The sequence below is a fragment of the Aeromonas sp. FDAARGOS 1410 genome (assembly GCF_019048745.1).
In the GTDB taxonomy this organism is placed as follows: domain Bacteria; phylum Pseudomonadota; class Gammaproteobacteria; order Enterobacterales; family Aeromonadaceae; genus Aeromonas; species Aeromonas jandaei.
In genome coordinates this window covers 1,247,501-1,361,990 of sequence record NZ_CP077401.1, presented here as the reverse complement: position 1 = coordinate 1,361,990, position 114,490 = coordinate 1,247,501, and the positions used below count along the sequence as shown (strand labels likewise).

Sequence of the window (114,490 nt, the reverse complement as noted above, 5' to 3'; positions counted from 1 at the left end):
TCTTCAGGGCATCTTCCATCACGGTACTGCGCTCACCGGAGACGATATCCTTGATGGTACGGTTACCGATTTCGGAGCGCAGACCGTTGTTGATCTTGCGCTTGAGCAGATCTTCTGCCTGCAGTTTGTTGCCACCACCGGTTGCCAGGTAGTACTTGGAGAAGTCCTCTATCTTCCACTTCACGTAGGAGTCGATGATCAGGTCTTTCTTCTCGGAGGTGACGAAACGGTCGGCCTGGCTGTCGATGGTCTGGATACGGGCATCCATCTTGCGAACCTGATCGATGAGCGGCACCTTGAAGTGCAGACCCGGCTCATAGAGACGGGGCTCACCGGAATCAACCCGCTTCACCTTGCCAAACTGCACCACGATCCCCTTCTGACCTTCATCAACGATAAAGACAGAGGAGAAGCAGACCATGGCAGCCACAGCGATTGCACCAATAGCTAGCTTTTTCATCTATCAGTTTCTCCCTGAGCTGAAGCGGTCACCGCTACGCAGCGGCATCGGAGTGGAGTTGGCACCCTCGTTGGGAACTGGCGCAGGCTCTGCTACCGGCACAGTCGCAGGACGAGCCTGCTGAGCAGCTGCCGGCTTGCCAGTCAGCTTGTCGAGCGGCAGATAGATCATGCTGTTGTTGCCAGCCGGCATATCAACAATGACCTTGTTGGCCTGCTGATAGAGCTCTTCCATGGTTTCCAGGTAGATACGGTTGCGAGTCAGCTCGGGCGCAGCCTGATACTGGGGCAGCAGCTCGTTGAAACGGGCCACTTCACCCTGTGCTTTCAGCACGATCTGGGACTTGTACGCTTCGGCTTCCTGCTCCAGACGCTTCACCTGACCACGGGCCTTGGGCTCGACTTCACGGGCATAGGCTTCCGCTTCGCGGATGAAACGCTGCTCATCTTCCTGAGCGGAGATGGCGTCATCGAACGCATCCTTCACCTCTTCCGGCGGACGCGCCGGCAGGAAGTTGACGTCGACAATCTGCAGACCCATCTGGTAAGGCTCGATGATGCCATCGATCACCTGCCAGGTCTCCTGACGCACTTTTTCACGACCAGTGGTCAGCACATCATCCATCTTGGTGTGGCCAACCACGTAACGCAGGGCGCTATCGGTAGCCTGACTCAGACTCTCGTCGGCATTGGTCACGCTGAACAGGTACTGCTCCGGATTGACGACACGATACTGCACGTCCATCTCGACCCGTACCACGTTCTCGTCCTGAGTCAGCATAAAGCCGGACGCAGGCAGGGAACGCACGGACTCAACGTCCACCGGGATCACCTGATCGATGAAAGTCGGCTTCCAGCGCAGGCCCGGCTCGACGATATGGGAAAACTTGCCAAAGCGCAGCACAGCGCCACGCTCGGCTTCACGAATGGTATAGAAGCCGCTCACGACCCATACCACCACGGCGACAACCAGCGCGATGGAGATACCAAAGCGGCCTACATCGCCGCCAGATTTGCCACTGCCAAACAGGCCGCCAAAGCGACGACTCATTTTGCGCAGCATCTCGTCCAGATCAGGGGGCCCCTGATTCTTGCCGTTATTCCCCCAGGGGTCACGGTCTTTGCCGTTGTTACCAGGCTCATTCCAAGCCATCAGCGTCTCCATTAATACATGCAGATGGATATCATCTCTATCGGGTCACTGCTCGTTGACGAAACCGCCAGGCGGTTATCCTCATCAACGGATCAATGCCTGATAAAGCGTTGTAAATTCTCACCTTCCTGTTTCACGAGGCGGTTCCAGTCAGCCAGTTGCAGGCGGACTTCCAGCACAAAATCCCCTTCCTCGCTAAAACCTTCCTGCTCGATCCCTTTCAACTGATAGAGCGCACTGCGCAATCTCGCAGCAGAAGGCGGCAGTTGCAGGGTGTGGTGCACCATGGAGCCAGCCAGCAATTCGGTCAGCGCCGCAAACAGATACTCACACCCCTCGCCAGTCTGGGCAGACAGCCAGACCCGCACCGGACGACCTTCCTCATCCCGCTCCAGACCCGCCGGGCGATCGGCCAGCTTGTCGATCTTGTTGCAGATCATTAGCTGGGGACGGTCATCTGCCTCGATTTCAGCCAGCACCTGTTGCACGGAGTCGATATTCTCCTGCATCTGCTCATCGGCACAATCCACCACATGGAGCAGCAGGTCCGCTTCGCGAGTCTCCTGCAGGGTCGCTTTGAATGCTGCGACCAGATCATGGGGCAAGTGTCGAATAAATCCAACCGTGTCGGCCAAAATCACATCGCCCACATCCCGGATCACCAATTTACGCAGCGTCGGATCAAGGGTTGCGAACAACTGGTCGGCAGCATACACGCTGGCAGCTGTAAGTTGGTTGAACAAAGTGGACTTTCCGGCGTTTGTGTAACCAACCAGAGAAACTGTCGGTACTTCATTGCGGTTGCGGGCACGTCGCCCCTGCTCCCGCTGTTTGGCCACCTTGTCGAGCCTGCGCAAAATCGCTTTGATGCGCTCGCGCAACAGGCGTCGGTCGGTTTCAAGCTGGGTTTCACCCGGGCCACGCAAGCCGATCCCGCCTTTTTGACGTTCAAGGTGGGTCCAGCCTCGAACCAGACGGGTAGAAAGATGACGCAACTGGGCCAGTTCGACCTGCAGTTTACCTTCATGGGTACGGGCGCGCTGGGCGAAGATATCAAGGATCAGACCGGTGCGATCCACTACCCGGCACTGGAACAGACGCTCCAGGTTACGCTCCTGGGCAGGGGTCAGGGCATGGTTGAAGATGACGACGTCGGCATCCAGCATCTGGACCTGGTACGCAATCTCTTCAGCCTTGCCACTGCCGACAAAATACTTGGCGCTGGGCGCACTGCGGCTGGTGGTGATGACACCCAGTGCATTGACGCCAGCCGAGCTCACCAGCATCTTGAGCTCTTCCAGATCCTCCCGCTCACCCTCATCACTGAAGTTGACGTGCACCAGAACGGCCTGTTCGCCAGCTTCATAACGGTCAAACAAGCGCTTGCTCCTTAACAGGTTTCATGATGAATCTGAGTTGGCGAGTCGACTCGCCCCGGGATATCACGCCTCGGCATCACCCTGTTCATCACCGGCGCCACCGGCAGCCTGCTGATGATGGTTGACGGCACGGGCCGGAACCACGGTAGAGATGGCATGCTTGTAGACCATCTGGCTCACGGTGTTCTTCAGCAGAATGACAAACTGGTCGAAGGACTCGATTTGACCTTGCAGTTTGATGCCGTTCACCAAATAGATAGAAACAGGAATCCGCTCACGGCGCAGCGCATTCAAAAACGGGTCTTGGAGAGATTGCCCCTTAGCCATTTTTCTTTTCCTTATAGTTTGTTGTTTTTAAACACCGGATATTCAATATAACAACCTGATTATACAGGGAGTGTCAAGCCGCACCAGCGCGAGCAAGCACGCGGGCGAGGTTGTCAGACTCACCGGATTCCAGCCAGGTCACATCGGCCCAACCGCGCAACCAGGTCATCTGCCGTTTTGCCAACTGGCGAGTGGCAACAATGCCACGATAACGCATCTCATCATACTCTATCTCGCCGTTCAGGTAGTCCCACATTTGGCGATAACCTACACAGCGAATGGAGGGGAGATCTGGGGTCAGATCGCCACGAGCCATCAAAGCCCGCACCTCCTGCTCGAAATCCCCCTGCAGCATCTTGTCGAAACGCTGTTCGATCCGCTGATGCAGCACGGCGCGATCGCTCGGGGCGATGGCAAACTGCTGTACCCGATAGGGCAGCCCCTCCCCCTGTACCTGGGTCAGCTCGGTGAGGGTCTTGCCGCTAATGCGGTAAACCTCGAGCGCCCGACTGAGCCGTTGCGGGTCATTGGGATGAATACGCGCCCCGGCGACCGGATCGATACGCACCAGCTCGTCATGCAGCGCCTGCCAGCCAAGACGGGCAGCCTCCTCTTCTATTCCGGCCCGAATGACGGGGTCGGCAGAAGGGAGCGGAGAAAGTCCTTCCAGCAACGCCTTGAAATAGAGCATGGTACCGCCCACCAGCAGCGGAATGCGGTCGCGGTCGGCGATCTCTTTCATCTCTCGCAGGGCATCCTTGCAAAAATCGGCTGCCGAATAGCTCATAACGGGATCGAGAATATCGATCAGCCGGTGCGGGGCCCGAGCCAGTTCATCGGCGGTCGGCTTGGCGGTGCCTATGTCCATGCCGCGATAGATCAGAGCCGAATCGACGCTGATGATGTCGCAGGGCAACACCTGACACAGTTCAATGGCGAGATCCGTCTTGCCGGAGGCCGTCGGCCCCATCAAAAAAATTGCGGTCGGCAAGTCACTCGCCATGTTCAAACTCCTCAAGCACAGCCGCCAGCGAGAGCGGGCGGGCCATGCGAATATCTGCCAGTTGGTCACTGAAATCGGCCACAAGTTCCGTCAGCAGACGACTGGCAGTTGAAAAATCGTATATTTTTTCGCGGCTTATCCCCTGCTCCACCAGCCATTGGCATAATACTTCAGCCTGCTGGCCAGCATCACTGTCAGATCCGCCCTCGATAATTTGCAGCAATTCGGGTAACAGACGCACCAGATCGGTCTGACGCAGCAGAGCAGGCACCCGCGTCAGGATCATGGTGTCGCGCCCCCCACTTTTCAACTCCAGCCCCATCCGTTTCAGCAGTCGCTCCTGCTCTTCTACCAGCGAACTCAGGTTCTTCGGCAGCTTGAAGGAAACCGGCAAGAGCAGCGGCTGGGCTGCCAGCCCCTGGCCCCAGGTCTCCAGCAGCCAGTGGCGCAGCAGCAAACGCTCGGCGCGTACGAGTGAAAGCAGCGCCAGCTGACCATCCCGCTCGAACAGCAGATAAGCCTGCTCCACCAGAGTCAGTGCCCGGCACCCGCCCTGTTTTGAAACAGTCTGAGTGGCAACACCCGGCTCGGGAGCTGAAACGGTTGTGGCAACGGGCAGCGTGGTAAGCAGGGCACCCATGCCACGCATCGCCTCCCGGCTCGGCGGCTCGGGTGGTTGATAGTTGCTGACCCGGCCTGCACCACCACCGCTCCCTTCCCGCACCTGCGCCGGTGCCCGATAGCTGTGTTCGGCGCCATACCACTCGGTACGCGGTGCCTGACCGGGATATTCAATCTGCGGGCTGGCCGGCAGCTCGACCAGCGTCTCGGCCAGCGGCTTCTCTTGCTCGTTGACGGCGCGGCCTTCGCGGCGCAAGGCGGTAAAGAGTGCCTGAAAGATAAAGTCGTGGATCAGCCGCGCCTGATGGAAGCGCACCTCGTGCTTGGCAGGGTGAACGTTGACGTCCACCTGACGGGGATCCAGCTCGATATAGAGCACATAAGCGGCAAAGCGGTCGGCGGGCAGCAGCTCGTCATAGGCCTGACGAATGGCGTGATTGATGAGCTTGTCGCGCATCATCCGGCCATTGACATAGGTGTATTGCAGATCGTTCTGTGGTCTGGCGCCCTCGGGGGTCGCCAGCCAGCCCCACAGACGCACGTCGCTGTGCTCGCTCTCCACCGCCAACGCATGGTGCATGAAGGGGGTACCGCAGACGGCAGCAAGACGCCGCTCCTGCTCCGGCACCGTATTGGCAGCCTTGTACTGGCGCACCACCTTGCCGTTGTGGCGCAGGATCAGGGTGACATCGAAGCGGGAGAGCGCGATGCGGCGCACCAGCTCGTCGATATGGGCAAACTCGGTCTTTTCGCTGCGCATGAACTTGCGCCGCGCCGGGGTATTGAAGAAGAGATCCACCACCTCCACCGTGGTGCCCACCGGATGGGCCGCCGGCTTGACGGTAACGCTCATCTCGCGCCCTTCGGCCTGCGCTTGCCAGGCCTCGCCCTGCTCGGCAGTGCGGGAGGTGAAGGTGAGGCGGGAGACCGAGCTGATAGAGGCGAGCGCCTCGCCACGAAAGCCCAGGCTGTTGATCCCCTCCAGGTCATCGAGGGTCGCCACCTTGGAGGTGGCGTGGCGCGACAACGCCAGCACCAGCTCATCCTTGGCAACGCCGCAGCCGTTGTCACGGATGCGGATCAGCTTGGCGCCCCCCTTGTCGATATCGATTTCGACCCGGTCGGCGCCCGCATCCAGACTGTTTTCCACCAACTCCTTGACCACGGAGGAGGGCCGCTCCACCACCTCTCCGGCGGCAATCTGGTTGGCCAGAATAGGTGGCAAAATACGGATCGGCATCGCTAGCTCCCGCTCAGTTATTGCTTGGGAATATAGAGCACCTGCCCTATCTGGATTTCCCGTGACTTGAGTTTGTTGATCTCCGCCAGTCTCGCCTGACTCACGCCGTACTTCTCGGCCAGGCGCGAGAGACTCTGACCGCGCGTGACCACATGGCGGATCATCTGCGACTTCTCGTTTTCCTGCACGCTGGTGACCGGAGCGCCGGTCTCTTTGGCCGCCTCGGAATAAGGCTTGATCACTCCGGCACCGGAGGAGCTGCCAGAAGCGCTTCCGCTGTCGCGCACCGTCGCCGGCATCCGGTTGGTCACAACCGGCTGGGACTGAACTGGAGCCGACTTGCTCGCAACCTGCCTGGCTGGCGCAGGTTTGCTGACAGCCACCTGTTTATGGGTCGCGGCCGGGACGCTGGCGACCCCCTTGCCAGTGAGCATGGCACCCTTGGTCGGGTGAGCACGGTAGTAGTTGCGGATACCTTCGAAAATGGCGCGAGCCAGCTGATCCTGATAGCTGGCGGTAGCCAGCAGCTGCTCTTCCGCATGGTTGGAGATAAAGCCGGTCTCAACCAGCACAGAGGGAATGTCAGGGGCTTTCAGTACCGCCAGACTGGCGTGCTCCGGCGCTCTCTTGTGCAGCCGTGCCACCTTGCCCAGCGAGCGCAGGATCTGGCGACTGACGTCATAACCCTCGGCACGGGACTTGTCCATCGAAAGGTCGAGGAAGGTCTGCGCCAGATAGGGGTTGGGATCGGATTCGGCCAACACCTTGCCGACACCACCCAGCAGCTCGCCCTGCTTCTCCTGCTTCTCCAGCCAGCTGCCCATCTCGCGGTTGGCGCGGTTGGTCGAGAGTACCCAGACCGAGGCACCACGCGGGGTGGAGTTGTGGAAGCTGTCCGCGTGCACCGATACCAGCAGGTCGGCCTTGGCCTTGCGCGCGATCTCGGAACGCTTGTTGAGATCAACGAAGTAGTCGCTGCGGCGGGTCAGCACGGCGCGCATGCCCGGCTCGCGGTCGATCAGTGCCGCCAGTTTCTGGGAGACCGCCAGGGTCACCCGCTTCTCATAGGTACGGCGCGGGCCGATGGAGCCCGGGTCTTCACCACCGTGGCCCGGGTCGATGGCAATCACCACCCCCTTGCCCTTGCCGCCAACCGGCGTGGACTGCACCGCAGCGGCCGAGCGCTTCTCTTCATAGGGAAGGTCGATCACCAGACGGTGACCATAGGGGCCGGCAGGCGCCAGCGGAAAGACTACCGGCTTGATGGCGGAGCTGAGATCGAGCACCAGACGCAGCCCCCCCTTCTCCAGCGGCGAACTTTCACGAATTTTACGCACCAGTTCGCTGCTGTTCTCGACCCGCGCCAGATTGGTGGCGTTGCTCGCCCCTTTCATGTCGATCACCAGCCGATCGGGGCCGGTGAGGGTGAAATAGTTGAAATCGGGGGCGCTGCTCATGTCGAGTACCACCCGGGTGTTATCAGGTGATGGCCAAATCCGCACGCTCTTGAGCTGATTAGCCCAGGAGGGTAACGCCATCAGGGAGAGAGCAATAGCAAGGATCAAACGCACGTGGATGACAACCGTTCCAGAATAGCTTCGCCAGTAGCAGAACGAGCTTCAATCAGAGCTTCGCGCTGCTCGCCTACATAAGTGAGGGTGATCTCGAGATCAGGCGCCGGCAACCAGCCCTCTCCCTTCTCCGACCACTCCACCAGACAGAGGGTATTGGCGGCAAAATAGTCGCGAATTCCCATGAATTCCAGCTCTTCCGGATCGGCCAGACGATAGAGATCGAAGTGGTAAACCTGCCACCCCTCCAGCTCGTAGGGTTCAACCAGGGTATAAGTCGGACTTTTCACCTTGCCCTGATGGCCAAGCCCCTGCACCCAGCCACGGGTCAGGGTTGTTTTGCCAGCCCCGAGCGTCCCGTGCAAAAACACGGTCGTCGCCTGCTGGCAAGCCTTTGCCAGACGGCCTCCCAGAGCCACTGTTGCTGCCTCGTCCGGCAGTGTCATCATCAACTGTTTTGCCATGTTCTTCTTTTTAACTTGTTATGGTGTCGGGATTAACCAGCTTGCGGATAAAGGGCAGCAGATCTGATGCCAGCATGCCACGCTCTCCGTCAGCAGCAGCCAGATCGGCCGCCTCGCCGTGGATCACGGCCCCCAGCCAGGTTGCCAGGGTGGCAGACCAACCCTGAGCCAAAAGGGCGGCGATTATACCAGATAACAGATCGCCCATGCCGCCACTTGCCATGCCGGGATTGCCTTCATTGCACACGGCAAGCCGCTCGCCATCATGGATGAGAGTTCCCGCCCCCTTGAGCAGCACCACTCCGCCGTAACGCTGTTGCAGCGCCCGCACGGCCGCAAACCGGTCTGCTTCAATCTCGGCAATGGAACACCCCAGCAGCCGCGCCGCTTCGCCGGGGTGCGGAGTGAGCACCCAATTATCCTGATGGCGGGGAGATTGCGCCAGCCAATTCAACCCGTCGGCGTCCAAAACCAGCGGCAATTGTTCGGTAAGGTGGCGGGCAAACTGCTGTCTGCCCCACTCCCCCTGACCCAGCCCGGGGCCAATGACCCGAACCGAGGCCCAACCGTTATCATCTTCTTCCCGCAGACTCATCAATTCAGGCTGATAGAGGCTGACTGGGGGTAACACAGGGTGCTGGCTGACTCGCACCAGACCGGCGCCAGCCCGCAGACAGGCCCTGCCGGCGAGCACAATGGCCCCCTGCATGCCGCACTCCCCGCCCACCAGCAACACCTTGCCGTGGGAACCCTTGTGCGAGGAGCGCTGACGCGGGGTCAGCAAGGATTGCAGCACCGGATAATCGAGCCGCCATGCTGCGGGGTGAATCTCATCATCAGGCATGACACCAAGCGGCTCACAATCGAGCTGACCGGTCACATCGACCCCGTCAGCGGTGAGCAGCCCCTGCTTGATACCGATAAAGGTAAGAGTTCGGGTCGCCCGCACGGCAGCCCGCATGATCCTGCCTGTATCGCCGTTGAGGCCAGAAGGAAGATCGACCGCCAGCACAGGTGCAGCCAACTCATTGATTGTTGCGACGATCTTTGTCAGTAACGGAGCAAGGGGTGTACTGACACCGGTGCCAAGCAGGGCATCGACCACCAGATCGGGAGGAGGAAATAGCGCCTGATCGAACTGCTCTGCCAGCCAGACCTCACCACCGGCCGCCAGCCAGCTGTCGGCGGCGATCCTGGCATCCCCTTCCAGTTGGTCGGGAGAGCGGGCGGCGATCACTACCGGCTCAAGGCCACGTTCACGGGCAAGGCGGGCCAGCACATAGCCATCGCCGCCATTGTTGCCGGGGCCGACAAAAATCCACCAGCAATTGCTCGCGGGCCAGTGGCTGCAGGCATAGGTGCACAGCGCCAGCCCTGCCCGCTCCATCAGCGCATAGAGGGGTTGCCCCTCACGCTCGGCCCAGCGCCGCTCTCGCGAGCGGATCTGTTCAGTCGACCACAGCCCCTGTGATAGACTGCTTCCCACTTTTTTGCACCAAGCGTCCCCGATGACCTCTACCATGATGGCTCCCGATCTGCTCTCTTTCGCTCCAAGTGCTCAAGTGCCGGGATGCCATGCAGCATGACAACACCTGATTTCAACCAGCTGGCTCAAGATATCAAGCTCTGGGCGAGCGAGCTAGGATTTGACCAGGTTGGCATCACCGACACGGATCTGCGGGCCGAAGAGCCGAAATTGCAGGCCTGGCTGGACGCCGGTTATCACGGCAGCATGGATTACATGGCGCGCCACGGCATGATGCGCGCTCGCCCCCATGAGCTGCTGCCGGGCACCTTGCGGGTTATATCGGTGCGAATGAACTACCTCCCCTTCGAGGCGGGCTTTGCCGCCACCCTGCGCGACCCGACTCTCGGCTATATCAGCCGCTACGCCCTCGGCCGCGACTACCACAAGGTGCTGCGCAATCGCCTCAAACAGCTGGGTGACCGAATCGAAGCGCGATACGCCGAGCTGTTTCAAGGCACATCTGACCCCCTTGGTGAGTGGCGCCCCTTCGTCGACTCCGCCCCCGTGCTGGAGCGGCCGTTGGCCGCCAAAGCGGGCCTCGGCTGGGTTGGCAAACACTCACTGCTACTCAATGAGTCAGCCGGGTCCTTCTTCTTTTTGGGGGAGCTGCTGGTAAGCCTGCCACTCCCCATCGATGTGCCGGTGGAAAAAGAGCAGTGCGGCAAGTGTGTCGCCTGCATCAACATCTGCCCCACCGGCGCTATCGTCGCACCCTATGTGGTGGATGGCCGCCGCTGCATCTCCTATCTCACCATCGAGAACGACGGCCCTATTCCGGAAGAGTTCAGGCCCTTGATGGGCAACCGTATCTATGGCTGTGACGACTGCCAGCTCATCTGCCCGTGGAATCGCTACGCTGATGCCAGCCCGGAACCCGATTTCAGCCCCCGCCCCAGCCTGCATCGCCCGCCCCTGCTGGCGCTGTGGCGCTGGAGCGAGGCCGAGTTCCTCAAACATACCGAGGGGAGCCCGCTCCGCCGCATCGGCTATCAACGCTGGCGCCGCAATCTGGCGGTAGCCCTTGGCAACGGCCCGGCCAACCCGGAAGTGATGGCAGCCCTGCAGCAAGCGCTGCCGGAAGCCGAGCCCATGGTAGCCGAACATATTGAATGGGCGCTGGCAACGCTGGCCAGACGCCAGGATGAAACGAACAAGAAAACCCGCCTGCTGATCCGTTGCATCGAAAAAGGTCTGCCGGATCACGCCTGAGTGATCTGCCCCTTGCCGGATTGCAGCAGTTTTTTCATGCTCTGCCGACCCACAAAGATCAGCACGCCATGGTTGAGCAACAATGGTCGGCACACAAAAAGGACATCACAGATGCAAATGTTGGGAGTGGATATTGGAGGCTCGGGGATCAAGGGCTGTCTGGTCGATACCGAAACCGGTGAGCTGATTGGCGAGCGCCATCGCATTGCCACACCACAGCCGGCGACCCCGGCCGCCATTGCCCATACCCTCAAGGCTCTGGTGGAACACTTCGACTGGAAAGGACCCGTGGGTTGCGGCTTCCCGGCCACCATCCACAACGGCATTGCCAAGAGCGCAGCCAATATCGACAAGAGCTGGATTGAGACCGATGCCGAGCACCTGTTTGCCGATGTCACCGGCAAGCCCTGCTATGTGCTCAACGATGCCGACGCCGCCGGTCTGGCCGAGATGCGCTTTGGTGCCGGCAAGGATCGCAAGGGGGTTATCATCCTCATCACGGTCGGCACCGGCATCGGCACCGCAGTCTTCGTCAACGGTCACCTGCTGCCCAACACCGAGCTGGGCCATCTGATGCTGGAAGGGATGATCGCCGAGCACTACTGCTCCGACGCAGTGCGCAAACGCGAGGATCTCTCCTGGGGGCGCTGGGGCAAACGCTTCAACAAATATCTGGCTCGCCTCGAGTTTCTCTTCTCCCCCGACCTCTTCATTCTGGGCGGCGGCAGCGCAGCCAAACTGGATAAATTCGTCGATCGCATCGAGACCCGGGCACCACTCATTCCCGCAGCCAGCCTCAACCAGGCCGGTATTATCGGCGCGGCACTCTACGCCGCCGAACGACATCAGGGCTGATTGCACATCGGTGCCATGAGCTCCCGATACGAAGAGGGCCCGATAGCAATGCCGGGCCCTCTCTCTATCTGGTGATCGACCCTCAGTCTTTGCTACAAGTCATCGAGCTGGTGAGCACCGTGCACCAAGCGGGTCAGACGGGTCTGTTCCAGTCGGGCCAAATTATCCAGCAATTCAGCCGTGCTCCGAGTCGGGCACTCCCGGGCCAGATGACCCAGTTCACCAATCAACTGCTCCTCCCAGCGGCAAACCAGGGCAACGATATCTTCGGTTCTGGCTGAAGCAGGCAACTCGCAGCGCATAATTGCTGGCAACATGTCCTCGCTAAAGCTCTGATCCAGCCAGGTCTCCCGCACCGGGCCGCCCAGCTGGCTGGCGTACTCCTGCAGATGGACACTGGCGGCATCCTCCCGCCCTTGCAGATAGACCAGCAACATCCGGCAGCGTTCGCTATCCACCTGATTGGCCAGACGCCGGTAACAGAGACCTAGCTGGTGATGCACCTGCTCGAGGTAGTGCAGCAACTCTTTGATCTGTTGGAATCTCATCGCTCTGCCCTCCATGGGAAATCCGCAACCTCAGTATAAAAAACGGCCAGCCAGGCCCCAATCACGATCCGGCATCTTCTTGCGCTGCATCAAAATTGGCCGAGGTATATATAAGTGGGCAGACAGGGGGTTCAACTTTATGCAATTCTGGGACTTGTGAGAGGTAGGCTCCACAGCCGGATAGTCGCGACAGGGATACCTAATAGAACAGAGCATCACACGCCATTAACCAACTTTAATTCGGCTCTTTGGCTTTAAAGCGAAATTCAATATGGAACAATGCCAAACCCTGCTATTCCTTATCTGCCAACCGAAAATCCTTATCACTTTTTTAGACGTCTAGACGTAAAAACATGCGTTGACACAGCCATCCGGACATCTTAGCATCATCCCCCATGATGGCAGTGCAACCTAGTGAAACCTCTGCCCAATTTTCTCGCCTGTAGCGCCCTGTGCTGTAAGGCTGTTAGCACGGAAGAATCCATGATTAAGTTGATCGGTCTCAACAAAGTCTACGGTACAGGCAGTGACGCCGTGCACGCCCTGCGTGACGTGAGTCTGCATGTACCCCAAGGCAAAATCTTCGGGGTGATCGGTGCATCCGGCGCCGGCAAGAGTACCCTCATCCGCTGTGTCAACCTGCTGGAGCGCCCGACAGAGGGTCAGGTGATTGTCGATGGCCAGGATCTGGTCGCCTTGAGCGAACGGGATCTGACCCAGGCCCGTCGCCACATCGGGATGATCTTCCAGCACTTCAACCTGCTCGCCTCCCGTACCGTGTTTGCCAACATCGCCTTTCCGCTGGAGCTGGCGGGCTGGAACAAGGATCAGATCAAGAGCCGGGTCGAAGAGCTGCTGGCGCTGGTCGGGCTGGAAGCCCGTGCCCACGCCTATCCATCCGAACTCTCCGGCGGCCAGAAACAGCGGGTCGCCATCGCCCGGGCATTGGCCCCTGCGCCCAAGGTGCTGCTCTGTGACGAGGCCACTTCGGCCCTCGATCCGCAGACCACCCGCTCGATCCTGACCCTGCTCAAGGAGATCAACGTCAAGCTGGGGCTCACCATCCTGCTCATCACCCACGAAATGGATGTGGTGAAGGGGATCTGTGACGAAGTGGCCATCATCAGCGATGGTAGCCTGATCGAACAGGGCGAAGTGGCCTGGTTCTTCAGCAATGCCAAGACCCAGCTGGCCCGCGATTTCATTCGCTCCACCATCCATCTCGAGGTACCGCAGGAGTATCAGGATCGGATGAGCAACGAGCGAGTGCCCGGCAGCTACCCGCTGCTGAAGCTTGGCTTTACCGGCAGCACGGTCGATACGCCGCTCATCTCCGAGGCGAGCCGCCGTTTCAATATCGATATCAGCATTCTGAGCGCCGACATCGAGTACGCCGGTGGTGTCAAGTTCGGTTTCCTGCTGGCAGAACTGTTCGGAGATGAAGCCCAGTGCGAGGCGACCCAGCAGTTCCTCATCGACAACCACATTCAGCTGGAGGTAATGGGTTATGTCCGAAGCCATGATTAATCTGCTCATCACGGCCCTGGGCGACACCCTTATCATGGTGTTTGCCTCCGCCCTGTTTGGCTGCCTGCTCGGCCTGCCGCTCGGCGTGGCGCTGCATGTGACCAAAGCCGGCCAGATCCTGGCCAACCCACTGCTCAACCGTACCCTGGGCATGGTGGTCAACGTGGGTCGCTCGGTGCCCTTTATCATCCTGCTGGTCGCGATTATTCCGCTGACCCGGCTGATTGTCGGCACCAGTATCGGCACCATCGCCGCCATCGTGCCGCTGACCGTCGGTTGCATCCCTTTCATCGCCCGTCTGGTGGAAGGTGCCCTGATGGAAGTACCCGACGGCTTGCTGGAAGCGGCCAAGGCGATGGGCGCCAAGCCATTGCAAATCATCACCAAGGTGCTGCTGCCCGAGGCCCTGCCCGGCATCCTCAACAGCGTCACCATTACCCTCGTCACGCTGGTGAACTACTCCGCCATGGCAGGTGCCATCGGTGGTGGTGGTCTCGGTGATGTGGGCATCCGTTACGGCTATCAGCGCTTCGATCCGACCGTCATGCTGGTCACCGTCGTGATACTGGTCGTGCTGGTTCAACTTATCCAGAGCGCGGGTGAGCGCCTGGTCAACAAATGTGATCATCGTTAATCGTCGATTTCTGACAGGAGGTTTTATGAAATTTGGCATCAAATCCGTTGCGGCAGCCCTGCTGGCTGGTCTGGTACTGGCCGGTTGCGGTCAAAAGGAAGAGAACAAGACCCTGAAAGTAGGCGCCATTGCCGGCCCTGAGACCGAGCTGGTCGAAGTAGCCGCCAAGGTGGCAAAAGAGAAATATGGTCTGAACGTCGAGATCGTCAACTTCTCCGACTATGTCACCCCGAACGTGGCGCTGAACGATGGCAGCATTGACATCAACGCCTTCCAGCACAAACCCTATCTGGATGCACAGGTACGTGATCGCGGCTTCAAACTGGTACCGGTCGGCAACACCTTCGTCTACCCGATCGCCGGTTACTCCAAGAAGCTGAAGTCGCTGAGCGAGCTGAAAGATGGCGCCCAGATCGCGGTACCGAACGATCCGACCAACCTGGGCCGCTCGCTGATCCTGCTGGCCAAGCAGGGCCTGATCACCCTGAAAGATGGTGCTGGTCTGGAGGCGACCGTACTCGATATCGCCAGCAACCCGCGCAACTTCAAGATCGTTGAACTGGAAGCAGCTCAGCTGCCCCGCTCACTGGAAGACGTGGATCTCGCCATCATCAACAATACCTTTGCCGGCCAGATTGGTCTGACCCCGACCGAAAATGGCCTGTTTGTTGAAGACAAAGAGTCCCCCTACGTCAACCTGATCGTCGCCCGCGACAACAACAAGGATGACGAGAAGGTCAAACAGTTCGTACAGGCTTTCCAGACCGATGATGTCTACAAGAAAGGGCTGGAACTGTTCAAAGGCGGCCTGGTAAAAGGTTGGTAATTGCTCACTCGACAAAAAAGGCCACGCAATGCGTGGCCTTTTTTATTGCCGCCGCTATCATATCGGCGAGCACGGCAACACGAATATAACATCACATGAAAAAATGGTATCTGGCCTACTGCAAGCCAAAGGAAGAGGCCCGCGCCCGCGCCCACCTCGATGCCCAGGGCATTGAGTCCTACTACCCTATGGTGGAAATCGAGAAACTGCGTCGGGGCAAGCGAGTCCCGGTAAAGGAACCCATGTTTCCCAACTACCTCTTCATCTACGTCGATCTGGAAGAGGTCACCCCGGTCACCCTGAAATCGACCCGTGGCATCAGCCGGATCATCCACTTCGGCAGTGAATGGACACCCATCAGCAACAAGCTGGTCTATCAGCTGATGAGCCGCGATGATAGCGACGAGGCGCGCGCCAGTTACGCCAAACTGCCAAATGCGGGCGATAAGGTATTGATTGAAGAGGGGCCATTGGCAGGCTTTGAAGCCATCTATATGGAGCCGGATGGGGAGAAACGGGCCATTCTGCTGGTCAGTCTGCTCAATAAAGAGACCACCAGCAGCTTCGAAAACCACGCCTTCAGACGAATCGACTAAGAGGTGGGCAGGATACCCTGCCCACCCATCACTCCAGCTCGAAACGGGCGATCACCGCCGTCAGCTTGCCGGTATCACCCGCCAGACGGGCGACGATTCCCTCACCCTGCTGGCTCTGCTGACAGGATTGACGGCTCAGAGCGGCAATATCCTCTACCGTTCCAGCCACTTCGGCGGAGACCTTGGATTGTTGCTCGGTCGCCGTCGCGATGGCCTCCAGCTGGCCAGATAGCGCCTGCACCAGCTGGTTCATCGCATTCAACGTCTCGGTTACCAACCCGACTGCATCACGCCCCTGCTCGACCAGCTGGGTGCCACCGCTCACCGTGGTGACGGTCTGGCGGGTTTGCTGGGAAATGGCGCTAATGGTCTGGCTGATTTCGGCGGTTGACTGGTGGGTGCGGGTTGCCAGCTGACGTACCTCATCGGCGACCACGGCAAAACCGCGCCCCTGATCACCGGCCCGCGCAGCTTCTATTGCCGCATTAAGGGCCAGCAAATTGGTCTGTTCGGCTATGGTGGCGATCACTTCGGTGATCTGGCCGACCTGTTCGCTCTGCTTCTCAAGCAATCCCATCGCGTGATTGGCTTGCCCGATCATGGCGGCGATCTGCTGCATGGCATCTGTCATCCGTGCCAATGCATTCTGTCCCTGCCGGGTTTGCTGCTGCACCTGATGGGCACTATCGGCTGCATTGGCAATATTGCCCGCCACCTCTTTCGTACTGACCGACATCTGCTCGATCGCGCTGGCGACCGCTTTTACCCGGATATCCTGCGCGGTCAAATCGGTCACTATCGCCTGAGTTGTGCTGCCAACATCCTGACAGGCGACGTCAACCTGTCCCACCGCCCCCTGCAGCTCGCTCACCAGATTGCGTAGCTGGGCCGACATCCGGTTGATGGAGCCGGTCAAACCGCCCAGCTCATCCTGACTCAGTACGGGCAAAGGGTTGGCAGCCAGCTTGCCGTCGGCGACCTCACCTGCCCGCACAACCAGACTGGCGATGTCACGAGTCAAACGACGACTGAAGAGCCACGCCACCAGCATGCCAAGCACGATGGAACTCCCTGTTGCCAACAACAGAGTACGAGTGATGGAGTGGCCAGCCTGCGTCATCTCTCCAGAGATTGCAGTCACTTTGCTGCGGGTCTCCCCTACCTGTTTGGCCAGCCGCTCGTAGAGGATCTCCTGCATCGGCTCAATCTCTTTTGCCATCAGATAGTTGGCCTGATCCCAATCCGGTGCTTGCCGCTTGCTGATGACCTGGCCCACCAGCTCCGAGAAGGGGGTTCCCATCTCCTCAAACAGCTGCCAGAGGCTGCGCTCGGTTTCGGAAAAGAGACTGGACTGCTGCTTGAGTTCTGCCACCCGTTGCTGATGGAACTTGTAATAGTCCTCATACTTGCTGCGATATTCCGGGTCGCCGGAAATAAGAAAATCTCGCAGGGCGGAGAGCGCATTGGACAAGCTGTTGTAGGCATCTCCCACCTGCTTGAGCAACATGCGGCGATCTCCCGATAGCTGATCCTGAGGAGTCGCCACCTCTTCATTGGCGAAAGATTGCAGCTGATCGAGCGCCGCTTCGGCAAGCGGCCCGGCCTCCTGCAACATCAGGGTATGTGCTGGCAGATTCTCCTCTGTGTGGGCAATCGCCCACACCTTTTCCTGACTGCTCTTGAAACTCTTGAGTGACTGTACCAACCCCACATCAAACTGCTGGCTGGTAATAATCTGCCAGGCCCCCTCCCACTCCTGCTTCAATCTGGCTGCTTGGGCGGGATCCTTGCCAAGAATGAGATAACCACGCAGAGCTGAGACGGTGGCGACCAGCGCTTTCTGGCTAGCCTCATCCCGCTGCAGAGCCGGCAGCGCCTGCGCCAGCAGCGTCTGCTGGGATTGATTAATCTGGTTTAGCCGGTAGTAGACCAGCGCAGAGGAGAGGGCGATCAGAAGATTGATAAATCCGAAGCTGATCAAAAGCTTGTGTGAGATTTTCATGAACATCCTTGTTCAGATGAGGCCCGCAGACCAAAAGAATCAGATCGATATAAGTGTAGGCAATCTCTCCTGCCAGGAGCGGTGCCACTCCTGCAATTCACTGCGCGGCATCGGTCTGGCAGAGAAAAAGCCCTGACACACGTCACATCCAAGTTTTGCCAACTGTTGCCAGGTCAACTCATCCTCGACCCCTTCCGCCACCGATTTAAGCCCCAGCTTGCGGGCAAGCTCGATACTGGACTCGATAATGGCCAGACGGGATGGATCTGCATAGCAGCGATCGACGAAGGATCGATCCAGCTTCAACTCGGTAAAAGGCAGCAGAGCCAACTGCTGCATCGACGAGTAGCCGGTGCCGAAATCATCGATAGAGAGACCGAATCCATGCATCCGCAGTCGGGTCAGCACCTCCAGCGACTTGCCCACATCCTGCACGAAGGAGCTCTCGGTCACCTCCAGGGTGATCAGTTCTGGATTGATGCTCCAGCGCTGACATTGCGCAATCAGGGAGTTGCAGAGATCCCCCTCAATCAGCGAGGTAGTGGAAAGGTTCATCGACAGATTGAGGGAGAGACCGGTCTCCTCCCAGAGATGACCATCGCGCAGCGACTTGTTGATGATGATCTCGGTCAGTTGATCGATGAGCCCGTTGTTTTCCGCCAGCGGAATGAAGCGACCCGGCGAGACCAGGCCATATTCCGGGTGCTGCCAGCGCGCCAGAGCCTCCATCCCGACCCATTCACCAGTGGCAAAGCTGACTTTCGGTTGATACCAGGGGACGATTTGGTCGTCATCCAGTGCGCGTCGCAGCTCATCCAGCCCAAGCCGATGCCCATCCTCTTTTTGGGCCTGCTCCTGACGGGGAGACCACGACTCGATCAACACCTTTAACTGTTGCTTGGTCGATGGTTTTTCGATTCGTCCCAGCACCTGCAAACCATAGGCGGCACTCATCCGCAAAACCGCTTCCACGACGTCATCCTCCAATGCACTGGAGAGAATGATGCCACCGCTGAATCCTCCCAGGGAGAGGCGGCGCAACAGAGCCATCCCATCCATGCCGGGCATGCGCAGGTCACAAAAAAGGATATCAACCGAGTGACGCTGGCACAGCTCAAGTGCCTCCTGCCCATCACGAGCCTCCAGCAACTGTTGATAACCCAGGTCACGGATCTGGTGCATCAGGGCCTTGCGTTGAAACGCATGATCCTCGACAACCATGATGACCAATTCATCGTGTACGTTTTGTACGTTATTCATCGAGCCATAATCCAATTTCGTGGGAGATTGCGTTCATCAATACCTGTACCCCGCAAACCAACTCTTCCAGCTCCTCCGTCTGCTTCAATCGTGCGGCCGATTCGAGTCTGGCGGCCTGTGCTGCCAGCTCTTGCAGCCCCACCATGCGTGCGGCCCCCTTGATACGGTGGGCCGTTTCTACCAGCGCCTGAGTATCGTGGCAAGTCAGTGCCACCATCATATCCTTGCCATCCTGACGGTTGGAATCGAGATATTCTTTTGCCATTGCCCGAGCAGCCTCCTCATCACCAAAGAGCCCTTGCCAGCGTTCCGCCTGCTCGGCGATTTGCTGCTGTTCTGCGGGTTCTTCTGTTGAGACTGTAGCCACGTCAGCCAGCCAATGTGCCAATAGTTGACGCAGGGTCTCGAGAGGATATGGCTTGAACAGCATGTCACTCATGCCCGCCTCAACCATCCGCGCACTCGCCTCTTCCGAAGTATCAGCCGTTACCCCGATTATGGGCGCAGTCACACCTTGGGCTCGCAACGCCCTGGCCAGACTATAGCCATCCATCACCGGCATATGACAATCAGTCAGCAGCAGAGAGAAATCCTGCCCCTGCCATGCCCGCAAAGCCTTCTCGCCATCCTCAACCACCTGCGCCTCTATCCCGAGAATGGCGAGCTGTCTGGCCAGCAGAGCACGATTGACCGGATGATCGTCGGCCACCAGCACCCTCCCTCCCAGCTTCTCCCCGAGTGCAGTGAGCATGGGAGTAACCTGCTCATTGAGCAATTCGTTGCAACTCTCCAGCAGCAGATCCGGATAGAGAGGCGAGAGTCCCAGTCGCCACCAGTGAGCAGCACCGAGACGCCCGCGGAGCGCCTCGCGGGGAGACACAATGATCCCTTTGAGAGCCCTTTGTTGAAGCCAGCTTTGCCACTCGGGCCCCAGCGTCTGCTCCAGCCAAAGTTCGTCAGCCAGCAGCAATCCCTGCAAATCATCGCTGAAATTCGATGCTTCAATGGGGTTGAGCTTGGCGCCAAGACGTCTCATGGCCATCTCCAGCACCGGATCGTTGCTGAAATACCACCACTCGCTCCCAGCCAAAGCTGGCAGGTCCCATTGTGGTTTCTGCAGCGGTACGGTGAAGGTAAAACTCGACCCCTCACCCGGCTTGCTGACCAGATGCAGGTTGCCCCCCATTTTCCGCACCAGCTGATCGCAGATGGCCAGCCCCAGCCCTGTACCACCGAAGCGGCGATTGATGTCTGACTCCACCTGTTCAAAAGGAGTGAAGAGCAGCGCCTGCTTCTCTTCGGCAATCCCGATACCGGTATCGGCGACCATAATGCTCAACAACCCGTCGAGGTAGTTAACAGCAAGAGTGATGCTCCCTTGCTCGGTGAACTTGACTGCATTGTTGAGCAGATTGGAGATAACCTGCCCTACCCTGACGCCATCCAACTCGGCCTGATCGGGCACGGATTGACCCCACTCCAGCACCACCTGCAACCCTTTGCTATGCGCGAGCGTCGCATGGCCACGGATCGCGTCACAAATAACGGATTGCACGCGACAGACCTGATAGTGCAATCGCAACTGGCCAGCCTCTATCTTGGAAAAGTCGAGGATGTCATTCACCAGATAGAGCAGGTTGTTGGTTGAAGTGACGACATTGCGCACCATGTAACGCTGATCGTCATCCAGCTCGCTCATCTGCAACAGCTCCAGCATACCGTGCATACCGGAGATGGGGGTCCTCAACTCGTGACTCATGGTGGCGAGAAAGCGGCTTCGCGCCTGCATGGCCTGCTCGGCGTAGGCTTGTGCCTCGCGCAACTGGTGCTCCTGCAGCTTGAGCGCCGTAATGTCCTGGATCACCCCGTTGAGGATCAGCTCCTGTTGTTCCTGACGCACGAAGCTGCCGCGTACCTGCAGATAGCGATCCCCCTCCGGCCGCTCGACCTTGACCTCCAGATCAAGCGGGGCCAGGGTCTCGGCATGATTGGCCACCTTGCTGACAAAGTCCTGCAACGCCTCTTCGGTAAACCCGAAGATCTCTCCTCCCGACTCGGCAGCAAAAAGCTCCTGATGACTGACCCCGAGGATCTCGCGAGCCCCCTGGGAGGCATAGAGAAATCGTCCCTTGCCCGGCCCCTGCCACAGATACTGGTAGACAATGCCCGGCATACTGTCGGTAATCTGGGTCAGGCGGGTTTCCGCCTTGCGCGCCCGCGCCTCCGCATCCTTGATCTGGCTGACATCGGTGAGCACGGTCAACACCCCCAACATCTTGCCTGCCGGGTCGCGATAGGGAAGTTTGACGTACATCACATGAAACGGTGAACCATCGGCCCGCACACTGTTGCCCGCCCCCTCCAGCTTGCGACCACTCTGCCAGACGGTTCGCTCCTCCTGTACCATCTGGCGACGAACCTGCTCGGGCATATGCGCGAGATCGTCTCGCGGCTGCCCATCATGCTCGATGAAAAAGGTCTCGCGATAGGCTTGATTGCAAAGGGTAATACGCTGCTCGTTGTCACGCAGTGCCACCATGGTCGGCAAGGAGTTGAGCAGTGTCTGCACAAAAGAGAGCTGCTCATTCAACTTGCTTTCCGCAACCTTGCGCTGGGCAATCTGGCGGCGCAGGCTGCGCGCCCACAGCAACACCAGCAGACCCGAGGTACCAAGAGCCGCTACGGCAAAAGCCAGCCATTTGTATAGAGGGCTATTGTCCACCGCCATATTGACCGAGATGTTGAGCCAGCGGCGATCGAACAGCTGCCACTCTTCATCGGTAATGGTCTGCAGCAACTTGTCCATAATCCTGGTCAGCTCGGGCTGTGCAATATCGACCGCCATACTGATCGGCACCGAAAATTCGGGGCTCCCCAGCACAACCTGGTACTTCTCGTTGAATCCTTTCATCGCCTGCTGGCCAAGGTTGGTCATGGTCAGCAGTACATAATCGACCTTGCCCGAGTCGAGCAACTTCAGAAGATCTGCATCGCGGCCAACCTCAACAATCTTCCCGCCAAAGTTGCGAATCAACGATGCCTCGTAGGAACCGGTTACCCCCCCGATCTGACGCCCCTTTAAATCAGCCAGAGATTTCAAGCTGCGAGCACCGATCCTGGCAACGATGTAGCTGTCAAACTTGAGGTAAGAGGAGGTAAAGGAAGCGAACTCCCGCCGATCCTTCAGGGGAGTCATCAGAGGGATCAAATCAATCTTGTGCGCTTGCAGTAGTTCGATGGACTCTTGCCAGGTGCGGGTCGGAACCAGTTCAAACCGGACACCGGAACGCAGACTAATGAGCTTCATCAGGTCAGCGGCATACCCGTGCAACCTCCCCTCTTCATCGATCTCGCTGATACCGGAAAAAGAGGGGGCGACGGCAAACCGGATCACTTTTTTCTGTTTTAACCATGCCATCTCGGCAGGCTCCAGCAGCAGATCGACCTTGAAGCGGCTATCCCCCTGCGCCAGGCGCAGACGGGAATCGGTCACCGGGATCCTCTGATATGCCTGCCAGATCCGCTCTGTCAGCTCACTATTATTTGCGCTGGTCGCAATCGTCAGGGCGCTGCTGCTCAACCAGCGAGGAGTCGCAATCCCCATGGTGTCCGGGAGGCGCTGCAGCTCCCGCACCAGAATAGGGCCCAGCGCCAGATAACCATCGGCCAGACCCAGCTTGACCATATAGGTTGCCTCATCACGGCTCTCGACCTGGGTCACATTGGGCATTCCCAGCGATGCCAGCTCACGGCAACTGCCAAACCCGCGGATACAGACCCAGCGCATTTTTTTTGCCTGCTCGATCGTTAACCGCTGGTTGGGATGTTGCATCAGGATAGCGCGGCCATAAGAGCCGAGGTGACCGATATGGTTCACCCCCTCCACCGGCAAGGCATCAAGCTCCACCCCAACCAGCGCATCAACCTTCCCCTTCTTCAGCGCTTCCTGAGCTTCGATATAAGAGTTAAAGGATACGCAACGCAGCGTTAATCCCATCTCGGCGGCAATCCGCAGGGCCAGCTCCTTGAGCGGCCCCGCGTACTGTTTCGATGGCACCTCGTAGATAAAGGGGGGATAACCACCACGGGGGACGCCCACCACCAGCTCCTGAGAGAAGCCCTGCTCATCAACCGCTCTTTGTTCCTCTTCGGGCGATGACTCCGCAGCAACGTGCCAACTCAGCAGAAGCAGTGAGCAAAAAATCAGTAGGAGATGACAAGCGCGAGACATGAGCTATTTGTCCTGATGAGTGAGGCCAATACGATTCATCCTCGACCCTCTAGATAATGGCTCTAGCCGGTGAGAAAACAAACAGTTCCGCTATAAACGGGGCCAAGAGGATAGAGGGATATTGGCTGAATGTGAATAAACAATCCTTTTTAAAGCAAAAAACGTGACAGATTTTGGTCTGTCACGTCATTTTTTCGCAACGTTAAAAGATTGGGGGGAAGAACGCCCCCCACCACATCAGGTTATTCGATTCCCAAGCCGGAAGCCTGTTTGATACTCGCGCTCACGGATATGGGAGATCTGCCCCTCATACCCTTCCAGACCGATATCTTTCAGCAGGGCAGGAGAGAGATTGATCACGGCGAGACGACGCTCGACCTTGGCGATCCGCTTTTGTACCAAAGACTCGACGCTACGCAGTAAAACCAGTTCGATAGACATGACATTCTCCAGTTGAACATGCGGTTCTCCCGGAGAAAGTGGATATCACCCTGCGGGACGAACCGCGGGTGATAAAAAGACAGGGGTTACCTGTTTACGCCACGCGGTAAAAGAGCACGAGATTTCACGCCGCACGCAGTGCCGCGAGAGAATGCAAGATTTAGCATCTGATGGTGCATTTTCGTCTCCTTACCGGATAAAAGTTGAACAGGTTGCAGCAGTCTAAAAAAACTCCGAATTTAACACAAGCCTCTTGCGACTCCTTTTTAAACGTTTTTACGGCATTTTATGCTGCCCGAAAGGGAGTCCGGGTTATCAGATCCCCGAGAGCAGGCGGTACTCTTCCAGCACATAGGTATCCGTCATGCCGCTGACATAGTCGAGCAGCAGGCGTACCCGGTAATACCACTCCTGCTCCTGCTCGCAGACAAAACGCTCGTCCCGCACGGCCACTGCCAACCGATAGGCCTTGATATGGCGCGCCGAGAGGCGGTGATAGAGCCGCCGGGCAAAGAAGAGTTCACTCCCCCCCTCACCCGCCAGCAGACGGGAAAATTGCCCGGACGGCATGGCAAGCAGGCAAGAGTAGGTGACGAGCACACCGCGCAGGGCGGCGTAGCCTTCCAGTTCGAGCGCCTCTACCTCGGGGCGCATGAAAACCTGCGCCCGCGCAACCTGTTTGAGGATATCGAGCACCCGCGCCGCGGGAGCCTGACCGTGGAGCAGGGCCTGCGGATAGCTCCCCTGCAGGATCGCATCATGCTCGCTGATATAGGTACTGGCCGCCAGCGCCACCAGATCTCTGGTCAACCGGTGACGAAAATGGGGGAAGAAACCCCAGCTGGAGCGCTGTGCATCACCAAGCAGGGTCGTCATGTAATCGCTGCCATCAGCGCTGCAGAGGGCTGCCAGCAGCTCATTCAGGGTGAGAATGCGCCTGTCTACCGCATCCTCCAGATCAGCGATGCAATAGGAGATGTCATCTGCCGCCTCCATGATGTAGGCCAGCGGATGGCGGCAGCCTGGGGCCAGCCCCAGACTCTGGCCGAGGGCGCGATAGAGGGGCTGTTCACTGAAGAAGATGCCGCGCTTGCTGCTCCAGCCATGATGTTGGCCGTAACTCACACCGGGTTGCGGCTGCTGCGGGTATTTGCACAGCGCCCCCAGCTGGCCGAGGGTAAGGTTGAGTTCGTGCAGGCTGTGTACCAACCGCAAGCTCTGGGCATTGCCGTCAAACAGCAGCAGATCCTGACGCAGCTCAGCCCATTGGGCCGAGGGGGGCTGTGCCAGTGCCTGCTGATAGAGGGGATCGAGCATTTCACCGAGCCACTGGCTCATCACCTGCTCGCCGAAGTGGCCGAACGGCGGGTTGCCCACATCGTGCAAGAGGCAGGACATCTCCACCAGATTGATAAAGGCCCCCTCGCACACCACACTGGCTGGCAATTCCGCCAGAATGCGGCGACTGATCTGGCGGCCGGTCTCCTGCACCTCCAGCGAGTGGGTGAGACGGCTGCGCACCGAGGCTTTCACATCGAGCGGAAAAACCTGGGTCTTCTGCTGCAACCGGCGCACCGGTGCCGCCTGCACTATGCGGGCGCGATCCAGCTCGGTCGCCTCCAGCAGATCCTCATTTCCCCATGGGTGAATGCGCACGGGGGTGATCAAACGGCTATACATCCTGTGGCTCCTTGTCCGCGGCTCCCATTGGATTCAAGACAACAACCAGCGGCGCAGACGGGCGATATCGCCCGGATATTCCCGACGCAGCGTCTCAATCCAGTCTTCCACATTCTCCCACCAGGCGGGATGATCCGGGCTCTGGATCAGTTGCGCCGTCTGCTGCAGGCGACGCAGGCCGATGGAGCCTGCCGCCCCCTTGATCTTGTGTGCCTCCTCCACCACGCCAGCCTGATCCCGCGCGATCATATTGGAGTCGAGCACCGCCATGTAGTCAGGCATCATCTTCTCGAACAGCTCGACGCTGGAGAGCAGTACCGGCTTGCCCACGGTATCGGCATAGTCGGTGAGGAAAGGGAGATCCAGCAACGCATCCTGAGCCACCGCATCAGCCTGCTCGTCCGCCTCGTCGTCGGCCAGATCGGCAAACAGGTGACCAATCACCTCACGCACCGCCTTCGAGCCAAGCGGCTTGTTAATCACATCCCGCATACCGCGATCCAGATAGTACTGGCGATCGCCGGTTACATTGGCCGTCAGGGCAACCATGGGCGGCAAACTTTCGCCGTAGCGCTCGAGCAGGGTTGCCGCCACATCGAACCCGGTCATGTCCGGCAGCTGGATATCGAGCAGGATAAGGTCGAAATCATCCGGGTTGGCCATCGCCAGCGCCTGGGCGCCATCGCGTGCCACCTTGACCTGATGGCCGAGCTTGTTCAGCAGGGCGCAGGCAACCGTCACATTGAGCTCGACATCCTCCACCAGCAGGATGTCGAGGGAGGGCATCTCCTCCTCCGTCTCCGGCAACGCCTGTTCGACACAGGCGACCTCCAGCTCGGCGGTGAAGCAGGAGCCTTCACCCGGCTCGCTATCTACGTAGAGCTGGCCGCCCATGGCCTGCACCAGCTGACGGGAGACCGCGAGGCCGATCCCGGTACCGGTTGCGTGTTTCTTGCCCTGCACCTGATAGTACATGGCGAAGATCTTCTCCTGCTGGGCGCGGGGAATGCCGACGCCGGTATCTTCCACCTCAAAGTGGAGCGCCAGCTTGCCCGGCTCGTCGGCGGGATGGGAGAGGCAGCGCACGGTGACGCCCCCCTCATCGGTAAACTTGACCGCGTTGCCCACCAGATTCCACAGCACCTGACGCAGTCGGGTACCATCCGCCATCACGAATTGCGGCATGTCGCCATCGCGATCAAAGTGCAGATAGAGCCCCTTCTGTTCCGCCTGAATGCGCGACAGTGTCTCCAGCTCGTCGAGGAAGGCAGGCAGGTCGATCCGGGTTGGCGCGATCTCAAGCCGGCGCCGATCGAGTTTGTCGAGATCGATGATGTCGTTGAAGATGTTGCCGAGGGTGACCGCACTTAAGTGAATGGTCTTGAGCTGCTGACGCTGGCTCGGGTCGAGTGGGGTATCCATTAGCATCCGGCTCAACCCCACAATGCCGTTGAGCGGGGTACGCAGCTCGTGGCTGATGGTGGAGATGAAGGTGGTCTTGTCGCGGCTCGCCTTCTCCAGCTTGTCCTGATACTGCTTGCGTTCGGTGATGTCACGACCAAAACCGAGCAGGCCGAGTCGCTTGCCGAAGCGGTCGAAGAAGGGCACCTTGCGCAGCTCGAAGTAGGCCTTGCGACCATCGGGGTACTCCAGCCACTGCTCGTAGGTGAGCGGCTCGTTGCTGGCAAAGACCTGGCGGTCGGTCTCCACCACCTTGTTGGCGATCTCCTGTTTGTAGACATCAAACGGGGTGAGGCCAATCAACTCACTCTCTGCCTTGCCGGTCAGCTCCTCCATGGCGCGGTTGCAGCCGGAGAACTGCTCATCCTCATTGCGGTAGTAAACCAGATCCGGGGAGCAGTCGATAAAGGAGCGCAGCAGAGCGGTGCGCTCTCCCAGATGAAGCTGGGCCTTTTCCCGCTGGAACACCTCGTTCTCCAGATCCTCGATGGCCTGCAGACGCAGACTCTCGGCCCGGTTGGTCTCGGCGATCTGGCTGTTGAGGCGGCTGATGTTCTCCTGCAGCTGATTGTTGAGCTCGAGATCCCGCTCGCGCATATCCTGCAGCTTGCGCACCATCCGGCTCAGCCGCTGACGGGAATCCTCCAGCTGATCCACCACGATGGAGAGAAAATAGACCGCCCAGGGGGTGACCAGCAGACCAAAAAACACCGAGCGCACGAAATCGATGACATCGATGCTGCCCCGCAAAAACAGGGTAACCCCCATCTGGATGGCGACCGCCAGCACTATGATGCCGGTGGCCAGAAACATGCTGAAACGCACCAGACCCAGCTTGGTCATCAGATCGACGTAATATTGCGCCCAGGATTTAATCTGCTTCATCTTGTTGTTTTCTCCCCGATATTCGCCGGACAGAATACCAGCACAACGCGCTTAACTCTTGTGTGATAAGCCAATAATTGGAGATTCCTGTATCATATGTGACCATTGCACTCGCCCGGGTAATACCAAGGTGACATCAGCAGCACGAGCATCCCGGGCTTTACACCTCAACAGTTTGATATATCAGGAGTCTTTTGATGCGCAACCTCACCTTGCTGGGTCTCGGCCTGCTTGCGAGCCACGCAGCCTACGCCGATCTGGGCGAAATTCCGCGCCAGTCCGGTTGGTCCGGCTTCCTGCTGGGCGGCGTCAGCGCCACCAGCTACAAGTCCAACTTCTATGCAGGTGACGACAACCACAGTCGCATCAACGATCTGGGCTCACCGGATAGCGAGAACAAGCTGACTCCGCTGATCAATGCCGATATCCGCTACACCTTTGCCGATACCCGCACCCAGATCTTCCTCGGTAACCTCATTCAGGATGCCATCCGCTTCGACTTTACCCAGCAGTTCGGTCTGCGTCAGGAGATGGGCGACAAGGGGATCGTCGCTACCTCGCTGGTATTCAACGCCATGCCGGTCGAGCTGTGGAGCGATCCTTTTGCCACCGGCGTGGATCGCAGCTCCACCGACCTGAAATCCAAAGGGGCGCGTTTCGCCTGGGACAAGATCTGGGGCAGCAACTTCAACGGCAGCATCACCGCTCGCAGCATCGACATGGATGATGAGCAGAGCGGCCAGCAGTATGACCGGGTTCATGGCACTCACTACGCATCCATGCTGGATCGCAATGGCAAGATGTATGACATGCAGCTCTCCTACAAGTGGACCTTCGCCGACGGTCAGGCTCTGGAACCTGCGCTGATCTACAAACAAGCCAACCTCGATGGCAGCGCCGAGAGCTTCGAAAACACCGGCCTGCAACTGACCTATGCCAAACGCGGCCCCCAGTGGTCGATTGTCAGCAACGTCTATGCCGGCAAGCGCAAGTATGACGAAGCCAACCCCATCTTCGGCCAGCGCGCCGATGCGGACGAATTCGCCATCAACGGCACCTTCTTCTGGCACAGCCTGTTCGGGGTGAAACCGCTCAGCGCGACCTTTACCCTCTCCTATGCCAACGCAAGCTCCGATATCGGCTTCTACGATACCGAAGCGAGCCGCGTCAGCACCGGCCTGCTCTACAACTTCTAACCTCAGCAAAGCCGCGATAAAAAAGGCCACCCCATGGGTGGCCTTCTTATTGCTGCCGTAGACCTGCTTCAGATACCAAGCGAGTCGAGCAGGTCGTCGTGATCGTTGCTGGCGGCCGGAGCTGCTGCTGGCGCCGGTTTGGCTGCATCCTGCTTGGCCTGAGCGATCAGGGCATCGGGATCCAGCTCCTCGTGCTCCATCCCCTCATTGTGGATGCGGATGAACTCGGTCTTGTCCATCGCCAGCTCCAGATAGAAGATGTTGTTGCGAGCGGTGAAGAAGGTGACGCGGCGGGATTCCGGGCTGTCGAGATTGGTATCGACGCTCAGCATCACCTGCTTGTTGAGGGCCAGCATCTTCGGCTGGTTCTGGGTGATGTGAGTCTGCAGATCGCGGCCCACCTTGACGGTGAAGCTGCCGACGATCTGGTTCATCAGCTCGCCCATCACGTTGCTCACCTCGTCAGAAGTGTGGGAGATGGCGAGATCCTCCTTGGAGAGCCCCATGCTCAGCATGTAGCTCTCATAGAGCTCCATGGCGGCAGCGGCGGAGAAGTTGATCACCACCAGACCGGAGAAGCCGCCATCGAATAGCACGAAGCAGCCGATATCGGGCTTGAGGCAGGTCTTGCTGATCCGCTGCACCATACCGGAAAAACGTACCTGACTCATGGTCGCGGCACTCAATACGTCGGTTACCGAGTTGCACAGACTGAGCAGTACATCCTCAGTCGTCAACACGACGTCATCATCGGATCTTGTAACTATCATGTGTCCTTCCTGAACATCGAGAATGGGCTTATCTATACCATAACTCTAACAGATGGCGCGGCCAGAAGACTGAAATAGCGACACGCCTCTCAGTTGACTCTGTTATCAGTGGCCGCCGGGGTAAATCCGTCCAGATTGCCGAGTCGCGTAAGCCAGCGATCGGCCTCATGTTGCAGAGTCTCTGGCTGGTAGGGAACGGCAGGATGAGCTCCCCAGATGGGGCCAGGCCAGGCGGCATCGGTGGCAAAGCGGGCGACATGATGAATGTGCAGTTGCGGCACCAGATTGCCGAGCGCCCCGATGTTGATCTTGTCCGGACTGAGGGCCTGCTCCATCAGCGCCGCGACGGCGCAGGACTCCTGCATCAGCTGTTGCTGCTGCTCCGGTGCCAGATGGTGGATCTCGCGCAGGTTGGCCACTCGCGGCACCAGAATCAGCCAGGGGTATTGACTGTCTTTGGCCAGCAGGACGCGGCAGAGCGGCAGATCGCCAAGCCAGCAGGTATCGGCCTGCAGGCGGGAATGCAATTCAAACATGAACACCTCGTTGAGTACGATGAAGAGGGCATCCGACAGGGATGCCCACGTTACTGCAACGGGCGGCAAACTTAAAGCTGCGGCACGGCCCAACTGATAAAGCGCTTGCGCAGGGCCGGGTCTGCCTTGAGGAACAGCTGCTGCAACTGCCCTTCCAGCTCGCTGGCAGCCACAACAGGTTGAGAGCCACCAGAAACTGCATTGATTGACGGAGCCGCAACCACTCCCGCCGTCAGCGCCGCCTTGCCACCACTGCGGTTGTATTCAGCCAGTTTCCCGTTCCAATCCACCCCAAGCAGCATGCCGCTGGTCACCAGTGCATCCTGCTGGATGGCAAGTGCCCGGCCACTCTCCTGCAACGCCACTGCGGGCGATTTGGCATAGGCCTGCATCCCCTGCTCATCGGCCGGTACGCTCGCCACCAGTTGCAACCGCTGGTTGCTCGCCTGATAGCGCACCACCTGCGGCTCGGAGCGAACCTGCCGATCATTCTCGCTGCTGCTGCGGCTGGGGATAACCCCCTCGAAACGCACCAGCAGTTGCTGCTCCCCATCGCTCAGGGTGGCGTGCTGCTCATCCTGCAGCGTGCCACTGCTCACCGCGAGGATCCGAAAATTCTCCGGCACACTCACTTCAACCGCCGCCTGCACGCTGGCGATGCCGCACAGCAGCGCCAATCCCGCCCATCTCCAATGCTTGTTCATCGTTTCTCGCTTCCTGATGCCGACAATGGGCGCAGGGTAGCAGCCGAAGATGACAGAAAAATAACGCAGTCGGGCCCCATCAGTGCAGCCGGAGCGATACGCCCTCTTACAGCAGATAACGGGGATGATCGGCAAACCACTGGGCCAGCACCTGCTTGAACAAGCGGATTTTGCGTGGCACCCGCCGCTGCTGGGCATGCAGCACATGAAGCTGGTGCAGGCCGCTCTGCCAGTCGTCGAGCACGGTCACCAGCTCTCCCGTCGCCAGCAGGGCATCCACCGCCACCAGCGGGCATTTGGCATAGCCCATGCCTGCCCGGGCCAGCTCAATGACGGTGCTGTATTGATTGGCCCGCACCCTGCCCTGCACCAGAATGTGGGTCTCTTCGCCCTTGCGGCTGAAGTGCCACTGCTCCCAGGCCGGATTGCTCCCCATGGGCAGGCAGGATAGCCCCCCCAACTCATAGGGAGTTGCCGGTTTCCCCTCCCTCGCTACCAGCGCAGGACTGGCCACCACCACATCCTTAAGCCGGCCAAGGGGGAGTGCGACCAGATTGTCCGGCACCTCATTGATGGCGCGCAGGGCGATGTCATTCTCCCCCTGGCTCATGTCGACCACCTGATTGGTGAAGTTGAGCTCGACCGCCACCCCGGGACAGAGCGCGGCAAAGCGAGCGATCAGCTCGCTCACCATGCGATCGCCGGTGCTGATCGGGCAGGTGAAGCGCAGTCGTCCGCTATCCTCTTCGGTCAGCGCCTGAATATCCTGCTCCGCCTGCCGTGCCAGCGCGAAGATCTCGCCCGCCTGCAGATAGAGGGTCGACCCAGCCTCGGTCAGACTGAGCCGGCGGGTGGTGCGTTGCAGCAACTGGGCGTTGAGGGAGGACTCCAGCGCGCTGACGTGGCGACTCAGCATCCCCTTGCTGACCCCCAGTGCATCGGCGGCGGCAGAGAAACTGCCCCGCAAAACCACCTCGTAAAAGCTGGCCAGATGGGCGATATCCATCATTAGCTCCAATATGGAAACAATGGGTTTATTTTACGCGCTTTTTCTCTTTTTTTGTTGCACTAGAATCAACACATCCCAACCGAGGAGTGACAGAGATGAAGATTGTGATTGTGGGTGCGTCCGGCACCATAGGTTCTGCCGTCAGCGAATTGCTTGCCAAAGATCATCAGGTGATCCGGGTCGGCCACAGCCAGGGGGATGCCACGGTCGACATGCGCGATCCGGCCTCCATCAAGGCGCTGTTCGCCGGGCTGGGCCAGTTTGATGCGCTGGTAGTGGCCAGCGGCAACGTGGCCTTCAACGCCCTGACCGAGATGACCGACGAGCAGTGGCAGGTGGGACTTCAGAGCAAGCTGATGGGCCAGATCAACCTGACCCGCGCCGCTATCCCCCATCTGAGCGACAAAGGTTCCATCACCCTGATCAGCGGTATCCTGAGCGAAGAACCCATCAACTGGGGGGCGAGTGCAACCACCATCAATGGCGCCGTCGAGCACTTCGTCAAAGCGGCCGCCTGCGAGCTGCCCAGGGGCCTTCGCATCAACGTGGTAAGCCCGACCGTGCTGGCGGAGTCGATGGACAAATACGCCGACTTCTTCCCGGGATTCGTGCCGGTACCCGCCGCCAAGGTGGCGCAGGCTTACAAGAAGTCGGTGCTGGGCATCCAGACCGGCCAGGTGTTCAAGGTCAACGGCTGATCGCCGTGCGCCGGATACAAAAAACGGGCCCCGCAATGGGGCCCGTCTGTTTCTCTGCGTCTCTTCCTCACCATTGGCAAACGTTTGTTTTTTGATGGCAAAAAAGAGTGCAACCCTTAGTCGATCAGACCGTACTGCGCGCGCAGGATATCGATGATCTCCTGCTTCGGGTTGGCCGACAGTTCCAGCTTGTGACCGATGATCTTCTCGGCGATCCCGACGTAGGTGCTGGAGATATCCATCATCACTTCAGTCGGCAGCTTGTTGTCGCGGGCCAGGGCGAAGCGTTCCGGCATGCGGTTCTTGTTGAGCAGGATGTCCGGATCCGGGAAGTGGTTGAGCAGCCACTGACGGAAACCCTCTTTCGACTTCTCGACGATCTGGCCGTCGCGCAGGGCCGCGCCATCCCAGATGCGGGAGCTGTCGGGGGTACCCACTTCATCCATGTAGATGAGCTTTTCGTTGCCGGCGGCATCGTGGACGTAGCCAAACTCGAACTTGGTATCGACGAACACTTGATCCAGCTCGGCCAGCGCGTCGCTGATGACGTTGAAGCCCTCTTTGAGCAGCACTTCGTAGCGGTCGATATCGGCCGGCTTGCTGAAGTTGAAGCCCTGGTAGTGGCGTTCGATATCGGCACGGGAGACGTTGACGTCATCGGCTTCCGGCACGCCATCCAGCCCTTTCAGCACGCCCTTGGTGGAAGGGGTGATGAGGATCTCCGGCAGCTTCTGATCCTTCTTGAGCCCTTCCGGCAGGGTAATGCCGCAGAACTCGCGCTCGCCATCCTTGTAGGCACGCCACATGGAACCAGTGATGTACTGGCGGGCAATCGCCTCGATCATCACCGGACGGGCTTTTTGCACGATCCAGACGAAGGGGTGCGGGATGTCGAGAATGTGGCTGTCGGCCAGCCCCTTCTCCCTGAACAGCTTGAACCAGTGGCTGGAGATGGCGTTGAGCGCCGCTCCTTTGCCCGGTACGCCGTTCAGCCCGTTCACACCTTGCCAGATGCAGTCGAAGGCAGAGATCCTGTCGCTGATCACCATGATGGCGAGCGGCGCATCCGCTGGCACGTCATAACCCTTCTCGCGAATGAGACGGGCGCTGTCTGCGGCGGTCAGCCAGTAGACGCTACGCACTTTACCGGAATGGACAGGCTTATCGGTACGGATCGGCAAATCATCATTCACCGCCAATACTTGGTCTGCAAGACTCATGGCTAATAACACTTCCTGTTTGTGGGGGGTAATAAGAGAGAAGCCGCAAGCTCCGCTCTCGTTGGGGGTAATCAATCCATGCCCTGCGCGCCTGCATCCACATTGAGTGGCTCGCCAGCCGTGCAGAGATAAAAAAACAGGGGCACAAGGCCCCTGTATTTATTCTGATTTTGCTGCCTGTGCAGCCAGTCCTTTGGCAAACGCCTCGGACATGCTGATGTACATCTGGGAGATAACCCCGGACGACACCGGCTTCTTGTCCTTGTCGAACAGGGTGATGGAGGTCTTGCCTCCTGCCATTTCACCCAGCTGGAAGCGGTACTTCTCCTCTTCCAGTTTGAACGGCTCGCTCCCTTTCGCCTTCCAGAACTCGGCAGACGGGGCTTCATACTCGACGTCGATCCAGCCCAGCGACTGCTGGGTATCCTTGATGACGAAGCCGTAGCCCGGCAGCACCTGGTTGAGACGGCGCCATACCTGCTCGAAGGAGCCATCGGAAATCCAGGCGCTCAGCTCGTTGTTGTCCAGACCCAGTTCCAGCCCCATGCCCTCGTTGGACTTGTGCTGTTCGCGGGACTTGAGCTGGCTGTCGTAATAGAGAGAGAACTGGTTGAGCACCCGCACGGCATAACGCTGCGCTTCAGCCGGGCTCAGCTGGGTAGTGGTCTCGCCATCGAAGCTCTCTTCGTGATCCAGTACCCGTACCGACATGTTGACGGCATGGCGCGCAGCATCGTTGCGCACGGTGAACTGATAACGCTGACGGATTTTGAAATCGTCGTCATCTTCACCCCAGCCATCGAGGGCGACCGTGTTGTCAAACCAGCCGGTCTGCAGCACGCCGGCCTGCTGGTCCAGCTTCTCGGTGGTGACCTTGTACTTGGCCAGGAAGTTCATCAGGAACGACCAGGTGTCGCGCTCCACGCTCTGGCTGGTGCTCAGGGCATAGTAGGCGATGGTCGGTTCACTGGCATTCTGTACAACCTGGCTACCCGGCACCACAGTCAGCAGCTGGGCGGGAGGACGCACGTCGATCTTGGCGCCGAGGGCACCGTCACGGCTGCTCTCGGGCAACGGCGGAATATCGAACTGGCTGTTGAAGGCGGGAGCGCTCAATCCTGACGGGATCAGGAATGCACGGCCCTCGAGGCGGGCATCTTCATAACCGAAGTCGCGGTTGGCCATTTTGCGATCCTGGGGCGTGCTGCACGCGGCCAACACAGCGGCGGTCGCAACAGTCAGCACCAGACGGGCACTATTTCCCTTTCCATTTGATTTAAACACTCGCCATCAACTCCGCAGTGGTCAGTGCTCGCGCCATCTGCTGTTCACCCTCGGGAGAGAGTTCAACCAGCGGCAGACGCAAGGTTGCTGTTGCAATCAATCCCAGCTGGGCACAGGCCCATTTCACCGGGGTGGGGCTCGGTTCGCAGAACAGAGTCTTGTGCAACGGCATCAAGAGATTGTTGATATCGTGGGCCAGACCGGCATCACCGGCCAGCGCAGCACGACACATGTCGGCCATCTGGGCCGCTGCAATATTGGTGGTGACCGAAATGACACCATCACCGCCTTGCAGCATAAAATCACAGCCAGTGGCATCGTCGCCACTGTAGAGCGCAAAGTCCGGCCCGCACAGCTCGCGCAGCAGCGGGGTGCGACTCAAATCGCCGGTTGCCTCTTTCAGGCCGATAATACCGGGCACCTTGGCCAGACGGGCCACGGTCTCCGGTTTCAGATCGCAGCAGGTGCGACCGGGCACATTATAAAGAATTTGGGGCAGACCACTAGCCTCGGCGATCGCACAATAGTGGCGATAGAGACCTTCCTGAGTGGGTTTGTTGTAGTAAGGGGTCACCGAGAGACCAGCAACCACGCCGGTTTTGGCCAGACGTTTGCTAAGTTCGATGGCGTGGGCAGTATTGTTGGAGCCACTGCCTGCAATGACAGGAATGCGACCGGCAGCATATTCAACGGTCTTTTCAACGACGGCAATGTGCTCTTGCTCGCTCAGGGTCACCGACTCCCCTGTGGTACCAACCGCGACAATGGCGCTGGTTCCGGCGCTGACATGATACTCGACCAGCTTGGCCAGACTGGCCCAATCGACTTCACCTGAAGCCAGCATAGGGGTAACGAGGGCAACAATACTACCGCGCAACATGGATATTTCTCCCGATTTTCAGGGCCGTAATGGTAAAGCTGCCCCCTTTGAAAAACAAGGGAGAGAGGGGACAAGCCGTGATACCATCGGCCACAAAAAGCAATAAATGAGAGTCGGGGGAGCACCTCGCGGCGGGTCATCAACAGCCCGAAAATCGGCAAATCCTGTGCGGCTTTCAAGATACATAACGGACGAGAGAAGATTTATGACTCACTATCTGGTCGTAACGGCCATCGGCACGGACAGGCCTGGCATCGTCAATGAAGTGACCCGTCACGTCAGTAGCTGTGGTTGCAACATTGTGGACAGCCGTCTTGGCATCTTCGGCAATGAATTCACCTTTATCATGCTGCTCTCGGGCGACTGGAACAGCATGATGCAACTCGAGATCAGCCTCCCCCTGCGCAGCCAGGAGTGGGATCTCATCACCATGATGAAGCGCACCGAGCGCCACCAGTCGCTCCAGTATGACGTGAGCGCCAGCGTCGGGATCCTGATCCGTGACGAGCCGGGCATCGTAAGCCAGTGCACCCAGTTCTTCAGCGAACATGGCTGGAACATTCAGGCGATGCAATCCATGACCCTGGAACAGCAGCCATTCAATCTGCTCAAGATGAGTTTCCAGCTCAATCTGGCCAAAGAGGGAGAGGTTGAACGGTCGCAGACCGCCTTCGCCGGATTCTGTCGTGAACTGGGCGCAGAATCGTTCGAGTTTATCGTCAATCGCAAACACGCCTGAGCACTCACTCAAGGAGAACCCATGCAACCATTACAAGCTGGCAGCCCCGCCCCCGACTTCACTTTGCCCGACCAGAACGGCAATCCGCTGCAACTCTCCTCCCTGCGCGGCAAAAAAGTGCTGGTCTACTTCTATCCCAAGGCGATGACCCCCGGCTGCACCACCCAGGCCTGCAGCTTGCGCGATGTCAACGCCGAGCTGGCCGCCCTCAATGTGGTGGTGCTCGGTATCAGCCCGGATCCGGCCAAGCGCCTGAAAAAGTTCGAAGAGCGCGATCAGCTCAACTTCACCCTGCTGGCCGATGAGGATCACGCCGTCGCCGATGCCTTTGGCGTCTGGGGTCCGAAAAAGTTCATGGGCAAGGAGTATGACGGTATTCACCGCCAGAGCTTCCTGATCGATGAAGAGGGCAAGATTGCCCACCACTTCGACAAGTTCAAGACCAGCGATCACCATCAGGTGGTGCTGGATTTCCTCAAGGGGTAACCCTCCCCTGCATTATTGAAAGGCCTGCCACGCAGGCCTTTTTGTGCAGGCAAGCCATCCCTTGCCTGACGATTTTTCTCACCAACTCCCCCGCCCAGATCAAAAAATTCATTTTATATATGGGTTAACGTGACCCCAGAATCATCTTCCAGCGAGATATCCCATGAACATGAGCAACACAGAGCGTTTGATCCTGAGCAACCAGTACGAAATTCTGGCGAAACTCAATCCGGAGAAAGCGGACTTCTACCAGCGTGCCAGCACCATCATCGAGCGCGGCTACTGCCTGCAGATCCTCGAGCTGGAGAAGAGCTTCGGCCATCTGGATCTGGCGACCTGCCAGGAGGTGATCGATACCCTGGAGCTGCACCACGCGCTGGCCATCTCATGGGGTAATCTTGATGCGGCCGATCAGGGCGAGATCAACGCCAGCCGGCTGGAGTTCAACGGCTACAGCCGCAGTCAGGAGCGGGAGCTGGCCGACTATGTCTGCTTCCTGCTGGAAGTGGACAAGCGCTTCCCCGAGCTCAAGTGCCCGTGCGACGAGCTCTCCAGCGACATCGCCATGCGCGATAAATACCAGCGGATGCTGCAGGTGTGGCGTCAGTGCCCCCGTCAGTACAAGCTCTCCATCCAGGAGATCCGCAAAGTGCTGGCAGCCTGATGGCAGGCAACCAGACAACAAAAAAGGCGCCACTGGCGCCTTTTTTACGTTTGAATCGGGTTATTCGTAGAGAAACGATTTGTCCAGCTGCTGGAAGGCGGCCTTGAGGGTATCAGCCAGCTCTTCATAGCGGGGCTGGGAGACCAGCTGACGGCGGCCGCCCTGCTCGTTCATCTTGCCGTTGATCTCCCGATACCAGCTCGCCAGCGACGGGGGCAACCGGGTGTCGGCCCGCTGACCGAGCCAGTAGTAACCCTGCAGCGGAAGACTGAGCAGAAACAGTACGGAAGTGATGACGGAAGGCCAGTAGTGCAGCTCCCCAAACTGGAACTGCAGCATTACGCTCAGCACCGCCAGCGCCGGAATCACCTTGAGAGCGAATTCGGTCGCCTTGATCACCCGATTTTCAGGAAACATCGAATTGAGCTCGGGACGGCGCGGCCAAAGCGTCATATAATGGCGGCCTTGCTGTAACTTAGTTCCAAAAATGTTCATGCTCATACTACCTCCGAGCGCTTTTTGAACGTACTAACGGCAAAACCTCGACAAAATTTGATGCAAAGTAACAAAGGTTGAGGATGACTTTGTTATTTTTCAACAATCGGGTTATCCTTTGTACGCCCATTTTTGCGTCAAAAGCATCTTGCTATTGACCTGTCAGGGACGTCTGGATTTCGGGTCTTGTATCACTATACAAGGGGCAAGCAACAGATTGCCAACCCTCATAAGGATAAGTTGAAAGTTTTTGGACGTCCGGCGTCCAACGCATCCGCCTACACAACCCAATCTGCGATAGGATTTATTCATGAGTAAGCTGGTTCTTGTTCTTAACTGTGGCAGCTCTTCCCTGAAGTTTGCTGTCATTGACGCAACCACCGGTGATGACCTGCTGTCCGGCCTGGCCGAGTGCTTCAACCTCGACGACGCCCGCATCAAGTGGAAACTGAATGGCGAGAAAGGCAGTGCCGATCTGGGCGCTGGTGCCGCTCACCAGGAAGCGCTGGACTTCATCGTCAACAAGATCCTGCCGCTCAATCCGGAACTGTCCAAGAACCTGATCGCCATCGGTCACCGTGTTGTTCACGGCGGTGAGCGCTTCACCTCTTCCGTCGTTATCTGTGACGACGTGATCGCCGGCATCGAAGCCGCCGTTCCGTACGCGCCGCTGCACAACCCGGCTCACCTGATCGGTATCCGTGAAGCCCGCCGCGTATTCCCGGCGCTGGCTGACAAGAACGTGGCCGTATTCGATACCGCGTTCCACCAGTCCATGCCGGAAGAAGCCTTCCTGTACGCTCTGCCGTACAAGCTCTACAAAGAGAACGGCATCCGTCGCTACGGCGCTCACGGCACCAGCCACTACTACATCAGTCTGGAAGCTGCCAAGCAGCTGAACAAGCCGGTTGAAGAGCTGAACATCATCAACTGCCACCTGGGCAACGGCGGCTCCGTCTGCGCCATCAAGAACGGCAAATCTGTTGATACTTCAATGGGCCTGACTCCGCTGGAAGGTCTGGTGATGGGTACCCGTTCCGGTGATCTGGACCCGGCCATCATCTTCTTCCTGCACGACAAGCTGGGCATGAGCGTGGCCGATATCAACACCATGCTGACCAAAGAGTCCGGCCTGCAGGGTCTGACCGAAGTGACCTCCGACTGCCGTTTTGTTGAAGACAACTACGACAGCAAAGAAGAAGCCAAGCGTGCCATGGACGTTTACTGCTATCGCCTGGCCAAGTACATCGGCGCCTATGCTGCCGCCATGGACGGTCGTCTGGACGCCGTTGTTTTTACCGGTGGTATCGGTGAAAACTCCGCCCCGATCCGTGAAATCACCCTGAACAAGCTGGGCCTGCTGGGCTTTGACGTCGATCACGACGCCAACCTGAAGGCTCGTTTCGGCAAGGGTGGCGAGATCACCAAGGCTGGTTCTACCAAGGCTCTGGTAATCCCGACCAACGAAGAGTGGGTTATCGCCCACGACGCGCTGGAACTGGTCGGCGCTTAATTGACGCAGTAACTCGAGGCCGCCCACCAGGGCGGCCTTTTCCTGATCCCAAAAAATGAACAAGGGGTATAAAGTGGCACGCACTATTATGCTTATCCCGGTCGGCACTGGTGTCGGCGTAACTTCCGTAAGCCTTGGCGTTGTTCGCGCCATGGAGCGTCACGGTGTCAATGTCAGCTTCTTCAAACCGGTTGCCCAGCCGCGTCCGGGTGAAACCGGTGCCGAGCGCTCAACCGCCGTTATCCGCGCAGCTGCCAACATCAATCCGCCCGAGCCCTTCACCCTCTCCTACGCCGAGAACATGATCAGCTCCAGCAACACCGATATCCTGCTGGAAGAGATCGTTGCCCGTTTCGAAGAGCACGTAAAATCCAGCGGTGCCGAAGTGCTGGTTGTCGAAGGTATGGTGCCGACCGACAAGCAGCCCTTTGCCAACAAGCTGAACTACGACGTTGCCAAGGCGCTGGATGCCGACATGGTATTCGTGACCCACCCGGGCCATGACTCCAGCCAGAAGCTGAAAGAGCGCATCGAACTGGCCTGCTCCAACTTCGGTGGTGTCAACAACCCCCGCATCGTTGGTTGCGTTATCAACAAGGTTGGCGCGCCGGTTGACGAGCATGGCGTAACCCGCCCTGACCTGACCGAGATGTTCGAAGCCCATCACCACGCTTCCGACGCTGCCCACAACCTGGAAGTGCTGCAAGTGTTTGGCAAGAGCCCGCTGCGCATCCTGGGTTGCATCCCCTGGAACACCCAGCTGATCGCCCCGCGCGCCAAGGATCTCGCCAAGCATCTGGCCGCCAAGATCCTGCACAAGGGTGAGCTGGACAGCCGTCGCCTGCAGACCGTGACCTTCTGTGCCCGCTCCATCCACAACATGGTCGAGCACTTCCGTCCGGGCAGCCTGCTGGTCACCTCTGGCGATCGCTCTGACGTCATCGTCTCTGCCTGCCTCTCCGCCATGAACGGCGTCAAGCTGGGCGCCCTGCTGCTGACCGGTAACTATCATCCGGAGCCGCAGGTAATGGCGCTGTGCCAACAGGCCATGGCCACCGGCCTGCCGATCATGATGACCGGTACCAACACCTGGCAGACCGCCGTCAGCCTGCAGAACTTCAACGTCGATATTCCGGAAGATGACCGCGAGCGTATCGAACTGGTACAGGACTACGTCGCTGGCCACATCGACAAACACTGGATCGAGTCGCTGACCATCAGCTCTACCCGTTCCCGTCGTCTGAGCCCGCCGGCATTCCGTTATCAGCTGACCGAGCTGGCCCGTCAGGCCAACAAACGTGTCGTGCTGCCGGAAGGCGACGAGCCGCGCACCATCAAGGCTGCCGCCATCTGTGCCGAGCGTGGCATTGCCCGTCCGGTGCTGCTGGGCAACCCGGAAGAGATCCGTCGCGTTGCCGAGCAGCAGGGTGTTGTTCTGACCGATCGCGTCGAAATCATCGATCCGGCCGTTGTGCGCGAGCGCTATGTGCCGCGTCTGGTCGAGCTGCGCAAGAACAAGGGCATGACCGAAGTGGTTGCCCGCGAGCAGCTGGAAGACAACGTGGTACTGGGTACCATGATGCTGGAGCGCAATGAAGTTGACGGCTTGGTATCCGGCGCGGTGCACACCACTGCCAACACCATCCGTCCGCCGATGCAGATCATCAAGACCGCTCCGGGCTCTTCCCTGATCTCCTCCATCTTCTTCATGCTGCTGCCTGACCAGGTTCTGGTCTACGGTGACTGCGCGATCAACCCGGATCCGACTGCCGAGCAGCTGGCCGAGATCGCCATCCAGTCCGCCGACTCCGCTGCCGCATTCGGCATCGAGCCGCGCGTCGCCATGATCTCCTACTCCACCGGTACCTCTGGCGCCGGTGCCGATGTAGAGAAAGTGCGTGAAGCGACCGAGCTGGCCAAGGCCAAGCGCCCCGACCTCATCATCGACGGCCCGCTGCAGTACGACGCGGCCATCATGGAGAACGTGGCCAAGTCCAAGGCGCCGAACTCACCGGTTGCCGGTAAAGCTACCGTGTTCGTCTTCCCTGACCTGAACACCGGTAACACCACTTACAAAGCGGTGCAGCGTTCCGCTGACCTGGTCTCCATCGGCCCGATGCTGCAAGGCATGCGCAAGCCGGTCAACGACCTCTCCCGTGGCGCCCTGGTTGACGACATCGTCTACACCATCGCCCTGACCGGTATCCAGGCTGCCCAGGCTGACGAACAAGCCTAATCAGCTTTAGTCTGAAAAAACCGATCACAAAGGCTGCTCACCCAAGGTGAGCAGCCTTTTTTGTTGGGAATTTTTCTGAAGGCAGCATAACCAGTCGAAGATTCAGGAGCAGACAGATAAAAGTATGAGAGCACGATGAGCGCTACGCTCCCTGTCACACAATACTTTCCATTTTGTATGTACTAATAAAAGTCTTTATATATCTTGTCGTTAGTCGAAAACTGCCATCTCTTATAGCAAAGCAAGCCGCACTCAATACCTGTAAAAAATGACAGCCGTCACACCTTCCAAATCTGGTTAATCATCCATACGAATCCCCCACCACAAGGAAGTGTGAAATGCGTAAAAACAGCTTGTCCATCATCATGTTGCTGTCCGCCCTGCCATTGTTCACCCAGCCCTCACTGGCGGCAGACAAGGTCGCACCGAAGCAGGCCACCACGGTTGCCGCCAAGCAGGAGAGCGGCAAAGTGGATATCAATACGGCAACCCTTGCCGAGCTCACCAACCTCAAGGGAATTGGTGACAAGAAGGCACAAGCCATCGTCGACTATCGCGAAAAACAGGGGAAATTTACCTCAGTTGATCAACTGGTTGATGTAAACGGCATCGGCCCGGCCACGCTGGAAGCCAACCGTGACATGATCATCGTCAAATAACGTCCGAGCACTGCATATGCAAATGGGGCAGCCTGTGGCTGCCCCATTTTTCTTCGGGTATCATGGGCCCACTTTGTATCTCTGGATATCTCTCCATGAAAAAGACACCTCTCGTTGTTCGCAAGGCCGTGCTCCCGGTAGCCGGTCTGGGTACCCGCATGCTTCCCGCCACCAAGGCCATTCCGAAAGAGATGCTGCCGGTGGTCGACAAACCGCTGATCCAGTACGTTGTGCGCGAAGCGATCGCCGCCGGTATCAAAGAGATCGTGCTGGTCACCCACTCCAGTAAGAACTCCATCGAAAACCACTTCGACAAGAGTTTCGAACTGGAAGCGACCCTCGAGAAGCGGGTCAAGCGTCAGCTGCTGGAAGAGGTGCAACAAATCTGCCCGAAAGACGTCACCATCATGCACGTCCGTCAGGGTGAGGCGAAAGGTCTGGGCCACGCAGTGCTCTGCGCCCGCCCGCTGATCGGTGACAACCCGTTTGCCGTGCTGCTGCCGGATGTGCTGATCGACGACGTTGCCAGCGACTTGAAAAAAGACAACCTGGCCGAAATGGTGCACATGTTTGAAGAAGACCAGATCAGCCAGATCATGGTGGAAGCTGTGCCCGAGAGTGAAGTGGACAAGTACGGCATCGCCGACATCAAGGGGGAAGCACTGACCGAAGGGATGTCCCTGCCGATGCAGGCGATCGTCGAAAAACCACCACGCGATGAAGCCCCCTCCAATCTGGCGGTAGTGGGCCGTTATGTGCTCTCTTCCAATATCTGGCCGCTGCTGGAAAAAACCCCTGCCGGTGCCGGTGACGAGATCCAGCTGACCGATGCCATCGCCATGCTGATGGAGCAGGAGCAGGTCAACGCCTACTTCATGAAGGGCAAGAGCCACGACTGCGGCAGCAAGATCGGTTATATGAAAGCGAATGTGGAGTATGCCGTGCGTCACCGCGAGCTGAACGGCGAATTCATCGGCTGGCTGAAGCAGTTCGTCAAGCAGTTGTAATAGCTGAAAATTCCGTTTTTCATAGTGGTATTCAAGGAGCATCAAATGATGCTCCTTTTTCATTTGCGCAACAAAAAATCAATCAAGAATAAATAAATCCTCAGCAAATCATAATGTTGTAATTTATTCACACATGCTCTATAAGGATTGAGGCGTGTTTCTCGCCCTTGCATAAAAAACTCAAAAAAATATAAGACACAGGTGGAAGTTCCAATGAATAACCCGTCAAAAGGGACCTTTTTAGGTCACCCTAAAGGGCTTTTTTTGCTCTTTAGTACCGAACTCTGGGAGAGATTCTCCTATTACGGCATGCGTGCCGTACTGGTGCTCTATCTGACCGACCTGACTGCCAATGGCGGTCTGGGCTGGAGTCAGGCAGACGCCCTCAAACTCTACGGTATCTATACCGGTCTGGTTTACATCACTCCGCTGATCGGCGGCTGGCTGGCTGACACCTTCCTGGGTCAACGCCGTGCCATCCTGATCGGTGCCGTGCTGATGGCCGCAGGCCAATTCACTCTGGCTCTGCCCCATGCAATGTTCCCGGATATGGTCAACAGCGTCTTCTATACCGGTCTGGCTCTGCTGATCGTGGGTAACGGTCTGTTCAAGCCGAACATCTCCACCATGGTAGGCGACCTCTATGCAGAGGGTGACCACCGTCGTGACGGTGCCTTCACCATCTTCTACATGGGTATCAACCTGGGCTCCCTGCTGGCAGGTGTGATCTGTGGTGCTGCCGCGACCGCCTACGGCTGGCAAGCAGCCTTCGTCGGCGCCGGTATCGGTATGCTGCTCTCTCTGGTGATCCAGGCGACTCTGGCCCAGCGTTTCCTCGGCGACATCGGCCGTGTGACTGCCGCCCAGCGTGCCGCCGCTCTGCGTACTACCGAGCAGAAAGCGCCGCTGACCAAGCAGGAAGTGGATCGCATCAAGGTCATTCTGGTGCTGGGCCTGTTCACCATCATCTTCTGGGCTGGTTTCGAACAGGCCGGCGGTCTGATGAACCTCTATACCCAGGAGTACACCGACCGCATGATCGGCTCTTTTGAAGTGCCGACTGCCTGGTTCCAGTCCCTGAACCCCTTCTTCATCATCACTCTGGCGCCGGTCGTTGCGGCCATCTGGATCAAGCTCGGCAAGAAAGAGCCGAACTCTCCGGTGAAATTCGCCATGGGTCTGCTGTTCCTGGCCGTTGGTTTCCTGTTCATGGTCGGTGCAGTGCTGCAGCAGGGTGGTGACAACACCGTCAAGACCTCCATGTTCTGGCTGGTTGGCGCGTACCTGTTCCACACCCTGGGCGAGCTCTGCCTCTCCCCGATCGGTCTCTCCATGGTGACCAAGCTGGCTCCGCTGCGTCTGGCCTCCCTGATGATGGGTGCCTGGTTCGGCTTCGTGGCACTGGCCAACTACGCAGCGGGCTTTATCGGCTCCTTCGTGGGTGAAGCCGGCCCCATCGCCATCTTCGGCGGTATCGCTCTGGCTGCCGTGATCAGTGCCGTGATCCTGCTGACCATGGCCAACCGTCTGGTCTACTGGATGCACGGTGCCGAAGGCCCGGCAAAATCCACTGACCATCAGGATGAAAAACTGCAGTCCGCTACTGCATAAGCAAGTTGGACAAGCAGACATAAGAGAGGGCGCCGATGGGCGCCCTCTCTTTTTATCTGACCGATATTCAACTATGGCGCCATGGCCATCAGTGGTAACGCACCTGAACATGAAGGGCGCTGCCGCTATCGCTGCAAAACTGCAGGTCAAAGGGCTCGTGCCAGCTTCGCTTGTGCAGGGCATAGTGGCTGCTGCGCATCAAGCCAAGGGGCAAGCCACCCGAGCGCATCAGCCAGCGGGGAGAGGTGAGCCCAGCATTGGCAAACACCAGCCCATCCTCCTGATCAAACAGCAGTGCCGCCATGGCAAAAGAGCTGCGCAGCCCCGACTCCATCAACTGATGATTGAGGTAGTCGAGCAACCGGTGTGGCTGACTTAACAGCTGACTCTCTTTGCGCTGGAACTGGCGATAAGGAACATTCATCAACGAGCGCACCAGCGCCCCGCAGAAGGCGGCATCCGTCCCCATGATGGGCAACTCCATCACCAATACCAGTAACTTGTCCCCCACCTTGAAGGTGTCGGGAATAAAGAGCTGGCCCAGCCCCTTGAACGTAATCTGCCAGGGGCCCCACTCCTGCAATCCCGGCGGTTTCAGCCCGGCCAGCAAACGGCTGGCGGCCCGATCGTGGGCACTGAAGTACTCCATATGATCCATCAGCTCCAGCTGCTGACTGCGTGTCCCCTGACTCTTGAGGCACTGCTCTATGCTGCGCTCGACCAGCGCGTAATCTTCCAGCGGCTTGAGCAGGTAATCGCGCGCACCGGCGCGCAGGGCACCAGCCACGGCCTCCATGGTGCTCTGGGCCGAGATGACGATAACCGGGATATCGGGGTAGCGAGCAGAGAGGCAGGCGATCACTTCGTGACCATCCATATTGGGCATATTGAGATCGCAGAGCACCACATCGGGATGGTAGAGAGCTGCGGCCGACAGGCCCTCAATCCCGTCTTCGGCCTGAAAAACCGTTGCCCCGTCCCGTGCGAGGTAACTCACTAGCGAGTGGCGAAAAACGGCTTCGTCCTCCACCACCAGGATCCGTAGCCCGGCTCTTAACATCTTGATAAAGCTCTTATTAGTCAATTGGTTATTTAGGTATTAAGACTAGTTCAAAAGTGAGGTATCCGCGGAAACGATGCGTCAAAAATAGACCTTGGTCAGGTTCTGAACGACAGATTGCTCTATTAACAACCACATAGCAGCACAACCTCTCCCCACAATGTCGCTACCTCCATGCGAATTGTGCAAGCCCCTGCCATAGGGGATAATGGCCGCCACACAAGCGCATAAAGAAGACCATGACTCCAGCCGAATACAGTGCCCTCGCCCACCCCAGATTGTCCCATCCGGCCCGCAGTCTCTATACCCTGCAGCTGCGCAGACTGGTGCTGGAAAATCAGCTGGCCCGGCTCAACTATCCCGAGCTGGGTCGTGCACTGGCGGTGGTCGACCCTGGTGATCCATGCGGCTTCTCGTTTCAGGTCAATGCCCGCCAGCTCACCGAGCTCTTCGATGAACTGATGGAGGCGGGCCTGCTGCAGGTCGAGGCTCAGCCCGAGAGTGAGCACTACCATCAGTGCCCTTTTCAGTTGCCGCTGCTGACCCAGAAATTGCGCAGCCCGCTGCCGGAGCGACCCTTCCAGATGCATCTGCAATGGCGCCCGGACGAAGAGCTGCCCGCCCTCGCCCGTCTGTGCGGGGTGATCGATGCCAGCTATAGCGAAGAGGATCTGGGAGAATTTATCGCCTACTGGCTGGGGCGCCCCGAGGTATTCGACTCCCAGCATCAATGGATGCTCAAGTTTATTCGCGCCCTCAAGACCCGCCGCTATACCCGTCGCAAGCCGATGGAGGTGCAGGGCTATCAGCAGGTGACGCCGGCCCCGGCAGAGTCGGGTCCCAGCAAACGGGCCCAACAGATGATTGAAGAGGCAAAGCGGCTGGCAGAGAGCCAGCAGATGCCTGCCCAGACACCGGATAATGATTGATACCATCTGCCTGCTGCAGGCAGAATCAGACCCCTGTCCCATCCCTGATCAAGCAGAAGGAGCATTCCATGACTGACCCGCAAGATCCCCTGCGCCAGGAGCTGGAAGAGATCGAAGCCAAGCGCCAGAAGATCGCCAAGGCCAAGCAGGACCACCGTGTTCACGACCCGGAATTGAGCCGCCATGTGGGTAGCCTGCTGGAGCGCATTCGTCGCCTGCAGCAAGAGACCGGCGGCGGCCAGTATGACTACGAGACCCTGCGCAAGGAGTATGACGCCAAGGCCAACGCCGAGGTGCGCGAGCTGCAGAAGGCGGCCCGTCAGGAGCGGATCCAGAAGCTGATCGCCCAGGCCGACCTCAACCCAGACTGGGTGTTCGACAAGATGGATGCCACAGATCCGGCGCTGCAATATCCCATCGAGACCGCCCGTTACTTTATCAGCGGTTTCGAGCACTGGGAGAAGAGCGGTGGCGGCTGCATGCTCATCTACGGCGACTACGGCACCGGCAAGTCAACGCTGGCGGGGGCGGTTGCGCACGAGCTGATCGAGCGTCACCAAAAATCGGTGATCTTCCAGCAGTGGGCCTCCATCGTCGATCGCCTCTTCTTCAACGTGATCCCCGATCAGGACGAGCGCAACCAGTACCGCCGTGCGCTGGAAGAGGTGGATCTGCTGATCATCGACGAGGTATCGGCCAACCGCGCCAAGATGGCGGAGAGTCAGTCCAGTTTCCTCGGCCACCTGCTGCGCCGCCGTCGCAACCTGTCAAAAAGCGTCATCATCATTACCAACCACACGCCCCAGACCCTGCATCAGGCGATCGGTGATTTCAGCTATGAGGCGATCAAGGCATTCAATCCGGTGGATATCCACCTGAGCGGCCCCAGCCGTCGCCCCAGCATCGGCAACTACAACGGCTGATCCCCTCTCAGCGGGTGCGAATCGCTGGCAGCTCGCACCCGCGCCTCTCTGCTGGCTCACAAATAGAAACAACTCTCATTTACAGCGAGCGAACAAGCCACTAGGCTAACCCCTTTTGCCAAGGGAGCTCAGCTATGCCAACCACACTGATTTTCGGAGCCAGCCGCGGGCTGGGCCGCGCCTTTACTCACCACGCTCTCGCTGAGGGTCATCGGGTGATTGCGCTGGTGCGCAGCCCTGAGATGGCTACGGAACTGGAGGCGCTGGGAGTTGAGGTGATCGAGGGGGATGCGCTGGATCCGGCTGCGGTGCTGCAGGCGTGTGCCCGGGCGGGACAAGATGCTCAGGTTGTCTCCACCCTCGGCAGCTTCCGTCAGGCCGCGCCGGTGGACTATCAGGGCAACCGTCATGTGATCGATGCCATGGAGCAGGCAGGCCTGAAACGGCTGCTGCTGGTCACCTCTCTCGGCTGTGGCGACAGCTGGCAATATTTGCCGCAGCGGGCCCGCGCCGCCTTCGGCCACGAGGTGCGCCTCAAGAGTCTGGCGGAGAGCTGGCTGCAGACCAGCTCCCTCGCGTGGACCATTCTGCGCCCGGCGGGCCTGCAGGATGGCGACGCCACCGGCCGCGCCGAACTCAGTCAGGACAAGGAGGTGCACGGACTGGTGCGCCGCGCAGATGTGGCCGCCCAAGGGCTGCGCCTGCTGGCGGATGAGACGGCGGTAGGACAGATCTACGCCATCGGAGATCCCACGCTCCAGCGCGGCTAAAGCAGCAGTAAAACCGCTTACCCCCACCACATACCAAAACGGTCAGCCCAAGGGCTGACCGTTTCCGCTATACCGCACACGCTATCTCACGCGCGCTTGCTCCATCCCGCTTAACTGGCGCTCGTTTCACTCTGAGCGACTGATGAGCCAGCAACCGGCAGCAACCGCTGCCGCCAACGCAGCAGCAGGCAGGCCAGCGCGCCGTAGAGCAGCGCCAGTCCCCACAACTGCCACCAGTAGCGGGCAACCTGGGCGAAGTCGGCCCCCATCTGGTTGAGGCGCAGAAAACCCTCGATCGCCGGGATAGTGGGCACCCACTGAGCCAGCCAGTTGAGGGGGGCCGGGATCAGCTCGAGCGGCCAAATAAAGCCCGCCAGAAAAACCAGCGGCAGGGAGGAGATCAGCACCACCTGAGTGGGCAGATCCCGCCGGGTAAATATCGCGCCGAGCACCACGCCAAACCAGCAGGTCGCCAGCAGGAATGGCAGGGCGAACAGCCAAAGCTGCACAGGGTCAGCATGGCGAGCGATATTGTAGTGATCGAAGCAGAAGCCGAGGAAGTAGCTCACCGGCAGCAGGAACAACCCCGCCAGCACCAGAGTTCTGGCCAGCAGCAGCGGCAACACCGGCGCGCTTTGCCAGTAACCATGCTCGCCGCGACAGCTGCGCTGGTTCTGGGTCGCCCCCAGGATCCCCGCCCCCATCAGCAACACCTGATGGAGGATCAGCACGAACACCGCCGGCACCACGTAGTTGACGTAGCCCATAGTGGGGTTGAACACCGGCACCACGTTGAGGGCCACCGCATTCCAGCCCATCGCCGCTTGTGGCAGCGCCTCGCCGTGGCTCAACAGCCGCGCCACCTTCACCTGCGCGGCGAGTGTGCCGCCGGCCTGCGCCAGCCCCTCGGCAATGGTACCGTAGACCAGAAAGTAGGAGGCATCACCGGCATAACTCAGGGTGACGCTCTTACCCAGCATCAGATCCCGATAGAAGTGGTTGGGGATATGCAGGATCCCGCTCGCCTTCCCGGCCATCATCAGCTGCCGCGCTTCATCCAGCGAATTGGCCCGCGCTACCAGCTTCACCTGTGGCGTAGCATCGGCCATAAATTCCAGCTGGCGCGATAGCTGACTGCCATCTTCGTTGACCACCACCACCGCCTCTTCCCGCGGCAACTGATGCAGATAGGGTTGGGGGTAGAGGAAGGAGTAGAAGAACACCCCGCCAAACAGGGTGAGCATGATGGCGCGATCCGCCAGCAAGGTGCGCAACTCGAGGCGCAACAGATCGACAAATCCCAGCATCACTCAGGCTCCTTTTCGGCGACTGCCACTGCGGCTGATTGACGGGCCAGCTCGGCCTGCTGCTTGTAACGACGAACCACCAGCAGCAAGGGGAGCAGAAACAGCAGCAAGGCCCCCAGTTGCGGCAGCGCCGATGCGAGGGGCAGACCGTAGTTGCTCTGACCAATCTGTAGCTCCACATAGTGAGAGACCGGCAACAGGCTGCGCCAGAAGCGGGCAAAATCCCCCATGGCGCTCACCGGAAAGGTGACCCCCATAAAGGCAAAGCCGGGCGCAGTGTAAGCCCCCGCCAGCGACAGGGCGCGGGCCGGATCCCGGATGATGCCGTAAAAGAAGGCCCCCATGGTGACGCAGGCGGCCGAGGCGAGCCCCAGCCCCACCAGCAATACCAGCCAGCTACCGTGCATGGGGTAGGAGAAGCCCTTGAACAGCAGCAGCGTCCAGACAATCCCCCAGCCCCAGCCAATCAGCACGTGGGGCAGCAGGGTGCGCCAGAGACCAAACCAGACACCGCGAGTGGTCCAGTCCAGCCCCAGCCGATCGGTACGGGCCAGCGCATTGAGGCCGAACAGCACCACCAGGATCTGCCACACCGCAGGCAGAATGGCGCTCAGCAGAAACTGGGCGTAGCTGGAGTTGAGGTTGTAGAGCGCAGTGACCTGACTGCTGATGGGCACCGACTGTCCAATCGCACCGGGCAGCGCCTTGCCGTCAGCCATCGCCTCCAGCACGCCCACCTGACCGTTAAGAGTGCCTACCACCTGCGCCAGCGCAGAGTTGACCAGCTTGGCGATGAGGATGAACTGGCCGTTGTTGAACACTGTCACCTGCGGCTGGGTGCCCTGACGGGCATCCCGCTCCAGATGGTTGGGGATCACCACTAGCGCATAGATGTCGCCACCGCGCAGGGCGTGCGCCCCGGCATCGATGGAGTCAAACTGTTGCGCGACCTTGAGCCCGGCCGAGCCATCCAGCGAGAAGGCGAGCTGGCGCGAGAGCATGCTGTGGTCGAGATCCACCAGCCCCACCTTGAGGTCGCGGGCCAGCCCTGCCGAGAAGATCCAGCAGAGGATCCCCATCAACAGCAGCGGCACCCAGCTCATCAGGGCACGACTGAACGGATCCTGCCACAGCAGCCGAAATTCACGTCCCATCAGAGTTCAACCAGCACACTCATGCCAACCCGCAGCCCCTCAACCGGTTGCAGCGGGCGAGCCTCCACCTGGAAGCTCTTCATGTCGAAGCCCTGACGGGTATCGGTGGCACGCCAGGTGGCGAAATCCCCCATCACGGCCACATGGGTCACCTTGAAGCGCACGATCTGATCGCCAAGGCCCGGGATGCGGGCATCGAACTCGGTACCGACCGGGAAGCGGGGCAGCAGATCTTCGCGCACGTGGAACTGGGCCCAGGCATCGCTCATGTCGAGCAGGGTCACTACGGGGAAGCCTTGCGGCGCCAGCTCGCCGCTGCGCAGCAGCACCTGACTAACCTCACCGGTGTGGGGGCTGACGATACGGGTATCGGCCAGATAGGCCTCAACCTCGGCCACCGAACCAGCCGCCATCTTGGCCTTCTCGCGAGCAGCGATCTTGGTCTCTTCCCGCGCCCCCTCAAGAGCCATCTGGTACTGTTGCCATGCCATCCCTTCGCTGTAGCGGGCGGCTTGCCAGGCGGTCCAGGCCTCATCGCGTTTTTGCAGCGGCATCACGCCGTCGCGGTGCAGGCTGGCCACCCGCTCATAGGTCTTGCCACGCAGGGCTGCAGCGGCCTTGGCTTTTTGCCACTGATCCTTGGCCGCAGCGATCTGCTGGGCTCGGGCTCCTTTCTCCGCCTCTTGCGCCAGCGCACCCGCAGCCGCTTCACCCGCCTTGGCCTGGCTCAGCTTGGCTTCAATCTCGGGGCTCGCCAGAGTAAAGACCAGCTGGTCTTTGGTCAGCTGATCACCCTTTTTCACCAGCACTTCGTCGATACGCCCCGGCACCTTGGAGGAGACCGAATACTGCTGTGCTTCAATTTGCCCTTGCAGATGCACCGGCTCCGGCTGATAGGCGAGCCAGAAGCGCCAGCCCAGCCAGACCACCAGGATCACCAGCACCAGCGGCAACAACAGCGGTTTACCCTGGCTCATCTTCTTTTTGATGGGGGGATGGCTCATCACTTCACCTCGACAAACGGGCGACCCTTGGCGGTCGAAACAGAGATAGAAAAAGGCACGGACTGAAGTGCGATCATGAGTTCACCTCGGTCACCTGACCGTGCTGATATTGATTGAAACTGTTCATCTGGCCGGAGAGCGCCAGCAGGCGGGCCAGCGACACCACATATTGATAAGCCGCCGCCGCGCGCTGGGTCTTGACCCCTGCCAGCTGGTTCTGGGCATCCACCACATCGAGTGACGTGGAGAGCCCCTGCCCGAAGGCCTTGTCCCGCAGCAGCACGTTCTCCTCGGCCAGCGCCTGGGTGGAAGAGAGGGATTGATACTCCTCCAGCCCCTGCGCCGCTTCACGCCAGGTCTTTTCCACCAGCAGCTTCAGATCCTCACGGGTCTTGGCCTGCAGCAGATTGACCTGCAGCTCGGCACTCTTGGCGGCCTGCACCGTCTCGGAGCGGCCATCGCGGCTCACCAGCGGCATGCTGACGCCCACCCCCACCAGCCAGTCCGGCGCGGTCTTGGAAGCTATCGAATCATCTTCATAGAGGTTGTAGTTACCGAACAGGAACACCTCGGGGGCATATTTGCCCTGCTCGACCCGGATCATCCCCTTGGCCTGCTCTTTCTTGGCACTGAGCAATTTGAGGCCGGGGTGAACTTCCAGGGTCTGTTGCACCAGCCCATCGAGACGCGGCAGCTCACTGTTGACGAACAGGCCGCTGCCCGGCTGGGCATCTGGCAACTTCAGCATGCGGCCAAGGGCCAGTTCGGCGATCTCGAGACTGCGGCGCGCCTTCTGGGTATCGATGCGGGCGCGGTCATAGGCCGACTGGGCGGAGAGGCGCTCCACCTTGGCAATCTGCCCCTGCGCTTCGAGCTTCCTCGCGTGATCCAGATGGCGGGCCAGCCCGTCCTCAATATCCTGCTTGGTCTGTACCACCTGACCTGCCAGCACCACACCGAAATAGGCCTGGGAGAGGCTCTCGAAAGTGGACTGCTCCTTGAGCACCAGCAGCTGTTGCGCCTCGCTCACCTGTGCCTGGCGAATGTCCTGCGCCGCATCGATGCGACCGCCGGTAAAGAGTGGCCAGAGCATCTTGACCGAACTGGTCACGACATTCTGCTTGGTGAGAGGTGTAACGAAGTCGTCATGTGAGAGTTGGGGAAGTGGTACCGGAAATTGGCCCAGTATGCCCTGCAGCGCCTTGATCATCTCCGGATGGTTGGCGATGGGGTTGAGATCCATCATGTCGAGTTCCATCGGCTGATCGAGGTGGGTATAGCTGGCGCCCACATCTACCTTGGGCAGATACATGGATTTGGCAGCCTCGCGCAGCTGCTTGGCGCGATCGACCCCTGCTTGTTCGGCGGCCAGCCCCTCATCCTGCTGGATGACCCGGGTCCAGGCCTCGCTGAAACTGATGGTCTGTGCCTGCGCCGACCCCAGCACGGCACCCAGCAGACACGGCCAGAGTGATGTAATGAACCTTGACGTCATAGATCCCCAATCCGCATTGTTGCAAAAATGTTTGGAGCTTTTGCTCGCATAAGCCCGCCATCATAACGCAAACGAGGCCGACAAGTGGACAGACAATTATGCAAGGGGCTGGCCCGAATGGTACAGCACTCCCTGACGGTCAATCTGGCCGTTTTTCAATAACTCCAGAATTTGCAAGCCTTGGCGCGACGTTTTTTTCAGAAAAAAATGGCTGACGCTCAAATACTAACCTTTTCTCCTGCCTAAAAAATGCGTAATATACGCCGCCCTAAGCCGATGGTAACCGTGGAATGCAGATAGGTCCCCACACGCTTGAAACTCCCTTGATCGTGGCTCCCATGGCCGGTGTAACTGACCGACCATTCCGTGAACTTTGTTTGCGACTGGGGGCCGGCATGGCCGTTTCCGAGATGCTGCTGGCCAACCCGGATGTCTGGGATACCCAGAAAACCCGGATGAGGATGGATCACTCTGCAGAAGGCGGTTTGCGATCGGTCCAGATTGCCGGAGCCGACCCCGAGATGATGGCGTTTGCTGCCCGCTACAACGTGGAGCAGGGCGCACAGATCGTCGACATCAACATGGGATGTCCGGCAAAAAAAGTGAATAAGAAGCTGGCAGGTTCAGCCCTGCTGCGATACCCCGATCAGGTCAAAGCAATTTGCCGGGCCGTGGTGGATGCAGTGGAGGTGCCTGTCACCTTGAAGATCCGCACAGGATGGGATCCGGATAACCGCAATGGCGTGGAGATCGCCCGAATCGCCGAAGATTGCGGTATCGCGGCCCTCGCCGTGCATGGTCGTACCCGTGCCTGCCTCTACAAGGGCGAAGCGGAGTACGACACTATCAGGGCGATTAAGCAGGCCGTATCGATTCCTGTTGTCGCCAATGGCGACATCAACAGCCCGGAAAAGGCCCGGTATGTCCTCGACTATACCGGCGTCGACGCCGTGATGATCGGCCGCGCTGCGCAAGGACGACCCTGGATTTTCCGGGAAATCCGTCATTTTCTTGAGACGGGCACCAAGCTGCCGCCTCCCGAAAGGGAAGAGGTTCGCACCCTGATGAACGAGCATGTAACCAACCTGCACCAGTTTTATGGTGCATATCTGGGAGCGCGCATAGCCCGTAAACACGTGGGCTGGTATCTGGATGAAGAAGAGACGGGCCGAGAATTCCGTAAGCACTTCAATGCCCTGGATTGTGCAGACGCACAACTTGAGGCACTCGAAGCGTATTTCGATGGATTAGGTTAACGCATAACTAAAGAGCCGACCGAATATGTTCGAACAAACCCTGACTTCTGATGCATTGGTAACAACTACTCACAATCACGCTGCCGAGCCGACCCAGCGCCCCCTGCGTGACTCTGTGCAACAGGCCCTGCGTAACTACCTGGCCCAGTTGAACGGTCAGGAAGTGATTGATCTGTACGATATGGTTCTTTCCGAAGTCGAAGCGCCGATGCTGGACGTGATCATGCAGTACACCCGCGGTAACCAGACTCGCGCCGCCGTGATGATGGGCATCAACCGTGGTACCCTGCGCAAGAAGCTCAAGCGTTACGGCATGAACTAAGCCATAACAGCTAAGCTATTGAAAATAAAGGCACCATCATTTTATTGATAGTGCCTTTTTCGTTTTGAACCCACATTTGAACCCACACCTACAAGACTAGTTATCATTGTCGACGACTCAACTCGGACTAGCCTGATGAACAGCGTTGACCACATAACTGTACCTATCCTCCCCATGTTGCCTAATGCAAGAGAGGGCCATTGGCCCTCTCTTGCTATCTATGTTGTTGGTCAGTGCAAACAGCACTGCTTGTACTTCTAGCCGCAGCCAAAGGGACACGGCTCGTTGCGGCCAATCTTGATGGGTACCACCACTGGTGTTCGCTACGTTGTGCCAGAAAGTGGGCATGCCGGATGTTTTGGCGTTACCTTTTCATTAGCAAGTATCAAGGCAGTAGCGGTAATCCTAACTCCTTAAGAAATTCGTTATGCCGCTGTGTAGCCTGTCTAACCTGTTGGTCCAGTGCTACAAGATCTGCATGCACAGCTGCCAAATCGATCTCTTCCTCGGGCTGCGCGGTGCTCACATAGCGTGAGATATTCAGGTTGAAATCGTTCTTCTCGATCTCGTCCATGCTCACGCATCGCGAATAGCGCGCTTCTTCCTTGCGGTGCTGGTAAGTGTCGATGATCTTACCGATGTGTTCTTCCGTCAGCTGATTCTGTCGCTTGCCCCTCTCGAAATACTCTGCGGCATTGATAAAGAGCACATCGTCAGGCTTCTTGCATTTTTTCAGCACCAGAATGCAGACTGGAATGCCAGTCGAGTAGAACAAATTCGCCGGTAACCCAATTACCGTATCGATATGGCCATCCTGTAGCAGTTTGCGGCGAATACGTTCTTCAGCACCACCACGAAATAGTACGCCGTGTGGCAAAATGATGGCCATCACACCGTCATCTTTCAGATAGTGCAAGCCATGTAGCAGGAAGGCAAAATCCGCTGCACTTTTCGGTGCCACGCCATGGTTTTTGAAGCGCATGTCTTGGCTGATGGTGTCTGTGGGATCCCAACGGTAGCTAAATGGTGGGTTTGCGACCACAGCATCAAACTGCGGCTTTTTCGCAGGGTTAGTTTCGCGCAAATAGTCCCAAGAGTTGGTCAGCGTATCACCGTGATAGATCTCGAATTCGGTGTCTTTTACCCCGTGCAGCAGCATGTTCATGCGCGCCAGGTTATAGGTGGTGACGTTGTACTCCTGCCCATAGATCTTACCGATGCTCCCCCCGGACTCTTGCATCCGATGGCGGATGTTGAGCAGCAACGAGCCTGAACCGCAAGCGAAATCGAGCACGTTTTCCAACTTATTGCGAGCCCCCTCCTTCGGCTCCTGGCTGTCAAGTGTCACGATGGCTGATAGAATGTTCGAGACTTGCTGCGGCGTATAGAACTCACCCGCTTTCTTGCCCGATCCGGCGGCAAACTGCCCAATCAGATACTCATACGCATCACCCAAGGTGTCGGTCGCAGTAGAGAACTGCGACATACCTTTTGCCAACTCAGCGATGATTGCGCATAGCTTTGCATTACGCTCTCCGTAGCTGCGTCCCAATTTATCAGAGGCTAAATTGATCTCCGAAAACAGCCCCTGAAAGCTGCTTTGGAACGACTTTTCCTCAATGTATTTAAAGCCTTTCTGCAGCGTGTCGAGCAACAAGCCATGCTCGCTCTTCGCCAAGCGGACTATGTTGGCCCACAGGTAATCGGGTTCGATAACGTAATGCACTTTGCGACGCATCTGCTGCTCGAACTCATCCACATCAGCCTTATTTTCGTCATACCAGCGGGCAAGTGGTGGGCGAGCAGGGATCTTAAGCTCTTCCAGTTCCTCATCCGGCTCACTCTGCGGATAATCAACGCCCAGCTCCTTCTTCGCCGCTTGCTCGTAGTTGTCCGAGAGGTAGCGCAGGAACAGGAAAGAGAGCATGTAGTCTCGGAAATCGTCCGGGTTCATCGCTCCACGCAGTTGGTCGGCAATGGCCCAAAGGGTTTTGCCCAGTTGCTTTTGATCGTGTTCAGTCATGGTTTTAGCAGCTTCTTAAAGGTGGTTTCCAGCTCCGGTAGTTTGGTATCGCCCTGCGTATCCGTAAAACGACCCTCTTGTTCTTTACGGCTCTGGTCATGATCTAAGTTGCGAGCCTTGGTGGCACGTTCCGTTTGTGTATGACTCACTTTATCCACATGGGTGGGCAGTGAAAAGCCGTCGCTGCAGTTGGTCTGCTCCACAGTCTGTTGCCTGAAGCTCATGTTGCACTACCAAACAGTGTCGGGCTGAAGGGATGGATATTGATGAATTGCCGTAGCACCTTACTGAGATGTTCTTTGTTCTCCGGCAGCATAGTCCTTGGCTCATACAGCGAATAGTCACCGTGGCTCATCAGGTCTAGCACCCGCTTATAGCCCGCGTGGTTGGGGTCGTTGGCCTCGGGCTTGATACACTCTTCCCACTTGGTATAGCCAAAAAAGCAGGCGGTCTGCTCCATCACTCGGCGCAACATATTGAAGTGATGGGTATAGAGCGCACCGGACTGCATGGCCTGATGTAATTCAACGAGTGACGATAGATGATAGAGAAACGGAGTGCTATCGGTTTCCTGAATTGTGAAGCCTCGCCCACGCCCCTCTTTTGTCAAAAAATATTTCCTCGACTTATTGATCTCATTGCAGAGAACGTTAAAAAACAACACATGATGAGTCGACACGACTACTCGCAGATCTCGCGGCTGCTCCTTCAGCATCTGGGCTAGATGGTGTGCGACCATCACTATGTTGCCCTCATCCAAGGATGACATTGGATCATCAATGTAGATATAGCGAACCCACTTGTATGCCTCAGCTTGGTCCAGCACCAGTTGAACGATGGCCAAGAAGAAGCACCAAATAAAGATGCTCTCTTCTCCTCGAGATACCTTGATCGCTATAGGGTCACCATTTTTGTCTCGTTCTCGGAAGAATAATACCGCTGGCGGCAACTTAATTTCGGTATTGTCTGTACGATCTTGCTTGCGGCGGTCGTAGTCGATGTAAAAGCTGAAATCACAATAGCGCTCCAAGAATTTGCCAATCTTTACTTCCATTTCAAGGTCACGAAGCCCATTGAAAAACTTCGAGTCAGTATTGAGCTCAAGCACTCGCTCTCGATCGTTCTCCAAGTCATTGTCCCAAGTGAATAGGTCCTCGGTATACGCATTGAAGTACAACGTATCGCGCTTCGTGACTTCGCCATTCTCGTCGACAATCTTGCCCAAATCTTTAAATGCGGAGGAAAGACGAGTCTTGCCCGTTCCGTTATAGGCATAGAGCAAAATAGGCTTCTTCACCTTCAGTTCACTGTGGAGATGCTCTGCCAACCAAGTCAAATTGAAGTAGCTCACATTGGCCATGAATTACTTATCCTCTAGTGACGGAAAAAGTTGTTGCATTAAGCCGTCTTTGTGGGTTTTAAATGATGCGAGTTTCTCCGCTTCGATAGAGATCAGCGTGTCGAGAGCGGAAAGAAAATCAGCGATCTGGTGCTGCTCGATGGACGTTGGCTTTGATAGTTCAAAAGAATTCAATTCGTCGGTGTTCAGCTTTCCAGTGCCGTGGCCAGCAATATCGACCATTTTTAACAAACGTTGCTTATTTCCACGCAGTAGCAGCGCCACAAACAGGGCGTATGTATCACCTTTTGGCAACAGCGCCTTTACGTCTTGATTGAAACTCATCTCACGGCGTAATACGCAAATGGGCACTTCTTTCAGTAAAGTCATTCCTCTCGCCAGCACAAGAACGGAACCAGCTGGTGCCATTTTGGCGCCATCGTTGACTGCTGCAGCCGAGATATGATCCTCTGAATCGTCTAAGAAGAGTCGCTTCATGTCCTTTGCAGATACCCAAGGAATCGAGCCATTCCAGAACTCCGGGTTAGCCTTCGAGGGTGTACCACCTGACTTGAGGCGTACCAGACCATTCAACGTTGTCGGCTCCCACCCCGGCGCATTGCGGAACTCGGGGAAGCGGAGTCGGGGTTGCGTCTCACCTGTGCGGGGAAAGATCTGTTGCATCAGGCCGCGCGTATAGCTCTTCAATGCCTCAACTTTCCGCCCTTGCGCGGCAATCAGCTCGTCCAGCGAACTTAGGCAGTCGGCGATTTTTTGTTGCTCCAGCGGTTTAGCCACTGGTATCCGTTGTTCCGAAAATTGTTTGTAGCTAATCATCTTCCCATCGCGTAATCCTTCGATGTTGCGCGTCAACTGCCGGATAAATCTCACTGACTTGAAGAGGGAGCGAAAGTAGCCATCCGAACCGTCCCCCTTTCTGCGAAGAATCACATAGGCAGGGCTACAGATTCCTCGATAGCTGGAATACTCAATACCTCCCTGAAAGGAACGGAGGCTGATGATGAAATCACCTTTTTCAACGACTTTGTAGCTTTCAATGCTCTGTTCAGTAACCGAGACGTGGTAATCAATTTTATCTCGCGGAATTGCGCCGTGTTCTTGGGTGATCGCAAGAATCGGGAGCGCTTCCGACGGTGATTTATTGTTTATCGCGTCGAACAGTTCGTCGCCATTTTTTAGATCCCATTCCTCTGCTTCTCGAAATTCCGGAAACCGCAACTTAGGTACTACAGTTGTCTTACCTATCTTCGCCATCACTTAATCCTCGTAAGCCTGCAGGCCTGAAATCTCCCTGCCTCCGGCACGCTTTTTCAGCATTGGAACCAGCTCGCCCATCAATGCCAGTTCTTTCTGGGTACGAGCCTTCCAGCCCAACTCCAGCGGTGCGAGCAATTCGGTGAGTTGTTCACCATCGAAGATCCGGCGCTCCAGCACACCATCCACAAAGCTTTGCAGTGCGGCGGCACTCAGCCCTTGACGAGCTGCGAGTTCGGCCAGTTCACGAGCAGCCTTCAGTGCTTTAAATTGCAGGTAACCGGTACGGATGGCTCGCTCATCCAGCCCCTCGCCTGCTCTGAGGCTCATCACGTATTCGGTTATGTCGTCGCGCTCGTCGATAAACTTGGCATCGCTGGCAATCAGGCTCACCAGTTGTTCGCGGCTCATACTGGACTTGCCCGGCGTTTTGGTGGAGAAGTCGGCAATCAGCTTCATGATGTAGTCGTAATCAATGGTCGCGGAGGCAAAGAGCACAAACTCAAAATCGAGCTGTGCAATAGCGTCGTCCTTGTCGTTGGCGGCTTGATGGCCTGAGCTGGCACGTTCATCGCGAAGCCGCCTGGCGGTTTCCAGATATTGGCCACGGAAGGCATTGAGCTCGTCAGGTGGTAGAATGGCCTGGATGGTGATTTCCTGCTCGGGCGTCAGGTCGGTGTATTGATCGAGCTGAGTTTGCAGCTTCTGTACCTCCTTGAATGCCTTAACGAATCCTATGCGAGCTTCATCGCCTTTGAGCTTGGCGATCTCTTCGGGTTTGCCGGAAAGCCCGTACGCCTGCATGAAGCTTTGCAGGGCGAGCTTGGCCTGCTGTAACTTTTCAATCACGACAGGGGCCTTGTCGACGAGCCAGATTTCACGCGCACGCGCTTCGTCCTTTTTGCCAGAGAAGAGCGCGATGGCCGAATCTACGGCATCCTGCTGGCCACGAAAATCGAGGATATGGCCATACGGCTTGGTGTCGTTCAGCACGCGGTTGGTGCGGCTGAATGCCTGGATCAGACCGTGGTGCTTTAGGTTCTTGTCGACGTAAAGGGTATTGAGGTACTTGCTGTCGAAGCCGGTGAGCAGCATGTCGACGACGATGGTGATGTCGATCTTGTGCTGTGCGGCGCTAGGGTTGGCTTTGCGCAGGTCAGCATTAAGCCATTGCTGGTCTTTAATCCGCTGTTGCACGTCCTGATAGTAGAGGTCGAATTCCTCGAGGCGATGGTTGGTGCCAAAGCGGACGTTGTAACTGGCGATGATTGCCGCGAGCGCGGCCTTCTTGGCATCTGGCTCCTGCTGGTTGTCTTCTAACTCGGTGGGCAAGTCTTCCTGCAGTTGGCGCACATCGGCACTTACATCACTGGGCGGTGAAAACACAGCTGCGATGTTAAGTGGCAGGAAATCGGCATTGGCCTGCAGCTTCTCGGCCTGGATCTCGTCAAACAGGCGGTGATATTCGATAGCGTCGTTGATCGACGCAGTGGCAAAGAGGGCGTTGAATTTGCGCCCACCAGTGGCGGCATTGTGCTTAGTTAGGATTGCCTCCACGATGGCGCGTTTGGCAAGTGTTTCGCCTTGCCTAGGTGGGTTTTCGCCATCGGGCTTGAAGTAATCAACATGAAACTTCAGGACATTGCGGTCTTCAATCGCGTGAGTAATGGTGTATTCATGCAGTGGCTGCTGGAAGAGATCCTCTGTGGTCTTGAGTGTTTTCTCTTCACCCGTGATCTGCTTGTAGCTTGCGTTCTCTGGAAAGATAGGAGTGCCAGTAAAGCCGAATAGTTGGGCCTTAGGGAAGAACTCTTTGATGGCCTTGTGGTTGTCGCCAAATTGCGAACGGTGACATTCGTCAAAGATGAAAACTATGCGTTTATCACGCAGCTCTTCAAGCTGCTCAGAATAGGTGGTGAGTCCACGTTTTTCGCGGCTCTTGTTACGTTTGCTGTTCTCGTTGAGCGCCAAGGCTAGCTTCTGGATGGTGCAGACAATAACCTTGTCAGCCGATTCATCCGATAGCAAACGGTTAACCAGCGCGTCTGTGTTAGTGTTGCTCTCGACGCAGCCTTCCTGGAAACGGTTGAATTCTTCCCTGGTCTGTCGGTCGAGGTCTTTGCGGTCTACGACAAACAGACATTTCTCGATGCTCGGATTGGCCTTGAGCAGAGTAGATGCCTTGAAACTGGTCAGAGTTTTGCCACTACCAGTCGTGTGCCATATGTATCCATTTCCGCTATTCTCATCAATGCACTTGACGATGTTCTGGACGGCATAGATTTGATAAGGGCGCATCATCAACAGCTTCTGTTCGTTGGACACTAGCACCATATAACGGCTAATCATCTGACCGAGAGTGCATTTAGGCAGAAAGGTCTCCGCGAATTCATCCAACCCGTTAATAGGAGTGTTATTGTGCGCGGCGAATTGGTAAATAGGCAGAAAGCGCTCGTCCGCGTTAAAGCTGAAGTGCCGCGTGTTATTGTTGGCGAAGTAGTAGGTTAAATCCCGATTACTGACGATAAACACCTGCATGAAGCACAGCAGTGTGCGGGTGAATCCGTTGCCAGGGTCATTTTTGTATTCAACGATTTGTTCAATAGCCTTGCGCGGATTGATGCCGAGGGTTTTGAGCTCGATCTGTACAACAGGCACACCATTGATCAGCAGGATGACATCGAAACGGTGGTGGCTATAGTCGGTGCTGATGCGCAGCTGATTGATCACTTCAAAGCTGTTCTTACACCAGTCGTCAATATTCACCAAGCTGTAGTTCAGTGGTGTACCGTCTTCACGGATGAAGCTGTTGCGTGTGCGCAAGAGCTGAGCGGCAGTGAAGACGTCCGGTGTGACGATCTCATCAAGCAGTCGGGCGAATTCTTCATCGGTGAGATTGACTTGGTTAAGCTGCTGGAATTTCTCGCGGAAGTTGGACTCTAACGATGCTCTGTCTCGAATGTCGGGACGCACGGTGTACTTTAATTCACCTAGCTTGGCGATAAGTGCCTGCTCGATCTGCTGTTCTGTGGTGGTCATGAATCAGTTTCTGCCATCATGGATGGGTGGGAGGTCGTTGTCAGGCGATATCTGTATTTGTACTTGGAGCTGCCCAAGCGCCCGACTTTGCTGGGCGGGATTATACCTTTTTAAAGATTATTCTCATTTGCTGTAATTCCAAAAAGTATCTCCATACGAAAGTCGTCACTCCAGCATGAGCATTTGAGCTTCCGCCGTTTGCAGATCGGTTTCGGATGATTCTGGGCCATATTCAACGCTATACGCTGCAACAGCGTAAAGACCTATCCTGCTCACCCGTAACCCTACAGCTCCGTGGACGAGCGGTGGGCTCAGCAAGCAGACAGCCAAATGCTCGGGGGTTAAAGCATTGCGCCAGCCAGCCCCATTTGAGATCCTCGCAAATGGCGAGTGGCACCTTCGGCCAATACCTTGAGCACAGCAGACATAATGGGTTCATAGCTGGGCAGGCTTTCTTTCATCAGGTAACCAGACCGAGAAAAAGGGCACTTATATTGCCACAACACCACAGCTGGAGTCAGTTGGTATCGATGTCACTGGGAACGACCTCAAAAAAAACAGAGTCACCAAAACAAAGGGAAGGCCACGAATTGGCCTTCCCCAAGACCCACACACTTATCACGGACGAGTAGGCGCAAAAATATTACCACAAGCGGATTTGTGATCACGCCTTGCTGCCAGAATTGGCTTCCATGTTGGTCGCAGGGTAAATTGCTAAGTAGAGATATCCATGGCTACCCAGGGTATCGGCTTCGCAGGTGAAGCCGCCGTGCTGGATAGTGATACAGTGCTGACGTTGGGCATCCAGTTCGCCGGTCAGCAGCTTAGCTTCCAGTGCCTTGATGATCTCAGGGAAAGCCTGGTCGAGCTTGTCTATCTGCATCTGGCTCCACTCACCGATCAGACTGGCTCGGTCAGATAGAAAATCGAGCTGGTAGCGACTCTGTATCAGACGAGCGCCAAAGCGTGGAGAGATATCACGCGGCAGACCCCAGCTGATGCTGGGGAGCGGAGTGAGAGCCTGGTGCTCTGGATGGTGTGTGGCAGAGTATGTGGGATGGGTTGTGGTCATGATTAGCGGTACCTCAGTTCAATATTGATGCGGGTGCCCGGCACGTTGTGGCGCAGGCGTAGCCTGGCCAGCTGCTCTGGGAGTTCGGTCAGGCTTGCTAGCCTCCCCCGATAAAGCCGGGAGAGATTGATGTAGTCGGGATGGCTCACGGTGATGGTCACCTGATGCCCCGGCTGCCAGCGGCTAAACAGGCGGGCTTTGGCCTCTTTGATGGTGGTGAGGCCGGGGGCTGGTAACGTCTGGCGGTTGCGCAGATGCAGTTTGTTGAGCTCGGGGGCATAGCGATGCACCTCGAGCCCAGTGATAAGACGGGTCATGTTCGGTGATTCCAGTGATGCAAAGGGCCAGCCTGGAAGGGCTGGCCCTTTATGCTGTTTGTGGATGAGCGAGACGGCGGGCCGTCAACGATCGCAGTCAGCCGTCTCATTGATAACCGGCTTGCAATTGAGACGGTCCAGCAGATGCAGCGAACCGTACTGGGCTACCAGTCGGTCTATGGCCATCTGGGCGCAGGCCGTTCTGCTGGGTTTATTCTCGGGTATTGCGTAACGCGCGGTGAGCCAACCGCCGAGCAGGGCAATGCGGTAGCCACTCGGAATGTGGGTGAGCGACGTACCGATACCTCTCCCATGAATGAGAAAGGGCACGGCTTGGCCGCCGATGTCGATATCGATGCGCTGGCCCTTGAGCTCGAAGGTAGTGAGCTCGCCGGTTTGCGGATGTTTGCCGGGCACCTTGATGGTGATGTTTTTCGCCATGTCACACCTCCGGTTTGGCTTCAAAATGGTGGGTCACAACGCCAGCCTCTGGATCAATGCTGATAAACGCCGGGGCTTGCGGGTGGTACTGGTAGAGCCGCGCCAGTTCAGCGCGAAACGCCTCGACGTTCGGTGCAATTACATGACTGGTATCCCCCTCGGCGTAGGTAAAGGTCTCCAGCTTCTCTGTGTGAATCCAGATACCGAAATACCAGGCATCTTCTTCGGTGTCGTACTGCTGCCAGCCCTGGGCCAGCAGCGTCCGGTCGTAGTAGTAACGGTCAGCCTGATGGTTACCCCGGTCGATGCGGCAACCCGTCACGGTGAGCTCAGGCGGGATACTGCCCGCCTTGTGAGCTTTCTTGACCCGGCGCAGCAGCTTGAGGGCCTTGGCTCTGCTGCGGCCATTACCGAGCGGTTGCGGCTGCCTGGCCCGTAATGCCAGGTGGGTCATTATCTTCGGTGCAGTGTTGTGGTTGAGCTGGCTGATAGCAGTGGTGAGTTGTCGGGCGGACAGAGTCTTGTAATCACGTAGGTCATGCATGGTGGGGTTTCCTTCAAATGCAAACAGCCCCTCGGCGTGAGGGGCTGTTAGAGGTCTGTGTGTGCTGGTGGCCTTGGCTCAGGTATGACTACTCCAATCCGGCTTGTCATTACTGCCGTGGTTGAAGTAGGCACCCACAATGGTGCGTCGCCACTCTCCAACGGGATAACCGAGGTCGTTGCACTCACGTTCCCACCACGCAAAGTTAATCTCGCGGGGCAGGTTGTCCACCATGTCCAGTGGACTCACGAACAGCGTGGTCTTGTGCATCGTTGGTACGGGCTTGATCTTGTCGGGGCCAGTGCGCTTGCCGGTCTCGTCATAGTCGTGTGCCCACTTCGGGAAGGTGAGCTGATAGGTAATGAGCCGATGCAAATCGCCATGTGCGCTCATTGCCTGAGCGACTGCGACCTGAGTGAAGCTATCGTTGAATTCGATCATTGGTGTTTCTCTCTTTCTGCAGGTGCACGGTAAGCCGCAGCCAACAGTGCAAATTGTTCGACCAGATAGCTGATACTGATGCCCAGTTCATCGCTGACCGCATCACCCAGACGATGATGCAGGTGTGCCATGTCATCGGCGATACGCTGGGCTATCTGGGCGGTTGAGCTCGGCGGTGAGCTTGTTACTGTCAGGGTGATGGAAAGGTTCATCACATCTCCCCCCAGGGGGCTTGCTCCCACAGTGACAACCGGGTCAGCACGTCTTGCGCGAGAGCCTGTTGCAACTGCTGTAGTACCTTCACAAGCCGAGGTGCCTGCTCAGGGCTCCCGCTCCATTCGCTCGACTGGTACAGGGCGCAGCAGGTGAATTTGTAGAGGGCAACCAGCTCGCTATCAGTGAGTGGTGCCTGGTGGTAACGGTGGGCAGGTTTAATCTGTCCCAGCTTGGTCGAGCAGTGCTGGCGTGGTTCTTTGTGGTCCTGCTGACGCCCCAGCTGATAGCGATGCCAGACTGCCCGCCGGTTGGCTAGCATCATCAACCGTACCAGCCGGTCTACCCGCCATGTCCAGGTACTGGTGACCTCCATTGGTGAGTTCCACCAGAGGGCGCGCAGCAGCTCAAGGGTGTAGTGCGGTGGCATGGGGGCATTGCAAAAGCGGTGTAGCTGCACGGCAAAGGCCAGGTAATCCTGGCGGTCGATCATGAAGGCAGACATGGGCATAGTTCCTTGAAATGCAAAAGGCCACCTGCAGTGAGGTGGCCTTGTTGGGGGGATCGGAATATCCGGATCATGGTGTTGGACCTGATGATCCTGGTTTGATGATCCGGGGTATTGGGTGGAAACGTGATCGGCATGCATGTTATTCGGCGATCGGTATACATGTTATTGCTGTGCCCGCGCTGCGTCTGGGTAAGCCACATCGAACAGGATGGCGTAGAGCGCACAATCAATGCCGTTAACGGCATCGTGATGCGGGTAATAGGGCGGTGCGTCTCTGAATCGCTCTAAGTAGTCTCCAAAGCAGCTGAAACACTCGCGTATCTCGATGGTGGAGCCTTGCAGCAAGGTCTCTTTAAGCTGCTTGGCATAACGCCGGTCATCACGTGCCTTAGTGACGACCTCTCCAGCAACGTCAGTGCATCTTCGTTGCTGACGGCTGTCAGGCTATGGCGCAGCTTCTCGATCGTCTCCTCTAAGGTATAGGGATTGGGTAATTGCATGGTGCTTGTCTCTTCTGGACACTCATTAGTGCCGCAACTGATGCAGCAGCGCATCAATGGCCTCGATGCAGTCGGCTTGGGTGAGTTGATAGCCGTTAGGCAGGTGAGCCACTATGGCTGGCTCGGCCTGCATCTCGACGTTGTCTGCCAGCCAACAGCGCAACTCGATGAGGATATCGAGGGCGGTGAGGTGTGACTTACCTGGGGGCTGGTTCATAGCAGACCTCTTTCGGCCAATGACACCACGCCCTCCGCACCGACCACCAGATGGTCGAGTAATCGCACATCGACCAGGGCCAAGGCCTCTTTGAGGGCCTGGGTGAATACCCGGTCTGAGTGGCTGGGTTCAGGGTCACCGCTGGGGTGATTGTGCACCGCGATGATGGCCCCGCAATTGAGTATCAGGGCCCGCTTGACCACTTCCCGTGGGTAGATGCTGGCGCTGTCGAGGGTGCCACGAAACAGCTCCTCAAAGGCCAAGACACGATGTTGGGAGTCGAGGAACAGTGCGCCAAACACTTCGTGCTCCCGGTCTTGCAGCAAGGTTTGCAGTCGCTCGGCGGCCTCTGTGGTACTGGTGATGGCGGAGCCTTTAGCTAGGCGCTTGCGAGCAATCTGGTTAGCGATACGCAGCAGGTCTTGCTCGGTCACCGGTTCGGTGACGACATAGGTACCGGGGCATTCACCGGCTTTGAGTTTGTGGTAACGCATGGTGGAACTCTCCAAATAAACAAAACCCCGACATGCTTCATGCGTGTCGGGGTTAAAGGTAGAGCGGTTGTTGGTTCACTTTGAGGGTAGTTCAGTGGGCCGTAGTGGTGACGCCTTCCCTGGTGGTGGGTTCCTGCTTAATCGGCATTAGTGGTCCGGGGACCTGCACATTGAGCGGGATAGCCAGTGCGAGGCTCAGCCGTTCCGCCAGTTCATAGGCAGGGCCGATGCTGTCGTAATCAGCAACCCAGGTGGCCAGTGCCAATCCGTTTGCTTCCACGGCCCGTAGATAAACGCTGTAGCCCTGCACGGTTAGTCCACTGTCCTGCACTACTTGCGTCTCCCCTTCCCGATTGATGGCCTCCAACTCAACGGCTATCGGTTGTTTGAGCATCAGCCCCCCTCAATCACCATTGACGGTGACGGTAAAAAAGCCCAACTGCGCGTAGGCGAGGAAAGCGCCTTGCCACATGTGAAAGAGTTCATGGGCTTCTGTTGGCGGCAGCGGTCCCCAGTCTTGCAGATAGTGCTCACCATCAAGGAAGTTGAAGTCGAGCTCCTTGCAGAGCTCTGCATCCGGACCCAGCCCCTGATAACTGAAGTCGGTGACATAATCAAACAGCCAGCCATCAAGGCCACGTATTAGGCGGAGCTCGACTGGGTGCACGCCGCCTTGCTCGGCGCTGTAGTCGGGATTGCGAAAGTTGAAGGTCAGTTGGGTTAAGCGCTCGATATTGAGCTCGGTTTTAGCGACTTCCTGGTCGAGCAGAACCAGCAATGCTTGGGCAACGGGCAGGGCAAAGCCGTCCCGGAAAAAGGGAATGGTCATGGAGTTCTCCGCATAAAGGGTTGGGACTAGCGCAGTCGCCAGGGCAGAAGCCAGGTTGGTAGCTTGTTCGTCAGCGGTGTGAGTAGTGCGGGGAACGTAGGCACGGTGGTGCGGATCGGCGGCAGGGGCGTTTGTGCAAGCGTGATGGCTAGCAAGACGGTACTCCACGCCTGGTCTACCTGCTCACTGTGGTGCACACCCTGGATACACCAGGTCACGAAGTGCTCGCAGTTGTTGAACTGCAGGTTGTAGGCCCGCTCTCCCAGCCGTTGATGCGCTCGCGCCAGACTTTCGCTGGGGCTGTAGTAACGGTGGCTGTATTCACGCAGGTAACAGTCGCCATTGCCTGTAAATATCTCCAACGATGAAACAATAATCCGCCCAGTCACCGGGCCTTCACTCGAGAAAGGGCCGGTATAGTGAATGACTTGGTTATTGCCCGCGTAGAGACCGTGATGGTCGTAGCCCCATCGGCTTACGACCAGATGGTCACCAGGTTTCATGTCTGCTCCTTTTAGAAAACAAAGAGCCCGGTACGAGACCGGGCATAGCGAAGTGGAGTGGGCTCATTCGAAGGTGTAACCGGTATCTCCCCGGTCGGTATGAATAACCACCTCCAGTACTCGGCACAGCGGTGTTGACTTGAGGGTGAACCGAGTTTGCTGTCCAAAGTTCATCGCAACAGGGAACACCTGCTTGATGTACTCTGGTTTCACCCTGTCTTTACTGTCGAGACAGGTACGCCATTTAACGCGACCACTGACACAATCATCACTCGGCACTTCCCGAACCAACTGACACTGGCCACGGTTGATGGTGATGTCATTAATCGTGATAGGGTCATTACGAGACACAACCTGCAGTACGCCCTGTTGTGCGCGAAGTTCAAAGTTCAAGGGGACGGCGGCTGGCTCAGGCTCCGGAGCCGGGAAGGCGCAGCCAAAGGCAGCGTCTGTCGCAGCGGGCAGGGCCTCTTGTACACCCGCTACCGGCAGCTCAACAGTTCGGTCATCCTGGGTGATGGCTTGCAGCGACTTGGCTGTGCGCAGCGCGGCCCACATGTCATAGAACGCCTTGCTGTCATTCCCTGCCACCATGCTCGGTAGCGGGGGGTAGGTATGGCCATCGATGCGTAGCCAAACGGTTTCAGTAGGTGCTTGGCCTGCTTGGTTGAGTTCGATGCGGCTAAGCTGGCCCATCCGGCATGAGAGATAGAGATAGGTCTCGTCGTCGACCGTTGCCGAATACTCCGTCACCCCCTGACCCCAGCCATCGTTCCAGCGGCCATGGTCGCCAAATGCCAGTACGGCAGGCGTCAGCAGTAAGCCCAGCAGGGCTATTATCCATTGATGCATCCCACACTCCTTACACGGCATAGCCGAGGATATTGTTCATAAAGCCCTGAAAGGCGAAAAAGCCGATCAGTGCCCCGATGGCCTGTGGCCCCATCAGCCAAAACACTTTGGCCTTGAAGGTCTCGACTGCACCGCTGGTCGAGATCCAGTCCGGGTGAGTAAAGCGGCGAAACCACTCCCCGATACACATGCCAACGCCAGTGAAGAGCGTGCCGAACACGAAGGTGGCGGTCAGCCCCCAGAATCCAAGCCAAGGAGCTTTGCCGGTCCAGGCAATATTGATGGTCAGGGCCAGAAAAAGCAGGCCCGCGATAACAAAGTAACGTTTCATGGTATTTCCTCAATCGTGCGTAAAAGGCCCCCCTGCCAGCACCAAAGCGCTAGCCGTCATGTAGAGGGGGAATAAGGGAAGTCGGTTGCCGGGCTGAAGTGCAAAGCCCCATCAATGCATCAGGTGAAGCTCGGCGGATATGTGGGGTATAGAGCTGGTCTTCGTGGTGTTCTCTCCTTGTTTATTGTTCAGTTGCTTTGAGGATGCGCTGTACGCTGGAAACGCTGATCCCCGCCTGCCTGGCGGTCTCGGCTTTGGTCAGCCCGCGTGCCAGCAACGCCAGCACCTCATTGCCTTTGGCCATGGCGGTCGGTTTGCGTCCCTTGTAGACCCCCCGCTGTTTGGCCAACTCAATCCCCTCGGCTTGCCGCTCCAGCATCAGCTCTCGCTCGAAGGTGGCGATAGCGCCGATCATGGTCAGCATCAGCTTGCCGGTAGGGGTCGAGGTGTTGATCCCCAAATTCAAAATCCTCAGTGCCACCCGCTTGCTTTGCAGGTACTCCGAGATCTCCAACAGGTGACGGGTGTTGCGAGCCAAGCGATCGAGCTTGGTGACTAACACCACATCCCCCTCACGCACAAAGTTCAGTAACAGGGCTAATTGGGGGCGGTCATCCCTGGCCCCGCTGACCTTCTCCTGAAAAATCGTGCTGCACTCAGCCAGTGCCTGAAGCTGGGTATCCAGGCTCTGCCCGACGGTACTCACGCGTGCATAACCCACCAGTGCCATGGTCTCCTCCTGGTCAATAGGGCAGGGTACACTGACGCCACCAGCCAAAAGCCCCAAACAAACCCTATTGACCTGAAAATTGTGCCGATTTCGTGTGAGTCATAAGGGCCTGACCTATTGACTCAATGCCAGTCTTTGAAGCTGAAATGAGAGCGTTATGTGAGCGCTATCCCGTGGTGGTTCTGATGAGCAGGGTGTGAGAAAGGGCATTGATGGGTGGAGGAAAGTAAGTGGCCGGAATTGGCTCAAGGGCAGGGTTAAATTCGTCATGACGGGTCTCCTGATGTAGCGGGTTCGGTGTCCCATATTCGTCAGGCGGTAATATGTGTTTGAGATATGCTCGAGGTGAGATTCATGGGGGATATTGCTGACACACTTGCTCGTATATAAAGACACGTGAAGCTCAACTAAGGCAAGAGCAGGCTACAATACCTTATCCGTAAATATTTACAGAAGCACAAATGTATTGGCTGCAATGCCAATAGAAACGAGCCACTTGGTATCTGACAGTCAATAGGCTGTGATTACCTACCCTGTTAGCTAGGTAGATATAGAATGTAAAGGCTTTGCGTTATCGGACTTCACATCGACTATTTCCTACGCCTTTATGCCGAGAGGCCCGTCGTAACATGATCCCGATTGCTGCTTGTAAGGGGCTTTAGTTACAGCTAAACAGCGGGGGGCGTTCCACATCCCATGCCTTTGTCTGTAGTGGTCAAGTAAAACTGGCCACGGTTTTATAAGCAGCCCAATACTGCCGCTCGGATTCATTTGGTGTCAAACCACCGTTGTAGTGATGGGGACGAATGTTGCTGTAATAGCCCATCAAATACTCACTGATACTCTCCCTGGCATCGACCACTTTTTTGTAGCCATGTTCAGGAACCCATTCACTTTTCAAACTACGAAATAGCCGCTCCATCGGCGCGTTATCCCAGCAATTACCTCGTCGACTCATGCTCGGTTTTATCCGATACCGCCATAACAGTTGTTGATATCGACGACTGCTGTAATGGCTGCCCTGATCAGAGTGGAACATCACCCCCTGTGGTTGTCCCCGTTGCTCATAGGCCATGGTCAGGGCCTTCATCGTCAACTCACTATCAGGTGCGAGCGAGAACGACCATCCAATCGGTTTCCTGGCAAACAAATCCATTACTACCGCCAGATAGCCCCAGCGTTGGCCAGTCCAGATGTACGTCACATCGCCGCACCACACCTGATTGGGGGCCGTCACGGCAAACTGTCGTTCCAGTAAATTAGGGATAGTGACATGCTCTTGCTGTGCCTTACGGTACTTGTGCTGTGGTTGCTGGCGACTCACTAATTCCAATACTTTCATTAGCTTACTTGCTCGATAACGACTGAGAGGCCATCCCCTCTCAGTCACGATCCCCGCTATCGTGCGTGCGCCAGCAGACCCATTGCTGAGTTCATACGCACGGCGTATTTCGCTGCGCAGTTCGACAAGCTGGGGAGAAATGGTCGTTACCCTGCCAGCCCAATATTTATAACTGCTGCGGTGGATCCCGAACACCTCGCAAACACGGGCAACTGCATGGCTCTGCTTGAGTTTCTCGACTAGCGAGAACTGTTCAGGGAGTCGGACATCAAGAGAGCAGTAGCCTTTTTTAGAATGGTATTTTCCTCTTCCAAGCGACGTAAGCGCTTTTCTAGCTCACGGATCCGAAGTTGTTCTGGAGTCAGAGGTGTCGCCTTGGGAGAATTCCCAGCCCGCTCGGAACGTAATTGACGCACCCATAGTTCCATGGCTGATTTGCTAACGCCCATCGCTTCGCAGGCAGCGCGAATGGCGTATCCCTGGTCTAGGACGAGCTGCGCGCACTCGAGTTTGAACTGAGGAGTAAAAGTACGTCTTTTTGATTGCGTCATCATGCCACCTGTCAGTGTATGAGGTGAGAGTATCACCTCTAATCAGGTGGCCAAATTCACTATGCCACTACAGTCTACGCTTACGGTGACGACCCCATGCACCGGGCGCCTCCCCCGTGAAATGCTCTACAGCGCAGGTAATCACTGGAGCTTACTAACTTGTATGTAGGTGTTTGGAACCCTAACTTGTGCATTTTTCACTTTAATTTCGTCCTGAACCGGTTGGGGAAAAAGCCTGCTGGCGTGACCGAAAAAGTCTCGTTACCCTCCTTCTCATCATCAAACGGGAAGGAAGCTCACATGTCAAATCACAGCCAAAACAAGCTACTCAGAGTTCGAGAAGTCGCAGAGAAATTGGGTATCTCTCGCTCGACCCTATATGACTGGACCAATCCAAAATCCCCTCGGTTCGACAGTACATTCCCTCCCAAGAAAAGGCTGGGAAGAATGGTTGTCGGGTGGATGAGTAATGAGATCGACGCATGGTTGGAGGGGCGCAACAATAGCTGCTGGTCAACACTTAACTTTGAATAGTAACAGCGTAGGCAAAAAGCAAGGCTAGGCTTGCCATATTGAGTATGGCCGCCTGTAATTTACAGACGTCAAGAGCAAGAGCTATATGGGTTTATTTGATATCTACCTAATCTCTATACCAGTGTCTATCTAATAGCAGTCCTGCCACACGGCATATATCGGCACCCACAGTGCCGTAATACAACCACACGTTACACACAGGCTGTACTTATTACAGCCCTGGGTAAGCTATGCGCATTAAAAGCATGAGGACCATATATGAGCGCAGATAAAGCAGCGCGTAAATCGCTGCATGCTATTCCACATAGTTCAGAATGGGAGGATTATCAGGCCGCTCCAGACCTATTGGTTAGCACCGCGTTGAAGAGCGCTCAGAAGCTCTCCAAAGCGTTGTTTCATCTCCTGCCTACAGAGCCAAAGGCTTGGGAGCATCGAGAGTTTAAACGCGTTTGTAAGTGGCTAAAGCCTATGCTGGAGGCTTCTACACTGCTAAGGACAATGAGACAGTTCCGACTGCATCCTGACCTGGAAACATTCCTCGGCTACCCGGTGCCTGCGGAATTGGTCGATCTGCTTCGGTTACCGGCTCCGTTGCCCCCTGCTGCAAGACAGCGGTTGGAGGCAGGGCTCCAAGAGTACGTAACGCTATTACGTGAGAAGCTCAGCACACCGGATCATCGTAAAGCTGTACACCGCTTTATGCTGGGGCCCAAGAAGAATCGTGCTAGCCTGCTCCGTTATATTGATGCGCTCTTTGAGCGGCATCAGAAGCTGCTCGTACTACGTATTGACTTGCACTATCAGGAGCGGAGACCACTTAGACTCCGTCACTCCCCAGACCAGCTACTCGGCCAGTTTCGCCGACTCCTGAACAACCGAAAGAACAACCGTATCTTTGATGACTTTGTAGGGTATGCGGCTAAGTTGGAGTTTGCTCCTCGTACGGGTTTTCACTTGCACTGCATGTTCATCTACAACGGCTCCGAGAGACGTGAGGATGTTGTTATCGCCCAGCAGATTGGGGAGTACTGGTTACAGCTGGCTGGTGAGCAGGGACGTTACTTCAACTGCAATTACTACAAGCGCAGCTACAAGGAGCCTGGGATCGGATTAATCCGCTACACGGACAGTAAGCTGCGCAAAAACCTCGAGCTGGTCATCGACTATATGACCAAGCCGGAACTGTACATGAAGCCCCCCACCGGGGAGGGGCCGAAAGGGGGCACAGGTAGAGTATTCTTTCGTGGAGAGCTCCCGAGCAAAACCCAGGCCAAGCCTGGTCGGGGGCGTGACCGGACGTATGTCAGGCCCGAGTATCGCCGTCTAGGGAAGTACCTTTGCTGGAGTGAGAGTGAGCTGGAAAACTTGCTAGGTGAGTGATGGGTCGAAAGGAAGCCTGGCAAGGCTTCCTAAGCTAGCAGCCCTTTCCTGCGGGTTCACATGCCACCAAATGAGCTCAAAAGGACCCCACCCACCAAAGCCAAGGGGCGGTCTATTCCCAGTCCCAGTATTCGCTGGACTGTTTCGTCGCCGGAATATGCTCTTTGATAGCCTGTGAGGCTGTAATGTTCATCGGGCTGACCGATAAACTATCCAACCATGCACAGAACTCAGCTTCAGAACGCACAGTTGGCGGTGGGCGGGCGGTATCTTTGTGCTTAAAGTCGTAATGTAAACTGCCGCCAGGCTTGAGCCAGCGCTCGAGGTTCTTGGGTGCTTTACTTGAGAGGTCTGTGAAGTAGGCTTCTCGTTCGTTTTGGTCTTCAGGCGTGATGTTTTTTCCCCAGCGAAGCTGACCTAGCTTAACTTCTTCTATCAGTTTGTTAGCGATGGCATTTGCAGCCGCGTCGACATCTTTGTTCCACCCTTTAAAGCCTCCTTCTGCTGTCTTACCACTGGGCTGCAGTTCTGTAAGCAATTCTCGGGCTCGTGCTTTAACCTCGGCTAGTTTGTTTCCTCCCCGTTGAGCCTGTGCTTGTTTGCTTAGTGAGAGGAAGTAAAAAGCAGTATCGACAACACCGATGTAATAGCTGGCTTGGGTGAGGTTGACCCATGCTTGCTCATACCGTTGCTGCCGGAAGTCTAAGTAGGCCAGTCGTAGATATAGGCGAGCAGGCATCAGGATTTTAGGGCAATTTACATAGTGCCCCTTTTCTGATTCAAACAAAGGTAAGTCAGTTGGCTTAGGCGCTTCACCGTGAATTTGCCAAGCACTTAGCCGCCGTTCGTTACGAAGAAGAACGCTACAGATCTTCGCCGTTTGCAGTAAGTCGGCTCGGGAAACAAACCCAAACTTGAGCAACTTGTTTTTTAGATCATGTGCCGCACCATGGAGGTGTTTGAGCTTATCGCGCAGTTTAGTGTCATCACGGTTGGTCGTTTCCATGTGTGTTCCCAGTTGGTACTACATGCTCTACTGAGTACCACACCGAAAACGGACAGTTAAGGCCAAGTTGTGTAAGTGTGAGCCTGGTCCCACTCGAAACGCCACCTATGTATAGATGAGTGCTTGATAGAAGGATCGCGCTGTGATGCGCAACGTATTGCTCATCACGCAGATTAAATCACTGCGTGCGCAGCCTTTACCAAGGCATCTGCGCAGTTTGAGCGAAAGTTTGCTCAGGGCTGAGTGGGCGGGGTGTTGGGCGGGCGGTAAGTGGCTGATAAATAACAGAACAAAAAAGTGGCATGGTCGCTGCTAAAGGTTGGTCGAGTGCTATCTCGTTTAACCAACCTATTTAGGAGCATACACATGCCAACTCCATGTTATATCAGCATTGAAGGTAAAACCCAGGGCAACATCACCGCCGGTGCTTTCACCTCCGATTCCGTCGGCAATATCTTCGTACAAGGCCACGAAGACGAGATGCTGGTGCAAGAGTTCAATCACCAGGTCACCGTACCGACCGACCCGCAATCCGGTCAGCCTGCTGGCCAGCGTGTCCACAAGCCATTCAAGTTCACCGTTGCCCTGAACAAAGCCGTGCCGCTGATGTACAACGCGCTGGCTTCCGGCGAGATGCTGCCGAAAGTGACCCTGAAGTGGTACCGCACCTCCGTTGAGGGCAAGCAGGAGCACTTCTTCTCTACCGTACTGACCGATGCCACCATCGTTGACATCGACTGCCAGATGCCCCACTGCCAGGACCCGGCGAAGTCTGACTTCACTCAGCTTATCCAGGTCTCCATGGCTTACCGCAAGATTGACTGGGAGCACACCGTTGCCGGTACTTCCGGTGCGGACGACTGGCGCGCGCCCATCGAGGCGTAACGGCTCGTTTTCCTTTCTTTGTTTTAGTTCTCTAGAAGTGCTGTCCACGTGGTCCGTATCCGTAGCACGTAGATGTTTCCCCAGCCTGATTAATCCCGCAGGCTGGGGCTTTTATGTTTTGCCATCCCCCTGTTCTGACGTTCGGTGCGGAGTGATGGCAAAGCACACAAGAGGTTTGAGTTATGTGTCCCTCCATTGCACTGCTCGGTGACATCGGCACCGACCACGATGGCTTTCCACCGACACCGGTGATAGCCGCCAGCCCTGATGTCTTTCTCGATGGTAAGCCAGTGGCCCGTCAGGGCGACCCGTTAGCGCCCCACGACAAGCCCAACAATCCACCCCACCCACGCAGCATTGCCGGTGGTGTGGGCTCAGTGTTGGTGAACGGCAAGCCTATCGCTGTCACCGGCACGGCGGTGGATTGTGGTGGTGTGATGATTGGTTCGGGCAGTGGGCAAGCAGGATAAGGGAAAAGGTCATGGCACAGAGCACAGGATTACAATTCACCGTCAAGGTCGGCGCACTGGCTGACAGTACCTTTGCGGTCGCGAGCTTCAAACTGGATGAGGGCTTGAACCGTCCCTTTAGCCTCCACCTAGAGGTAGCTAGCCAGCAACCGGACATCGATTTCGGCGCCGTATTGGACCAGCCGTGCGAGCTGCTGGTGTGGTACAACGGCGAGCTGCTGCGCCGGGTATGCGGGGTAGTGAGCGACTTTGCGCAAGGGGACAGCGGCTTTCGCCGCACCCACTACAGCCTCAACGTCAAACCGGCCCTGTGGCGACTGGGCTTGCGCCAGAACTCCCGCATCTTCCAGGCGCAAAAGCCCGACGAAATCCTCAGCGTCCTGCTGCAAGAGCACGGCATTACCGATTATGCCTTTGCGCTCAAGAATGAGCACGCCCAGCGCGAATACTGCGTTCAGTACCGCGAAACTGACCTCGATTTCGTGAATCGCCTCGCGGCCGAAGAGGGCTTGTTCTACTTCCACGAGTTTGAGCAAGGCAAACACCGCATCGTCTTTGCTGACGATGCCGCAGCCCTAACCGCTGGCCCCGAGCTCTTCTTCAACCTCGGCAACCGTTCGCTGGAACAAGGCCCTTACGTGCGCCAGTTCCACTACCGCGAGGCAGTGCGCCCCTCTGACGTAGAGCTCAAAGACTACAGCTTCAAGACCCCGGCTTATGGCCTCTCCCAGAAGAAAATGGGCGCAGAGCTGGAGCACCAGCGCGATACCTACCAGCACTTTGACTATCCGGGCCGTTACAAAGAGGACCCGAGTGGCAAGGCGTTTGCCCAGCACCGGTTGGATGCCCTGCGCAATGACGCGGTAGCGGGCAGTGGCAAGTCCAACAGCGCAGCTTTACTGCCGGGACAGTTTTTCTCGCTCACCGAACACCCCAACAGCAGTCTCAACACCGACTGGCAAATCGTCCATATCCGCCATACCGGCGAACAGCCACAGGCACTGGAAGAAGAGGGCGGCAGCGGCCCGACCGTTTACCACAACGAATTCGGAGTGGTCAAAGCGAGTACCACCTGGCGGGCGCGCATCGGCAGCCCCGAGGCGCCCCACAAGCCGATGGTGGATGGCCCGCAAATCGCCATCGTGGTGGGCCCCGAGGGCGAGGAGATTTACTGCGACGAGCATGGCAGGGTGAAGCTGCAATTCCCGTGGGACCGCTACGGCAGCTCCAACGACCAGAGCTCCTGCTGGGTACGAGTATCCCAAGGCTGGGCCGGTGGCCAATATGGCATGATGGCCATCCCACGCATCGGGCACGAAGTTATCGTCTCGTTTCTGGAAGGTGACCCCGACCAACCCATCGTGACAGGACGCACCTTCCACGCCACCAACCGGCCGCCATATGAGTTGCCCGCCAACAAGACTCGCACCGTGCTGCGCACCGAGACCCATCAGGGCGAGGGTTTCAACGAGCTGCGTTTTGAAGACCAGGCGGGGCAGGAAGAGATTTACATCCACGGTCAGAAAGACCTGAACGTAGCGATTGAGAACGATGCAGCCTGGCACATCAAACACGACGAGCACCGCGACATCGACAACGAGCGGGTCACCCGCATCAAGGCCAACGACCACCTTACGGTGGAAGGCGAGAAGCGCGACCACATCAAGGCGGACTACTCGCTGACGGTCGATGCTTCCCTGCACCAAAAGCTGGCCCAGTCGCTGCTGGTTGAGGCTGGCCAAGAGGTTCACATCAAGGCCGGTAACAAGATTGTGCTGGAAGCAGGCTCCGAGCTGACCCTCAAGGTCGGCGGCAGCTTTGTGAAGGTTGACCCCAGTGGCGTCACCCTGGTCGGTCCCACCATCAAGATGAACTCTGGCGGTAGTCCCGGTTCGGGCTCCGGTTGGGCGGGTCAAATGCCCGGCTTGCCGGGGGCGGTCAAGGTGCCGCCCGCACCACCAGCCACTATCCCTGCGAGTGCGATTCAAAAGAGCATGGAATCCATGGCTCCGCTGGTGAAGCCCTGCCCCTTTGCCCAGGGAGGTAAGGCATGACCTTTCAAGAGTGGCGTAGCCAACATCCCGGCCAACTGTTTGCCATCGTCGATGCCGCGCTCGATACCACCGCCGTGGCGGACTACTGCAACCATGGTGGTGCAAATGCTATCCCCTTGTTTGCCGGCACGGCGTTTGCGGACCAAGCAGAACAAGGCCCCTGGCTACTGCCTGACCCAGCTCCCGAGTTTATTGCAGCTCACCCGCAACTGGGCGGCATCTACGTCACAAGCGATGCTGCTATCGATGTCGTCCAGCAGCACTGGCAAAGCCTGATAGAAGTGGCCTTCGAAGGGGATGTGATGTGGCTGCGCTATGCCGATAATCGAGTCTTTCCCAAGATGCTGGCCACTATGATCCAGCAGGAGCTTGATGATGTCCTGGGGCCCTGCTTAAGCCTGTGGGCCAACGACAGTGCGTGGCAGCGCACACCTGATACCGAATTTACTCCTCGCCAAGCCCCCTGGTTTCGCATTCAGCCTCACCACCTGACGCCGCTGTATGACGAAAGCCGTCACGCCTACATCCTCTCTCGCCACTTCTGGCAACGGATGGAGGATATGATGACGCATCATCCCAATCCGGAAGCCGCCATTACCACCGTCCTCAAGCAGGCCAATCAAGCAGGGCTGACAGGTGACGTCCTTGATGGCGTGGTGGCTGGCGCGCTCACGCTACAGGCAAGCATGGCGCTGGATGCCATCAGAGCGCCGTTGATGCTGACCGACGATGAAATGGCTCAGGTGAATAACTGGCTGAACAAACACCCTGATTTGATAGGAGCCGTGTAATGGCTATCAGTGCCTACTGCATCCCCTGTGAGAAGAACAACTGCTGGATTGAGATAGACGTTCGCGACGAACAGAACCGCTCGTTCAAGGGGCAAAAGGCCACCTTGACCGATGCCACGGGCACCAGCAAAACCGTGACCCTAAAAGACGGCCCAACCCTGGTACAAGGCTTTGCGGTGGGGCCGGTGACGGTCAAGCTGGAGACCCAACCCTGGCTCAAAGCCGCCCAATCCCGTGAAGCCCTCAAAAAGGGCGAGGTCAGTCAGGTTCCCGCCTACACCGAGAAGTTTTGGGGGCACTGTGACGTGAAGCGCGAGCATATCAAAGTGGCCACCGGCGACCTTTGCCTTACTGACCCTGAACAGCCGCTACCGGAAGGACACAAAGCTGGGCAGGCCCAACCGCCGCGCTTTATCACCAAGCATTCCTATGTAATCGAGGTGAAGGGCTATCAGCTTACCACCCTGCGTATTGGCGTGTTTTTTGACGGCACCGCCAACAACACCTTCAAGCACAGAGAAGGTAAAAGTGCATTGGAGACAGCCTTGGCGCAATGCAGCCCGGAAGAGCAGCAGGTATTGCTGGAGCAGTGTTTTGAAGGGGCGTTGCCTGATGATCTCAATAACAGCGAGAAGAACGATATCACCAATATTGGCAAGGCTAGGGAGCTATATAAGCTGCCGACAAAGTCCGAATTGAATGTAGCTGTTTATGTTGAAGGTATTGGCACCACCGAAGGGCAGAACGATGCAAAAGCCGGTCTTGCCGCAGACAAGGGTGATACCTCTAGTGCTGTTCGGGTTGAACAGGCCTGTCAAACCCAAATTGTGGCAGAGGTCAAAAAACAACTGGAGCGAATACTGCCCACGATCGAATGTATTCATAAGGTCGAGTTCGATGTTTTTGGCTTTAGCCGGGGCGCTTCTGCTGCCCGCCAGTTTGTAAACCGTATCGACCAGAAGGGCGATCACCCTCTGGTGGAAGCCATGGCCGCCGACCCCGATATCCCTCTAAAGAAGGGCTTTGACTGGGCGACTCGTGACGATGTGCGCATTCAGTTTGTCGGGCTGTTTGATACCGTGGTCAGTTCCTATCTGTGGGGTAAACGTGACGTGACGCTAGCCCCCGACTGCGCTGAACGAGTAGTGCATATCGTGGCGGCTGACGAGTGGCGATATCACTTTGACTTGACCCGTATCACAGACGATGCAGCAGGCACCGCACTCGCGGAGAATTTTACCGAAGTGATTATTCCCGGCGCCCACTCCGACATCGGTGGCGGCTATTACAGCCGCTGGAGTTTGCGCGACCCCAACGGCGCCTCACCGCTCATCACTGAAAACTGTGTGATTGCGACCTTCAGCTCCAATGAGTTGCCGCACGTCCATCCAGCCGATGCCCAGGCATATCGGGATGCCAGAGCTTATGCAAACATGCGGGCTGAACAAGGCTGGGGCAAAGGTGTTGTGTCTCTGGCTAGTCATAGTGACACTACTCGGCTTGGCTATCTGAATGTGCGCCCTAGGTCACTGGGCCCGATCACGGGCAGTCAATCAGGGGGGCATAGAAACATCAGCGTCGATGTGGTGCTGCACCGGGTGGTGGAGGGGGAATATTCACGCATACCGCTGCACATGATAGTGGAAGCGGCGCGGGATGCTGGAGCGCCATTTATAGAGTGGGACCCCACTCGACGGGATTTGATGCTCAGCAGCGCTCTTTCATACCCCACAGTGAACCTGGCCAAACTCGATGAACTCTGGGTTGATGAGGCCAAACGGCGCGGAGAGGTGATCAACTTGGCTCGACGCTTACCTGACGAAGTGTACCAAAAGTTGCGGCTGAGTTATTTGCACTACAGCGCAGATACTGGGCTAGTCAACAAGCCCAATAGGGTTGGTGACAAAGAGATCCGCAAGCTGACGGGTAATCAAAAGGGAGGTTATTAATGCGCTGGATACTCTTACTGGTGTTGTTGCCGCTAGTCACTGCTTGTCAGGCCGCGTCTACCCCACCCAAAAATTTGGAGTGGTGGCATATGGTTGGTTCCAACTCAGATGAACTATGGGTGACCGAGGTACTCTTTTATCGCCAGGGTAAATTAGTTGATGCTTCGACGAATGGTTCTGCCGGATTTTTTGGGGCTGAAGGGTTAAAAGAAAAAGACTATCGCTGGAGTATTTCAAAAGGGAGCCATACCACACGACCAATTCCAGATCGGGTGGAACTGGAGTGGATTTCATTTCACGACAAAAAACGCTATCGCATTAGCTTGGCATTGCCAGCAGAGCTGGAAAGCATGATTGCACAACCTTATCGCATCAAGGTGAGGGATGAGTGGCGTGAAGAACGTCGAGATAACATTGGCTTAGGTATGGCCACCGGCGGTTATGTGGAAGCGTTTTTAACCAGTGTCAGAGTGACACCTGATATCCTGCTGGCTAGGGGGATTGCTAAAGAGGTCACTGATGACCCTTATGATCAACGTTACCCTCTATCCAGTCAGTTTAAAAATGCTTGGGCACGTTTTGACAAAGATTACACGAATACCTACAAGCAATATCCCCCTCCCAGTGGAATGGCTTGGGCTCCGATCATGGATGCTTATCGCACAGCACAGCCTAAGACGGATACCGATCCAGTCAATTGATTTGGATCTCGGTTTAAGAGGTATCAATGAAGCAGTACCAAAACTGGCTGGCCCAGTATCTGATTTGCCGTCGTGATAACGACCATGCCATGGCCGCAGAATTGGCTGAGAGCATCTGTGCTTTCTGGCAGGCTAGGGGCGATAAGGCTGAACATACCAAGTGGCAGAAGGTCTATCAGGATCACCTGCAACAGACCACCTGACAGGCAAGGCTAATGGCCAGGGAAGGCGCCGCATCAGCTGTATGCCCATCAGGTGGCTGCGTAGCATAGCGGATTAGCCCGTGATACAGCAGTACCTCATCCATCACTTTTTCACTCTGCGAAGATTTTTCCATGACACACCGAGCCTTATGGCTGGCACTGACAGCCAGCATGCTTGCAGCCTGCTCTTCTACTACGTCACTCACTGACGCCGAGTTATCCCAAGCCGCAAAACAAGGGGATGGCCGCGCCCAATATCAGTTGGCCAAACGTCTGGCCAGCCAACCCGATTACCCCAATGCCATGCACTGGATGCAGCAGGCCGCTGAGCAGTCTGGCCCTTTGGCCGCCGATCAGCAGATCCGCGCCAGCGCCGCGTGGCAAGTGGGTGACTGGTACCAGGCCGGGCTCGGGGAGCCCAAAAATCCGGCACTCGCTACTCAGTGGTGGCAGCGTTCAGCGCGCCTTGGCAACACCCAAGCCAGCTACAGACTGGGGTTGATGTGCCAAGAGCAGCATCAAGGCAAACTGGTGAGCGAATGCCTCGATTGGTTCGAGCAGGCTGCTAAGCAGGATCATGCTGAAGCTCAGTTGATCCTGGCCCGGTGGTACAGCACACAACCGGGGGCCGATACGGATGCCATCAAGTGGCTTGAGCGGTCTGCAGAACTGGGTAACCGTGATGCCCAGTACCTGCTGGGTGAGCGATATGCGCAAGGTAAAGGGGTAGTCAAACGACCAGATCTCGCTCAGCGCTGGAACGATAGAGCCGCCGCCCAACAGCAACCGGACGCCTTGTTGCTGCAAGCTAAACAGGCCGCCCCCACCAATGCTTTCGCTACCTATCAGCGGGCTGCCACAGCTGGCTCTGCTGAGGCTGAGCTCTGGCTAGGGATGGCTTATCTAGCAGGGGAACAAGTTTCTACAGACCCCGCCTTGGGTCGCTACTGGCTGGAGCTGGCCGCCGGGCATGGCTCCCATGAAGCCGAGTACCAACTGAGTTTGCAGCAGGTGGATCGGGATCAGCAGGTCTACTGGTTGGAGAAGGCAGCTAACGGTGGCGTACCAAAGGCATTGTTCGAGCTGGCGGAGTTACAGCATAAGCAAGGGGAACTGGCGCAGGCCAGAGCCAGTTATGCTAAGGCAGCCCAACAAGGACACATTCTCGCCCAGTACACCTACGGTGAAATGCTGCGTCTGGGACAAGGTGGCAAAGAAGATTACGCGCTGGCTCTCAAGCAGTATCGTCTGGCAGCCCAGCAAGGCGACCGCCAGGCCCAATACCGAATGGGAACACTTCGAGAGGAAGGCCTAGGGGCTCCGCGTAACCGGGTTCATGCCTATGCTTGGCTGTCACTGGCGGCGACAGAAGGAATGCCTGAGGCTGTACGGGCCCGTGATGAACTCGAGGCCACGATGACCAAGCCGGAAGTCAAACAAGCGCAGAAACTCTCTGAGCACTGGTTTGGCAAGATGTTATCGCCTGCCAAGAAAAGCTAAAAAAGAACATAGAAAGAAGCGGCCCACCAAGGCCGCTTCTTTCCTATTTAGCTGGTGAATTACCAGATACAAGCTCAACCCAGGCATCCATCATGGGCCGACGTCAGTCCAGCAAATCCGTGCGGTGGTAAGCTGCCTCTACCTTGTTCTGCACTGTGTGAGCTAGTGCTCGTTCAGCCAGGTCCCTAGGGTTGTCCTACTCACTGCACCAGTCTCGAAAACTGGAACGAAAGCCATGAGCCGTGGCTGGTCGCCTAGGCATCGAGCTAGGTGCTCGACCTCACTTGCAGATGCAGAACATTGGCTTCGTGTTGTAACGAAGGACTCAAGAGCTCCCCCCATACCTCCAAGGCCACTTTTTGTTCCGGTAACCGAACGGTATGAACATAGTGAGCCATGACTCCGGGTAAGGCATGACCCAATATCTGCTCCACAACATGAGGGGCGATCCCGGCCTCATTTAGCCGGGTCGCTAAGCTCCTTCGCAAATCGTGCCACGTCCAAGGTGTGCTATGCCCGATCCGTTTCCAAATCCCCCTTCCCCACTGACTTACCGCTTCTGGTCGCTTGAGCTCCCCTAGCAAGTATGGGGATGACTGTGCAGCGGCAGCTTTCAGTAAGGCGTCGATCGTCGGCCGAATAAAATCAGGTATTGGTCTCACGATTTTATTACCTGTTTTTGAGTTGGACGCTGGTACTGTCCATGTTCCTTCGACTAGATTCCATTCTTCGGGGGCTGATAGCCGAGCTTCTTGAGTTCTTGCACCAAACGACAACAGAATCTTGGCCAAATTTCCGTAGTAGCAATTTGGACCTAGCTTCTCAGCCCACTCCCATAGTGTTCGCAGCTCTTCTAACGTCAGAACCCTATCTCGCTTACTCGCTTTTTGCCCAACATCAGCGACTGTCAAGTCATCCAACGCCTTACTCACTGCAAACTGTCTGACACGGCAAAACTTAAGAGCATGCTTACAGTTTTGGAAACAATACCCACTAGCCACAGGAGCCACCTTCGAGTACTCGTCAAAGACGCTCAACCAGTGACGAGTATCACAATCTGACAAAGGAAGATCGCCGATACGGGGATAGACCCACTTCGCAAATTGCTGGCGATGCTTCTCACTGTTAGACCTTTTCTTATCGGCGTGATGGCAGAGCCAATACTCGAGTGCATCTTTCACCGTGACAGGCTTAAGCCTTTCATCTTTCCCGATCCGCGTCATCAAAGCGGGATCATTGCCCTCTTCCAACCAAGCTCGACATTGCGCCGCCTTTTTCCTTGCTTCGGAAAGTGACAGTCCCCCCTCAAGGCCGGTATAAGAGCCCAGAGTCAGGTTTTTTGCCTTGCCTAATATTCGATAGCGGTACACGAAGCTGACTTTTCCGCTATTTCTCCACAGAACAGATAGACCATCCCTGTCTGCAACCTTTCTGGGCGTATCATCATCGTGACCACGCAGCATTGCTTTGAGTTTTGAATCTGAAATTGCCATTTTGAACCCACACTTGAACCCACACTTATGTTGCATCCCTTCAGATAGCATCAGACATCAATGGAAAGCTAGTCAATATAAATCAGCAACTTAACTAAACCTATCGGACTGAGACATACCTGATCGGACTGCTGGTAGGATAATACGGCATGAACTGATTGCTGGCCTGATGCCGCGCAAGCGGAACAGGGCAAAGATGAAAGGCGCCGGGTAGTAATACCCGGCGCCTTTCTTTATGCTCCCCTTCCCACTTCCCCACTACAAGCGCTATGAACCGCACGCCCCTGCTGCTGATGGTACTGGTCACCCTGCTGGCCGCCGCCGGCTGGCTCTTCTCGAAAGAGGCGATCCGCGAACTGCCGCCCGCCGCCTTTATCGGCAGCCGCTTTCTGCTGGCCGCCCTGCTTTTGCTCCCCCTGGCCTGGTTGCGCGAGCCACCGCCGAGCCGAGCCCAGATGGTGCGCGCCGCCGGTTGTGGCATCCTGCTCGGCGCCAGCCTGTTGCTGTGGGTCACCGCCATCAGCCAGAGCGATGCGCTCGGCAGCGGCGCCTTTATCATGAGCGTTGCGACCCTGATGGCCCCACTGGCCGCCTGGGCAGCCTTTCGGGCCAAACCCGGCCGCCACTACTGGCTCACCCTGCCCATCGCCATCGCCGGTTTGCTGCTGCTCTCCAGCAGCACCCACTGGGGCGTGTCGCTCTCGCTGTTCTGGTTTCTGGCGGCGGCCACCACCCTCGGCATCCAGCTTGCCGTCCATCGCCACTTCGCCCAATCCATCGCCCCCACCTGGCTCACCTGCATCCAGCTGGCGATGACCGGTCTGCTCGGCACCCTGCTCTCCCTGCTGACCGAACAGTGGCCCGAGGCTGGAGTCAGCCACGGCATCTGGGGCTGGTTTGCGGCGAGCGTCTTGATCGCCACCACATTGCGCTACTGGCTGCTCACCCATGCACTGAGCAAGATGACTACCGCTCACGCAGCCCTGATGATGCTGCTGGAGCCGGTCTGGACCCTGATCCTGAGCACCCTCTTCTATAGCGAACCCCTCGGCGGTGCCAAACTGGCCGGAGCCGGACTGTTGCTCGGCGCCCTGGTGCTTTACCAACTGCCCCTGCTGCTGCGCAGTGCACGGCTCAACACGCCCGTCTGATACGCGTCACCGCCCTGCAGGGCGGTGTCACCATCTCCCTCCTGTTTGCGTATCTTGTCCTGCCAATGCTGACGTTCTGTTAACGGCATTTAACCCTTGGTATCCATAGGGTTAAAGGGCATACCCCATGAAAAAATGCCATATGGCCAGCTTGATGAAGGTCACATTCCTCCCCCGCGCCCCTCCCTATCATGCCCCCATCATCGGTCTGGACAATCCTGACGATGGCCACACATGGGAATAACAAGAGAAAAAACTATGCAGCAAACCAGCCCCCTCAAGACGGTCACGGTCAGCATATTGGCAACCGCCATGCTGATCTTTGTGGCCCAGTACCTGATAGGCAAACAGGAGATCAAGATCGGCATCGCCATCATCCCGATCCTGCCGATGCTCTTTGCCGTCATCATCGGCATGATTGTCTCCGCCAAACCGGTCAAGGATCGCATCCCCGGCTGGAAGCAGCTCTTCACCGAAAAAGAAGAGGGCTTCTGCGGCAAGATGGTGGGCTTCAGCCTGCTGATCCTGGGCACCCAGTATGCGGGGATGATCATCCCCAACCTGAAGATGATCCTGAGCGTCGGCGTACCGCTGTTCCTGCAGGAGATTGGCAATCTGCTGCCGATCCTGATCGCCATTCCGCTGGCGGTGAAGTTCGGCTTTGGCCGCCGCGCCATCGGGGCCTGCTCCTCCATCAGCCGTGAGCCGTCCGTCGCGGTAATTCAGGGCAAGTTCGGCACCGGCTCTCAGGAGTACATCGGCGTGCTGGCCATCTACTTGTGCGGCTCCGTCATCGGCACCCTCTGGTTCAGCGTGCTGGGCAGCATCGCCCCGCTCACTGGCCTGCACCCGCTGGCGCTGGCTGCCGGTTCCGGCGTGGGATCAGGCTCCATGCTGAGTGCCGCCTCCGGTGCCCTGATCAACGGTCTCGACGAAGCACTGGCTCAGCAGGTGCTGAGTATCGCGGCTGCCTCGAATCTGCTCTCGTCTGCCCTCGGTGCCCTCTCCCTTACCTATCTGGGTCTGCCGCTCGCTGAAAAAATCTATGCCCTGACTGCCAAAGGAGAGAAAGCATGAAAAGCATCGTAATGGATATGCGGTTCGTCTTTCTGGCGATCCTGCTGGCCATGTTTACCCAGACCCTGACCACCGGCACTCCGCTCTGGCTGATGGGTGACAGCTTCGTCGCCATGTCACTGGTGGTGTTCGCTTCGCTGATTGCCAAGCGTTACCTGCCCTCCTCCCTGCCGGCGTTTGCCTATGCCACCATCATCGGCATTCTCATCTGCCTGCCGGAGACCCCGGTGCGCGGCCTCTTTATCGACGCCGTCGCCAAGATCTCCTTCCTCTCCTGCTGCGTACCGCTGCTGGCCTTTGCCGGTCTCTCGGTGGGCGGTCAGCTGGAAGAGCTGAAGAAGATGTCCTGGAAAGTGATCCTGATCTTCATGATCGTCTCTACCTGCTGCTTCTTCGGCGCCTCGCTGGTGGCCCAGCTCGGCTTCTCCATCCAAGGGATCATCTGATGAACAACATCCACATTGAACCGGCCCTGCTGGCCCTGCGCGACTTCAGTCAGGAAGTGCGCCACCACCTGCACTCCATTCCGGAAGCCTCCGGCGTCGAGTTCAAGACCTCGGCCTACTGCCGCGAGCTGATGGCAGGCTTTGGCTACCGTCTCACCGACTATCCGGGCTTCACCGGTTTCCACGGCGATCTGGTGGTTGACCCGGTACTGCCGACCATCGCCTTCCGTGCCGACATGGATGGCCTCGAGATGCACGACATGAGCGACGTTGCGTTCAAATCGACCCACGAGGGAATGGCCCATAACTGCGGTCACGACTCCCATATGGCGATCGCCCTGACCGCAGCCAAATTCCTCTCAGAACAGCGCTCCCGCCTGCAGTACAACGTCCGCTTTATCTTCCAGATGGCGGAAGAGGATATGCGGGTGCCGGGCGCCGAGAAGATGGTTGAACTGGGCTGCATGAAGGGGGTGGACGAGGTCTATGCCCTCCATAACGACGGCGCCATGGAGACCGGCACCATCAAGTTCAACCACGGTGTCATGTCCTCCTGGGGCTCAGCCTGGACGCTGGATGTGCATGGCATCTCCGCCCACGGCTCGACCCCCCACAAGGGGCTGGATGCCATCCGTGAAGCGGTGCGGATCATCGAGGACATGGACTACATCGTCGCCAAGCGCACCAGTCCGTTCAGCCCGGCGGTATTCGGCTGCGGCATGATCAACGGCGGCACCATCCCCAACGCCATCGCCGACCATGTGCAGGCGCGCGGCACCATCCGTGCCATGGATGCCGAGACCGACCAGATCCTGAAGAACAGCTTCAAGGAGATCGTGGCCCAGAGCGAACTGCGCGGCTTCAAGACCAAGATGGTCTATGCCGGGTATCCGGCGGTGGAGAACCACGCCGATGCCTGCGCCCGTCTGCTGCAAGCGGCCGCCGACGTATTGCCTTCTGAAGGGATCAACGCTCAGGGTCAGCCGATGACCGGCAGCGAAGACTTCAGCTACATGGTCAACGCCTGCCGTGGCCGCAAGGGGGCCATGTTCTTCCTCGGCAGCGGCTGTCAGGCCAAGGGGATCTGCAACTACCTGCATGCAAATCCCTACTACCTCGATGACGACTGCCTGCTGGTCGGTGCCCAGATTTTTATCAACCTGGCGACCCGCAGCGCTTAATCCCGCATACCGATAAAACCAGAAGAGAGGCCAAGGCCTCTCTTTTTTTGTCTCTGTATTTTTGCTCTGTGTACGACAAACAACCTGCGGCTAGAGCCACGGCAACTCCGCCATATTGGCAGTCGGCGGCTGATTGATCAGATGAAGTTGCACCGTCTCCCGGCTGATATGGGGGGCGTAGAGGTGGATAAAGTCGTACATGTAGTCGCGCAGATGGGCATGTTTGCGCAGGCAGATGTGGGTGGCGCTCGAGGCGATCAGGTGGTCGATATTGAGGCTCACCAGATCCTCCCTGTCCCCCTCGTCGAAGGCCACACTGGCAATCACCCCGACCCCCATCCCGAGCCGGACGTAGTGCTTGATCACATCGGTATCGGTGGCGGTCAGCACGGTTTTCGGCGAGAGGCCGTGGCGGCTGAAGGCTTTGTCCATCTTGGAGCGGCCGGTAAAGCCGAACACATAGGTGATGAGGGGATAGCGGGCCAGATCGGCCATCGACAGCGGCTGACAGTCGATCAGCGGATGACCGTGGGGCACCACCACGCTGCGCCCCCAGCGATAACAGGGCACCGCAGCCAGCTCGTCGAACAGATACATGGACTCGGTGGCGATCGCCATATCCACATCGCCGCTTTGCACCATCTGGGCCAGCTGGGCAGGCGCCCCCTGATGGAGCTGGATCGCCACATCGGGATAACGACGGCTGAACTCGGTGATCACCGCTGGCAGCTTGTAGCGCGCCTGAGTGTGGGTGGTGGCGATACGCAGCACCCCGCTGGTGGCCAGTTGCTCCCCCAGCGACAGCTGGTTGATCTGCTCCACCTGCGCCACTACCCCCTTGGCCAACTCCATCACCTGCTCGCCTGCGCTGGTCAAGCCGACCAGATTTTTCCCCTTGCGGGTAAAGAGGGCGAGTCCCAGCTCATCTTCCAGCATTTTCATCTGCTTGCTGAGGGTGGGCTGGGAGGTGTAAAGCTTCTCCGCCGTCGCCGAGATGTTGAAGTTGTTCTTCACGATCTCGGTAAAGTTCTTGAGCCGGGCGATGTTCATCTGGGCAAGGGATCTCGCTGCTGCGGCCAGTGGGGCTGACCTGAAAAAGAGAGAGCGGGGCTGGCCCCGCAGCTGACTGCCGACCATAGCACAGCGTGGCGCACGATAATCTGCCTCAGGTCAGAAAGCCGCGCGCTAGTCACTGGCGAGCTTGATCCCGAGCCCGACAAACAGAGTGCCGATGCCCCGGTTGAGCCAGCGGCCGAGACGCTGTGACAAGCGTACCCTGTGGCTGGCATAGACGGTGGTAAAGACCAGCAGGTGACACCAGATGATACCGCCCAGATTGAAGATGCAGCCGAGCAGGATAAAGGCGAGCGCCTTGTCGGGGGCATCCGGTGCGATGAACTGGGGCACAAAGGCGAGGAAAAAGAGCGCCACCTTGGGGTTGAGCACATTGGTCAGCACTCCCTGCCGGTAAATCTGGCCATAGGAGAGGGCTGGCAGAGTCGCCCCTCTCTCCATGGAACCCGTTGCTTGCTGGCGCAGCAGGGAGAACCCCAGATAGATGAGGTAGATGGCGCCAGCCAGCTTGATGAGGGCAAACAGCTCGGCCGACGCGCTGAGCAGGGCCGACAGACCGAGGGCCGCCGCCAGCACATGCACCATGACACCGGTGCCGATGCCCAACGTCGCAACCGAACCGGCACGCCACCCTTGCGAGCCGCTGCGCAGCATGACCAGCAGGGAGTCCGGCCCTGGCATGATATTGAGCAGCAACCCCGAGACCATAAACAGTGCAAGATCATGAATACCGAACATCACCCCTCCCCTCGTAAAGAAAAACCAAACAAAAAGGGCTCCGCAGAGCCCTCTTTTCTTTCACTCTGCGGCAGCTGACGTGTCATCAGCTGTCCCGCCAGCCATCAGGGCCGCAGCGCCTTGTCCGCCCGCGAGATGCCGCAGACGCCGGAGCGCACCACTTCGATGATCTCGTTGGTCTGGGCGGCAGTCTTGATAAAGGCATCCAGCTTCTCGCTGGTGCCCACCAGCTGTACCGTGTACTGCTCGGGGGTGACGTCGACGATCTGGCCACGGAAGATATCCGCCAACCGTTTCAGCTCATCACGGGCCCCACCGGCGGCACGCGCCTTGACCAGCGCGATCTCCCGCTCGATATGCTCCCCTTCGCTCAGGTCGCACACCTTGAGCACATCCACCAGCTTGTGCAGCTGCTTCTGGATCTGCTCCAGCACCCGCTCGTCACCCATGGTGACTATGGTCATACGTGACAGGGTGGGATCCTCGGTCGGCGCTACCGTCAGGGTCTCGATGTTGTAGCCGCGCTGGGAGAAGAGACCCACCACCCGGCTCAGGGCGCCGGATTCGTTCTCCAGCAGTACTGAAATGATGTGTCTCATCAGGTTCTCTCCGTCTTGCTCAGCCACATCTCGTCCATGGCGCCAAACTTGATCTGCATCGGATAGACGTGCTCATCCGGGTCGACCGAGATATCCATGAACACCAGCCGATCCTTCATGGCGAAGGCTTTCTCCATAGCGCTCTCCAGCTCGGCCGGATCGCTCACCGCGATACCGACGTGGCCGTAGGCTTCCGCCAGTTTGACGAAGTCCGGCAGGGACTCCATGTAGGAGTGGCTGTGACGGCCGCCGTAGAACATCTTCTGCCACTGCTTGACCATGCCCAGCGCACGGTTGTTGATGGAGATGATCTTGATGGGCACCCCGTACTGCATGCAGGTAGAGAGCTCCTGAATGTTCATCTGCACCGAGCCGTCGCCGGTGACGCAGCAGACCACCGCATCCGGGTTGGCAAACTGGGCCCCCATGGCGGCCGGAATGCCGAAGCCCATGGTGCCGAGGCCCCCCGAGTTTATCCACTGGCGCGGTTTGGCAAACGGGTAGTAGAGCGCGGCAAACATCTGGTGCTGGCCGACGTCGGAGGCAACGAACGCCTGACCCTGCGTCACCTTGTAGAGGGTCTCGATCACCTGCTGCGGCTTGATCTGGGTAGCCGACTTTTCGTAGGCAAGGCAGTGACGGGAGCGCCACTGGTTGATCTGGCCCCACCAGTCCGCCAGCGCCTCCTTGTCGTTATCGAAGCCACACTCGCGGATCACTTCAAGCATCTGCTCCAACACGGTTTCCACCGAGCCGACGATGGGCACATGGGCCTGCACTGTCTTGGAGATGGAGGTGGGGTCGATGTCGATATGGACCACAGTCGCATTGGGGCAGAACTTGGCCACGTTGTTGGTGACGCGGTCATCGAAGCGGGCACCCACGGCGAAGATGAGATCCGAGTTGTGCATGGTCTTGTTGGCTTCGAAGGTACCGTGCATCCCCAGCATGCCGATGGATTGCGGATGGGTGCCCGGGAAGGCGCCCAACCCCATCAGGGTAGTGGTCACCGGCAGGTTCAGCAGCTCCGCCAGCTTGAGCACCAGATGATCCGCGTTGGCGTTGATGGCGCCGCCACCCACGTACATGACCGGGCGCTGGGCATCCACCAGCAGCTTGGCGGCCCGCTTTATCTGGCCCTTGTGGCCCGACTTGGTCGGGTTGTAGGAGCGCAGGGAGACCGTCTCGGGGTATTCGTAGGGGAATTTCTCCTTCGGATTCTGCACATCTTTGGGCAGATCCACCACCACCGGCCCCGGGCGGCCGCTGGCGGCAATGTAATAGGCCTTCTTGATGGCGGCCGGAATGTCGCTGGCTTTCTTGCACAGGAAGCTGTGCTTCACCACCGGACGGGAGATACCGATCATGTCGGTCTCCTGAAACGCATCCTCACCGATCATGCTGGTCGGCACCTGGCCGGAGAGGATCACCAGCGGAATGGAATCCATATAGGCGGTGGCAATACCGGTAATGCAGTTGGTTGCCCCCGGGCCGGAAGTAACCAGCACTGTCCCCACCTTGCCGGTGGAACGGGCGTAACCGTCAGCCATGTGCACTGCGGCCTGCTCGTGCCGCACCAAGACATGCTCCATCTTGCCGTTTTCGAAGAGAGCGTCATAGATGTCGAGCACCGAGCCACCAGGGTAGCCAAAGACGTGCTCAACTCCCTGATCCTCCAGCGCTCTAACCACCATCTGGGCGCCTGATAACATCTCCATGATAAAGCCCTCCAGGCTTTGCTCCGTTTAGCGAATCCCGCCGACGATGCCGTGCTTCCCGGCACGGCCCGATCCGTTTCTTGTTGTTATCTGAAGGCAGATCGGCCCAATTCAGCCCCGTCGGCAGCAGAAAAAAAGGATTTTTCCATCATTGACCCGAAAATCGGGTGAAAAACCAACTTAACCCGCCAATGAACGCTTGTCCACGGCTTTGTCGGCGGGTGCCAGTCAGACATTTCAGACAGTGCCCGACCATAAAAGCGGCGGTGACAGAAACAGGAAGATGTCACGCTAATAGACAGAGAATTGTGCTGGCAGGTGAAAAAACGGCAATAAAAAAGCCCGCCGACAGTGGCGGGCTTTGTGGCAGCAGTGCGACCTAGTGGTCATCTTCCGGCTCGGCCAACCAGATCTGCTGATCCGGATCGGTCTCTTCACTGACCGAGATGCTGACACCCATATCGAGCAGTTCGTGCAGGGTGAGATTGTCAGCCAGGTTCATGACTTCGCCGTTTTCATTGGTAAAGCGCATTTGCTCCATCCTCTCCTTGGTGGGATCGCCTTTCAGTCTAGTCAACCGCGCTCACTTGCGATAACCAGCAGCCAGACAAACCTTCACCACCCTCCAGCTCGCTCAGGCGATCGCTCACCTCTTCGGGAAACAGCGTCCTCCCCCAGAGCCGACGTGACAGAGAGGAGACGCTCTCCTCGGCCCCTGCAGCCAGCCAGCAGGCCAGCTCTCGCGCCACATCGGGGTAGCAGACCATCCCCGGCGAGGCGCTGTCGAGCCAGCTGCGCACCAGATTGGCATCGAGGCAATCCATCAGGGTCGCCAGCCCCATCATCTCCAGAGTCTTGCCATTGGTCAGCTGCTCGAACTGGCCGCCAAGGGGCTTGACCAGCAACTTCTTGCCGAGACTGAGCGCCTCGGAGGCGAGCTCGAAGCCGGCGTTGGAGATGACGCCGCGACATCCTGCCAGCACCGTAAGAAAAGCGGGGCGCGAGGGGGGCTCGAAGCGCAGGTTGCGCCACTGGCTCGGGCTGCGAATGGCTGGGTGAAAGCAGACGAAGCGCTGCTGGCCAAAGCGCGACAACAGGGCGGCGATCGCCTCGGTCTGCTCGAACGGCAGATAAACCAGGATCTCGCCGTTATCCGGCATCACCCGAACAGGATCGATCACCGGTGGCAAAATCGGCTGGCCGAAGTGAAACCAGTGCAGCCCGAGCGGCTGATTGACCGGCGCAAAGTGGCGCATCAGCTGGCGACTCAAGCCATCCTCACCCCAGCGGGGGATCGGCCAGTTGAAGCTGGCCTGATGGCTGACGGTAAGGCTCGGGATGCCGCAGCGGCGGGCGGCATGGGCGGTCAGCGGCTCAAAATCGCTCACCACCAAATCATATCCGTGGCAGTCGAGCCTTTGCAGATCCCGCCAGAAGGTGAGCGGCGACGCCGCCTGCAGGGTACGCCACGGCGAGACCCGCCCCTCATGACTGACAAAGGTGAGCCCGGCAAAAGTGCGGTACTCCCCGAACTCCTCCATATCGAAGTAGCGGTCGGCGGGTCGCCCGCTGAAAAGATAATCCACCTCGACCCCGGCTGCTCGCAGCGCCCTGGCCAAGGTGCGGCTGCGGCTGATATGGCCGTTGCCGGTGCCTTGCACGCCAAAGAGTATCTTCATCCCTGACTCCAGCAGAGGGCCATCAGAGCGCAGCCGCCACCCAGCAGGGCGCCGGCCACCAGATCGCTCAGGTAGTGAACTCCGAGCAACAACCGGGATGCCCCCACCAGCGCCGCCCAGCCAAACAGCAGCGGCGCCCAGAGCGGAAAACCGGTCGCCAGTATGGTGGCCATCAAGAAGGCAGCGGCGGTATGGCCGGAGGGAAGGCTGTAACGATCGGAAGGGGTGATAAAAACCGGCAAACCGACTGGCCGTTGCCGTTTCAGGCTGTTTTTCAGCAGCAGATAGAGCGGCAACTCGATGACAAAGGCGAGCAGCGCCAGCTTCACCAGCTCGCGTTCACTCTCCCCCTGCCACCAGAGCAGGGCGGCCAGCACAGCGTAAAGCGGGCCGTCACCGGTACGGGAGACAAGGCGACTCACCCTGGCTTGCTGCCGGTTATAGGTGTGCAGCAGACAGACCCGGCATACCTGCAGGTCCCATTGCTGGATCTTGTTCATAACCCCTCCTTCCCCGAGATCTCGTTGCAGAGTAGGGAGGCGGGATGACAGGGTGTTGAACGGGGGGTAACAGATTTATGAAAAAAGGGCCAAACGGCCCTTTTTAATCGATGGGTTGTGCGGTTATCAGTGATTGCCGCGCAAACCGGTCTCCATCAGGCGGCAGTTGTGATCCGCCAGACGAGCCATGAACTGTTCGTCCACTTTCAGGCCAAATACCTGTTCGTAAAGATCTTTCATCACGAACGGCTGCCACATCATGCTGAGGAAGGAGATCTTCAGCATCTCGGGATCCAGATTGTCACCCAGTTCGCCGTTGGTTTTCATGGTTTCCAGCAGGGCGTCGAACTGCGGCAGTTGACGCTCCAGCAGGCGGCTCAGCACAAAATCCCGCCCCGGGCTCTTCTCGGTCGACAATGCGCTGGAGATAGCGGAGGTCAGTTCGCTGTTGGGCGCCATCACCTGATAGTAGGTGTTGAGCAGCTCGTTGAGGCTGTGGTTGCTGTGTTCATCTTGCCAGGCATGGTCAAGCGGCTCGGCCACATCACCCAGTACCGCCTTGTAAAGACCCTCTTTACTGCCGAAGTAGTAGTGGATCATCGCCAAGTTGGAGCCAGCCAGCTCCGCGATTTCGCGTGTAGTTACCTTGCTATAGGGAGTATTGAGAAAACGCTCACGGGCGGCAGCAAGCAACTTGTCACGAATGTCAGAACGTCCGACCGGACGACCTGGTCTACGTTTTTCCATTTAACACCTCAGAAAATTCAGCCAATGCTGATAAGTCGATCTGGTTGTGCAGAGATAGAGAGCACAGCAGGAATGACCAGATAATCCGTCATGGGCCGAATATGGGACAAGGAAATTTGCAATCCTTTACAATCCGATTAAATATCCCAGCAGATTTCCCCTGACTGCGCGTGTTGACACAGCATAAAAATCTCGATATTGGTAAAGGCGTTATCGACTGCAAGGACAACAACGTCATGCGTATTGCCACCCCGCTACTACTAATCTCCCTAATCGCGTTAACTCGCGCGGGATCCTTGTAGCCGGGCTAAGGCATAGCCGGAATTTACAAAAACCCGTGCACCCTGCACGGGTTTTTTTATGCCGCCGCAGGATGCACGTCACCGAACTTAGGAAGAGGGAAGTCACATGTCAGATCGGGTCATCATATTCGATACTACCTTGCGTGATGGTGAGCAGGCCCTGGCGGCCAGTTTGACAGTCAAGGAGAAGCTGCAGATTGCCCAGGCGCTGGAGCGGCTCGGTGTCGACGTCATGGAGGTAGGCTTCCCGGTCTCCTCTCCCGGCGATTTTCACTCGGTGCAGACCATCGCCCGCCACATCAAAAACAGCCGGGTCTGCGCCCTCGCCCGCGCCCTGCCCAAGGATATCGATGCCGCCGGTGAGGCCTTGCGAGTTGCCGACGCCTTTCGCATCCACACCTTCATCTCCACCTCCTCCATCCATGTGGAGAGCAAGCTGAAAAAGAGCTTCGAGGATGTGCTGGAGATGGGCACCAGCGCCATCAAGCATGCGCTGCGCTACACCGACGATGTGGAGTTCTCCTGCGAGGATGCAGGCCGCACCCCCATCGATAACCTCTGCCGCATGGTGGAAGCCGCCATCAAGGCGGGCGCCCGCACCATCAATATCCCGGATACCGTCGGCTACACGGTGCCGACCGAATTCTCCGGCATCATCCATACCCTGTTCAACCGGGTGCCAAACATCGACAAGGCCATCATCTCGGTGCACTGCCACGACGATCTGGGGCTCTCGGTAGCCAACTCCATCGGCGCAGTGCAGATGGGAGCTCGCCAGATCGAGTGCACCATCAACGGTATCGGCGAGCGGGCCGGCAACTGCTCGCTGGAAGAGGTGGCGATGATCCTCAAAACCCGCGCCGACCTGCTCGGGGTGCACACCAATATCCGCCACAGCGAAATTCATCGCACCAGCACCCTCGTCAGCCAGCTCTGCAACATGCCGGTGCAGCCCAACAAGGCGATCGTCGGTGCCAACGCCTTCTCCCACAGCTCCGGCATCCATCAGGATGGCGTGCTCAAGGCGAAAAACACCTATGAAATCATCACCCCCGAGAGCATTGGCCTGACCCAGAACAACCTCAACATGACCTCCCGCTCCGGCCGCCACGTCATCAAGCACCGGATGGAATCCATGGGCTACGCCGAGAGCAGCTACGACCTCGACCATCTCTACGCCAAGTTCCTCACCCTGGCCGACAAGAAAGGTCAGGTGTTCGACTACGACCTGGAGGCGCTCGCCTTCTTCAGCCAGATCCACGAGGAGCCGGAGCACTTCAAGCTGGAGTACCTCGGGGTACAGAGCGGCAGCTCGGTAATGGCGACCGCCTCGGTCAAGCTCAAGGTGGGCGGTGAGGTGGTGAGTGAAGCCGCCACCGGCAACGGTCCGGTGGATGCGGTCTACCAGTGCATCAACCGCATCACCGGCTACGAGATCCGCATCGACAAATATGCCCTCAAGAGCAAGGGCGAAGGGGAGGATGCTCTCGGTCAGGTCGATATCGTCGCCGAGTACAAAGGGCGCAAATTCCACGGCATGGGGCTCGCCACCGACATCATCGAATCTTCAGCCCATGCCCTGCTGCATGTGATCAACAGCATCTGGCGCGCCGATCAGGTCGCCGAACAGATGGAACGCAATAACACAATCAAGACGGAGACAGTATGAGCAGTTATCGGATCGCAGTATTGCCGGGTGACGGCATTGGCCCGGAAGTGATGGCCGAGGCCCTCAAGGTACTGGCAAAAGTACAGGCAAAATTCGGCTTCTCCCTCGACTATCAGCACTTTGATGTGGGCGGTATTGCCATCGACAACCATGGCACCCCGCTGCCGCAGAGCACCATCGCGGGTTGCGAAGCATCCGATGCCGTGCTGTTCGGCTCGGTCGGTGGCCCGAAATGGGAGCATCTGCCGCCTAATGATCAGCCGGAGCGTGGTGCCCTGCTGCCCCTGCGCGCTCACTTCAAACTGTTCTGCAACCTGCGTCCGGCCCGCATCTACACCGGTCTGGAGCAGTTCTCACCCCTGCGCGCCGATATCTCCGATCGCGGTTTTGACATCGCCTGTGTGCGCGAGCTGACCGGCGGCATCTACTTCGGCCAGCCCAAGGGGCGCGAGGGTGAAGGGGCGAACGAGAAGGCGTTCGATACCGAGGTGTACCACCGTTTCGAAATCGAGCGCATCGCCAAGATTGCGTTCGAGTCGGCTCGCGTGCGCCGTGGCAAGGTCACCTCCATCGACAAGGCCAACGTGCTCGCCTCCTCCATCCTGTGGCGCGAGGTGGTGACGCAAGTGGCCAAGGATTATCCCGACGTCGAACTGAATCATATGTATATCGACAACGCCACCATGCAGCTCATCAAGGATCCCTCCCAGTTCGACGTGCTGCTCTGCTCCAACCTGTTCGGTGACATCCTCTCCGACGAGTGCGCCATGATCACCGGCTCCATGGGGCTGCTCCCCTCTGCCAGCCTCAACGAATCGGGTTTCGGCCTGTTCGAACCGGCCGGTGGTTCGGCCCCAGACATCGCAGGCAAAGGGATCGCCAACCCCATCGCCCAGATCCTCTCCGCCGCCCTGATGCTGCGCTACAGCCTGGGTCAGGAAGCTGCCGCCCAGGCTATCGAGCAGGCCGTGGCCCAGACCCTGGCCGAAGGTTACTTCACCGCCGATCTGCATCAGGCCAGCGCCCGCCATCCGGTACAGAGCACAGCCACCATGGGCGACCAGATCGCCGCCCGGATCTGAGCTGAAGAACAGATAACAAGGAAGAGAGAAGCAATGGCCAAGACCCTCTATCAGAAAGTATTCGACGCCCACGTGGTCCGGGAAGTGGAAGGGGAAACGCCCCTCATCTACATCGACCGCCATCTGGTACATGAAGTGACCAGCCCGCAGGCATTTGACGGCCTGCGCGCCATGAACCGCCAGCTGCGCCGTCCGGATCTGACCTGGGCCACCATGGATCACAACGTCTCCACCACCACCAAGGACATCGCCGCCTCCGGCGAGATGGCCCGCATCCAAATGGAGACTCTCGCTGAAAACTGCAAGGAGTTCGGGGTTCGCCTCTACGATCTCAACCACAAATATCAGGGGATCGTCCATGTGATGGGCCCCGAGCTTGGCATCACCCTGCCCGGCACCACCATCGTCTGTGGTGACTCCCATACCGCCACTCACGGTGCCTTCGGTTCACTGGCGTTCGGTATCGGCACCTCCGAGGTGGAACATGTGATGGCCACCCAGACCCTGAAACAGGGCCGTGCCAAGACCATGCGGATTTCGGTCAACGGCAAGCTGGCCGAGGGGATCAGCGCCAAGGACGTGGTGCTGGCTATTATCGGCAAGGTCGGCCATGCCGGTGGTACTGGCTACGTGGTGGAGTTCGCTGGCGAAGCCATCGAAGGGCTCACCATGGAAGGGCGGATGACGGTGTGCAACATGGCCATCGAGCTGGGCGCCAAGGCCGGCATGATTGCTCCCGACCAGACCACCATCGACTACATCCGTGGCAAGGAGTTCGCTCCCAAAGGCGAGGCGCTGGAGCAGGCTATCGCCTACTGGCAGAGCCTCAAGAGCGACGAAGGTGCCAGATTCGATGCCGAAGTGGTGCTGGACGCTGCCGACATCGCCCCGCAGGTCACCTGGGGCACCAACCCGGGTCAGGTGATTGCGGTCAATGAACCGATTCCGGCGCCGGAGTCCTTCAACGACCTGATGGAGCAGCAGTCCGCCCGCAAGGCGCTCGCCTACATGGACTTGCAGCCGGGCCAGAAACTCTCCGACGTTGCCATCGACAAGGTGTTCATCGGGTCGTGTACCAACAGCCGCATTGAGGATCTGCGCGCCGCTGCCGCCATCGCTCGCGGTCGCAAGGTGGCAGCCGGTGTACAAGCGCTGGTGGTGCCGGGCTCCGAGCAGGTTAAGGCACAGGCAGAAGCCGAGGGTCTGGACAAGATCTTCATCGAAGCGGGCTTTGAGTGGCGCCTGCCCGGCTGCTCCATGTGTCTGGCCATGAACAACGACCGGCTGCAACCGGGGGAGCGCTGCGCCTCCACCAGCAACCGCAACTTCGAAGGGCGTCAGGGCCGCGCCGGCCGCACTCATCTGGTGAGCCCGGCCATGGCCGCTGCTGCCGCCGTCACCGGCCGCTTCGCCGACATTCGCGCACTGTAAGAGGAAACAGCGATGACAGGATTCAAACAGCATAAAGGGATCGTCGTCCCCCTCGACAGCGCCAACGTCGACACCGACGCCATCATTCCCAAGCAGTTTCTGCAGAAGGTCAACCGCATCGGTTTTGGCAAGCACCTGTTCCACGACTGGCGCTTCCTGGACGATGCTGGTCTGCAGCCCAACCCCGAGTTCGTGCTGAACCAATCGCAGTTCGCCGGTGCCAGCATCCTGCTGGCCCGCGAGAACTTCGGCTGTGGCTCGAGCCGCGAGCACGCCCCCTGGGCGCTGGCCGACTACGGCTTCAAGACCATCATAGCCCCGAGCTTTGCCGACATTTTCTACGGCAACGCCATCAACAATGGCATGGTACCGGTGCGCCTGAAGGAGGAGGAGGTCGATGCCCTGTTCCAGCTGGTGGCCGCCAAACCGGGCATCCAGATTGAAGTGGATCTGGAAGCGAATCAGGTACGCACCGGTGAGCTCAGCTTCGGTTTCGAGATCGACGAGTTCCGCCGTTACTGCTTGCTCAACGGGCTGGATGCCATCGGCCTGACCCTGCAGCACGAGGCCGCCATCAGCGCTTTTGAAGCGAAGCAGCCGAGCTGGATTTAACGCGCCAGTTGCAAAAAAACGAGTAGAATCAACAGGGAGCTTCGGCTCCCTCTTTTATTTCCGCCAATGCGCTTCAACCAACAGGCCAGGGATGCGGCCTCAAGACAGGATAAGGACGATGAAGAGAACGACGGCGATATTTTTACTCTGCACTTTGCTGGCGCTGCCGGTTGCAGCTGCCCAGACCTACTTCACCAACAGCCTCGGCCAGATCAATGTCGGCTGGCAAGACAGCGCTGGCAAACCCCGCCAGCTCACCTATCGGCTGGAGCAGGGCAAACTGCCGCCCCTTATCGCCTATCGTCCAGCGCGAATGGAAGAGGAGGTACTGCAGACCCTGCTGCGCGGAGTGCGCGAGAACTACCCCGAGGTTCAGTTTACCCTCTCCCGCCCCTCCCTTGAGCTGCATCTGAAAAGTCACAATCAGGATAAAGCCAAAGAGGCCATGGCCTGGCTGGAAACGCAACGGGGCAAAGAGGAGCAGGCGTGGCTGACCAAACACTACTTCCAGTACTTTACTCCACCGGATGGCCAGCTGGCGGTGAAGCAGGACCATGTTCGGATTGCGTTGGAGAGCCGCAGCACGGTGGCGCCGCTGGCTGAGCAGTTGAAACAGCAGGGGAGCAGCGAGCCGGAAGCGCGTCAGAAAACCGTGGCCGAGATGCTCGCCTTTATCCAGAGCATCCCCTACAAACAGCTGGACAGTCTGAACGGACGGCAGGGCAAGGGGTTTCTCACTCCCCGTCAGGTACTGGAACAGAACCGAGGCGATTGCGACAGCAAGGTGACCCTGATGGCCGCCATGCTGGCCCAGCTCTTTCCCGAATTGAAACAGGCCATGGTCTTTATCCCAGGCCACGCGATGCTGGCGGTCGACCTGCCCGCCAAACCGGGTGATGCCACCATCAGCTGGCAGGGACAATCCTATCTGCTGCTAGAACCTACCGGCCCTGCCGCATTACCGGCTGGCCAAATAGCATCGACCAGCAAAACGCTGGTCGATGGCAAGCAGTTGAGTGTGCAACCGGTTCAGCCCAAAGGCTGAAACTCTACCGCCAGCAGCAATCCGGTCTCCTCCTCCAACACCCGAATGATCCGGGCATGGGCTTCGAAAGGGGGAAGCAGGTTGTTGTTGGTTGCGAGGCTGATCCGGATCGGCTGGGTTGTATCAAGCTGGTGTTCCGCCACCGAGATCCCCATGCCGTTGGCACTGAGATCCCGACAGATGCCCTCCAGTACCTGATGCTGCTGATAGACGGTAACCGGAGCATTGATAACCATACGTGCAAAGGCACGTCTTTCCTTGGTACTGGTAAGCACGCGAAGATCCTCTGTTGAGTGGGAATCATCTCATGAGCAGCGCACAATTGTGCTGGTCTACCCAAAAGAACGTTAATACAATGCGGTGCGTTTCTCAAACGGGGTGCGGTTTACCGCTGAGATTATACCCGTGAACCTGATCCAGATAATGCTGGCGGAGGAATTTGAGGCACGGCGCTCATTTTTTGCGCCCTCATCCGCTGGCACCTCATAATGGAGTGCCCTTGATGAAAACCCTGCTACTGGTCGCCACCAGCCTGCTCTCGGCTCAGGCCTTTGCCGCCGATACCCTCACCGTCTACACCTACAGCTCCTTCACTGCCGACTGGGGACCCGGTCCCAAGATCAAGCAAGCCTTCGAGAAGGAGTGCGGCTGTACCCTCAATCTGGTTCCCCTCGAAGATGGCGTCGCCATCCTCAACCGGTTGCGGCTGGAAGGCAACCACAGCAAGGCCGATCTGGTGCTGGGGCTGGATGATGCTCTCATCAGTGAAGCCAAGCAGAGCGGCCTGTTCGCCCCCCATCCCGCCAAGCTCGACGGCATCAAGGTGCCGGGTGGCTGGCAGGATGACACCTTTGTCCCCTACGACTACGGCTACTTCGCCTTCGTCTATGACAAGGAGAAACTCAAGCAGCCGCCCAAAAGCCTGAAAGAGCTGGTGGAGCGCCCCGATCTCAAGGTGATCTATCAGGATCCCCGCACCTCTACCCCGGGGCAGGGGTTGATGCTGTGGATGAAGTCTGTCTACGGTGACAAGGCTCCTGAAGCCTGGGCCACGCTTGCCAAGAAGGCAGTCACCGTCACCAAGGGGTGGTCCGAGGCCTATGGCATGTTCCTCGATGGCGAAGCGGACATGGTGCTCTCCTACACCACCTCCCCCGCTTACCACCTTATTGCCGAGAACAAGCCCCAGTATCAGGCGGCGGCGTTTGAGGAGGGTCATTACCGTCAGGTAGAAGTAGCCGCCAAGCTAAAGAGCGCCAAACAGGAGAAGCTGGCTGACCAGTTCCTGCAGTTTATGGTGAGCCCCGCCTTCCAGAACGAGATCCCGACCGGCAACTGGATGTATCCGGTTATCGACACGCCGCTGCCCAAGGGCTTCGAGCAGATGATCACTGTAGCCAAGCCGCTCGCCTTCAGTGCCGATGAGGTAGCCACCAATCGCAAAGGGTGGATCCGCGAGTGGCTGCAAGCCGTCGCCCCGTGAGCCAGCTCGCGCTGAAGCAACAGGATCGCCCCCTCTGGTGGCTGCCGGGCAGTGCAGCCACACTGCTGATCCTGCTGTTATCCCTCGGGCCGCTGGCGGCCCTGCTGTGGCAGGCCGGTTCGCTGGCGCCGCGCACTTTGCTGGCAGACCCCTATCTGCGCCATGTGCTGGGCTTCAGCCTCTGGCAGGCGCTGCTCTCCACCCTGCTGAGCCTGGGGCTCGCCATTCCGGTGGCCCGCGCGCTGGCACGGCGCCGCTTCATTGGCCGAACCCTGCTGATCAAGCTGTTCGGTCTCTCGCTGGTACTGCCGGTCATCATCGCTATCTTCGGCATCGTGGCGGTTCATGGCAAACAGGGGTGGCTGCCGCAACTGCTGCGCAGCTTGGGGCTGGATCCCGGCAACTATCTCTACGGCCTGTTCGGAATTCTGCTGGCCCATGTCTTCTTCAACATGCCGCTGGCGGCACGTCTCATCCTGCAGAGCATCGAGAGTATCCCCGAATCGAGCTGGCGCCTCGCCAGCCAGCTCGGCATGCGCTCATCCCATATCTTCCGGCTGCTGGAGTGGCCGCTCATTCGCGGCATATTGCCCGGGCTGGCCAGCCTCATCTTTATGCTCTGCTTCACCAGCTTCACTACCGTGCTGGCGCTGGGCGGCGGCCCCAAATCGACCACCCTCGAGGTGGCCGTCTATCAGGCACTGCGCTTTGATTTCGATCTCGCCACCGCTGGCGGATTGGCGCTGGTGCAGCTCATCCTGACCGCCACCCTGCTGCTCCTGCAGCACAAGCTGCAGACTACCCCGGCCAGTCGGGTGACACCCCGTCATCCCTGTCTGCGGCCGGATCGCCATCAGCCGGGCACGGCCGTGGTGGATCTCTTCTCGCTCTGTATCGGCCTCGCCATCTTTCTGCCACCGCTGCTGGCCATCGTCGTCGCCGGCCTCCACCCCGGCCTGCTGACGGCGCTCACTTCCGCCAAGCTGTGGCAGGCGAGCGGCCAGTCGCTGTTGATTGCATTGGCAGCCGGAGCCTTTGCCACCCTGCTCGGTGGCGCACTGCTGCTCACCAGCCGTCATCTGCGGGTACGGGCTCGCAAGCGACGGGCTGCCGCCCTGTGGGAGGCCAGCGGTTCGGTGATCCTGATGATCCCGGCCGTGGTGCTCTCTACCGGCCTGTTCATCCTGTTTATGCCCTTTGCCGACGTGTTCGCCCTCGGCCCCTGGCTGGTAGTGCTGGTCAACTCCCTGATGGCACTACCCTATGTGCTGCGCACCCTCTCCGCCCCCATGCAGCTGGTGGTGCGCCAGTATGACCGGCTGGCGGACAGCCTGGGGGTACGCGGCCTGCATCGTCTGCGGCTGGTGGAGTGGCCGCGGCTGCGCCGTCCGTTGGCGTTGGCGATGGCACTGTCGATGATCCTCTCCTTGGGGGATCTTGGCGCCATCGCCATGTTTGGCAACCAGGAGCTCACCACCCTGCCCTGGCTGCTCTACCAGCAGCTCGGCAGTTACCGGCTGACCGAGGCGGCCGCCACCGCCCTGCTGCTGCTGACACTCTGTTTCTCCCTGTTCTGGCTGGTGGAACGGGGGCTTGGAGGAAAACATGCTGAACATTGATACGCTGGTGACCAGCTACCCCGACTGGCGCGTCAGCTTCAGTGCGAAGCTGCCCAAGGGGGAGATCACCGCACTGATTGGCCCAAGCGGCGCAGGCAAGTCGACCCTGCTCGGGATGATCGCCGGTTTCGTGCCGGTGGAGTCAGGCAGCCTCAGCTTCGATGGCGAAGATCTGTTACCGCTGGGCCCGGCCGAGCGACCAGTCACAACCCTGTTTCAGGATCACAACCTGTTCCTGCACCTGTCGGTGTTCGACAATATCGCCATCGGCTTGCACCCGGGTCTGCGCCTGAGTGCAGCCCAGCGGGCACAGGTGATCGATGCAGCCGCGCGGGTTGGCCTCGGCGAGATGCTAAGCCGCCTGCCTGAACAGCTCTCCGGCGGCCAGCAGCAGCGGGTCGGGCTGGCCCGTGCACTGGTGCGGGGCAAACCACTGCTGCTGCTGGATGAACCCTTCTCGGCCCTCGATCCGGCCCTGCGTCGGGAGATGCTGGCCGAAGTGGCCCGCCTCGCCTGCGAGCAGGGCATTACCGTACTGATGGTCTCCCACAATCCGGAAGATGCCCAGCTGATTGCCGATCAGGTGCTCTTTGTAGACGAGGGCCGCATCGCCCTGCAGGGAAAGCCGGATATTCTGCAAAACAGCAACCACCCGGGGCTGCTGCGCTATCTGGGTCAATAGCCCTTGGCACAAGACTGCACCGGGATCAAAAAGGGGAGGCCGATTGGCCTCCCCTTTTAATGCAAACATATCGGGTGAAATCAGAGGTTCTCCTCGGCGAACGAAGCTAGTCGGCTGCGTACCACCCCGTTGAGGAAGATGTTGGCACTGCCGTCGAAATCCTTGAAACGCTCGACTATGTAGGTCAGACCCGAGGTCACCGGGCTCAGGTAGTTGGAGTCGATTTGGGCCAGGTTGCCAGAGCAGACGATCTTGGTTCCCTCCCCGCAACGGGTAATGATGGTCTTGATCTGGGATGCGGTCAGGTTCTGACACTCATCCAGCAGCACGAAAGTGTTCTGAATACTGCGCCCGCGCATGAAGTTGACCGATTTGAACTGGATATTGGCCTTCTCCATGATGTAACTGAGCGAGCCGCTCATGTTCTCATCCTGCTTGTGCAGCACCTCCAGGGTGTCGGTTACCGCCGCCAGCCAAGGCATCATCTTCTCCTCCTCGGTACCGGGCAGGAAGCCGATGCTCTCGGCAATTTCCGGGGTATTTCGAGTGACGATCACCTTCTCGTAGATCCCCTTCTCGATCACCAGCTCCAGCGCGGCAGCCATCGCCAGCAAGGTTTTGCCGCAACCGGCCGGGCCGGTCAGGATCACCAGATCTATGTGCGGATCCAGCAGTGCATCCAGCGCCATCCCCTGATAGACGTTCTTGGGATGTACACCCCACGCCTTGCGGGACATCAGTCGCTCACGGCCCAGATCCTTGATGCGGATCTTCTGGCCATCGTGGCTGAGCACCCGGGCGGCAAAGAAATTCTCTTCATCCACCAGATACTGGTTTACGTGAACCCCTTCGATCAGATTGGCATCGATCACATGGATGGTGTCGCGGCCATGGGTCTCGCTCTCACACTCGCCGACGCGCTCCCAGAAGCTGCCGGGCACCACCTGAAAACCCTTGGCCAACAGGCGGATATCGTCGATCAGCTGGTCGCTGCGATAATCCTCGACGTGGGCAAGACCGGCCCCTTTGGCTTTGAGGCGCATGTTGATGTCTTTGGTGACCAGCACCACCTGACGCTTCAACTCATGCTTCTGCAGATAGAGGGCCGCGTTGATGATGCGGTTGTCGGCCTCCTTGTCGGTGAACACCTCGGCATCCTGCGGCAGATGGTGATCGCTGAAGATGCAGATATGGCCGCTCGCTTCGCCGGCCAGCGGTACTCCTTGCGCAATCTGCTCCGGAGTCGCATCGCGGAACACATCTTCCAGCGCACGGATGGCTACCCGCGCGTCGCGGCTGACATCCTTGTGGCGATCCTTGATGTTGTCGAGCTCTTCCAGCACCGTCATGGGGATGAGCACGTCGTGCTCTTTGAAGGAGTAGATAGCGAGGGGTTCGTGAAGCAGAACGTTGGTATCCAGGATAAACAGCTTTCGGTCCGTATTGTCCATAAGCATCCTCCTTGGCACTGAAGGGCCACGTGTGTGAATCTCGGATGTCATTGAAACCACACGGCCGTGACAGTTTTATTACCTTCAACGCTACGCCCGATTTTACCATCACGCAACAAATGACTTGCAGCACCAGACTCGCTCGAACAGAAAAGCAGCAATAAAAAACCGGCCATCGGGCCGGTCTTTTTATTTATCTAGCGGATTAACCACATTTGGAGTCGCCACAATTGAGGCAAGTCATGCAGCCATCCTTAAGCACCAGCGCCTTGGTATGGCACTTGTAGCAGAGCGCCGCATTGGCCGGGAAACCGCTGCCAGCCTGTTGCTCTTCGGCCTCCTGAGCGGCTTTCAATTCAGCCTGTTTCTCGGCCAGAAACGCCTGCTGATGCTCGTCCAGTCCCGGAGCCTTGAGCATGCCGATCTCGGTGAGATGGCTCTCGATCACGTTGCCAATTTCGGCGATCAGCGATGGAACGTACTTGCCCTTGTTCCAGTATCCGCCCTTAGGATCAAACACCGAGCGCAGCTCCTCCACCAGAAAGGTGACATCCCCACCTTTACGGAATACGGCGGAGATAATGCGGGTCAGCGCAACGATCCACTGGTAGTGTTCCAGGCTCTTTGAGTTAATGAAAATCTCGAACGGGCGGCGGGTTTCGTGAACAGTACCCTCGTTGAGAATGATGTCGTTGATAGTGATGAACAGCGAGTGCTCGGAGACATGCTCCGGCGTCTTCAGCTTGTAGGTGGTGCCCATCAATCGCTCCGGGCGCAGCACGGTTTCGTGCATGTGCACCACGTCATCCTGCGGGGACAGCTCTTCTTGCGGCTCATCCTTGGTACGCACCTTGTAGGCGACGATTTTCTTGTCGATCTTTTTGACCATAATGTCGTTCTCAGAATTTACCGTAATAGCCTTCTTTCAAGGCGTCGTAGAGGTTGGCGGCAGTGTGCAGCTCACCATCGTATTCAATCTCTTCGTTCCCCTTGACGGAGATGACGGTGCCATCCTCCAGGGTGAAATCGTACAGGGTGTTCTCCAGATCCTTCTCCTTCACCAGTACCCCCTGGAAGGCCTCCGGATTGAAGCGGAAGGTGGTGCAGCCCTTGAGGCCGGAGTCCGAGGCATACATGTAGATGTCCTTGAACTGCTCGAACGGGAAATCAGTCGGCACGTTGGCAGTCTTGGAGATGGAGGAGTCGATCCAGCGCTGGGCCGCCGCCTGAATGTCCACATGCTGCGCCGGGCTGATGTCATCAGCAGTAATGAAGTAGTCCGGCAGACGGCTCGCCTCATCATCGGCATAGGGCATGGCGGACGGGTTCACCAGCTCGCGATAGGCCAGCAGCTCGAAGGAGTAGACATCCACGCTCTCCTTGCTCTTCTTGCCCGTCTTGATAACGTTGCGGCTGTAGTGGTGGGCAAAGCTCGGCTCGATGCCATTGCTGGCGTTGTTGGCCAGTGACAGAGAGATGGTGCCGGTGGGCGCAATACTGCTGTGGTGAGTGAAACGCCCACCCACTTCGGCCAGCTCGGCGACCAGCGCAGGATCCACTTCGGCAACCTGTTGCATATAGCGGCTGTAGCGCGCATGCAACACCTTGCCCTTCACCTTGTCACCCACCTTGATGCCATCAGCCGCCATCTCCGGGCGCAGACGCAGCATCTTGCCAGTCACTTCAAACTCCTGCTCCATGATGGGGGCAGAGCCTTTCTCCTTGGCCAGACGCAGGGACTCCTGCCAGCCGGTCATCGCCAGCTCCTGGGATACCTGCTCGGTAAAGGCGACGGACGCGGCAGAACCGTACTTGATCTGCAGCATGGTCAGGGTCGAGCCAAGCCCGAGGAAGCCCATGCCATGCCGGCGCTTGTTGATGATCTCCTCGCGCTGCTTGGCCAGCGGCAGCTGATTGATCTCCACCACGTTGTCGAGCATGCGGGTAAAGATGGCCACTACCTTGCGAAATGCGGTCCAGTCGAAGGCCGCCTTGTCGGTGAAGGGATCGCGAACGAAGCGGGTCAGGTTGACCGAACCCAGCAGGCAGGCGCCATAAGGAGGCAAAGGCTGCTCACCACAGGGGTTAGTCGCGCGGATCTCCTCACAGAACCAGTTGTTGTTCATCTGGTTGACCTTGTCGATCAGGATGAAACCGGGCTCTGCATAGTCATAGGTGGAGGTCATGATGACGTTCCAGAGCTTGCGAGCCGGCAGGGTCTTGTAGACCTTGCAGGCAACCTGCCCCAGCTCGTTAAAGACAACCCCCTCCTTGTTGGGCCAGTCAGCCCAGAGCACCTGCGCAGGATCGTCCAGCGCAATGCCATCCTGCTCCACCTCTTTGGCGGTGTAGGGGAAGATCAGCGACCAGGGCGCATCCTCTTTCACTGCCTTGACGAAATCTTCGGTGATCAGCAGGGATAGGTTGAACTGGCGCAGACGGCCATCTTCGCGCTTGGCCTGAATAAACTCGATCACATCAGGATGACGGATATCCATGGTGCCCATCTGGGCGCCACGACGGCCACCGGCTGACGAGACGGTGAAACACATCTTGTCGTAGATATCCATGAACGAGAGCGGACCTGAGGTGTAAGCACCGGCACCGGAGACAAAAGCACCGCGTGGGCGCAGGGTCGAGAAGTCATAGCCGATGCCGCAGCCAGCCTTCAGGGTCAGCCCCGCCTCGTGCACCTTGCCGAGAATATCATCCATCGAATCTTCGATGGTGCCGGAAACGGTACAGTTGATGGTCGAAGTGGCAGGCTTGTGCTCAAAAGCCCCGGCGTTGGAGGTGATCCGGCCCGCCGGAATGGCACCATTGCGCAGAGCCCACAGGAAAGGCTCATACCAGGCTTCCGGTTCCAGCTCCTGCTCCGCCAGCGCCCGAGCAACGCGCTGGTAGGTCTCGTCGATAGTGCCATCGACAGGATGTCCATCCTTGCTCTTTAGGCGATATTTGCTATCCCAGATCTCGAGGGACGTTTCCTGGAGGGGAATGAGGCGGGAGCCAGCTTCGCTCTCCAGCACCGGGTTGGATTTAGCCATTTTCAATCAACCTTATATGAATGCATCAACGTCATGACAGTAGTAGAAAACACAACCAATAGCACCATTAAAAAAAAACAACACAATATATAGTGGTGATGCTGCCATGAGGGCGCAGATTCTATCCTAAAAAAATGCCCCGGCCAGCAGGTTTCTGCGCCAGGGCACTTAACTGATTAATTTACTGAGAGATTTAACACTCAGACATGGATCAGGGCTTCTTGACGTAAACGGTCGGCGTATCACCCGCCATATTCAGATAGAACTCATAAACCCCGTCAGCATCCGGTGAGAACTTCATATCCTCATATTTGGAACAGGGATTGACCGGCACCGCCTCGCCACCGAGTACGGCAACGCCATCGCTCGGGCTCTTGTAGCCAAAGTTGGTGCCACAGCTCCAACCGGAGTCAGCAAACTTGAACTTGTAGGGGGCCCACTCTTTCTTGAGGGTGCCTTTCGCCATGTAGAGTTTGTCGGCTACCTTGACCACCTTGCTCGCATCGGTCGCCATCCAGTCGTTCATCTCACCGCGCAGATAGATGGACTTGCCACCAAAATCGCTATTGTCAGTAGCCTGCTCTGCTCCACCGTGGGATGCACAACCACCTAATACTAGGGTTCCCGCCGCCAGTATCATCGTTACTGTTCTTTTGAACATTTCTCTATTCCTTAATTTATTGTGATTCCTTGGTCCATCCGTGTGGACGAAAGCATTAAAACAGAGCGGGAATCACAAGAAAGGTAGAATCATCACATTCTGTACTTTTTATGCCCAGATTCCGGCGGGCAACTCAAAAGACGAGAGCAAGATCACTCCGGTTTTGGTGCGACAAAATTGAATAGAGAAGGACTAAAAAGTGAAGCGATTGAATGGATTAGTAGAAATAGAGGATTTCAGGGAGGATGCGTAATTTTCAGGCAATAAAAAACCCCGCTCGATGAGCGGGGTTCTGAAATTGGGTGCCTGGCAGTGTCCTACTCTCGCATGGCGAATGCCACACTACCATCGGCGCTACCGCGTTTCACTTCTGAGTTCGGCATGGGATCAGGTGGTTCCACGGCGCTATTGCCGCCAGGCAAAAATCTTCAATCTGAGAAAGCTGACGTAAGTAATTCGTTCGTATTTGCTACAAGCCTTAGAACACTTCTTGGGTGTTGTATGGTTAAGCCACACGGGTAATTAGTATGGGTTAGCTCAACACGTCGCCGCGCTTACACACCCCACCTATCAACGTTGTGGTCTCCAACGGCCCTTTAGGACCCTCAAGGGGTCAGGGATGACTCATCTCAGGGCTCGCTTCCCGCTTAGATGCTTTCAGCGGTTATCGATTCCGAACTTAGCTACCGGGCAGTGCCACTGGCGTGACAACCCGAACACCAGAGGTTCGTTCACTCCGGTCCTCTCGTACTAGGAGCAACTCCCTTCAATCATCCAACGCCCACGGCAGATAGGGACCGAACTGTCTCACGACGTTCTGAACCCAGCTCGCGTACCACTTTAAATGGCGAACAGCCATACCCTTGGGACCGACTTCAGCCCCAGGATGTGATGAGCCGACATCGAGGTGCCAAACACCGCCGTCGATATGAACTCTTGGGCGGTATCAGCCTGTTATCCCCGGAGTACCTTTTATCCGTTGAGCGATGGCCCTTCCATTCAGAACCACCGGATCACTATGACCTACTTTCGTACCTGCTCGACCTGTCCGTCTCGCAGTTAAGCTGGCTTATGCCATTGCACTAACCTCCTGATGTCCGACCAGGATTAGCCAACCTTCGTGCTCCTCCGTTACTCTTTGGGAGGAGACCGCCCCAGTCAAACTACCCACCAGGCACTGTCCGCGGCCCAGATTCATGGGCCTGCGTTAGAACATCAAACATACAAGGGTGGTATTTCAAGGACGGCTCCAGCGCAACTGGCGTCACGCCTTCAAAGCCTCCCACCTATCCTACACATGTAGGTTCAATGTTCAGTGCCAAGCTGTAGTAAAGGTTCACGGGGTCTTTCCGTCTAGCCGCGGGTACACCGCATCTTCACGGCGAATTCGATTTCACTGAGTCTCGGGTGGAGACAGCATGGCCATGGTTACACCATTCGTGCAGGTCGGAACTTACCCGACAAGGAATTTCGCTACCTTAGGACCGTTATAGTTACGGCCGCCGTTTACCGGGGCTTCGATCAAGAGCTTCGCTTGCGCTAACCCCATCAATTAACCTTCCGGCACCGGGCAGGTGTCACACCCTATACGTCCACTTTCGTGTTTGCAGAGTGCTGTGTTTTTGATAAACAGTCCCAGCCATCTGGTCACTGCGACTCCCGTCAGCTCCATCCGCAAGGGACTTCACCAACAAGAGCGTACCTTCTCCCGAAGTTACGGTACTATTTTGCCTAGTTCCTTCACCCGAGTTCTCTCAAGCGCCTTGGTATTCTCTACCCGACCACCTGTGTCGGTTTGGGGTACGATGACTTGTAATCTGAAGCTTAGAGGCTTTTCCTGGAAGCAGGGCATCAATGGCTTCCGCACCGTAGTGCGTTCGTCTCGTGTCTCAGCGTTGCACCTCCGGATTTACCTAAAGGTACCGCCTACGCACTTTCACCAGGACAACCGTCGCCTGGCCCACCTAGCCTTCTCCGTCCCCCCATCGCAATTACAAGTCGTGCAGGAATATTAACCTGCTTCCCATCGATTACGCCTTTCGGCCTCACCTTAGGGGTCGACTCACCCTGCCCCGATTAACGTTGGACAGGAACCCTTGGTCTTCCGGCGAGGAGGCTTTTCACCCCCTTTATCGTTAC

The 114,490-nt window shown here is 57.7% G+C and carries 108 protein-coding genes, 2 rRNA genes and 1 riboswitch (2 of these 111 cut by a window edge); of the genes, 43 read left to right on the top strand and 67 right to left on the bottom strand.

Annotated elements, in window-relative coordinates:
- The 9 genes from hflC to I6L40_RS06520 form a co-directional block, all read right to left on the bottom strand.
- Positions 1–460: the 5' portion of a protease modulator HflC gene (gene hflC, locus I6L40_RS06560; protein ID WP_041210428.1), read on the bottom strand. 425 nt of this gene lie to the left of the window's left edge; only the first 460 of its 885 coding nucleotides appear in the window; it begins with the start codon at positions 458–460; the stop codon falls past the left edge of the window.
- 3 nt (positions 461–463) lie between these two features.
- The gene (hflK, locus tag I6L40_RS06555; RefSeq protein WP_071914456.1) at positions 464–1,612 is read right to left on the bottom strand and encodes an FtsH protease activity modulator HflK; all 1,149 of its coding nucleotides are present in this window, start codon (positions 1,610–1,612) and stop codon (positions 464–466) included.
- A gap of 92 nt (positions 1,613–1,704) precedes the next feature.
- Positions 1,705–2,991 carry a ribosome rescue GTPase HflX gene (gene hflX, locus I6L40_RS06550; RefSeq protein ID WP_071914454.1) on the bottom strand — a complete coding sequence of 429 codons (1,287 nt, stop codon included), beginning with the start codon at positions 2,989–2,991 and terminating at the stop codon, positions 1,705–1,707.
- 63 nt (positions 2,992–3,054) lie between these two features.
- Positions 3,055–3,318 carry an RNA chaperone Hfq gene (gene hfq / locus I6L40_RS06545; protein WP_033114894.1) on the bottom strand — a complete coding sequence of 88 codons (264 nt, stop codon included), beginning with the start codon at positions 3,316–3,318 and terminating at the stop codon, positions 3,055–3,057.
- Between the two features lie 73 nt (positions 3,319–3,391).
- Entirely contained in the window at positions 3,392–4,321 is a 930-nt protein-coding gene (gene miaA / locus I6L40_RS06540; protein WP_071914452.1) for a tRNA (adenosine(37)-N6)-dimethylallyltransferase MiaA, read from the bottom strand.
- Positions 4,311–6,182, bottom strand: a complete 1,872-nt coding sequence (mutL, locus tag I6L40_RS06535) for a DNA mismatch repair endonuclease MutL (protein WP_071914450.1) — start codon at positions 6,180–6,182, stop codon at positions 4,311–4,313. The genes miaA and mutL overlap by 11 nt, the downstream gene beginning before the upstream one ends.
- Before the next feature lie 17 nt (positions 6,183–6,199).
- Positions 6,200–7,753, bottom strand: coding sequence for an N-acetylmuramoyl-L-alanine amidase (locus I6L40_RS06530; RefSeq protein WP_071914448.1), 1,554 nt, complete (start codon positions 7,751–7,753; stop codon positions 6,200–6,202).
- Positions 7,744–8,217 (bottom strand): tRNA (adenosine(37)-N6)-threonylcarbamoyltransferase complex ATPase subunit type 1 TsaE, encoded by a 474-nt coding sequence (tsaE, locus tag I6L40_RS06525; protein ID WP_041210423.1) that lies wholly within the window; start codon positions 8,215–8,217, stop codon positions 7,744–7,746. Before tsaE ends, I6L40_RS06530 begins: the two co-directional genes overlap by 10 nt.
- 10 nt (positions 8,218–8,227) lie before the next feature.
- Positions 8,228–9,739 (bottom strand): bifunctional ADP-dependent NAD(P)H-hydrate dehydratase/NAD(P)H-hydrate epimerase, encoded by a 1,512-nt coding sequence (locus I6L40_RS06520; RefSeq protein WP_071914446.1) that lies wholly within the window; start codon positions 9,737–9,739, stop codon positions 8,228–8,230.
- Positions 9,740–9,799: 60 nt separating this feature from the next.
- Between I6L40_RS06520 and queG the strand changes: the two genes are divergently transcribed.
- Entirely contained in the window at positions 9,800–10,954 is a 1,155-nt protein-coding gene (gene queG / locus I6L40_RS06515) for a tRNA epoxyqueuosine(34) reductase QueG (protein WP_216995168.1), read from the top strand.
- Between the two features lie 111 nt (positions 10,955–11,065).
- The gene (ppgK, locus tag I6L40_RS06510) at positions 11,066–11,809 is read left to right on the top strand and encodes a polyphosphate--glucose phosphotransferase (protein ID WP_042031782.1); all 744 of its coding nucleotides are present in this window, start codon (positions 11,066–11,068) and stop codon (positions 11,807–11,809) included.
- A gap of 92 nt (positions 11,810–11,901) precedes the next feature.
- Here ppgK and I6L40_RS06505 read toward each other — a convergent pair whose 3' ends face one another.
- Positions 11,902–12,357, bottom strand: coding sequence for a hypothetical protein (locus tag I6L40_RS06505; protein WP_071914441.1), 456 nt, complete (start codon positions 12,355–12,357; stop codon positions 11,902–11,904).
- Between the two features lie 483 nt (positions 12,358–12,840).
- On the opposite strand from I6L40_RS06505, the gene metN reads away from it, so the two are divergent.
- The 4 genes from metN to rfaH all read left to right on the top strand — a co-directional run bounded on the left by metN (position 12,841) and on the right by rfaH (position 15,940).
- Positions 12,841–13,884 carry a methionine ABC transporter ATP-binding protein MetN gene (gene metN / locus I6L40_RS06500; RefSeq protein ID WP_071914439.1) on the top strand — a complete coding sequence of 348 codons (1,044 nt, stop codon included), beginning with the start codon at positions 12,841–12,843 and terminating at the stop codon, positions 13,882–13,884.
- Positions 13,865–14,518 (top strand): methionine ABC transporter permease, encoded by a 654-nt coding sequence (locus I6L40_RS06495; RefSeq protein WP_005339070.1) that lies wholly within the window; start codon positions 13,865–13,867, stop codon positions 14,516–14,518. The genes metN and I6L40_RS06495 overlap by 20 nt, the downstream gene beginning before the upstream one ends.
- A gap of 25 nt (positions 14,519–14,543) precedes the next feature.
- Positions 14,544–15,344, top strand: coding sequence for a methionine ABC transporter substrate-binding lipoprotein MetQ (metQ, locus tag I6L40_RS06490; RefSeq protein ID WP_041210417.1), 801 nt, complete (start codon positions 14,544–14,546; stop codon positions 15,342–15,344).
- Between the two features lie 95 nt (positions 15,345–15,439).
- A complete protein-coding gene (gene rfaH, locus I6L40_RS06485) occupies positions 15,440–15,940 on the top strand; it encodes a transcription/translation regulatory transformer protein RfaH (protein WP_041210416.1) in 501 nt (166 codons plus the stop codon).
- A 28-nt stretch (positions 15,941–15,968) separates the two neighbouring features.
- Here rfaH and I6L40_RS06480 read toward each other — a convergent pair whose 3' ends face one another.
- The 6 genes from I6L40_RS06480 to arcB all read right to left on the bottom strand — a co-directional run bounded on the left by I6L40_RS06480 (position 15,969) and on the right by arcB (position 27,900).
- Positions 15,969–17,942: a methyl-accepting chemotaxis protein gene (locus tag I6L40_RS06480; RefSeq protein ID WP_071914436.1), complete on the bottom strand. Its 1,974-nt coding sequence runs from the start codon at positions 17,940–17,942 to the stop codon at positions 15,969–15,971.
- Positions 17,943–17,981: 39 nt separating this feature from the next.
- Positions 17,982–19,202: an EAL domain-containing protein gene (locus I6L40_RS06475; RefSeq protein WP_042031788.1), complete on the bottom strand. Its 1,221-nt coding sequence runs from the start codon at positions 19,200–19,202 to the stop codon at positions 17,982–17,984.
- Positions 19,195–23,433 carry a transporter substrate-binding domain-containing protein gene (locus I6L40_RS06470; RefSeq protein WP_216995167.1) on the bottom strand — a complete coding sequence of 1,413 codons (4,239 nt, stop codon included), beginning with the start codon at positions 23,431–23,433 and terminating at the stop codon, positions 19,195–19,197. The genes I6L40_RS06475 and I6L40_RS06470 overlap by 8 nt, the downstream gene beginning before the upstream one ends.
- Before the next feature lie 237 nt (positions 23,434–23,670).
- A complete protein-coding gene (locus I6L40_RS06465; protein ID WP_033114907.1) occupies positions 23,671–23,874 on the bottom strand; it encodes a hypothetical protein in 204 nt (67 codons plus the stop codon).
- A 315-nt stretch (positions 23,875–24,189) separates the two neighbouring features.
- A complete protein-coding gene (gene dgt, locus I6L40_RS06460) occupies positions 24,190–25,554 on the bottom strand; it encodes a dGTPase (RefSeq protein ID WP_216995166.1) in 1,365 nt (454 codons plus the stop codon).
- A 33-nt stretch (positions 25,555–25,587) separates the two neighbouring features.
- Positions 25,588–27,900 (bottom strand): aerobic respiration two-component sensor histidine kinase ArcB, encoded by a 2,313-nt coding sequence (gene arcB / locus I6L40_RS06455; protein ID WP_216995165.1) that lies wholly within the window; start codon positions 27,898–27,900, stop codon positions 25,588–25,590.
- A gap of 197 nt (positions 27,901–28,097) precedes the next feature.
- Between arcB and I6L40_RS06450 the strand changes: the two genes are divergently transcribed.
- Entirely contained in the window at positions 28,098–29,096 is a 999-nt protein-coding gene (locus I6L40_RS06450) for a DUF2860 family protein (protein ID WP_071914428.1), read from the top strand.
- 68 nt (positions 29,097–29,164) lie between these two features.
- Here I6L40_RS06450 and I6L40_RS06445 read toward each other — a convergent pair whose 3' ends face one another.
- The 4 genes from I6L40_RS06445 to I6L40_RS06430 form a co-directional block, all read right to left on the bottom strand.
- Positions 29,165–29,866, bottom strand: coding sequence for a DUF3334 family protein (locus tag I6L40_RS06445; RefSeq protein ID WP_033114911.1), 702 nt, complete (start codon positions 29,864–29,866; stop codon positions 29,165–29,167).
- An 89-nt stretch (positions 29,867–29,955) separates the two neighbouring features.
- The gene (locus tag I6L40_RS06440) at positions 29,956–30,402 is read right to left on the bottom strand and encodes an HIT domain-containing protein (protein ID WP_071914426.1); all 447 of its coding nucleotides are present in this window, start codon (positions 30,400–30,402) and stop codon (positions 29,956–29,958) included.
- A 71-nt stretch (positions 30,403–30,473) separates the two neighbouring features.
- Positions 30,474–31,106: a DUF2057 domain-containing protein gene (locus tag I6L40_RS06435; protein WP_071914424.1), complete on the bottom strand. Its 633-nt coding sequence runs from the start codon at positions 31,104–31,106 to the stop codon at positions 30,474–30,476.
- Between the two features lie 106 nt (positions 31,107–31,212).
- The gene (locus I6L40_RS06430) at positions 31,213–32,112 is read right to left on the bottom strand and encodes a LysR family transcriptional regulator (RefSeq protein WP_071914422.1); all 900 of its coding nucleotides are present in this window, start codon (positions 32,110–32,112) and stop codon (positions 31,213–31,215) included.
- A gap of 98 nt (positions 32,113–32,210) precedes the next feature.
- On the opposite strand from I6L40_RS06430, the gene I6L40_RS06425 reads away from it, so the two are divergent.
- Positions 32,211–32,813: a short chain dehydrogenase gene (locus I6L40_RS06425; protein WP_208737000.1), complete on the top strand. Its 603-nt coding sequence runs from the start codon at positions 32,211–32,213 to the stop codon at positions 32,811–32,813.
- Positions 32,814–32,929: 116 nt separating this feature from the next.
- On the opposite strand, the gene I6L40_RS06420 is transcribed toward I6L40_RS06425, so the two are convergent.
- From I6L40_RS06420 to dapA, 3 genes are all read right to left on the bottom strand, one after another.
- On the bottom strand, positions 32,930–34,033 hold the full coding sequence (locus I6L40_RS06420) for a phosphoribosylaminoimidazolesuccinocarboxamide synthase (protein WP_216995164.1): 1,104 nt from the start codon (positions 34,031–34,033) through the stop codon (positions 32,930–32,932).
- A 159-nt stretch (positions 34,034–34,192) separates the two neighbouring features.
- Positions 34,193–35,317, bottom strand: a complete 1,125-nt coding sequence (gene bamC / locus I6L40_RS06415; protein WP_216995163.1) for an outer membrane protein assembly factor BamC — start codon at positions 35,315–35,317, stop codon at positions 34,193–34,195.
- Positions 35,310–36,197 carry a 4-hydroxy-tetrahydrodipicolinate synthase gene (gene dapA / locus I6L40_RS06410; RefSeq protein WP_041210403.1) on the bottom strand — a complete coding sequence of 296 codons (888 nt, stop codon included), beginning with the start codon at positions 36,195–36,197 and terminating at the stop codon, positions 35,310–35,312. The genes bamC and dapA overlap by 8 nt, the downstream gene beginning before the upstream one ends.
- 205 nt (positions 36,198–36,402) lie before the next feature.
- Here dapA and I6L40_RS06405 point away from each other — a divergent pair, with 205 nt between their 5' ends.
- From I6L40_RS06405 to I6L40_RS06395, 3 genes are all read left to right on the top strand, one after another.
- Positions 36,403–36,936, top strand: coding sequence for a glycine cleavage system protein R (locus I6L40_RS06405; protein ID WP_041210402.1), 534 nt, complete (start codon positions 36,403–36,405; stop codon positions 36,934–36,936).
- Positions 36,937–36,957: 21 nt separating this feature from the next.
- Entirely contained in the window at positions 36,958–37,422 is a 465-nt protein-coding gene (bcp, locus tag I6L40_RS06400; protein WP_042031799.1) for a thioredoxin-dependent thiol peroxidase, read from the top strand.
- Between the two features lie 163 nt (positions 37,423–37,585).
- Positions 37,586–38,086 (top strand): YfbU family protein, encoded by a 501-nt coding sequence (locus tag I6L40_RS06395; protein WP_043851808.1) that lies wholly within the window; start codon positions 37,586–37,588, stop codon positions 38,084–38,086.
- 60 nt (positions 38,087–38,146) lie between these two features.
- On the opposite strand, the gene yfbV is transcribed toward I6L40_RS06395, so the two are convergent.
- Positions 38,147–38,587 (bottom strand): terminus macrodomain insulation protein YfbV, encoded by a 441-nt coding sequence (yfbV, locus tag I6L40_RS06390; protein ID WP_005339116.1) that lies wholly within the window; start codon positions 38,585–38,587, stop codon positions 38,147–38,149.
- A gap of 304 nt (positions 38,588–38,891) precedes the next feature.
- On the opposite strand from yfbV, the gene I6L40_RS06385 reads away from it, so the two are divergent.
- The 5 genes from I6L40_RS06385 (at position 38,892) to I6L40_RS06365 (ending at position 45,607) form a co-directional block, all read left to right on the top strand.
- Positions 38,892–40,094 carry an acetate kinase gene (locus tag I6L40_RS06385; RefSeq protein WP_005339118.1) on the top strand — a complete coding sequence of 401 codons (1,203 nt, stop codon included), beginning with the start codon at positions 38,892–38,894 and terminating at the stop codon, positions 40,092–40,094.
- 55 nt (positions 40,095–40,149) lie between these two features.
- Positions 40,150–42,330 carry a phosphate acetyltransferase gene (pta, locus tag I6L40_RS06380; RefSeq protein WP_041210398.1) on the top strand — a complete coding sequence of 727 codons (2,181 nt, stop codon included), beginning with the start codon at positions 40,150–40,152 and terminating at the stop codon, positions 42,328–42,330.
- Between the two features lie 338 nt (positions 42,331–42,668).
- Complete coding sequence (locus I6L40_RS06375; RefSeq protein ID WP_033114923.1) at positions 42,669–42,989, top strand: helix-hairpin-helix domain-containing protein; 321 nt, start codon at positions 42,669–42,671, stop codon at positions 42,987–42,989.
- A gap of 95 nt (positions 42,990–43,084) precedes the next feature.
- Positions 43,085–43,996, top strand: coding sequence for a UTP--glucose-1-phosphate uridylyltransferase GalU (gene galU / locus I6L40_RS06370; RefSeq protein WP_041210396.1), 912 nt, complete (start codon positions 43,085–43,087; stop codon positions 43,994–43,996).
- A gap of 213 nt (positions 43,997–44,209) precedes the next feature.
- The gene (locus I6L40_RS06365) at positions 44,210–45,607 is read left to right on the top strand and encodes a peptide MFS transporter (protein WP_042031806.1); all 1,398 of its coding nucleotides are present in this window, start codon (positions 44,210–44,212) and stop codon (positions 45,605–45,607) included.
- 88 nt (positions 45,608–45,695) lie between these two features.
- Here I6L40_RS06365 and I6L40_RS06360 read toward each other — a convergent pair whose 3' ends face one another.
- Positions 45,696–46,667: a response regulator gene (locus tag I6L40_RS06360; RefSeq protein ID WP_071914412.1), complete on the bottom strand. Its 972-nt coding sequence runs from the start codon at positions 46,665–46,667 to the stop codon at positions 45,696–45,698.
- A 239-nt stretch (positions 46,668–46,906) separates the two neighbouring features.
- Between I6L40_RS06360 and I6L40_RS06355 the strand changes: the two genes are divergently transcribed.
- From I6L40_RS06355 to I6L40_RS06345, 3 genes are all read left to right on the top strand, one after another.
- Positions 46,907–47,596, top strand: coding sequence for a DnaT-like ssDNA-binding domain-containing protein (locus I6L40_RS06355; RefSeq protein ID WP_043851814.1), 690 nt, complete (start codon positions 46,907–46,909; stop codon positions 47,594–47,596).
- A gap of 68 nt (positions 47,597–47,664) precedes the next feature.
- Entirely contained in the window at positions 47,665–48,519 is an 855-nt protein-coding gene (locus I6L40_RS06350; protein ID WP_071914410.1) for a DnaA/Hda family protein, read from the top strand.
- Positions 48,520–48,653: 134 nt separating this feature from the next.
- Positions 48,654–49,289, top strand: a complete 636-nt coding sequence (locus I6L40_RS06345; RefSeq protein ID WP_071914407.1) for an SDR family oxidoreductase — start codon at positions 48,654–48,656, stop codon at positions 49,287–49,289.
- 110 nt (positions 49,290–49,399) lie between these two features.
- On the opposite strand, the gene I6L40_RS06340 is transcribed toward I6L40_RS06345, so the two are convergent.
- The 4 genes from I6L40_RS06340 to I6L40_RS06325 all read right to left on the bottom strand — a co-directional run bounded on the left by I6L40_RS06340 (position 49,400) and on the right by I6L40_RS06325 (position 54,249).
- Positions 49,400–50,596: an ABC transporter permease gene (locus tag I6L40_RS06340; RefSeq protein WP_071914405.1), complete on the bottom strand. Its 1,197-nt coding sequence runs from the start codon at positions 50,594–50,596 to the stop codon at positions 49,400–49,402.
- Positions 50,596–51,750 (bottom strand): ABC transporter permease, encoded by a 1,155-nt coding sequence (locus I6L40_RS06335; protein ID WP_041210389.1) that lies wholly within the window; start codon positions 51,748–51,750, stop codon positions 50,596–50,598. Before I6L40_RS06335 ends, I6L40_RS06340 begins: the two co-directional genes overlap by 1 nt.
- The gene (locus I6L40_RS06330; RefSeq protein WP_071914403.1) at positions 51,750–52,754 is read right to left on the bottom strand and encodes an HlyD family secretion protein; all 1,005 of its coding nucleotides are present in this window, start codon (positions 52,752–52,754) and stop codon (positions 51,750–51,752) included. Before I6L40_RS06330 ends, I6L40_RS06335 begins: the two co-directional genes overlap by 1 nt.
- A 73-nt stretch (positions 52,755–52,827) precedes the next feature.
- A complete protein-coding gene (locus I6L40_RS06325) occupies positions 52,828–54,249 on the bottom strand; it encodes a TolC family protein (protein WP_071914401.1) in 1,422 nt (473 codons plus the stop codon).
- Between the two features lie 290 nt (positions 54,250–54,539).
- Between I6L40_RS06325 and dusB the strand changes: the two genes are divergently transcribed.
- The gene (gene dusB / locus I6L40_RS06320) at positions 54,540–55,505 is read left to right on the top strand and encodes a tRNA dihydrouridine synthase DusB (protein WP_033114933.1); all 966 of its coding nucleotides are present in this window, start codon (positions 54,540–54,542) and stop codon (positions 55,503–55,505) included.
- Between the two features lie 25 nt (positions 55,506–55,530).
- On the top strand, positions 55,531–55,827 hold the full coding sequence (gene fis / locus I6L40_RS06315) for a DNA-binding transcriptional regulator Fis (RefSeq protein ID WP_005309538.1): 297 nt from the start codon (positions 55,531–55,533) through the stop codon (positions 55,825–55,827).
- Between the two features lie 385 nt (positions 55,828–56,212).
- On the opposite strand, the gene I6L40_RS06310 is transcribed toward fis, so the two are convergent.
- The 21 genes from I6L40_RS06310 to I6L40_RS06210 all read right to left on the bottom strand — a co-directional run bounded on the left by I6L40_RS06310 (position 56,213) and on the right by I6L40_RS06210 (position 73,391).
- A complete protein-coding gene (locus tag I6L40_RS06310; RefSeq protein ID WP_216995162.1) occupies positions 56,213–57,850 on the bottom strand; it encodes a type I restriction-modification system subunit M in 1,638 nt (545 codons plus the stop codon).
- Entirely contained in the window at positions 57,847–58,053 is a 207-nt protein-coding gene (locus I6L40_RS06305; RefSeq protein ID WP_216995161.1) for a hypothetical protein, read from the bottom strand. Before I6L40_RS06305 ends, I6L40_RS06310 begins: the two co-directional genes overlap by 4 nt.
- A 17-nt stretch (positions 58,054–58,070) precedes the next feature.
- A complete protein-coding gene (locus I6L40_RS06300) occupies positions 58,071–59,210 on the bottom strand; it encodes an AAA family ATPase (RefSeq protein ID WP_216995160.1) in 1,140 nt (379 codons plus the stop codon).
- Positions 59,211–59,213: 3 nt separating this feature from the next.
- A complete protein-coding gene (locus I6L40_RS06295; protein ID WP_216995159.1) occupies positions 59,214–60,464 on the bottom strand; it encodes a restriction endonuclease subunit S in 1,251 nt (416 codons plus the stop codon).
- Positions 60,465–60,467: 3 nt separating this feature from the next.
- Entirely contained in the window at positions 60,468–63,503 is a 3,036-nt protein-coding gene (locus tag I6L40_RS06290) for a type I restriction endonuclease subunit R (RefSeq protein ID WP_216995158.1), read from the bottom strand.
- Between the two features lie 664 nt (positions 63,504–64,167).
- On the bottom strand, positions 64,168–64,575 hold the full coding sequence (locus I6L40_RS06285) for a type IV toxin-antitoxin system YeeU family antitoxin (RefSeq protein WP_254204084.1): 408 nt from the start codon (positions 64,573–64,575) through the stop codon (positions 64,168–64,170).
- Between the two features lie 2 nt (positions 64,576–64,577).
- Complete coding sequence (locus I6L40_RS06280) at positions 64,578–64,892, bottom strand: hypothetical protein (RefSeq protein WP_179903375.1); 315 nt, start codon at positions 64,890–64,892, stop codon at positions 64,578–64,580.
- 84 nt (positions 64,893–64,976) lie between these two features.
- A complete protein-coding gene (locus I6L40_RS06275) occupies positions 64,977–65,333 on the bottom strand; it encodes a hypothetical protein (protein WP_216995157.1) in 357 nt (118 codons plus the stop codon).
- Between the two features lies 1 nt (position 65,334).
- The gene (locus I6L40_RS06270; protein ID WP_216995156.1) at positions 65,335–65,877 is read right to left on the bottom strand and encodes a hypothetical protein; all 543 of its coding nucleotides are present in this window, start codon (positions 65,875–65,877) and stop codon (positions 65,335–65,337) included.
- Between the two features lie 78 nt (positions 65,878–65,955).
- Positions 65,956–66,318, bottom strand: coding sequence for a hypothetical protein (locus I6L40_RS06265; RefSeq protein ID WP_064336609.1), 363 nt, complete (start codon positions 66,316–66,318; stop codon positions 65,956–65,958).
- Positions 66,315–66,530, bottom strand: coding sequence for a hypothetical protein (locus I6L40_RS06260; protein WP_139740100.1), 216 nt, complete (start codon positions 66,528–66,530; stop codon positions 66,315–66,317). The genes I6L40_RS06265 and I6L40_RS06260 overlap by 4 nt, the downstream gene beginning before the upstream one ends.
- Complete coding sequence (locus I6L40_RS06255) at positions 66,530–67,036, bottom strand: hypothetical protein (protein WP_216995155.1); 507 nt, start codon at positions 67,034–67,036, stop codon at positions 66,530–66,532. Before I6L40_RS06255 ends, I6L40_RS06260 begins: the two co-directional genes overlap by 1 nt.
- A gap of 531 nt (positions 67,037–67,567) precedes the next feature.
- On the bottom strand, positions 67,568–67,759 hold the full coding sequence (locus tag I6L40_RS06250; protein ID WP_216995154.1) for a hypothetical protein: 192 nt from the start codon (positions 67,757–67,759) through the stop codon (positions 67,568–67,570).
- Entirely contained in the window at positions 67,756–68,253 is a 498-nt protein-coding gene (gene radC / locus I6L40_RS06245; protein WP_216995153.1) for a DNA repair protein RadC, read from the bottom strand. Before radC ends, I6L40_RS06250 begins: the two co-directional genes overlap by 4 nt.
- Positions 68,254–68,344: 91 nt before the next feature.
- Positions 68,345–68,647, bottom strand: coding sequence for a hypothetical protein (locus tag I6L40_RS06240; RefSeq protein WP_216995152.1), 303 nt, complete (start codon positions 68,645–68,647; stop codon positions 68,345–68,347).
- A gap of 9 nt (positions 68,648–68,656) precedes the next feature.
- The gene (locus I6L40_RS06235; protein ID WP_216995151.1) at positions 68,657–69,082 is read right to left on the bottom strand and encodes a DUF2787 domain-containing protein; all 426 of its coding nucleotides are present in this window, start codon (positions 69,080–69,082) and stop codon (positions 68,657–68,659) included.
- 26 nt (positions 69,083–69,108) lie between these two features.
- On the bottom strand, positions 69,109–69,585 hold the full coding sequence (locus I6L40_RS06230) for a lecithin retinol acyltransferase family protein (protein WP_069554323.1): 477 nt from the start codon (positions 69,583–69,585) through the stop codon (positions 69,109–69,111).
- A 63-nt stretch (positions 69,586–69,648) separates the two neighbouring features.
- On the bottom strand, positions 69,649–70,437 hold the full coding sequence (locus I6L40_RS06225; RefSeq protein WP_203130893.1) for a hypothetical protein: 789 nt from the start codon (positions 70,435–70,437) through the stop codon (positions 69,649–69,651).
- 10 nt (positions 70,438–70,447) lie between these two features.
- Positions 70,448–70,768, bottom strand: a complete 321-nt coding sequence (locus I6L40_RS06220; RefSeq protein WP_128297177.1) for a hypothetical protein — start codon at positions 70,766–70,768, stop codon at positions 70,448–70,450.
- Positions 70,769–70,949: 181 nt separating this feature from the next.
- The gene (locus I6L40_RS06215) at positions 70,950–71,498 is read right to left on the bottom strand and encodes a recombinase family protein (protein ID WP_216995150.1); all 549 of its coding nucleotides are present in this window, start codon (positions 71,496–71,498) and stop codon (positions 70,950–70,952) included.
- A gap of 715 nt (positions 71,499–72,213) precedes the next feature.
- Positions 72,214–73,391 (bottom strand): IS3 family transposase gene (locus I6L40_RS06210; RefSeq protein WP_216995149.1). Its coding sequence is split into 2 segments (ribosomal slippage): positions 72,214–73,133 and positions 73,133–73,391, totalling 1,179 coding nucleotides; the frame shifts between segments, so codons are not numbered across the junction.
- A 300-nt stretch (positions 73,392–73,691) separates the two neighbouring features.
- Between I6L40_RS06210 and I6L40_RS06205 the strand changes: the two genes are divergently transcribed.
- Together I6L40_RS06205 and I6L40_RS06200 are read left to right on the top strand one after the other, a co-directional pair.
- Positions 73,692–73,925 carry an AlpA family transcriptional regulator gene (locus I6L40_RS06205; protein ID WP_080602820.1) on the top strand — a complete coding sequence of 78 codons (234 nt, stop codon included), beginning with the start codon at positions 73,692–73,694 and terminating at the stop codon, positions 73,923–73,925.
- A 258-nt stretch (positions 73,926–74,183) separates the two neighbouring features.
- Complete coding sequence (locus I6L40_RS06200) at positions 74,184–75,305, top strand: inovirus-type Gp2 protein (protein WP_216995148.1); 1,122 nt, start codon at positions 74,184–74,186, stop codon at positions 75,303–75,305.
- 112 nt (positions 75,306–75,417) lie between these two features.
- Here I6L40_RS06200 and I6L40_RS06195 read toward each other — a convergent pair whose 3' ends face one another.
- Positions 75,418–76,311, bottom strand: a complete 894-nt coding sequence (locus tag I6L40_RS06195) for a hypothetical protein (RefSeq protein ID WP_216995147.1) — start codon at positions 76,309–76,311, stop codon at positions 75,418–75,420.
- Positions 76,312–76,677: 366 nt separating this feature from the next.
- Here I6L40_RS06195 and hcp1 point away from each other — a divergent pair, with 366 nt between their 5' ends.
- The 8 genes from hcp1 (at position 76,678) to I6L40_RS06155 (ending at position 84,864) form a co-directional block, all read left to right on the top strand.
- Complete coding sequence (hcp1, locus tag I6L40_RS06190; RefSeq protein WP_005359949.1) at positions 76,678–77,196, top strand: type VI secretion system effector Hcp1; 519 nt, start codon at positions 76,678–76,680, stop codon at positions 77,194–77,196.
- Positions 77,197–77,378: 182 nt separating this feature from the next.
- Positions 77,379–77,666, top strand: coding sequence for a type VI secretion system PAAR protein (locus I6L40_RS06185; protein ID WP_216995146.1), 288 nt, complete (start codon positions 77,379–77,381; stop codon positions 77,664–77,666).
- An 11-nt stretch (positions 77,667–77,677) separates the two neighbouring features.
- Complete coding sequence (locus I6L40_RS06180) at positions 77,678–79,720, top strand: type VI secretion system tip protein VgrG (protein ID WP_216995145.1); 2,043 nt, start codon at positions 77,678–77,680, stop codon at positions 79,718–79,720.
- Positions 79,717–80,511: a DUF4123 domain-containing protein gene (locus I6L40_RS06175; RefSeq protein WP_216995144.1), complete on the top strand. Its 795-nt coding sequence runs from the start codon at positions 79,717–79,719 to the stop codon at positions 80,509–80,511. Before I6L40_RS06180 ends, I6L40_RS06175 begins: the two co-directional genes overlap by 4 nt.
- A complete protein-coding gene (locus I6L40_RS06170) occupies positions 80,511–82,460 on the top strand; it encodes a DUF2235 domain-containing protein (RefSeq protein ID WP_216995143.1) in 1,950 nt (649 codons plus the stop codon). The genes I6L40_RS06175 and I6L40_RS06170 overlap by 1 nt, the downstream gene beginning before the upstream one ends.
- A complete protein-coding gene (locus tag I6L40_RS06165; RefSeq protein ID WP_216995142.1) occupies positions 82,460–83,161 on the top strand; it encodes a DUF2931 family protein in 702 nt (233 codons plus the stop codon). The genes I6L40_RS06170 and I6L40_RS06165 overlap by 1 nt, the downstream gene beginning before the upstream one ends.
- 26 nt (positions 83,162–83,187) lie before the next feature.
- Positions 83,188–83,364 (top strand): hypothetical protein, encoded by a 177-nt coding sequence (locus tag I6L40_RS06160; protein WP_216995141.1) that lies wholly within the window; start codon positions 83,188–83,190, stop codon positions 83,362–83,364.
- A 132-nt stretch (positions 83,365–83,496) separates the two neighbouring features.
- Positions 83,497–84,864, top strand: coding sequence for a tetratricopeptide repeat protein (locus tag I6L40_RS06155; protein WP_216995140.1), 1,368 nt, complete (start codon positions 83,497–83,499; stop codon positions 84,862–84,864).
- Between the two features lie 266 nt (positions 84,865–85,130).
- Here I6L40_RS06155 and I6L40_RS06150 read toward each other — a convergent pair whose 3' ends face one another.
- Positions 85,131–86,357 (bottom strand): site-specific integrase, encoded by a 1,227-nt coding sequence (locus tag I6L40_RS06150; RefSeq protein ID WP_254204083.1) that lies wholly within the window; start codon positions 86,355–86,357, stop codon positions 85,131–85,133.
- Between the two features lie 269 nt (positions 86,358–86,626).
- On the opposite strand from I6L40_RS06150, the gene I6L40_RS06145 reads away from it, so the two are divergent.
- From I6L40_RS06145 to I6L40_RS06130, 4 genes are all read left to right on the top strand, one after another.
- The gene (locus I6L40_RS06145; RefSeq protein ID WP_071914399.1) at positions 86,627–87,508 is read left to right on the top strand and encodes a DMT family transporter; all 882 of its coding nucleotides are present in this window, start codon (positions 86,627–86,629) and stop codon (positions 87,506–87,508) included.
- Between the two features lie 258 nt (positions 87,509–87,766).
- Entirely contained in the window at positions 87,767–88,585 is an 819-nt protein-coding gene (locus I6L40_RS06140; protein ID WP_005339140.1) for a DUF3100 domain-containing protein, read from the top strand.
- A complete protein-coding gene (locus I6L40_RS06135) occupies positions 88,582–89,031 on the top strand; it encodes a hypothetical protein (RefSeq protein WP_005349183.1) in 450 nt (149 codons plus the stop codon). Before I6L40_RS06140 ends, I6L40_RS06135 begins: the two co-directional genes overlap by 4 nt.
- A complete protein-coding gene (locus tag I6L40_RS06130) occupies positions 89,031–90,212 on the top strand; it encodes a M20 family metallopeptidase (RefSeq protein WP_071914397.1) in 1,182 nt (393 codons plus the stop codon). The genes I6L40_RS06135 and I6L40_RS06130 overlap by 1 nt, the downstream gene beginning before the upstream one ends.
- A 90-nt stretch (positions 90,213–90,302) precedes the next feature.
- On the opposite strand, the gene I6L40_RS06125 is transcribed toward I6L40_RS06130, so the two are convergent.
- From I6L40_RS06125 to I6L40_RS06090, 8 genes are all read right to left on the bottom strand, one after another.
- Entirely contained in the window at positions 90,303–91,262 is a 960-nt protein-coding gene (locus I6L40_RS06125; protein WP_042031819.1) for a LysR substrate-binding domain-containing protein, read from the bottom strand.
- A 135-nt stretch (positions 91,263–91,397) separates the two neighbouring features.
- Entirely contained in the window at positions 91,398–92,024 is a 627-nt protein-coding gene (locus tag I6L40_RS06120; RefSeq protein ID WP_047436232.1) for a LysE family translocator, read from the bottom strand.
- 104 nt (positions 92,025–92,128) lie between these two features.
- Positions 92,129–92,623 carry an acetolactate synthase small subunit gene (ilvN, locus tag I6L40_RS06115; protein WP_005311605.1) on the bottom strand — a complete coding sequence of 165 codons (495 nt, stop codon included), beginning with the start codon at positions 92,621–92,623 and terminating at the stop codon, positions 92,129–92,131.
- Positions 92,623–94,341, bottom strand: a complete 1,719-nt coding sequence (locus tag I6L40_RS06110) for an acetolactate synthase 3 large subunit (protein WP_216995138.1) — start codon at positions 94,339–94,341, stop codon at positions 92,623–92,625. Before I6L40_RS06110 ends, ilvN begins: the two co-directional genes overlap by 1 nt.
- 379 nt (positions 94,342–94,720) lie before the next feature.
- Positions 94,721–94,873 carry a hypothetical protein gene (locus I6L40_RS06105; protein ID WP_104015791.1) on the bottom strand — a complete coding sequence of 51 codons (153 nt, stop codon included), beginning with the start codon at positions 94,871–94,873 and terminating at the stop codon, positions 94,721–94,723.
- Positions 94,874–94,910: 37 nt separating this feature from the next.
- Positions 94,911–96,020 carry an MJ1255/VC2487 family glycosyltransferase gene (locus I6L40_RS06100; RefSeq protein ID WP_071914393.1) on the bottom strand — a complete coding sequence of 370 codons (1,110 nt, stop codon included), beginning with the start codon at positions 96,018–96,020 and terminating at the stop codon, positions 94,911–94,913.
- Entirely contained in the window at positions 96,017–96,520 is a 504-nt protein-coding gene (locus I6L40_RS06095; protein ID WP_216995137.1) for a phosphatase PAP2 family protein, read from the bottom strand. Before I6L40_RS06095 ends, I6L40_RS06100 begins: the two co-directional genes overlap by 4 nt.
- Before the next feature lie 126 nt (positions 96,521–96,646).
- Complete coding sequence (locus I6L40_RS06090; protein ID WP_033114941.1) at positions 96,647–97,267, bottom strand: TetR/AcrR family transcriptional regulator; 621 nt, start codon at positions 97,265–97,267, stop codon at positions 96,647–96,649.
- A 408-nt stretch (positions 97,268–97,675) separates the two neighbouring features.
- Between I6L40_RS06090 and leuA the strand changes: the two genes are divergently transcribed.
- The 5 genes from leuA to I6L40_RS06065 all read left to right on the top strand — a co-directional run bounded on the left by leuA (position 97,676) and on the right by I6L40_RS06065 (position 103,408).
- A complete protein-coding gene (gene leuA, locus I6L40_RS06085) occupies positions 97,676–99,238 on the top strand; it encodes a 2-isopropylmalate synthase (RefSeq protein WP_071914389.1) in 1,563 nt (520 codons plus the stop codon).
- Positions 99,235–100,320, top strand: coding sequence for a 3-isopropylmalate dehydrogenase (gene leuB, locus I6L40_RS06080; RefSeq protein ID WP_071914388.1), 1,086 nt, complete (start codon positions 99,235–99,237; stop codon positions 100,318–100,320). Before leuA ends, leuB begins: the two co-directional genes overlap by 4 nt.
- 33 nt (positions 100,321–100,353) lie before the next feature.
- Positions 100,354–101,751, top strand: a complete 1,398-nt coding sequence (gene leuC / locus I6L40_RS06075; protein WP_216995136.1) for a 3-isopropylmalate dehydratase large subunit — start codon at positions 100,354–100,356, stop codon at positions 101,749–101,751.
- Positions 101,752–101,763: 12 nt separating this feature from the next.
- Positions 101,764–102,363, top strand: coding sequence for a 3-isopropylmalate dehydratase small subunit (gene leuD, locus I6L40_RS06070; RefSeq protein ID WP_216995135.1), 600 nt, complete (start codon positions 101,764–101,766; stop codon positions 102,361–102,363).
- Between the two features lie 118 nt (positions 102,364–102,481).
- A complete protein-coding gene (locus I6L40_RS06065; protein ID WP_216995134.1) occupies positions 102,482–103,408 on the top strand; it encodes a transglutaminase domain-containing protein in 927 nt (308 codons plus the stop codon).
- Here I6L40_RS06065 and I6L40_RS06060 read toward each other — a convergent pair.
- A complete protein-coding gene (locus tag I6L40_RS06060) occupies positions 103,393–103,683 on the bottom strand; it encodes a PilZ domain-containing protein (RefSeq protein WP_041210374.1) in 291 nt (96 codons plus the stop codon). The genes I6L40_RS06065 and I6L40_RS06060 overlap by 16 nt on opposite strands.
- Before the next feature lie 89 nt (positions 103,684–103,772).
- A riboswitch (TPP riboswitch) is annotated at positions 103,773–103,863 on the top strand.
- Positions 103,864–103,910: 47 nt separating this feature from the next.
- Between I6L40_RS06060 and thiB the strand changes: the two genes are divergently transcribed.
- The 3 genes from thiB to thiQ are packed head-to-tail and all read left to right on the top strand — an operon-like array spanning position 103,911 to position 107,192.
- Entirely contained in the window at positions 103,911–104,891 is a 981-nt protein-coding gene (thiB, locus tag I6L40_RS06055) for a thiamine ABC transporter substrate binding subunit (RefSeq protein ID WP_216995133.1), read from the top strand.
- Entirely contained in the window at positions 104,888–106,510 is a 1,623-nt protein-coding gene (gene thiP / locus I6L40_RS06050) for a thiamine/thiamine pyrophosphate ABC transporter permease (protein ID WP_216995411.1), read from the top strand. Before thiB ends, thiP begins: the two co-directional genes overlap by 4 nt.
- Positions 106,497–107,192, top strand: coding sequence for a thiamine ABC transporter ATP-binding protein (thiQ, locus tag I6L40_RS06045; RefSeq protein ID WP_124241428.1), 696 nt, complete (start codon positions 106,497–106,499; stop codon positions 107,190–107,192). Before thiP ends, thiQ begins: the two co-directional genes overlap by 14 nt.
- An 80-nt stretch (positions 107,193–107,272) precedes the next feature.
- On the opposite strand, the gene I6L40_RS06040 is transcribed toward thiQ, so the two are convergent.
- From I6L40_RS06040 to I6L40_RS06015, 6 genes are all read right to left on the bottom strand, one after another.
- Entirely contained in the window at positions 107,273–108,643 is a 1,371-nt protein-coding gene (locus I6L40_RS06040) for a PhoH family protein (RefSeq protein ID WP_216995132.1), read from the bottom strand.
- A 205-nt stretch (positions 108,644–108,848) separates the two neighbouring features.
- The gene (locus tag I6L40_RS06035) at positions 108,849–109,532 is read right to left on the bottom strand and encodes an NrdJb (RefSeq protein WP_216952897.1); all 684 of its coding nucleotides are present in this window, start codon (positions 109,530–109,532) and stop codon (positions 108,849–108,851) included.
- A gap of 10 nt (positions 109,533–109,542) precedes the next feature.
- Positions 109,543–111,690, bottom strand: a complete 2,148-nt coding sequence (locus I6L40_RS06030; RefSeq protein WP_216995131.1) for an adenosylcobalamin-dependent ribonucleoside-diphosphate reductase — start codon at positions 111,688–111,690, stop codon at positions 109,543–109,545.
- Positions 111,691–111,901: 211 nt separating this feature from the next.
- Entirely contained in the window at positions 111,902–112,351 is a 450-nt protein-coding gene (locus I6L40_RS06025) for a pullulanase (RefSeq protein WP_042031835.1), read from the bottom strand.
- A 304-nt stretch (positions 112,352–112,655) separates the two neighbouring features.
- Positions 112,656–112,770, bottom strand: a 5S ribosomal RNA gene (rrf, locus tag I6L40_RS06020).
- Positions 112,771–112,852: 82 nt separating this feature from the next.
- Positions 112,853–114,490: ribosomal RNA gene (locus I6L40_RS06015) — 23S ribosomal RNA — on the bottom strand; it runs 1,251 nt beyond the window's last position.

Bases quoted from the DNA above. Each gene is read 5' to 3' on its own strand.
- I6L40_RS06130 (WP_071914397.1), top strand. From the start codon at position 89,031: ATGAACAACATCCACATTGAACCGGCCCTGCTGGCCCTGCGCGACTTC.
- I6L40_RS06030 (WP_216995131.1), bottom strand. From the start codon at position 111,690: ATGGCTAAATCCAACCCGGTGCTGGAGAGCGAAGCTGGCTCCCGCCTC.
- I6L40_RS06240 (WP_216995152.1), bottom strand. From the start codon at position 68,647: ATGCTCAAACAACCGATAGCCGTTGAGTTGGAGGCCATCAATCGGGAA.
- I6L40_RS06495 (WP_005339070.1), top strand. From the start codon at position 13,865: ATGTCCGAAGCCATGATTAATCTGCTCATCACGGCCCTGGGCGACACC.
- arcB (WP_216995165.1), bottom strand. From the start codon at position 27,900: ATGAAGCAGATTAAATCCTGGGCGCAATATTACGTCGATCTGATGACC.
- queG (WP_216995168.1), top strand. From the start codon at position 9,800: ATGACAACACCTGATTTCAACCAGCTGGCTCAAGATATCAAGCTCTGG.
- I6L40_RS06120 (WP_047436232.1), bottom strand. From the start codon at position 92,024: ATGTTCGGTATTCATGATCTTGCACTGTTTATGGTCTCGGGGTTGCTG.
- I6L40_RS06220 (WP_128297177.1), bottom strand. From the start codon at position 70,768: ATGAAACGTTACTTTGTTATCGCGGGCCTGCTTTTTCTGGCCCTGACC.
- I6L40_RS06135 (WP_005349183.1), top strand. From the start codon at position 88,582: ATGAAAAGCATCGTAATGGATATGCGGTTCGTCTTTCTGGCGATCCTG.
- I6L40_RS06025 (WP_042031835.1), bottom strand. From the start codon at position 112,351: ATGTTCAAAAGAACAGTAACGATGATACTGGCGGCGGGAACCCTAGTA.
- I6L40_RS06215 (WP_216995150.1), bottom strand. From the start codon at position 71,498: ATGGCACTGGTGGGTTATGCACGCGTGAGTACCGTCGGGCAGAGCCTG.
- rfaH (WP_041210416.1), top strand. From the start codon at position 15,440: ATGAAAAAATGGTATCTGGCCTACTGCAAGCCAAAGGAAGAGGCCCGC.
- I6L40_RS06295 (WP_216995159.1), bottom strand. From the start codon at position 60,464: ATGGCGAAGATAGGTAAGACAACTGTAGTACCTAAGTTGCGGTTTCCG.
- I6L40_RS06420 (WP_216995164.1), bottom strand. From the start codon at position 34,033: ATGAGTCTTGCAGACCAAGTATTGGCGGTGAATGATGATTTGCCGATC.
- I6L40_RS06440 (WP_071914426.1), bottom strand. From the start codon at position 30,402: ATGTTTGAATTGCATTCCCGCCTGCAGGCCGATACCTGCTGGCTTGGC.
- hcp1 (WP_005359949.1), top strand. From the start codon at position 76,678: ATGCCAACTCCATGTTATATCAGCATTGAAGGTAAAACCCAGGGCAAC.
- I6L40_RS06145 (WP_071914399.1), top strand. From the start codon at position 86,627: ATGAACCGCACGCCCCTGCTGCTGATGGTACTGGTCACCCTGCTGGCC.
- I6L40_RS06335 (WP_041210389.1), bottom strand. From the start codon at position 51,750: ATGGGACGTGAATTTCGGCTGCTGTGGCAGGATCCGTTCAGTCGTGCC.
- leuC (WP_216995136.1), top strand. From the start codon at position 100,354: ATGGCCAAGACCCTCTATCAGAAAGTATTCGACGCCCACGTGGTCCGG.
- hfq (WP_033114894.1), bottom strand. From the start codon at position 3,318: ATGGCTAAGGGGCAATCTCTCCAAGACCCGTTTTTGAATGCGCTGCGC.
- I6L40_RS06445 (WP_033114911.1), bottom strand. From the start codon at position 29,866: ATGATAGTTACAAGATCCGATGATGACGTCGTGTTGACGACTGAGGAT.
- miaA (WP_071914452.1), bottom strand. From the start codon at position 4,321: ATGGCGAGTGACTTGCCGACCGCAATTTTTTTGATGGGGCCGACGGCC.
- I6L40_RS06270 (WP_216995156.1), bottom strand. From the start codon at position 65,877: ATGCATGACCTACGTGATTACAAGACTCTGTCCGCCCGACAACTCACC.
- I6L40_RS06175 (WP_216995144.1), top strand. From the start codon at position 79,717: ATGACCTTTCAAGAGTGGCGTAGCCAACATCCCGGCCAACTGTTTGCC.
- I6L40_RS06185 (WP_216995146.1), top strand. From the start codon at position 77,379: ATGTGTCCCTCCATTGCACTGCTCGGTGACATCGGCACCGACCACGAT.
- I6L40_RS06290 (WP_216995158.1), bottom strand. From the start codon at position 63,503: ATGACCACCACAGAACAGCAGATCGAGCAGGCACTTATCGCCAAGCTA.
- I6L40_RS06310 (WP_216995162.1), bottom strand. From the start codon at position 57,850: ATGACTGAACACGATCAAAAGCAACTGGGCAAAACCCTTTGGGCCATT.
- I6L40_RS06200 (WP_216995148.1), top strand. From the start codon at position 74,184: ATGAGCGCAGATAAAGCAGCGCGTAAATCGCTGCATGCTATTCCACAT.
- I6L40_RS06395 (WP_043851808.1), top strand. From the start codon at position 37,586: ATGAACATGAGCAACACAGAGCGTTTGATCCTGAGCAACCAGTACGAA.
- I6L40_RS06235 (WP_216995151.1), bottom strand. From the start codon at position 69,082: ATGACCATTCCCTTTTTCCGGGACGGCTTTGCCCTGCCCGTTGCCCAA.
- I6L40_RS06265 (WP_064336609.1), bottom strand. From the start codon at position 66,318: ATGATCGAATTCAACGATAGCTTCACTCAGGTCGCAGTCGCTCAGGCA.
- I6L40_RS06225 (WP_203130893.1), bottom strand. From the start codon at position 70,437: ATGCATCAATGGATAATAGCCCTGCTGGGCTTACTGCTGACGCCTGCC.
- I6L40_RS06065 (WP_216995134.1), top strand. From the start codon at position 102,482: ATGAAGAGAACGACGGCGATATTTTTACTCTGCACTTTGCTGGCGCTG.
- ilvN (WP_005311605.1), bottom strand. From the start codon at position 92,623: ATGAGACACATCATTTCAGTACTGCTGGAGAACGAATCCGGCGCCCTG.
- I6L40_RS06375 (WP_033114923.1), top strand. From the start codon at position 42,669: ATGCGTAAAAACAGCTTGTCCATCATCATGTTGCTGTCCGCCCTGCCA.
- I6L40_RS06405 (WP_041210402.1), top strand. From the start codon at position 36,403: ATGACTCACTATCTGGTCGTAACGGCCATCGGCACGGACAGGCCTGGC.
- I6L40_RS06435 (WP_071914424.1), bottom strand. From the start codon at position 31,106: ATGAACAAGCATTGGAGATGGGCGGGATTGGCGCTGCTGTGCGGCATC.
- radC (WP_216995153.1), bottom strand. From the start codon at position 68,253: ATGCGTTACCACAAACTCAAAGCCGGTGAATGCCCCGGTACCTATGTC.
- ppgK (WP_042031782.1), top strand. From the start codon at position 11,066: ATGCAAATGTTGGGAGTGGATATTGGAGGCTCGGGGATCAAGGGCTGT.
- dusB (WP_033114933.1), top strand. From the start codon at position 54,540: ATGCAGATAGGTCCCCACACGCTTGAAACTCCCTTGATCGTGGCTCCC.
- I6L40_RS06355 (WP_043851814.1), top strand. From the start codon at position 46,907: ATGACTCCAGCCGAATACAGTGCCCTCGCCCACCCCAGATTGTCCCAT.
- thiQ (WP_124241428.1), top strand. From the start codon at position 106,497: ATGCTGAACATTGATACGCTGGTGACCAGCTACCCCGACTGGCGCGTC.
- dgt (WP_216995166.1), bottom strand. From the start codon at position 25,554: ATGTATAGCCGTTTGATCACCCCCGTGCGCATTCACCCATGGGGAAAT.
- fis (WP_005309538.1), top strand. From the start codon at position 55,531: ATGTTCGAACAAACCCTGACTTCTGATGCATTGGTAACAACTACTCAC.
- I6L40_RS06140 (WP_005339140.1), top strand. From the start codon at position 87,767: ATGCAGCAAACCAGCCCCCTCAAGACGGTCACGGTCAGCATATTGGCA.
- I6L40_RS06385 (WP_005339118.1), top strand. From the start codon at position 38,892: ATGAGTAAGCTGGTTCTTGTTCTTAACTGTGGCAGCTCTTCCCTGAAG.
- I6L40_RS06475 (WP_042031788.1), bottom strand. From the start codon at position 19,202: ATGAATAACGTACAAAACGTACACGATGAATTGGTCATCATGGTTGTC.
- I6L40_RS06160 (WP_216995141.1), top strand. From the start codon at position 83,188: ATGAAGCAGTACCAAAACTGGCTGGCCCAGTATCTGATTTGCCGTCGT.
- I6L40_RS06330 (WP_071914403.1), bottom strand. From the start codon at position 52,754: ATGAGCCATCCCCCCATCAAAAAGAAGATGAGCCAGGGTAAACCGCTG.
- I6L40_RS06110 (WP_216995138.1), bottom strand. From the start codon at position 94,341: ATGGAGATGTTATCAGGCGCCCAGATGGTGGTTAGAGCGCTGGAGGAT.
- mutL (WP_071914450.1), bottom strand. From the start codon at position 6,182: ATGCCGATCCGTATTTTGCCACCTATTCTGGCCAACCAGATTGCCGCC.
- I6L40_RS06040 (WP_216995132.1), bottom strand. From the start codon at position 108,643: ATGGACAATACGGACCGAAAGCTGTTTATCCTGGATACCAACGTTCTG.
- I6L40_RS06465 (WP_033114907.1), bottom strand. From the start codon at position 23,874: ATGTCTATCGAACTGGTTTTACTGCGTAGCGTCGAGTCTTTGGTACAA.
- I6L40_RS06150 (WP_254204083.1), bottom strand. From the start codon at position 86,357: ATGGCAATTTCAGATTCAAAACTCAAAGCAATGCTGCGTGGTCACGAT.
- hflK (WP_071914456.1), bottom strand. From the start codon at position 1,612: ATGGCTTGGAATGAGCCTGGTAACAACGGCAAAGACCGTGACCCCTGG.
- leuB (WP_071914388.1), top strand. From the start codon at position 99,235: ATGAGCAGTTATCGGATCGCAGTATTGCCGGGTGACGGCATTGGCCCG.
- I6L40_RS06280 (WP_179903375.1), bottom strand. From the start codon at position 64,892: ATGACCCGTCTTATCACTGGGCTCGAGGTGCATCGCTATGCCCCCGAG.
- I6L40_RS06170 (WP_216995143.1), top strand. From the start codon at position 80,511: ATGGCTATCAGTGCCTACTGCATCCCCTGTGAGAAGAACAACTGCTGG.
- leuA (WP_071914389.1), top strand. From the start codon at position 97,676: ATGTCAGATCGGGTCATCATATTCGATACTACCTTGCGTGATGGTGAG.
- I6L40_RS06340 (WP_071914405.1), bottom strand. From the start codon at position 50,596: ATGCTGGGATTTGTCGATCTGTTGCGCCTCGAGTTGCGCACCTTGCTG.
- bcp (WP_042031799.1), top strand. From the start codon at position 36,958: ATGCAACCATTACAAGCTGGCAGCCCCGCCCCCGACTTCACTTTGCCC.
- pta (WP_041210398.1), top strand. From the start codon at position 40,150: ATGAACAAGGGGTATAAAGTGGCACGCACTATTATGCTTATCCCGGTC.
- I6L40_RS06105 (WP_104015791.1), bottom strand. From the start codon at position 94,873: ATGCGCTTTACCAATGAAAACGGCGAAGTCATGAACCTGGCTGACAAT.
- I6L40_RS06275 (WP_216995157.1), bottom strand. From the start codon at position 65,333: ATGGCGAAAAACATCACCATCAAGGTGCCCGGCAAACATCCGCAAACC.
- I6L40_RS06480 (WP_071914436.1), bottom strand. From the start codon at position 17,942: ATGAAAATCTCACACAAGCTTTTGATCAGCTTCGGATTTATCAATCTT.
- I6L40_RS06505 (WP_071914441.1), bottom strand. From the start codon at position 12,357: ATGAGATTCCAACAGATCAAAGAGTTGCTGCACTACCTCGAGCAGGTG.
- I6L40_RS06450 (WP_071914428.1), top strand. From the start codon at position 28,098: ATGCGCAACCTCACCTTGCTGGGTCTCGGCCTGCTTGCGAGCCACGCA.
- I6L40_RS06325 (WP_071914401.1), bottom strand. From the start codon at position 54,249: ATGACGTCAAGGTTCATTACATCACTCTGGCCGTGTCTGCTGGGTGCC.
- metQ (WP_041210417.1), top strand. From the start codon at position 14,544: ATGAAATTTGGCATCAAATCCGTTGCGGCAGCCCTGCTGGCTGGTCTG.
- I6L40_RS06350 (WP_071914410.1), top strand. From the start codon at position 47,665: ATGACTGACCCGCAAGATCCCCTGCGCCAGGAGCTGGAAGAGATCGAA.
- I6L40_RS06260 (WP_139740100.1), bottom strand. From the start codon at position 66,530: ATGAACCTTTCCATCACCCTGACAGTAACAAGCTCACCGCCGAGCTCA.
- I6L40_RS06250 (WP_216995154.1), bottom strand. From the start codon at position 67,759: ATGAACCAGCCCCCAGGTAAGTCACACCTCACCGCCCTCGATATCCTC.
- dapA (WP_041210403.1), bottom strand. From the start codon at position 36,197: ATGTTGCGCGGTAGTATTGTTGCCCTCGTTACCCCTATGCTGGCTTCA.
- I6L40_RS06430 (WP_071914422.1), bottom strand. From the start codon at position 32,112: ATGGATATCGCCCATCTGGCCAGCTTTTACGAGGTGGTTTTGCGGGGC.
- I6L40_RS06180 (WP_216995145.1), top strand. From the start codon at position 77,678: ATGGCACAGAGCACAGGATTACAATTCACCGTCAAGGTCGGCGCACTG.
- I6L40_RS06300 (WP_216995160.1), bottom strand. From the start codon at position 59,210: ATGGCCAATGTGAGCTACTTCAATTTGACTTGGTTGGCAGAGCATCTC.
- tsaE (WP_041210423.1), bottom strand. From the start codon at position 8,217: ATGGCAAAACAGTTGATGATGACACTGCCGGACGAGGCAGCAACAGTG.
- metN (WP_071914439.1), top strand. From the start codon at position 12,841: ATGATTAAGTTGATCGGTCTCAACAAAGTCTACGGTACAGGCAGTGAC.
- I6L40_RS06095 (WP_216995137.1), bottom strand. From the start codon at position 96,520: ATGAACAAGATCCAGCAATGGGACCTGCAGGTATGCCGGGTCTGTCTG.
- I6L40_RS06365 (WP_042031806.1), top strand. From the start codon at position 44,210: ATGAATAACCCGTCAAAAGGGACCTTTTTAGGTCACCCTAAAGGGCTT.
- I6L40_RS06155 (WP_216995140.1), top strand. From the start codon at position 83,497: ATGACACACCGAGCCTTATGGCTGGCACTGACAGCCAGCATGCTTGCA.
- I6L40_RS06165 (WP_216995142.1), top strand. From the start codon at position 82,460: ATGCGCTGGATACTCTTACTGGTGTTGTTGCCGCTAGTCACTGCTTGT.
- I6L40_RS06205 (WP_080602820.1), top strand. From the start codon at position 73,692: ATGTCAAATCACAGCCAAAACAAGCTACTCAGAGTTCGAGAAGTCGCA.
- I6L40_RS06100 (WP_071914393.1), bottom strand. From the start codon at position 96,020: ATGAAGATACTCTTTGGCGTGCAAGGCACCGGCAACGGCCATATCAGC.
- I6L40_RS06520 (WP_071914446.1), bottom strand. From the start codon at position 9,739: ATGGTAGAGGTCATCGGGGACGCTTGGTGCAAAAAAGTGGGAAGCAGT.
- I6L40_RS06035 (WP_216952897.1), bottom strand. From the start codon at position 109,532: ATGGTCAAAAAGATCGACAAGAAAATCGTCGCCTACAAGGTGCGTACC.
- I6L40_RS06090 (WP_033114941.1), bottom strand. From the start codon at position 97,267: ATGGAAAAACGTAGACCAGGTCGTCCGGTCGGACGTTCTGACATTCGT.
- yfbV (WP_005339116.1), bottom strand. From the start codon at position 38,587: ATGAGCATGAACATTTTTGGAACTAAGTTACAGCAAGGCCGCCATTAT.
- I6L40_RS06345 (WP_071914407.1), top strand. From the start codon at position 48,654: ATGCCAACCACACTGATTTTCGGAGCCAGCCGCGGGCTGGGCCGCGCC.
- I6L40_RS06285 (WP_254204084.1), bottom strand. From the start codon at position 64,575: ATGACCACAACCCATCCCACATACTCTGCCACACACCATCCAGAGCAC.
- I6L40_RS06255 (WP_216995155.1), bottom strand. From the start codon at position 67,036: ATGTCTGCCTTCATGATCGACCGCCAGGATTACCTGGCCTTTGCCGTG.
- I6L40_RS06230 (WP_069554323.1), bottom strand. From the start codon at position 69,585: ATGAAACCTGGTGACCATCTGGTCGTAAGCCGATGGGGCTACGACCAT.
- thiB (WP_216995133.1), top strand. From the start codon at position 103,911: ATGAAAACCCTGCTACTGGTCGCCACCAGCCTGCTCTCGGCTCAGGCC.
- galU (WP_041210396.1), top strand. From the start codon at position 43,085: ATGAAAAAGACACCTCTCGTTGTTCGCAAGGCCGTGCTCCCGGTAGCC.
- I6L40_RS06195 (WP_216995147.1), bottom strand. From the start codon at position 76,311: ATGGAAACGACCAACCGTGATGACACTAAACTGCGCGATAAGCTCAAA.
- I6L40_RS06470 (WP_216995167.1), bottom strand. From the start codon at position 23,433: ATGTCTCGCGCTTGTCATCTCCTACTGATTTTTTGCTCACTGCTTCTG.
- I6L40_RS06425 (WP_208737000.1), top strand. From the start codon at position 32,211: ATGAAGATTGTGATTGTGGGTGCGTCCGGCACCATAGGTTCTGCCGTC.
- I6L40_RS06125 (WP_042031819.1), bottom strand. From the start codon at position 91,262: ATGAACATCGCCCGGCTCAAGAACTTTACCGAGATCGTGAAGAACAAC.
- leuD (WP_216995135.1), top strand. From the start codon at position 101,764: ATGACAGGATTCAAACAGCATAAAGGGATCGTCGTCCCCCTCGACAGC.
- I6L40_RS06360 (WP_071914412.1), bottom strand. From the start codon at position 46,667: ATGTTAAGAGCCGGGCTACGGATCCTGGTGGTGGAGGACGAAGCCGTT.